Here is a 114044-nt window from a genome sequence, read left to right on the forward strand (position 1 = left end):
TGCAATCGTTAAATAAATTTAATATAATTTAATATGAATGATAACTTGATAGACCCAGTTGAGATTGCTGAAGATATTTTTTGGGTTGGGCATGAATTGCCAGATGACCCTTTTCAATGTCATGTATATTTAATCTTAAATGGTAAAGAATCTATTTTAATAGATCCAGGTTCTAAGATAACTTTTAAATATTCATTAGAGAAGATTGAGCAAATAATACCCTTTTCGTATATAAAGTATTTTGTATGTCAGCATCAAGACCCTGATATTACAGCGTCTTTGGAAATGATAAAAGATCTTTTGATTAGAGATGATGCAGTTATTGTTAGCCATTGGAGAGCTATTGCTTTATTGAAGCATTACAACCTCAATATTCCTATGATATGTGTGGAAAAGGAAAATTGGAAGTTAAACGCAGGTGGGAGAGAATTAGAGTTTATCTTTACACCATATTGTCATTTCCCTGGTGCTTTCTGTACTTATGATAAAAAAAGCAAAGTTTTATTTTCTAGTGATCTGTTTGGTGGATTTACAGATGGGTTCAAACTTTTTGCAGAAGATATTAAATATTTTGATTCAATAACTGCCTTTCATGAACATTATATGCCATCAAAAGAGATTTTAGTACATAGTTTAAAAAAGATTGAAAAGTATGATATTGATTTAATTGCTCCTCAGCATGGATCAATTATTAAAAGAGATCTGATAAAACCTATAATAAATAAAATGAAAAATCTTGATTGTGGGCTTTTTTTACTTACTCAAACAAGTACTGAGTTGGAAAAGCTTAGAAAGTTAAATAAATTTTAAACGCTTTTTTGGAAACAATGGCAACTTATAAAGATTTTACTGAGCTTATTAGAGAGTTTGTTATAGAATTAAGGAGTGCTTTTGATTTTGATAGTATTGAATTTTATATTGATTATAAAGGGAAACTTTTTTATTTCTTAGCTGAGACTCCATCAATATGGGAAGAAATCAAACAACAAGAATATGTTAAAGATATTTTACAATTAAAAATGAGTGAATATTATGAAAAATATCCCAACTATTTAAATATTGAAAATGTTTTTTATATACCAATTCCTGAAGTTGAAAGTGATAAAATTATTGCTGTTATGAAGTTGGATTTAAAAGAACCTATTTCTATTGACGAGGATATTTTAGAAATCCTGAAAAAAGTTATAAATTTCTTAAGTATAGCTTTTGAAAGAGAGTTTATCAGAAGAAAATTGATTGAAGAGCGTGAAGAATTTTATGAACTCTCTATACACGATCCATTAACGGGATGTTATACCAGATATTATTTGACAGAAACAATTAGGAGGTTTTTTGCTTTACATGATAGGGGTGAAATACCATCTGTTGGTTTTATAATGCTTGATATTGATGATTTTAAAAAAATAAATGACATTTATGGGCACGATGTTGGGGATGAAGTGTTAAGTGTGATTGGAAAAATTATTAAAAATGAGGTTAGAGTGGGAGATATACCTGTTAGATACGGTGGTGAGGAGTTTATTATTGTTGCGGTGGTGAATGATATCAAAAGTGTTTATATGGTTGCAGAGAGGATTAGAGCAAAGCTTGAAGAATACAAATGGGATGCACCGTTAGATAAGGAAAGAATTACTGCGAGTTTCGGAGTTGTGCTGCGCAAAAAAGGGGAATCTTTTGAAGATGTAATTAAAAGGGTGGATATTAATTTGTATAAGGCTAAATCTGCTGGGAAAAATACTGTTATTTGCGAGGAATAACAGTTTTTATCTTTTTAAATCTAGATTATAATTTTCAATCTTTATATTTTCTGTTATAAGTAAGTTAATATAACAATTGGGGTGAGAAATGATAAATTATGTTTTTGATACAAATGTGCTACTTTATGATCCGATTTCAATTTTTACTTTTGAAAACAGTGTTATTAATATTCCGATTACAGTTATTGAAGAGATAGATATTTTTAAAAAGCACATGGATCAAACAGGTTATAATGCAAGGTTTGTAGCAAGAAAGCTTGATGAGCTAAGAAGTTTGGGAGAACTAAATAAAGGGGTTAAGATAGAAAATGGCTCTATAATAAGGGTCAATGTTTGTAATCATCATTTAAAAGATTTGATACCAGATGAGCTAATTAGTGATAAAGCTGATAACCTTATACTTTCTGTGGCTAAGTATTTGCAGGAAAAAGAGAATAAAGAGGTTATTTTTGTTACCAAGGATGCAAACTTAAGGATTAAGGCTGATGTCTTGGGGATAAAATCAATAGATTATGAAAAGGATAAGGTAGAAATAGAAAGTTTTTTTGAAGGTGCTAAAAAAGTTGTGGTTAGTGATGATTCTATAAATAGATTTTATAAAGATGATGAGCTTGAAATAGAAATTGATGCAGATGAAAACGAGTATCTGTTTTTGGTTTCAGAAATAAATGAGAAGCATACTGCACTTGGAAAGTATTCTAAGAAAAATGGTAAAGTTGTTAAAATTAAAGAGTACAAAGATGGGATATGGGGGATATTTGCTAGAAATGCCGAGCAAAAATTTGCTTTTGATGCATTGATGGATGATTCTATAAAGCTTGTCTGTTTGATGGGGATTGCAGGCACAGGGAAAACACTACTTGCAATAGCTGCAGGACTTAAAAAGGTTGCGGATGATAGAGTCTATAAAAAACTTCTTGTGGCAAGGCCTATTTTCCCGATGGGGAAAGATTTGGGTTATTTGCCTGGAGAATTGAAAGAGAAGTTAAACCCCTGGATGCAACCAGTGTATGATAATTTACAGCTAATTTTATCCAGTGATGAAGGAGGGTATTCTTACAAGGCGCTTCTTGATCAAAATATTGTAGAAATTGAAGCTCTCACTTATATCAGAGGGAGAAGTATGCCAAACCAATATTTTATAGTGGATGAAGCCCAAAATTTAACCCCTCATGAGATAAAAACTATACTTACTAGGGCAGGTGAGAATACAAAGGTTATTTTGACAGGTGATCCCTATCAGATAGACAATCCGTATATAGATTATCATTCAAATGGATTGACTTATGTTGTGGATAAATTTAAAGATGATGAGATTGCAGCGGTAGTAACTTTGATAAAAGGGGAAAGATCTGAGCTAGCCACAAAGGCAGCTAAAAAGTTGTAGGGGTAAAAGATGGAATCCTTTGTAGAAAATATATTTGAAGAGATGAAAGAAACATTAAACAAATTTACTGCAAAAAATAAAAATCTGCTTATTGCAATAGCTCAAGAGATTGCATATTGCTTTATGGAAGAAGGTAAGCTGCTTATTTTTGGCAATGGAGGAAGTGCTGCTGATGCCCAGCATATTGCTGCAGAGTTTATAAATAGATTCAAAATTGAAAGACCATCGCTTCCAGCAATAGCTTTGACTACTGATACTTCTGTGCTAACATCTATAAGTAACGATTACGATTTTAATCAGGTATTTTTAAAACAGGTTATGGCCATAGCTGATGAAAGGGATATTGTTTGGGGGATTTCCACCAGTGGTAACTCAGAAAATGTAATAAACGCCCTTAGGTATGCTGCAACAAATGATATTAAAACAATCGGTTTTACTGGTAAAGATGGTGGTAAAATGAATGGGCTTTGTGATTTACTTTTAGTAGTGGATTCAGATAATACTGCAAGGATACAAGAGATGCATATTGCTGCAGCACATATAATTTGTGAGCTTGTTGATGAGATTATGTTTGGTAGATTTTCAGATATGTTAGAGGACGAATAATGGATAATATCATTTTTGATGTGGATAAATTAGTAAATATGATTGATAGAAAAGGGAAAAAGGTTGTTTTTACGAATGGATGTTTTGATATAGTGCATTATGGACATATCTCTTATCTTTATAAAGCAAAAGAACTGGGAGATATTTTAATTGTGGCATTAAATAGCGATGAATCTGTAAAAAGGTTAAAAGGGGAGAAAAGACCTATAAATAGTTTAAAAGAGCGAGCAGCATTAATGGCTTCTTTAAAACCTGTGGACTATGTGACTATGTTTGAAGAGGATACACCTTATAACATTATTAAAAAGATAAAACCTGATGTGCTTGTAAAGGGTGGTGATTGGAAAGAGGATGAAATTGTTGGCTCTGATATTGTAAAAAGCTATGGTGGAGAGGTTTATTCTTTAAATTTTGTGGAAGGGTTTGCAACAACAAATATTATAGAAAAGATTATTGATTTATATTGCAAATAATGGATAGATCTGTTTTTTCGTCACTTTGGGGATCATCAAAATCTTTTTTATTAAGGAAGTTAATTAAAGAAAGTCAAAATAGCAGTCTTATTATCTGTGAAAACAGAAATGAAATGGAAAAAGTTGTTCAGGAGTTAAACTTTTTTTTGCCAGATATGGAAATATTGAGTTTTCCAGAATACACACATGAGCCTTTTGATGAAGTAAAAATTGAATCAACTGTTTTATCAGAAAGGGTAACATCTCTAAAAAAGTTAATAGCTGATAATGATAAAAAGGTAGTTGTTGGAACATTTTATTCAATTTTGAAAAAAGTATTTACAAAAAATGATTTTAAAAATTCCATTTATTCATTGAAAGTTGGAGATATCATCAGTTTTGATGAGCTAAAATATATCTTAGGATATTTGGGATTTGTTGAAGTTGAATATGTAACTGATAAAGGGGAATTTTTACAAAGAGGGGATTTTTTTGAAATTTTTCTGATAGATGAAGAATATCCTGTAAGATGTGAGTTTTTTGATGATGAATTAGAAGCTATTTATTATTTCGATCCTGTTACAATAAAAAAGGTAAAAGATGTTGATGCTATTGATATTTTACCTGCAAATGAAATTTTATGTGATGAAGAGGATTTAATAAAAAATATTAAAGATGATACTGTAAGAGAAAGAATTAAAGAATTTGGTAAATTTGCAGGGGTTCATTGGTATGCCCCTTATGTGCAAAAACTTACCCCTTTTTGGGAATACATGGGGAAAATCGACAAAGTTTATTTTTTAGGGGATGGTTTTCAAAATAAAATAGAAAATTATTTTGATTACCTTTTAGATAAATTTGAGGAATCTCATCATTCTTATGATTATGAAGAAATTTTTGTTTCTAAAAATCAATTAGAAGCATTTTTGGATGAACATGAGTTTGTTATCTTAAGTGAAGTTGATGAGCGCTCAGAAAAACTCCCCTTTAGAGTATCTTCCTCTATTAATTTTTTTACACCTGAAGGGACAAATGTTTATAACAATGCTGAAAGGTTTATCGAGAGGCTAAAAAGCTTAATAAAAGATGGATATTCTGCAGTTATTTCTTTTAATAATAAGCGGTTTAAAGAAATATTTACACAATTTTTAAAAGAGCATGAAATAGCATTTGTTGAGGGGAGTAAATTTTACGATTTAGATAAATGTAGTGTTTTGATAATTGATGCAAACTTTTCAGGTGGTTTTATCAGCGAAAACTATAAGTTGGCTGTTTTTACGGATTATGAGATATTCGGTTTTCAAAAGAAAGCAAAAAAAACAAAGAAAAAAGAGGTATTTAAGACCAATATCTCTGATTTAGAAGAAGGGGATTATGTAGTTCATGTTGATTATGGAATTGGGATATATCGCGGTATTGAAAATAAAGAGATAGGTGGGATAAAGGGGGATTATATAAAAGTAGAATTTGAAAATGGGGAAAACCTTTATATACCCATTTCAAATATTGGACTTTTACAAAAATATATCGGTACAAAAGGTGCTACTCCAAAGCTAAGCAATCTTCAGTCAAATAGATGGAAAAAATTAAAAGAGCAGGCATATAAGAGTGCTAAAAAATTAGCTGTTGATATTTTAAAAATTTATGCGGAAAGAAAGAGTAGGAAAGGTTTTGCTTTTACAAAAAGTGGGGAGATTTTAAAAACGGTTGAACTTAGGTTCCCTTACGAAGAAACAGAGGATCAATTAGTTGTTATCAATGAAGTTTTTAATGATATGGAAAGTGAAACCCCTATGGAAAGACTTGTTTGTGGAGATGTGGGCTTTGGAAAGACAGAGGTGGCAATAAGGGCTGCTGCAAAAGCTGTAGAAAATTATAAGCAGGTAGCTATTTTGGCTCCAACAACTGTTTTAGTAAGACAGCACTATCAAAATTTCATAGAAAGATTTAAAGATTTGCCTGTTGAAATAGATTATATTTCGAGATTTAAAACATCAAGAGAGATAAAAAAGACTTTGGAAAGACTAAAAAAAGGGGAGATAGATATAATTATTGGGACACATAGATTACTTTCTAAAGATGTAGAATTTTATGATTTAGGTTTACTAATTGTGGATGAGGAGCAGCGTTTTGGTGTAAACCATAAAGAGAAAATAAAGGCATTAAAAAGCAATATAGATGTTTTGACATTAACAGCCACGCCAATACCCAGAACATTGCAGCTGTCTTTAAGCGGTTTAAGGGATATGAGCATAATTAACACTCCTCCGCAGGATAGAGAGCCTGTTTCAATAAAGATTATTAAAAACGATGAAGAGTTGAATAATGCTATTTTAAAAGAATTAAAAAGGGGTGGGCAGGTTTATTTTTTACATAATAAAGTAGAAGATATAGAAAAAATAGCCTATATGCTCAAAGAAAAATTCCCTCTATCAAATATAGCTATTGCCCATGGGCAGATGGATGCAAAAGTGTTAGATGAAGTTTTTGAAAAGTTTTATCAGGGTGATGTGGATATTTTAGTATGTACAACAATTATCGAAAATGGCCTTGATATATCAAATGCGAACACAATTATTATAAATAATGCTCACACCTTTGGGCTTGCTCAGCTTTATCAATTGAAAGGAAGAGTTGGTAGAGGTAATAAAAGAGGGTATTGTTATTTGCGAATTCCTCAAAATGCAAAAATCAATGAAGTGGCAAGGAAAAGATTAAAAATCATAAGTCAGTTGTCCGATTTAGGAAGTGGTTTTAAAATTTCAACTTATGATTTGCAGATTAGAGGTGCTGGAGATCTGTTAGGTGCAGAGCAATCAGGTTTTGTGGTAAATGTTGGCTATGAGCTTTATGTGCAGATGATTAATGATGCGATAAATGAGTTGAAGGGGGATAAAGTTGATACAAATGTAACAGAAATAAATGCTAATATCCCTCACTATATCCCTGTATCTTATATCCCATCTCATAGAGAACGGATCGAGTACTATAGAAGAATTTCTGAACTAAAAAATTTTGAAGAAATCGAACATATTATTGAAGATTTGGAAATCTTGTATGGAGATATACCAGAAGAAACTATGAATCTAATATATATAATGTGTTTGAGAAATTTATTATCCAAATTAGGTGCAAAGTCAGCGACTATTTTTAAGAATAGTATAAATATTGTTTTTTATGAAAAATGTGATTTAGATGTAAATATTTTCTTATCAAAATTACAAAATAATGATAAGTTAGTTGCTAATTTTAAAAATAGTGATACTCTAATAATTGCTTATAAAGGGGATAGTATATTTTTGATTACGCTATTAAAGTTTTTTGAAGATTATATGAAAGTTGCTGAAAAGGTATGAAAAAATATTTAAGCGTTTTTATCATTTTACTTCTTTTTATTTTTAGTTGTGAAAGTGGGAAGGTTGAAAAAAGTTCTGATAATAAGAGTACACAAGAAGTAGAAGAAATAATAAATTTAGATGAAGCTGTTGTAGTTATTAATAATAATGCTTATTATCGCAACGATGTGATGAATTTTATATATTTCAGTTTCCCTGGTATTACAGAAGATGATTATAATAAAGATAATTTAACGAGACTATTCATTGATGAGTTTATTAAATTTCAATTATTATTGAGTGATGCTAAAAAAAATAATGTTAAGGTTAGTAGTGAACGACTGAATAGTATTATGAATAAAATAGAGAAGATCGGAGAAGATTCATTTGTTATTGATTTTCCAATTTCTTTAGATGAATATAAGAAGCTTTTAAGAGAAAGCATGATTGTAAAAGAATGGCTAAACAAATTGATAGAAAAAAATATTACAGTCAGTGAAGATGAGGTAAAAATTAAATATGAAAAAATAGATAAAACTAAAAAATCCATAGTAAAGTATCATGTTTTACATATTGTAACAACAAATTATAAAGATGCTCTAAATGCTAGAAGAGCTTTACTTCGAGGAAAAAGTTTTAAAGAGGTTGCTTTGAAATATTCTGTGGGGCCAGAGAAAGACCAAGGAGGAGATTTAGGATATATTGTATTGGAGGATATGCCAGATATTTTCCAGAAGATTAAAAGGCTAAGGATAAAAAGGATAAGTCCAGTTTATAAATCTGACTATGGTTATCATATATTCCAAGTATTGGATAAAAAAAAGGAAGTAGAAGTAGGCTATGAGGTTTTAAAACCTAAATTATATCAAGAAATATTTGCGGAAAAAGTAGAAAAATTTATAAATGACTATGTGGAGGTACTTAAAAAAAATGCGAAAATTACCATTAATGTTGATAATCTTAATCTTATTAGCGACAATAGCTCAATCAAAAATAATTGATAAAGTTGTTGCTATTGTTGGTGATAAAATAATTACACAGTATGATGTAGAAAGTTTTAATCCAAAGCAGGTAAAAAAGATTTATTCAATAAAAGATGAGGCAACTAAAGAAAAATTACTAAAAAAATATTATAAAGAGGTTTTGGACTTTTTGGTAAATCAATATGTACTTGAAATTGCTGCTGAAAGAGAAGGTATTAAAGTAAGTGAGGCAGAAGTTGAAAATGCTTTAAATGAAGTTTTAACTAATAATAACATTACGATTGAGCAATTAGAAAAGGTATTGGAAGAAAACAATTTGACACTTGCTAAATATAAGTATCAGCTCAAAAATGAGATTTTAAATGCCAGAATTAGACATGCAATAATTTTACCAAAGCTTGTTGTGACAGAAGAGGATATTAGACATTATATTGATGAGCATAATAAGGAATTGAAACTTGATGACCAGTTTGAGTTGAGGATTATAAAAATTAAAGATAAGAACAAGTTAGATGAAATTGAGAAATTTTTAAAAGATAAAGGGTCTTTTGCTGATGCTGCTATAAAGTATTCTGTTGATAAAACAGCAAAATCTGGAGGTTATATTGGCTGGATAAAATTGAATCATCTACCTGAAAATATTAGAGAAAAAGTTAAAGGACATAAAGAAGGTGATATCATAAAAATAGAAGATAATGGTGAGATTACTTTGTTATTTATAGAAAATTTTAAGAGTAAATATGATATTGATGATAAATTGAAAGATGAGATCGTGAAAAAAATAAAGGAAAAGATGTATCCTGATGTTGTTAAAAACTGGCTAGAAAAGCATAAAGCAACAATTTTTATAAAGTATATGTAATATGAGGCTGGATAAGTTTTTGAAAGTAACAATGCTAATTAAAAGAAGGTCGGTTGCCAATGAGGCTGCCGATGAGGGGTTTATTTATGTAAATGGTAAAAAAGCTAAGCCTTCCACAAAAATTAAAGCTGGTGATAAGATATTGCTTGATATGTGGAATTATAAGAAAGAAGTACTTGTAAAGGCCTTACCTGAAACAAAGGGGAGTATCCCCAAAAAAGATATAGATAAATACATTGAAATTTTAAGTTATGAACCAAAGCAGGTAGACGATTTCATTTGATTAATCTAGCTTAATAACTCCAATTGCATTTATCTTAAGTAAAGATTGTTGACATTCTTAAGTTCATAGTCTATAGAGACAACAATCTTTATGAAGATTAGAATAATTGTTGGTTCGAAAATAAGTGATAGGTATATTAGAGAGTTGCTTGATAGATATATTAAGAGGTTGAAAGTGTTTTGTGATTTTGAAATTAAAGATTTTAAGTGTTCTGGTAATGTCAAAAAAGATGATGAAAAATATATTTTGCTCTCTCAGGGATTTTATAGAGTTGGACTTGCTATTGAGGGTAAGATGTTTGACTCAATGACTTTTGCAAAAAGGTTTTTGGATGGTAATTATAATGATATTTCGTTTTTGATAGGTAGTGCAGAGGGGTTATCAGAAGACTTGAAAAAAGATTGTGATGAATTATTATCACTATCAAAATTAACATTTTGTCATGAACATGCTTTGTTAGTTTTAACAGAGCAAATATATAGAGGTTTTACAATTAATAAGGGGCATCCTTATCACAAGTGATATAAAAAGCTCTCAGTTTTGATGCTGAGGGTAAGGAGGTAATAAATGGATAAAGAGAGATTACAGTATTTTAAAGAGAAGTTGTTAAAAATGAGGGAAGAATTAATAGATAAATTACAGAAAAAATATGCAGAGGCTATAGATATTGGCAAAGGGGATGGATTAGATTCTGCTGATGAAGCTTATAGAATTTATAATAGAAATTTGATGCTTGGGAGAGTAGAGACTGATGCTTTAAAGCTTAGACTTGTTGAAGAAGCTTTGAAAAGGATTGAGAATGGCACTTATGGAGTTTGTATATCCTGCGAAGAGGAGATAGAGGAGAAAAGATTGGAGTATGTACCATTTGCTAGATATTGTACTGAATGTAAATCTGAATTGGAGAAAAAGGGTTTAATCAGGATGTAGAGTGATGAGAAAGTTAATACTTTTGATATTGGATGGTTGGGGTTATAGAGAAGAAAAAGATAATAATGCCATTTTGAGTTCTAATCCTGAAAACTTTTTGAAGTTGTGGAACAATAGCCCTCACATGCTTTTAAATGCTAGTGAGGAATGGGTTGGTCTTCCTAAAGGGCAAATGGGTAACTCTGAAGTGGGGCATACAAATATTGGTGCAGGACGAATTGTTTATCAGGACATAGTTAGGATAAATAAAGCTATTGAGAATGAAGAGCTAAAAAATAATAAAAACATCGTTGAGTTTATTAATAATGTAAAATCTAAAAATAATAGAGTCCATTTTTTTGGCCTTGTAAGTGATGGTGGTGTTCACAGTCATATAGATCAGTTAAAAGGTTTTATAAAGTTTTTTAAAGATAATGGAGTAAATGAGATTTATGTCCATGCTTTTATGGATGGGAGAGATACTCCCCCAAAAAGTGGGATAGATTATATAAGAGATTTAAATAACTTTTTAATAAAAAATGATTATGGAAAAATTGCCACAGTCTCTGGAAGATATTACTCCATGGACAGAGATAAGAGATGGGATAGGATAGAAAAAGCTTTTAGAGCTATTAGAGATGGGGTAGGATTACAAATCGATAATCCTGAAGATGCTGTAAGAGAAGCTTACAATAGAGGTGAAACAGATGAATTTATAACCCCTACAGTTGTAGATAAAAATGGTATAGTTAAAGATGGTGATGGCGTATTTTTCTTTAATTTTAGAGCTGATAGAGCAAGAGAATTAACAATGTGCTTTATTAATGAGGATTTTGATTATTTTGATAGAGGTTCAAAACCTGATGTAGCTTTTATAACTTTGACAGAATACCATAAAGATTTTGATGTATTAGTGGCTTTCCCACCTGAAAACCTTACAAATATTTTTGGTGAAATTATAAGTAAAAAGGGGTTAAAGCAGCTCCGCATTGCTGAGACAGAAAAATATGCACATGTGACCTTCTTTTTCAACGGTGGTAGAGAGCTTGTTTTTGAAGGGGAAGAGAGGATATTAGTCCCATCTCCAAAAGATGTTGCAACCTATGATCAAAAACCAGAAATGTCAGTGTTTGAAGTGGTTAAGAGATTTGAAGAAAAAGTTTTCAATGATGAAATTGATGTGGTAATTATGAATTTTGCGAATCCAGATATGGTGGGGCATACTGGTGTGTTTGATGCTGCAGTTAAAGCGTGCAAAGCCGTAGATAAAGCTTTAGGAAAAGTTGTAGAAATTACTAATAAGCTGAATGCTGTATTGATTGTTACCGCTGATCATGGTAATTCTGAGCAGATGTGGGATTATGAAAATAATCAGCCTCATACTGCCCATACATTAAACCTTGTCCCATTTATTGTTTATAACTACGATTGTAAACTAAAGGGTGGTGTAGGAAAGTTAGCTGATATAGCTCCTACTATGTTAGATATCTTAGGGTTTGAAAAACCAGCTGATATGACAGGTGATTCGTTAATTGTTAAATGAAATCTTTTTTTCTGAATGTTTGAATTGTAATACAAAAATCAATTACAAAGAACTGTTTTGTTATAGCTGTTTGTCTTTATTTGAGCCGACAATTTATCGCTGTTCAAACTGTGGATACCCTTTAGAATTAGAGGCAAAGTTTTGTAAGAATTGTATAACAGATAATTATTATGATTATATTTATGTATCCTATTGGTATAATGGCATAATGCGAAAATTTTTAAAGTATGTAAAATTTCACTATGGCATCAAATATGGACATATTTTTAATTTCCTTTTAAAGAGAATATTATTTACTCATAACTATGATTTGATAACACCTGTTCCAGCTCATTTTATAAGGAATTTTAGAAGGTTTGTTCAACCAGCATACATTATAGCTAAAATTTTGGCTAAAAATAATAATATGAAATATGAACAAGTTTTAAAAAGGGTTAAAAAAACTGATTATCAGTGGAAATTTAAGAAGAAAGAAAGAGGAAAAAATATTAAAGGTGCATTTTGTCTTGATAGCGATGTAAAAGGTTTGAAAATACTACTTGTTGATGATATAATAACAACAGGCTCTACTATAAATGAGTGTTCCAAAGTTTTAAAAGAAAATGGCTCTAAAAAAGTTGATGTTTTTTGTCTTGCTAAAGGGAAATTTATATGAATGATTTTAATATTTTAAAAGATTTATCAAAAATATTAGATAAAAACTTTTTATATTTTGATTATCTTAAAAAGGATTTTTGGCATATTTCAAAAGATGAAGTAATAAAACAAAAAACTGATAACAGTTTATTGGAACAGATTGAAAAACATTTATCTAAAAATGGATTTATCTTTAAAACTAAAAAGGGGAAACATTTAGTTTTTTTAAGAGTTAAAGAGGGGGTATTAGATGGCTTTATTATCTTGCAGGCTTTGCAGGTAGAAGGGTTTTTATTAACTTTATTAGAAAAAATTCTGAACAGACTAATTTCAAAAAAAACTGCTACAATTGATTATGAAAGAGAAGTTAATTTGTTAAGAGATGAACTTGAAGAGTGTGAAAGTACCGTTAGTAAGCTAGATAAGCAATTAAAGGAATTAGAAGAGGTTGTAGATGATTATAAGCTCCAAATTGAAGGGCTTGAAGAAAGTGTTTCAATTTTGCGTAATAGTCGATCAAAGATGCTAAAACTCATCGATGGGATAAAAAACCCATTATTCTCTTTAACTATCGATTATGAACTAAACAATGTTAATAAGGCTTTAGGGGATTTAGTAGGTGTAGAATCTTTAGCAAAATTTATAGGAAATAAATGTTTTAAAGCGATTTTTAATTTTAATGAAAAATGCCCATGGTGCAAATTAGATAAAGTTATAACTGAAAAAGAGGAAGTAGTTCAGAATATAAATGTAAAATTTGGTAAAAATGAGTATTGGTTTGAGCATGTTATGTTTCCAATATTTGATGAAAATGGCGAAGTTGTAGAAGTGGGTGAATTATTAAACGATATTACAGAGCAATATAAGTTATACGAGGATTTAAAAAATACGCAATATAAAATAAAAAAGATATCTAAAGATAGAATAGATGCATTAAATGAAGTTGCACATCTAAAAAAGGAATATAATGATCTGTACCATGAGTATGAAAAAATATCTGAAAAACATAAAAAATTGATATCAGTATTTGAAAAGATTATTAATGAAACAAAGGCGGGAGAGGTCTTAACATTAAGAAAGGAAAATAGAGAGTTAAAGTATAAGTTAGGTCAACTTAACCAACTTGTTGAGAAATTAAACCAGAAATTAGAAGAAAGCAGAAAAGGTGAAAAAGAAATTTATAAAAAAACAATTTATAGTATTGACAGATTGTATAATATGATTACAAAAAGGGTGGATTTTAAAAAGGATGAGTACGAAAAAACACTGCAGTTTATAAGTACTCAGCTAGAATTAATAAAAGATAAATTAGGAATATAGGAGGGAAATAATGTCGGTAAAAGTTGCAATCAATGGATTTGGTAGGATAGGGCGCTGTACATTTAGGGCTGCATTAGAAAAAGGGCTTGATATTGATTTTGTAGCTATCAACGATTTAACAGATGCTGCTACTTTAGCTCATTTGTTAAAGTGGGATTCTGTACATGGTCAGTTTGACTTTGATGTGTATTCAGAAGATGATTATTTAGTTGTTAATGGTAAAAAGATAAAAGTTTATGCTGAAAAGGATCCCGCAAATCTTCCTTGGAAAGAACTTGGGGTTGATGTGGTTGTTGAATCTACAGGTTTATTTAGAAAAAGGGAGCAAGCATCAAAGCATTTAGAAGCTGGAGCTAAAAAGGTTGTTATATCTGCACCTGCAGAAAATCCTGATATTACCGTAGTATTGGGTGTTAACTTTGATAAATATGACAAAGAGAAACATCATATTATTTCTAACGCTTCATGTACTACAAACTGTTTAGCACCAGTTGCTAAAGTTTTGAATGATAAATTTGGAATAGTTAAAGGGGTAATGACCACTGTTCATTCTTATACTAATGACCAGAGAATTCTTGATTTACCACATAAAGACTTAAGAAGGGCGAGGGCAGCTGCTGTTTCTATGATCCCTACTTCTACAGGTGCAGCAAAAGCAGTGGGATTGGTTTTGCCTGAGTTAAAAGGGAAATTAGATGGGCTTGCAATAAGGGTGCCAACCCCTAATGTGTCTATTGTAGATCTTACATGTGAGTTAAAGAGAGATGTAACTGCAGAAGAAGTTAACAATGCTATTAAAGAAGCTGCAGAAAGTGAAATGAAAGGTATTTTACAATATGTTGAAGATGAGTTAGTATCTATAGATTTTAATGGCAATCCTCATTCTAGCATTTTTGATTCTAAATTAACAAAAGTTGTTGAAGGGAACTGTGTAAAAGTTTTTAGCTGGTATGATAATGAGTGGGGTTATTCAAACAGGGTTGCTGAGCTGGTGACAAAATTACTTTAATTTTATAAAGGGGGATTTTCCCTCTTTTTTATTTTATACAAGTAGGAGGGAATTCATGATTAGAAATGTGCGTGATATGGACTTTGAAGGTAAGAAAGTTTTTTTAAGGGTAGATTTTAATGTTCCTATAAAGGATGGGAAAATTCAAGATGACACAAGGATAAAAGAGGCACTTCCTACTATAAATTATATCAAAGAAAGAGGTGGCAAGGTTATACTTGCGAGCCATTTAGGCAGACCAAAAGGGGAAAAGAAACCAGAATTTAGCTTAAAGCCAGTGGCAGATTATTTAGGTATCCCATTTATTGATGATTGTATAGGTGAGAAGGTTATAGAGTTTACTAATAAAATGGAAAAGGGTGAAGTTGCTCTTTTAGAAAACTTGAGGTTTTATAAGGGTGAAGAAAAAAATGATGAGAGTTTTGTTAAAGAGCTTAGTAAATTTACTGAAATTTATGTAAATGACGCTTTTGGTACATGTCATAGAAAGCATGCTTCAGTATATGGGCTAGCACAGCTAATCAAAGATAAGTGTGCTGGTTTCTTAATAGAAAAAGAGATTACCTATTTTGAAAAGTTGTTAAAATCTCCAGACAAACCTTTTACTGCAATAATAGGTGGAGCTAAAGTCAGTGATAAAATAGGGGTTTTAAAAAGCTTATTGAATTTGGTAGATAATATATTGATTGGAGGAGCTATGGCTTACACCTTTTTAAAAAGCAAAGGTGTAAGTATTGGTTCATCTTTGGTTGAGGATGATTATTTAAAAACTGCAATAGAGATATTAGAGTCTGCAAAGGAAAAGAAGGTAAATATATATTTACCAGTTGATCATATTGTTTCTACTGATTTGGACGGTGTAGCTGAGTATGTTGAAGATATTAATATCCCTGATGGAAAGATGGGGTTAGATATTGGTAAAAAAACTGTGAAGCAATATGAAGAAGTTCTTATTGATAGTAAAACAGTGTTATGGAATGGTCCTATGGGGGTTTTTGAGAAACCTCAATTTGCTGAAGGGACATTCAGTATAGCCAAAATACTTTCTGAGATTGATGCAACAACGGTTGTTGGTGGAGGAGATTCTGTTAGTGCAGTAAAAAAAGCTGGTTGTGCAGATAAGATCGACCATATCTCTACAGGTGGCGGAGCATCGTTAGAATATATTGAATTTGGTACTCTGCCAGGCATAGAAGCTTTAAATTCATAAAATTATGTTTTAAATTGGGTAAAAAAATATTGACAATACACATTTGTTTTGGTATGAATTGCAAAACTTTTTTGTTGTGTACAGTATACAATCTTTGAATGATCGGGAGGGAAAATGATAAATCTTGATATTACTTTGTTTTTGCAGATTATTAATTTTTTGCTCATTCTATTTATAGGGAAAAAATTAATATTTGATCCTGTAAATGAAACTGTAAATAAAAGGGATTCTCGTATAAATAGTTTGCGCAAAAGTGCTGAGGAGATGTTGGCTGAAATTAATAAATTAAAAAGCGAATATGAGGCGAAACTTGCAGCTGTAAAAAAAGAGATATCAGAATATCAAAGTAGTGTTAGACAAGAAGCAGTTAATGTGGCTACCGAAAAGGTTTCCAAAGTAAAAAGTGAATTAGATAAAAAGGTCGAAGAAGCTAGGAAGCAGATTGAAGTAGAAAAAGAGAAAGCTAAAGTAGAATTGAAGACCGAAGCAGAAAAGCTGTCTGAAATGATTGTAGAAAAAATAATTAAGGTAGCGTAGGAGGCAATAGTGAAATATGTTGCAATTTTAATAAATATTTTATTGATTGGAAGTGTGGCTTTTGCAAATGAGGGAGGCCATGGAGGTAACCAGGTAGAGCAGTTTATTTGGAGATTAATTACATTTATAGTATTTGTGTTTATACTCTATAAATTTCTAAAAAATCCGATAAAAAACCTTTTAATAAATAGAACTGAAGAGATTAGAAAGACTATTGAAGAAGCTGAAAAAGCTAAAGCTGAGGCGGAAAAAGAGTTAAATACATATAAGGAAAAATTGGCATCTATGGAAAAAGAGTTAGAGCAGATGAAAAATAATGCGATAGCTGCTGTTGAAAAGGAAAAAGAGTTGATTTTAGCAGATGCAGAGAAAAATATAGAAAAACTAAAAGTTTTTGCTGAAAATCTTATAGATTCAGAAATGACAAAAGCAAAGGAAGAGTTAAAAGCTTTAACAGTTGAGCTTGCAATTAAGCTTGCTGAAGAAAAAATGAACACAACTTTAACAAAAGAGATGAAAGAAAAGATTGCTGAAAAATATATAAAAACTTTAGAGGTGTAGTTTGATGGTGACCGCTGTTTCTAAAAGATATGCAATAGCACTTTTTGAGTATGCCAAAGAGAAAAATATAGTAGATAATGTTCTTTCAGAATTAAAAGATTTAGTAGATTTGTATAAAACTTCTGATGAGTTTAAAACTTTTATTAAAAACCCTTTAATTAAAAAGAGTGAGAAAGAAAAGGTAATAAAATCAATGGCGGATGAGGGCAAGTTGAGTAAAGATTTGATGAATTTTTTACTTATATTGGTGGAAAAAGGGAGACTTGTTCTTATCGAAGAAATTTATAATTACTTTAGATTACTTCAAATGGAAGAAAATGGTGAAGTTGATGCTTATGTAAAATTGGCTGATGAGTATGATGACAAAATTAAAAGCGAAATTAAAAACTCTTTAGAAAAAATTACAAATAAGAAAGTTAATTTAAACATAGAAATTGACAAATCCATTTTAGGTGGATTTATAGCTCAAGTAAAAAGTAATCTTTATGATGTTAGTATTTCAGGGCAACTTAGAAAATTAAAGGAAACTTTATTAAAATAAATAAAAGGAGTTAAGCTATATGCAGATAAGGGCTGAAGAAATTAGTAAAATTATTAAAGAACAGATTGAAAATTTTGAGCAGAAAGCTGAAATGGAAGAGATCGGTACTGTTATTAGTGCCGGTGATGGTATTGCAAAGGTTTATGGTTTAGACAATGCTATGGCTGGAGAGCTTGTCGAGCTTCCTGGTGGTGTATATGGTATCGTGTTTAACTTGGAAGAGGATAATGTTGGTATCGTTATAATGGGGGATTATGAGCATATTAAAGAGGGTGATGTTGTAAAAAGGACTGGTAGGATTGCATCTGTGCCTGTTGGTCCAGAGTTGGTGGGAAGGGTTGTTAACCCACTTGGTCAGCCAATAGATGGTAAAGGGCCAATAGAAGCTAAAGAGTATGATGTGATTGAAAAAATTGCTCCAGGTATTGTAAGAAGAAGACCAGTTCATGAGCCATTACAAACAGGTATCAAAGCAATAGATGCAATGATACCAATAGGAAGAGGGCAAAGGGAGTTAATTATTGGTGATAGACAGACTGGTAAGACTGCAGTTGCTTTAGATACTATTATTAACCAAAAAGGGCAAAATGTTATCTGTGTTTATGTTGCTATTGGGCAGAAGAGATCAACTGTTGCAAGAGTTGTAGATACTTTAGAAAAATATGGTGCAATGGAGTATACTATTGTAGTGGCTGCGACTGCTAGTGACCCAGCACCATTACAATTTATTGCACCTTTTGCTGGTTGTACAATGGGTGAATATTTTAGAGATAGAGGTCAGCATGCGTTATTGATTTATGATGATTTATCAAAACACGCTGTTGCATACAGGCAGATGTCATTGCTTCTTAGAAGACCTCCTGGTAGGGAAGCTTATCCAGGTGATGTATTCTATCTTCACTCAAGATTGCTTGAAAGGGCTGCTAAATTTAATGAAGAAAATGGCGGTGGTTCTTTGACTGCATTACCAATTATTGAAACTCAAGCAGGTGACGTTTCTGCATATATCCCTACAAATGTTATTTCAATTACTGATGGTCAGATATATCTTGAAACTGACTTATTTTATTCAGGTATAAGACCAGCTGTTAATGTTGGTTTATCAGTTTCCAGGGTTGGTGGTTCTGCGCAAATTAAGGCAATGAAACAGGTTGCTGGTAGATTAAGACTTGATCTCGCTCAGTATAGAGAGCTTGCAGCTTTTGCTCAGTTTGGTAGTGATCTTGATGCTGCAACCAGAGCTCAGTTGAATAGAGGTGAAAAATTAGTAGAAATACTAAAACAAGGACAATATCAACCTGTTCCAGTTGAAGAGCAGGTTTTAATAATATTTACAGGTGTTAATGGGTATCTTGATGATATTCCTACAAAGAGTGTTCAAAGGTTTGAAAAAGAGTTTATTAGCTATGTGAAGACAAATAAACCAGATATTTTAGAAGATATAAGGACTAAAAAAGCTTTAGATGATGATTTAACAAATAGAATGAAAGCTGCTATTGAAGAATTCAAAAAGCAGTTTAATGCTTAATTAGGAGATTATAATGCCCGGAATGAGGGATATAAAAAGAAAAATAGCATCTGTTAAAAGCACACAGAAGATAACAAAAGCAATGAAGATGGTCTCAGCAGCCAAATTAAGAAGGGCTCAAGAGGCTATGGAGGCTGCTAGACCTTATGCTAATAAGATCTATGATGTTGTAGCTTCTATCAGAAAAAGGGTTAACCCCGAGTTACATCCATTTCTAAATACGAAAGAAGAAGTAAAAAGTGTTTGTTTGGTGATTTTTACATCTGATAGAGGGCTTTGTGGAGCATTCAATTCAAATGTGATTAAAGCTACAAATAAATTTATAACAGAAAATAGCGACAAAAAGGTTAAGCTCGTATGTGTTGGAAGAAGAGGTTATGATTTCTTTAGGAAGCGTGATGTAGAAGTAATTGACAAATATATAAGCTTTGGTGGTAGAGTTACTTTTGATGATGCAGTAAAGATTGGTGAATCCATTGTAAAAAACTTTTTGGAAGAACAATTTGATGAAGTTTATATACTTTACAACGAGTTTAAATCAATTGTATATCATGTCCCTAAAGTGGTGAAAATTTTACCACTTGTTTTTGATAAGGATGAAAATGAAGTATTAGTAGATTATCTATACGAGCCAAAGCCAGATATTTTGTTAAATAATATAATGCCAAAATATATCAATTTTACTATTTTTAGAGCATTACTAGAATCAACTGCTGGTGAGCATGGTGCTAGAATGGCGGCAATGGATAATGCTACAAGAAATGCTGGAGAGCTTATTGATAAGTTGGTATTAAGTTTTAATAAAGCTCGCCAGGCCGCAATTACTAAAGAAATATTAGATATTGTTAATGGTGCAGAAGCTTTAAAATAATGAATAGATGGGGTGGATATAATGGCAAATGTTGGTAAGATTGTTCAAATAATTGGTCCTGTTGTGGACGTTAAGTTTGAATCAGGACAATTACCTGAAATTTATAATGCTATCAGGATTGAGGATAAGAAGCATGACCGTGTAATTATTTGTGAGGTAGAACAACATCTTGGTGAAAATACTGTTAGAACTGTTGCTATGACTTCTACAGATGGTTTAGTGAGAGGGATGGAGGCTATCGATACAGGTAAGCCTATAACAGCTCCAGTGGGTAAAGGGGCTCTTGGTAGGATATTAAATGTGGTAGGTGAGCCTGTTGATGAAGCTGGTGAAGTCAAAGCAGAAGATTATTGGCCTATTCATAGACCTGCTCCAAAATTAGAGGATCAAGAAACAGGTTATGAAATCCTGGAAACAGGTATTAAAGTTATAGACTTGCTTGAACCTTATACAAAAGGTGGTAAAACAGGTTTGTTTGGTGGTGCAGGTGTTGGTAAAACAGTTCTTATAATGGAGCTTATTAATAATATTGCTAAGCAGCATGGTGGTTACTCAGTATTTTGTGGTGTAGGAGAAAGAACAAGGGAAGGTAATGACCTCTGGTTAGAAATGCAAGAAGCAGGGGTTTTAGATAAGGTTGCACTTATTTATGGTCAGATGAATGAGCCACCTGGTGCAAGGATGAGAGTAGGTCTTACTGGACTTACAATTGCTGAATATTTCAGAGATGTTGAAGGGCAGGACGTTCTTCTGTTTATTGATAATATATTTAGATTCTCTCAGGCAGGTTCTGAGGTTTCTGCGTTGCTTGGTCGTATGCCTTCAGCGGTTGGTTATCAGCCTACACTTGGAACAGAAATGGGTGAGCTACAGGAAAGGATTACATCAACTAAAAAAGGTTCTATTACATCTGTACAGGCTGTTTATGTGCCTGCTGACGACCTTACTGACCCAGCACCAGCTACTACATTTGCACACCTTGATGCAACAACAGTTTTATCTCGTCAAATTGCTGAGCTGGGTATTTATCCTGCAGTGGATCCACTTGATTCCACATCAAGGATACTTGATCCTAATATTGTAGGTGAAGAACATTACAATGTAGCAAGAGGTGTTCAGGCTGTATTACAAAGATATAAAGAGTTACAAGATATTATTGCTATCTTGGGTATGGAAGAGTTGTCCGAAGAGGACAAACTTATTGTTGCAAGAGCTAGAAAAATCCAAAGATTCTTGTCTCAGCCATTCCATGTGGCAGAGCAGTTTACAGGTATGCCAGGTAAGTATGTACCATTAAAAGAAACAATAAGAGGATTTAAAGAAATTTTAGAAGGAAAATGCGACGACCTACCAGAGCAAGCATTTTACATGGTAGGTGGCATTGATGAGGTTTATGAAAAGGCTGAGCAACTTAAGAAAAGAGGATAATGATGGCTGATAAACTTCGCTTTATATTGGTTTCACCTGAAAGAGAGTTAATAAATGAAGAGGTTGATGAGGTTATTGCTCCAGGCGTTGAGGGTGATTTTGGTGTTTTGCCTGGGCATACACCTTTTTTAACTGCTTTAAGGGTAGGTGAGCTAATATATAAGAAAGATGGTGTTGAAGAATATGTTGCAATCGATAGAGGCTTTTTAGAAGTGGCTGATGATGTGGTAACTGTGCTTGCTGAAAGTGCTGAGCTTGGTAGAGAAATCGATTTAGAAGAGGCTATAAGAAGGAAGCTTGAAGCTGAAAAAGCTCTTGAAGCAGCTCGTAGGGAAGATGAAATCAAATTTAGGAAAGTAGAAGCGCAGCTACAGAGAGAGTTGTTGAGAGTCTCTGTTGCAGAAAGATATAAAAAATAGGCGGCTATTAAGCCGCTTTTTTTATTTATGGATAAGTCATTAGATTCAATTATCTATAAAGATATTAAAATAGTTCAGCCCAAAAAAGGATTTAGATTTTCTGTAGATTCCCCTTTACTTTTTAGATTTATAAATGAAAAGAAGATATTTAATAATGTGTTAGATATAGGTAGTGGAAGTGGTGTTTTGTCTGCTTTGATAGCGAAAAAATATAGAGTGCAGCATATTGATGCTGTGGAAATAAATGAAGTACTTTACGAATGTCTTTTAGATACAATAAAGTTTAATAAGTTTGATAATTTAATTACCCCTCATAACATTAATATTTTTGATTTTAAGCCAAGTCTTAATTATGATCTAATTGTTTGTAATCCACCATACAGAAAGAGGGACACTGGCAGAGTTTGTAAAGATGAATTTGAAAATTTTGCGAGATTTGATGATTTAATGCCTTTGGATAAACTATTTAGCTATGTAAAAAGTGTATTAAAAAATAGAGGTTATTTTTATATATCTTATGATGCTGATCTTTTAGTGCAACCTTTATATTTAGGAAGAAAAAATAATTTAGAGCCGAAAAGAATGCAGTTTTTATATCCTGCTGAGAATAAGCCAGCTAGATTAGTGTTTATTGAATTTGTAAAAGGAGCAGGGGTTGAAATTAAAATCGAGCCACCTATATTTCAAAATAGAAGTGAATTTGAAAAACTTTTAAAAGAGTAAACAGCACAAGGAGTGAATAATGAGTGCAATGGCATTTTTTTCAGCTACTCCTATTGGTAAAGAAGAGAGTGTATCAAAATATGTAGCTAAAGTTGTAAAAAAGGTAAAAGATAGTGGGTTAGCGTGGCAATTAACACCAATGGGTACTATTGTTGAAGGGGATAATTTGAAAGAGGTCCTTACTGTAATTTCTGAGGCAGTAGAAGAATTAAAAGATGTGAATAGAATATCTATATCAATTAAAGTGGATTATAGAAGGGATAGAAAATCTGGGTTTGAGAAAAAAGTAGAATCTGTATTGAGTAAACTTGAAGACAAATAAAAGTATCAACTGCTTTAATTGTAAATACTTTTATATAACTTGGGATAGAGCTTATCCGTATGGTTGTAAGAGATTGGGATTTAAAAGTAAATATATGCCAAGTAAAGAGGTCAGACTTAGTTCAGGTGTAGAGTGTTTGTATTTTACTAACAAGTAGTTGGTTACTTTTATGGCTAGAGAAAAATTAATAAAAAAATGTAAAAAAAATAAAAAAATTTGTTGACTTTATTATATTGTTTTGTTATAAGCTTATTCCCGTCAGCAAGAGAGCTGATGGAAAGAGTGAGCCGTTAGCTCAGTAGGTAGAGCAACTGCCTTTTAAGCAGTGGGTCGCAGGTTCGAAGCCTGCACGGCTCACCATTAAGTCCCCATCGTCTAGCCTGGCCTAGGACACCGGCCTTTCGAGCCGGTAACGGGGGTTCAAATCCCCCTGGGGACGTTAAATGGGCGGTTAGCTCAGCTGGGAGAGCACCGGCCTTACAAGCCGGGGGTCGTAGGTTCAATCCCTGCACCGCCCATTTTTTAGGGGGCGTAGTTCAGTTTGGTTAGAACGCCGGCCTGTCGAGCCGGAGGTCGCGAGTTCGAGTCTCGTCGTCCCCGTTTAAAAGCCATCTCGTTTAGGCGAGGTGGCTTTTTTTGTTTACAATTTCTTTTTAAAAGGGTAATATAAAAGTTATGAAAGTGTTAGCAACTAACAAAAAAGCCTATCATGATTATGAAATAATAGAAAAATATGAAGCTGGAATTGTGCTTAAAGGAACAGAGGTAAAATCTGCTAAGAATGGTAGAATAAATTTAAGAGATTCTTTTATTAGGATAAATAATGGTGAAGCATTTTTGTTAAATTGTCATATTTCGCCTTATGAACAAGGGAACATAATGAATCATGATCCAACAAGGACAAGAAAGCTTTTATTGCACAAAAGAGAAATATCAAGACTTGCTGGAAAAGTTCAGGAAAAGGGGCTGACATTAGTACCTTTAAAGGTTTATTTAAAGAATAATTTAGTCAAAGTAGAAATTGCTCTGGCTAAAGGTAAGAAGTTGCATGATAAAAGAGAATCTATTAAGAAAAAGGATTTAGATAGAGAGATTTCAAGAACTTTAAAAAATAAATTCAAAATAAAATAATATTGATTTGTTTTAAAAAATTTTTAATTTAAATATTGCAAGTAAGGGGGCGAAAGGTTTCGACGGGGAAAATGTAGGTTTGAGGAGCATGCCGAGGTCTGGTTCCTCGTTAAACAACCAGACAAAAATAGTTGCAAACGACGAACTTGCACTCGCTGCTTAATTAACGCAGCGACGTCCACATGAGGCTTGCCTGCGGTCTCATGTTGGGCGCCGACTTAGCAGGCTTTGCGTACCGTGATGCCTCTAAGCGGTATGCGAGATGTTAGAGGCTTGCTGCTGGATACCCTGCCTATGGGGTCGCCAGCAGGACTAAAAAACATAGGCTAAGCATGTAGCGCCTCAAGCCGAAGTTTCCTCGGACGCGGGTTCGATTCCCGCCGCCTCCATAATCAATTAAATTAGTCAATAAAGAATTTTCAGGCAAAAACTTGCTCATAAAAATATTCATGATATAATTATTATAAATGTTGTTTGATAATTGAATATTTTTGTGATGAGGTGATTAAAATTTGGGCAGTTATTTTGGCTGGGAGTTTGAAAATTAGCCAAAATTTGGTTATATTGTAGGCATATCAAATGGTTACGCCATTTTTTTAAGTTCTCCATAAAAAATGATGGCAAAATAAAATCTTTATATTTATCAATTTGTTAGTTTATGTTTAATTTTGCTGAACTTAAAAATTTTTATGCTTAATTATCAATAAGTTAGAAAATTAGGGTATAGTGAATAGTAATTAGTTAAAAATAAAACGGAGAACTTTAATAATGGGTTGCTAACTGATTGATAATGTGATAGTAAAAAAGGTGGCGTTGGAATTTGTTACCCTGCTCGAAGGGATTGAGACTTAAGGGCATCAAAATAACCTGCAAAAATAATAATATTAACAGTTGGAATTTGTTACCCTGCTCGAAGGGATTGCGACACTTTAAAACCTATCGGTTCAAGCCTTTCTTTTATCAAGTTGGAATTTATTACCCTGCTCGAAGGGATTGCGACTCACCATTAACTTTAATAGATATTGTTGCCTCAATCACGTTGGAATTTGTTACCCTGCTCGAAGGGATTGCGACTTAAAGTTTTATTGATTACGATTTACGAAATTCTATTATCAGATTTGTATCTGTTGACATGTTCAAAAATATTACAAGTTGATTTTATAAACACAAATTATAAATCCTAGAATTTATCACCTTGCACTTCTTTATTGCTAAAGTAGATTAGTCTCTTTAATAAAATCTTTTTGTGATTATTTTGGATAGTAAATACTATCTTGTTTATTTTACAAAATTTTTACAAAAATAAGTGAAAAATATAACAATCCTATTTTATATCCTCCATAACACATGATTTGGAGGTGTTAAATGATTAAAAAAATAGCTTTAGTTTTTGGCTTAATATTGGCCTTTTCAATGACAGTCTTTTCAGCACAAAAGATAATCAATGGTGCTGGAGCAACATTCCCTTATCCAGTTTATAGTGCATGGGCTTATAAGTATTATAAAGACACTGGAGTTAGACTAAATTATCAATCTATTGGATCAGGTGGCGGAGTTAGACAGATTGTAAATAGAACAGTAGATTTTGGTGCAAGTGATGCACCTTTAAAGCCAGAAGAGCTTGAAAAAATAAGTTATATCAATTTCCTGCAATCATTGGTGGAGTAGTACCAGTTGTTAATATTCCTGGGATAAAACCTGGTGAATTAAAGTTAACAAGCAATGTTTTAGCAAAAATATTTTTAGGTGAGATCAAAAACTGGAATGATCCAGAAATTGTAAAAGTAAATCCAAATGTAAAATTACCTGATGCTAAAATAACAGTTGTGCGCAGATCTGATGGCTCTGGCACAACTGCAATATTTACCAAATACTTGGCTGAGATTTCAGTGGATTGGAAAAATAAGGTTGGTGTTGGAAAGTCTGTAAATTGGCCTGTTGGTATTGGTGGTAAAGGTAATGAGGGTGTTGCTAATTATGTTAAAAGGGTAAGAAATTCTATAGGGTATGTGGAGTTTGCTTATGCTAAAAATAATAAGTTAACTTATGTAGCATTGGAAAATAAGGAACATAATTTTGTTATACCTTCTTTTAATTCTTTTAAAGCTGCAGCTGCCAACGCCAATTGGGATAAGAAAAAAGGGTACTATTTATGGTTGGTAAATGCTCCAGGAAAAGATTCCTGGCCAATCGCAGGAGCATCATTTATATTGCTTGCTAAAGAGAATACTGAGGCAAATAAAAGGGTTGTTAAGTTTTTTGACTGGGCATTTAAAAATGGTGATGAGATAGCAGAAAAACTAATTTATGTGCTACTTCCAGAAAATTTGAAAGAAAATATAAGAGGCTTTTGGAAGGAGATAGGTATATATTAAAATTTTTTCAAAACCTACATCGGGCTTTAAATGCCCGATTTTTTTATCCAAAATTTTTACAAAAATTTTACAAAAAAATTATTTAAATATGATATTTAAGCGTTAACATTAAATCTGGATGTGAATGATATGGTCAAAAAAGAGAAATACAAATATTTTGACAATTTATTTAAATGGGTTACTTTTAGTGGTATTATCATAGTTTTACTCATAGTTTCAGGTATATTTATTTCATTGGTATTTGAATCAAAAGAGGCAATATCAAAATTTGGGGTATTTAAATTTTTGTTTACAAAAACATGGGATCCTGTAGCAGAAATTTTTGGTTCTGCAACAATGCTTACAGGTACGGTGGTTGTTACAGTTTTGGCTTTAATTTTTGCTATTCCTGTTGCTATAGGGATAGCTATTTTTATTGTTGAGCTTTGTCCACCTTTTTTAAAAGGTGCTTTTGGAACTACTATTGAGATGTTGGCATCAATACCAAGTATTATTTATGGTATGTGGGGCTTGTTTACAATTGCTCCAATTATGGGAAATTACATTGAACCTTTTTTGCAAAAATATTTATCACCAATACCTATTGTTGGAAAACTGTTTTCGGGCACACCTTTAGGTATTGATATTTTGACTGCTAGTATGGTTTTAAGTATTATGTTGATACCTTTTATTGCAAGTATTACAAGGGACACATTGAACCTGACTCCGCAAGTATTAAAAGAGTCAGCTTATGGAATGGGAGCTACAAAATGGGAAGTTATTAGAGATGTAATGTTGCCTCATTCTAAGTTTGGAATTTATGGTAGTATAGTTATTGCGCTTGGAAGGGCTCTTGGTGAGACGATGGCTGTTGCTTTTGTTTTGGGAAATAATCATAAAATCCCTTCTTCTCTCTTTGATGCTGCAGCTACAATTACAGTAACTCTTGCAAATGAATTTACAGAAGCGGATTCCGACTTATATCTATCCTCTTTGTTTTATCTTGCATTGATACTTTTTATATCAAGCTTTGTTATACTTGCTTTTGCTAAATACATGTTGAGGCGTGCAAGTGAGAAATAACATTAGAAAAAGAAAAATTATAAACATGGTAGCCTTGGCAATTGCATTTTTTTGTGCAATGTTGGGGCTCTTTTGGTTAGTGTTTATTTTATATGATATTTTAAAAGAAGGGATAAAGTATATAACACCTTCTCTCTTTTTGGAAGATCCAGCTCCTCCGGGCATAGAAGGTGGAGGGTTGAGAAACGCATTTGTAGGTCAAATTTTGATTGTTTTAGTAGCCACAGTTATTGGTGTTCCACTAGGAATATTAGGTGGGACTTATTTAGCTGAATATGGTAGAAATAGTAGATTAGCAAAGTTTGTAAGTACACTTGCAGATATAATGATAAGTATTCCTGCAATTGTAGTGGGTACTTTTGTATATGCTGTTATGGTAAGACCACTTGGGCATTTTAGTGGCTGGGCTGGTGGTGTTTCTCTTGCAATTATTATGTTACCAATCATAGTCAGGACTACTGAAGATATGTTGAAGCTGATACCTAATGAATTAAGAGAAGCTGCTTTTGCTCTGGGTGCTCCATATTATAAAGTGATATTAAATGTAGTTTATAAAGGTGCAGCGACTGGTATTTTAACCGGGGTAATTTTGGCAATAGCAAGGGTTGCAGGTGAAGCTGCTCCATTATTGTTTACTTCTTTTAATAATTCATTTTTTACCATGAATTTGAATGAGCCAACCCCTTCATTAACAGTTACAATATTTCAATATGCTATGGGGCCTTATGAAGATTGGCATCAGAAAGCTTGGGCAGCATCTTTTATAATAACATTTACAATTTTGATAGTAACTATTATTGCAAGATTACTGATAAAATGGAGATACAAAAGATGAGTGAAGTGATATTTGAAGTAAAAAACCTTAATTTCTACTACGGTGAGAATAAAGTATTGAAAAATATTAACTTGGATATTTACAAGAAGAAGGTGACAGCCTTAATAGGCCCATCTGGTTGTGGTAAAACAACTTTTTTGAGATGTTTTAATAGGATGCATGATTTATACCATTTGAATAAATATGAGGGAGAGATTTTATTTCATGGTGAAAATATATTAAGAGATAAGATCGATTTGATAGAATTGAGAAGTAGGATAGGTATGGTTTTTCAAAAGCCTACACCATTTCCAATGAGTATATTTGACAATGTGGCTTATGGTCTAAAACTGAAAGGGATTAAAAATAAATCGGAATTAAGTGATCGTGTGGAAAAAGCATTAAAAGATGCTGCTCTTTGGGATGAGGTAAAAGATAGGTTAAATGATTCAGCAAGTGGATTATCAGGTGGGCAACAACAGAGATTGTGTATTGCAAGAGCTCTTGCTGTAGAGCCTGAAGTAATTTTATTTGATGAACCAACAAGTGCACTTGATCCAGTAGCAACAGGTAAGATTGAAGATTTGATACATTCATTAAAAGAGATGGTTACTATAATTATTGTAACACACAACATGCAACAGGCTGCAAGGGTCTCTGATTACACGGCATTTATGTATCTTGGAGAACTTATCGAATATGATGAGACTTCTACACTATTTACAAGACCAAATAAAAAGATGACAGAAGATTATATTACAGGTAGATTTGGTTAATAAAAAAATCATTACAAAATGGTGTTGAAATATTTGATAATCTTATTATTATGCTATTTATAACGGTTATATCAATATTTGGAGGAAAAAATGGGAAAAGGGGATAAAGGCAAATTTATAATTAAGGCTTTAGCTGGATTTTTATTATTGGTATTATACATCATTTTTACAGCAAATCTTTCTATAGGTAAGTCTGAAGAAAATGCGCTTAAGAGTGATTTAGAAGTGTGTGAAAATAGCTTTAAAATGGATCTTATTGATGAATATAAAAATTTGAGAAAGCAGTTTGAAAGTGATGGGAAAATCTCTCAATCTGAGTTTGTAGTATTAAAGATGAAGTTAGAAGAATGTTATAACGATAATTTATAGAGTGTGCTATGAAAGCGTTAGAAGAAAGATTAATTGAAATTAAAACAAAAATTGCAAAGATGTCTCAGTTAGTTGTTGATATGTTGAGCTATAATGTAAGAGCTCTTGTGGAAAGGGACTCTGATTTAGCGCAAAAGGTTATCGATCTTGATGAGGAAGTTGATAAGTTAGATGTAGATATTGATAAATTATGCTTGGAAATTTTGGCATTATACAATCCAAAAGCTATTGATCTAAGAAGTATTGTTACTGCATTGAGATTAATCGTAGATTTAGAGAGAATTGGTGATCACAATGTGGATATAGCAAAAGAGGTTATTAAGATAAATCAGATTCCACCTATTAAACCATATATAGATTTACCAAAAATGGCTGATGCTGCGGGTTTGATGGTTAAAGATGCTATTGATGCTTATTTTGACAAAAATGTTGAAAAATCACTGGAAATCATCAAAAGGGATGATTTTATTGATAGTTTGCATGAGCAAATAATTAGAGAACTATTGACATATATTGCTGAGGATATCAGAAAAACTAAAGGTGCTATTTCGTTAATGTTTATTACAAGGTCAATAGAAAGGATAGCTGATCATGCTACAAACCTTGCTGAATTAGTTTATTTTATGGCTACAGGGAAAGTGATTAGGCATATTCATATTGAAGACCTTTAAAAATGTCAACTATATTGATTGTTGAAGATGAAGGTGCTCTTAGAGAGGTAATATCGTTTAATTTATCAAATGCTGGTTTTAACTGTATTGAAGCTGAAAATGCTAACGATGCAATTATTATAATGGATCAAATAGTCCCTGATCTGATTTTACTTGATTTGATGCTCCCTGGTTTAAAAGGGACACAGTTTTTAAAAATTATTAAATTTGATGAAAAATTTAAGAAAATACCTGTAATTATTATATCTGCAAAAGATGAAGAACAATCTATTGTAGAACATCTAGAATTGGGTGCGATCGATTATATTACAAAACCTTTTAGTATTAGAGTGTTAATAGCCAAAGTTAAAAAATTTTTGAAGATGAACCAAATTGATGATGAGTCAGATAAATTACAGTTTAAAGAGATTGCTCTTGATGAAAAAAAAGCAAAAGTTTTTATTGATAATGAGGAAATAAACCTTACCTATAAGGAGTTTTTACTACTTAAGCTTCTTTTAAAAAATCCTGGTAGAGTTTATACTAGAGAAGAGCTTTTAACCCATATATGGGGTTATGATGCGGATCTGTTTACAAGGACTGTTGATGCGCATGTGGCTTCATTGAGAAAAAAACTTGGCAATTATGGTAATTTAATAAAGACTGTACCTAAAATTGGATACAAATTAGAATGATAACTTTAGAAAATCTGTTTGCTTTATTGAATAAAGTTAGTGACGCAATAATTGTTTATGATGAAAAGAGAAATTTGATTTATTTTAATAATACATCTGCTCAGTTATTTAGTTTTTCTCCAACTGATTTAAATAAAAATATTTATGCTGCATTAAGACATTTAGAATCGATTAACTTTTTTAATGAAATATTAGATGGGATTAAGTATGAATGTGAAATTAATTATAAGGGTGAAGTTTTTTTAATTAAAAAGGGGGACATAAACAAAAATTTATTTTATATCATAATGTCAAATATTACGGCACAAAAAAATTATAATAGTTTTAAAACTGAAATAATAGGGAATTTGACACATGAATTAAAAACTCCTCTGGCTTTAATTGCAAACTATGCAGAAACTTTGATGCTTAATAAAAATATTGAAGAATCAAAAAGAGAACTCTTTATAAACAAAATTTATGATGCAGTGCAAAGACTTAACGAGTTAGTAACAGATGTCATTTATCTTCATAAACTTGAGCATGAAAAGGTTGATTTTGTTGTTGAAGATCCAATTTGTATAAAAGATGTTATTGATGAATTAAGGTTAAATTATGAAAACTGCGGAAAAAAATTATTTTTTGAGTATACAAAAGAAAAAATTTTTGTTCATAAAGTTCATCTCATTAGCGTATTAAAAAATTTGATTGATAATGCAATAAAATATTCTATGGGGAAAAATGTGTATGTAATGGTAAAAAAAGAGGGTCAGTTAAAAAGTGTTACTGTTTATGTTGATGATGAGGGTCCTATAATTCCTGAGGCTGAAAAGAAAAGAATTTTTGAAAGATTTTATACAGTATCAAAATCAAGAAATAAAGAGAAATCTGGGACAGGATTGGGGCTTGCAATTGTAAAACATATCTCTCAAATGTATAAAGGGTTTGTATCTGTTTATGAAAATAAATATGGTGGAAATAGGTTTGAAGTAGTTTTGTTTGAAAAAAATAAATAAAGGTTATTGATTGTAATTGTAAATGATTAAATATTCTTTTGTTGAAATGGGTTCTTTTAATCTATTTTATTGAAAATAGTATACAATGTGGTAAAATCAAATATATTTGAGGTGTTAGGTGTTTTTTACTAAGCAGTTTAGAAATATCAACAGATTAAGAGAAATTCTGTTTATTATAGCTGGGCATGGTTTTGGTAAGTTTTTAGATGATATCTATCTATCTTCGTTGATCAGTTTTGGTAAAAAGATTGTAACATTTGGAAGATACAAAAGGAGTGCAAAGCTCCCTGTTGAAGTAAGATTTAGGTTGATGCTTGAAGAGCTTGGCCCTACTTTCATTAAGCTGGGGCAAATGTTAAGTACAAGGGATGATATTTTACCAGAGTATTTTATAAAAGAGCTCACAAAGCTTCATGATTCTGTAAAGGCTGAGCCATTTAAAAAAGTTGAGAAAAGGTTAAAGGCAAAATATGGAGATTTGAACAAATATTTTATAAAGATTGATGTTGAACCTTTAGCTGCAGCTTCTATTGCTCAGGTATATCATGCAGTCACAACTGATGGGAAGGATGTTGTCCTTAAAATTAAAAGGGGCAATATAAAGGAGATTATTGATACGGATTTTGCAATTATTTTATGGTTGGCAGGCCTTGCTGAGCAATATATCCCTGAAGCAAAGGAACTTAAAGTTACTGAATACCTGAGTGAATTTTATTCTCAGATCCAAAGAGAATTAGATTTTGAAATAGAAATTGCTTATATGAAAAAATTTAAAGAGTTTTTTGCATATTTTCCTGGTGTAATAATACCTGAAGTAGTTGAAGAGCTATGTAATGAAGATATTATTGTAATGAGCTATCACGAAGGGATTTCTATCGATGAAGTAAGCACTCTTAAAAGTCTTGGATATGATACAAAAAAACTTGCAACTTTAGGCGTTGAATTTTATTTGAAACAGGTTTTTGAATTAAATCTTTTTCATGGAGATCCTCATCCTGGAAATTTCTTAGTGGATAAAAATGGGAATCTTGTATTATTAGACTTTGGTATTATAGGGAAAATTGATGATAAGCTACTTGTTCATTTAAGTAGAGTTTTTTCTTATCTAATCGATTTTAATGTTAATAAACTTGTGGATGAGCTGGTTTCCTTTGGGATAATTGATGATGAGAGTGATTTAAGAGCAATAAAATCTGATTTGATGGATGCATTATTGCCTGTATATGGTAAAGATTTGAATAGGATTAATTTTAAGAAGAGTTTTGAGCGTATATTTAAAGTTGCTAGGAAATATAGGTTTTATTTTCCAAAAGATTATTTTTTGATTATGAAAACATTTATGTTTTTAGAAGCAACAGGGAAAAAATTGTATCCAGAATTTAATATGCTGCAATTTGCAAAAAAGTATGCATATAAATATGTTAAAGATAGTTATAATTTTGAAAGTTTCAAAGAAGAACTATTAAAATTTACGGAAAGTTATATTAATATTTTCAAAAATATCCCTGAAGATTATGCAAGGGTCAAGAAACAAGTATATAAAATCGAAAAAAATGTTGAGCATTTAATAGAAAGTTTTGATGAATATATAAAGCATCATGACAAAGCTTTTAATAGGCTTGGTTTTAGTATCTTAATTTCATCTACAGTTTTATCAAGTACAATAATGTTGATAGAAGGTTTTGGTCCCAAATTGTATGGGGTTTCAATTTTTGGCGCTTTAGGGATCTGTTTTTCTTTTATTATGGGGGTTTTATTAACCTATGGATATTTCAAATCTGGAAGGCTTTGATGAGTAGCAGTATAGTTTTTTTGGGTGGTGTTGGTGAAATTGGGATGAACATGTATTTGTATGAGAGTGAAAATACGGCATTTTTGGTGGATTGTGGGGTTAAGTTTGCCGATAATAATTATCCTGGTATAGATATGATAATACCAGACTGGAACTATTTGTACCAAATAAAAGATAAATTAAAAGCTATCATATTAACGCATGGTCATGAAGACCATATAGGGGGTGTGCCATATCTTTTGAAAGATTTTGATTTGAAGGTGTATGGTGGTGAATTAACATTGAGATTATTAGAGCATAAGCTTTTTGAGAAAAAGATTAAGATTGATAGTGAAATAGTAAAAGATAGTAGTGTTGTTTCTATTGGCGAATTCCAGATAGAATTTGTGAATGTTACACATTCTATTCAGGATACTTATGCATTATTTATTGAAAATGATGATTTAAAGGTTTTGCATGTGTCTGATTATAAGATGGATCAATCACCAGTAAATGGAAAGCCTTTTGATGTTCACAAATTTATGGAATTGGGCAAAAGAGGGGTTACAGCTTTATTGAGTGATTCCACAAATGTGGTTAATGATGGTTTAACACCTTCTGAATCTTCAATTTTCAAGGATTTATTGGATGTTTTTTTACAGGCTCAAGGTAGAATTTTTTTCACCACATTTTCTTCTAATTTGGATAGGATAAAGCAGGTGATAGAAATTTGTGAGCAGATTGGGAGAAAAATTGTTGTTGATGGAACTTCTGTTACTAAAACAGTTAAGATTGGAAGGGATATGGGGCTGTTAAGTTTTAAGGAAGATACCCTTATCAGTTTGCAGGAGGCAAATAGATTGGAAGATAATCAAGTGTGTTTCATAATATCTGGATGTCAGGGGGAAGTAAATTCAACTCTTTATAAAATTGCTGCAAATGAAAGGAAACTTTTGAAGGCAAAAAAGGGTGACCTTTTTATTATCTCTGCAAGAGTAATCCCTGGTAATGAGATAAATTTAAATAACACGATAAATAAACTCTATTATTATGGTTCTGAGGTTGTTGATATTGAAGAAAAAAAAATTCATGTTTCGGGACATGCTTCAAGAGAAGAAGCCAAATTGATGTTGAGCTTTATTAGGCCAAGATACCTTATACCAATACATGGAGAATATAGACATTTAAAAATTCATATTGAGCTTTTGAATGAAGTAAACTATCATGTTGACACGCAGGGAGTTTTTGCAGAAGATGGAGATATTTTGAAATTTGAAAAAGGGGTGCTTAAATCTAAAGATCATTTTGATATAAACAAAAGATATATTGATTCTAGAGGTGATTTTATATTAACTGAGGATGAGCTAAAAATTAAAAAGAATCTTGCTAGGGATGGCATTGTGTTGGTCAATGATTTTATAGATGATTTTAAGTTTGAAACGATAGGTTTTAGTATTACTAAAGAAGATGAAAATAGATTGAGATGTTTTGTTAAAGAGAATATGCTACAATCAGATATTAGTAGGGAAGAAATGGTTGTTAATCTTGTAAAAAGGTTTTTTAAGAAAAGGTTTGATAGAAGGCCAGTAATTAAATATTTAACTTAATTGAGGGATTGTTTATGCAAACTAATGATGCTATTATTTTAGGTTTGATACAGGGGTTAACAGAGTTTTTGCCAGTAAGCTCAAGTGGGCATTTGGTAATTGCGCAATCTTTAATTAAAGGTTTTTCTCAGCCAGGCTTATTGTTTGATACATTATTGCATTTTGCTACGATGATGGCAGTTATTATCTACTTTAGAAAGAGGTTATCTAAGATTATAAAGGCATTTTTTGGCATGTTTATAAGAAAATACAGGATTGATTATTTTGAAAATAAAAGGTTTTTATGGGGGATTATTATTGCTACGATACCTACAGGTATTATTGGGTTTTCTTTAGAAAAATATGCAGAAAAACTTTTTAGCTCTACCGTATATGTGGGCTATGCATTAATATTGACATCAATAATTTTGTATCTTTCAGATAGATATAGTGGTAAACTTCCAGTTGATGGTAAGAGCTCTTTTCTTTTAGGTATTGTTCAGGGGTTAGCTGTTATACCAGGGATTTCGAGGTCAGGTTCCACTATTGCTGCTGCAATTTTTCTGGGAGTAAAGAGAGAGGAAGCTGCAGAGTTTTCCTTTTTGATTTCAATACCAGCTATTTTTGGTGCAACAATTTTACAGTTGAGAAAAATAGATATTTCTATGATATCTGACCTAAATAGTTATTTAATAGGTATGCTTGTTGCTTTTATCAGTGGTTTGATTGCATTAGCTGTTTTAATACCTTTAGTTAAAAAAGGTCGATTAACTATTTTTGCTATATATTGTCTAATAGTGGGGTTTATAACAGTAGTATGGCTTTAGATAGTAAACAGAGGAAGATTTTATCAGTATTATCTATTTTATTTTTTTTAGTGTTTTTTATTGTGTCAATATTCACTTACTCTCCAGAAGATCCATCATTTAGTAATATTGTTTTTACTGATTTAAAACTGTATGTTAATAATGGCTTTGGAAAAATTGGTGCATATTTTGCTGATCTTTTAGGTACAGTTTTTGGTGCGCCAATATTATTGATTATTTTATCTTTGATTTTTGTATTAGTTGACATTTTTAAAGGGAAATCGATAAATGCTATAATAGGTAGGTTCCTTTCTTTTTTTTCTTTAATTGTTTTTTGTTCATTTATTTTAGGGGCTATTTTAGAAAATGACCCTTATTTTCATGCAAAGCAGGCTGGTGGGTTACTTGGAATATTTAGTAAGTATCTGCTTGTAAATATCTTGGGCAAGATAGGCGCTATAATCTTTTCATTTTTTGGGATTATCTTATCATTATTTTTCATAAGTAAGGATTTGCTTGCCTGGAAATTAAACTTTAGTTTACCTTCATTTCCAAGATTAAAGAAAAAAAGTGAGAAAAAACAGAATAATAAAAATGGTGGAAAGAAAAATGGGATAGTTGAAAGTGCAGAGGAAGAAAAAGAAGAGATAGAAAAAACTATTTATACAGAAGATAGTAATAATGATTTAAATATTAGCGAAATTAGTAATGTGAAAAAGGCTTCTAAAGCAAAATACAATGTACCTATTGATTTATTGGATGATTATAATGGTAAGGTTACTTCTATTTCAGAAAGTGAATTAAGAAAAAATGCTCAGATTTTAGAAGAAAAACTAAGAGATTTTGGTGTTGATGGTAAAGTTAGGGATATACAACCAGGACCTGTAGTTACTTTATACGAGTTTGAACCTGCGCCAGGGATTAAAATAAGTAAGATTGCTAATTTAGAAAGTGATTTAGCACTCGCTATGAGTGCTATAAGTGTTAGGATTATTGCTCCTATACCAGGAAAATCTGTTGTAGGTATTGAGTTGCCTAATGCAAAAAGAGAAACTGTATATTTGAAAGAGCTGCTTTCTGCTGAAGAGTTTGTAAAAAGTAAGTCGCCTTTAACAGTTGTATTAGGTAAAGATATAGCTGGGAAACCATATATTACAGATCTTACAAAGATGCCACATTTATTGATTGCTGGAACCACTGGTAGTGGAAAAAGTGTTGCAATAAATGGTATTATTACTTCAATTTTGTTTAAGTCATCCTATGAAGATGTAAAATTTGTTATGATTGATCCCAAAATGGTGGAGCTTAGTGTTTATGAAGGGATACCTCATCTTGCTGCTCCTGTTGTGGTAAATCCAAGGAAGGCTGCAAATGTTTTAAAAAATGTTGTTGAAGAGATGGAGCATAGATATTCGATATTAGCTGAAAGGAAAGTAAGAAATATTATTTCTTATAATCAATTGGTAGCTAAAGAAGGGGGAGAAAAGCTTCCATATTTGGTAGTAGTGGTAGATGAGTTTGCAGATTTGATGATAGTTGCAGGAAAAGAGGTGGAGCAAGCAATAATAAGAATTGCTCAGATGGCAAGGGCGGTTGGCATACATCTTGTCTTGGCAACACAAAGACCTTCTGTCAATGTCATAACTGGAATAATAAAGGCGAATATGCCAGCAAGATTATCTTTTAGGGTGTCTTCAAAAACTGATTCAAGAACTATTTTAGACCAAAATGGTGCTGAAGTTCTCCTTGGTAAAGGGGATTCTTTATTTATCCCTCCAGGTAGTAGTGAGCCGATTAGAATTCATGGTTGTTTTGTAAGTGAAGGTGAGATAAATAGAGTTGTAAATTATTTAAAAGATTTAGCTGAACCAGTTTATAATATGGAGCTTGTCAAAGAAGAAGCTGAAAGTGATGAAGATTTGGATGAAAGTGAATTAGATGAAAAGTATTATGAGGCTCTTGAACTTGTAAAAGAGAAAGGGTATGCATCAATTTCAATGATACAAAGATATTTGAGGATAGGGTATAATAGAGCTGCAAGGATTGTGGAAATAATGGAAAAACAAGGGATAATTGCTCCCAGTGATGGAACATCAAAACCAAGAGAAGTGTTAATAAAAGAATAGAGGGGTAAGTTTATGGCAGATTTGAAAAGTTTTTATATGGGTTATGAGTTAAAAAATCCAATAGTTTTGGCAAGTTGTGCTTTAGGTAAAAAAGTAGAAAATTTATGTCAAGCTGAAGAAAATGGTGTAGCTGCAGTAGTATTACCATCTTTGTTTGAAGAAGTTATTAAAAATAAGATGGGTGCAGTTTCTGACACCTTTCATCCAGAGGCTTACGATTATGGTATAGATATATTATCTTATGGTGCATCTAAATATGTGGAAATAATAAAAGAAGCAAAAAAAAGGGTTAAAATACCTATTTTTGCCAGTGTTAATTGCATCGATAGTGAACTTTGGTTAGATTTTGCAAAATCGATAGAAGATGCTGGTGCAGATGGATTGGAGTTAAATATTTCGTATATTTCTTTCAATATTAATGATGATCCAAGAGCTATAGAAGATACATATGTGGAAATCGTAAATAAGGTGAAAAATAGATTAAATATCCCTATTTCAGTAAAAATTGGATCTTACTTTTCTTCTATACCAAATATGGTTAAAAGATTAAAAGATGCTGGTGCTGATGCTGTAGTCATTTTTAATAGGTATTATCAGGTAAATTATGATTATGTGGAAAAGAAGTTTGTTCCAGTTAACTACTTTAGTAATGATAAAGAGTGCTACAATGTGATGAGATGGATAGGGGTGATATATAGCCAGCTGGATATTGATGTTGCTGCTACAACAGGTTTTCATACTGCAAAGCAGATAGTTGATGCTTTATTTATGGGGGCATCTGTAGTTCAGCTCGCAACAATATTTTATAAAAAAGGGTTAGCGTATGCAAAAGAGCTCATTAATAATCTAAATAATATTTTAGATGATTTAAATGTAGAATCTTTAAAAGATATAAAAGGGAAAGCGGTGGATAGTTTTGATGAATTAAAAGCTTTAGAAAGAGTGCAATATATGGAATATTTAGATAAAGCAGCTAAAGGGTAATAAAATATGTGATGAATTCTTTTTATGATTTATTGAATACAGATTTTTTATTAACTTTCTTTTTAATCGCAATTAGAGTTAATGGGATATTGTTCACAGCACCTATTTTTGGTAGTGGTGTGGTTGATGCTAGATTAAGACTATTTATTTCTATAATAATTGCCATACTTTTAAAAGGTAGTATCCCCGATATATCTTTTCAAAATATACCTGTATTACTTTTGATGTTGTTAATTATAAAAGAACTGTTAATTGGTATAGCAACAGGTTTGTTGGCACGATTTATTTTTGCAGGAGTTCAATTTGGTGGGCAATTAATAGGTTTCCAGATGGGGTTTGGAGTGGTAAATATACTCGATCCACAAACAAATACACAAGTATCTATTATAGCTCAATTTCAAAATATACTAATGATTTTGATTTTTTTAGCAATTAATGGGCATCTATATATTATTAAAGCTATTAGTTATTCTTTTACAAATGTTCCATTAGGTAGGTTTGTATTTAAAAACGAAAGTTATATCTATTTGGTTGTAAGATTTGGTACTATTTTTTTAACGGCAGTAAAAATTGTGGCACCTATACTTGTAACATTGATTTTATTGCATGTTGTAATGGGGATTATGGCGAGATTAGTGCCTCAAATGAATGTTTTGATTGTTGGTTTTCCTGTTCAAATAGCTTTTGGATTGCTTGTTTTAACGCTAAGTTTATCTTACTTTTATAGGATATTTGAAAAAATATTTTTACAATATTTAAAAGATATTGATACCCTGTTTAAAATTTTAGGTGGGTAATGCCTGAAAGAGGGGATGCTGAAAGGACTGAAGAGGCCACGCCTAGGCGTAGGCAAAAAGCAAGAGAAGAAGGTAATGTCCCAAAAAGTAGAGAGTTGTCAACTGCTGTTATTTTCCTTATTAGTGTTATTTTTTTATATTTTTATACCCCATATTTAATTGAAAGTTTTTCTAAATTTATAAAACATATCCTTTCAAAAACAAATTATATTATTACGAAAAATTCCACTATTGAGTTGTTTAATTTTACTTTTCAATATTATTTAAAAGTTTTAATCCCTTTTTTTGCTTTGTTAATTACAGTGGGATTATTAGTAAATGTGGCACAATTTGGTTTTTTAGTATCTCCTAAAGCGTTGGAACCGAAATGGGATAGATTAAACCCCATTAATGGTTTGAAGAATCTTTTTTCAAAAAGAAGTTTTGTAGAGTTGTTGAAATCACTATTTAAAATATTTGTTGTTGGGTTTGTGGCTTACTTAATTGTGAAAGGTAAAATTGACCAAATATTAGTGCTTGCCGATTCAGACCCTTTTTCAAGTTTAGTATTTTTAGGCAAGCTGGTTTTTGAATTATGCTTCAAAATAGGTCTTTTAATACTTTTAATGGCAATTTTAGATTTTTTTTACCAAAAATGGCAGTATGAGCAAGATCTGAAAATGACAAAACAGGAAGTAAAAGAAGAATTTAAACAAATGGAAGGGGATCCTCTTATTAGACAAAGAATCAGAAGTATGCAAAGAGAAATGGCAAGAAAAAGGATGATGGAAGAAGTTCCTAAAGCTGATGTTGTTATTACAAACCCAATTCACTATGCTGTTGCATTAAAGTATGATGCAAATAAGAATAAGGCTCCCATCGTTGTAGCAAAGGGGCAAAGATTAATGGCTCTTAAAATAAAGGAGATAGCAAAGGAGCATGGAGTTTTTATTCATGAGGATCCACCATTAGCTCGAACACTATTCTCACAGGTTGATATAGGGGAAGAAATACCTGAAAACCTTTATAAAGCTATTGCTGAAATACTTGCTATTGTGTATAAGATGAAAAATAATAATATTAAGCAATAGGATTGCTAATTTCTTTTAGAGGTCTTTATAGTGGCAGAAACTGGTGTTCTAAAATATTTAAAACAGACAGAGATATTAGTAGCAATAGCAATTGTAGGCATTTTGATTGTTATGATTTTACCTATGCCTGCTTTTTTGCTGGATGTGATGCTTACTATGAGCATAACCTTTGCTGTGATAATTTTACTTGTTTCAGTTTATATAAGAGACCCTTTAGAATTTTCTACTTTTCCAACAGTTTTATTAATAGCCACACTATTTAGATTATCTCTAAATGTGGCAACAACAAGAAGGATTTTACTTCATGGAGCAGAAGGGGAAGATGCAGCGGGGGCAGTAATTAAGGCTTTTGGTCAGTTTGTTGTTGGTGGTAATTATGTGGTTGGTATTATAATTTTCTTAGTCTTGGTTATTATTAATTTTGTAGTGATAACAAAGGGTTCTGGTAGAGTTGCTGAAGTAGCTGCAAGATTTACTCTTGATGCTATGCCAGGTAAACAGATGAGTATAGATGCTGATTTAAATGCAGGTTTGATAGATGAGCAAACGGCTAGAAAAAGAAGGGAAGAAATACAAAGACAAGCCGACTTTTATGGCGCTATGGATGGTGCTAGTAAATTTGTAAGAGGTGATGCTGTTGCTGGCTTAATTATTACGGCTATAAATATAATAGGTGGTTTAATTATCGGTGTGGCTCAGCATGGTCTTGCAGTTTCGGATGCAGCAAAGATATTTACAATTTTGACAGTAGGTGATGGTTTGGTAAGTCAAATACCTGCATTGATTGTATCCACTGCAGCAGGTATAGTAGTTACTAGAAGTGGAGATGATGAGGATCTTGGTGGGCAGCTTGTATCTCAACTTTTTAAAAGTTCAAAGATTATGTTTGTTGCGGGTGGAATACTCTTTTTCTTTGCCTTGGTGCCAGGTATGCCTAAAGTATCTTTTATTTTCTTATCAATATTAATGTTTGGCGTAGGTTATCTTATGAGGAGTACAAAGGAAAAAGAGGTTGATAAAGAAGAGGTTAGTGAAGAGGAAAAAGAGGAAGTCCCTGAGGAGGAAGTGGTAAAAGATTTGTTAGATGTTGATTTGATGGAGCTTGAGATAGGCTTTAATCTTATCCCTTTGGTTGATTCAAATAGAGGTGGTACTTTGTTAAATAGGATTAAGTCTTTAAGAAGACAAATTGCTTTAGAAATGGGGTTTATAGTTCCGCCTATAAGAATTAGAGATAATTTACAGATAGAGCCAAATAGCTATGTGGTTTTTATAAAAGGGGTAAAGGTAGCATCAGGCTCTGTTTATCCAGATAAATATTTAGTAATGAATCCAGATGGAGATCTCGAATCAATAGATGGTATACCTACTAAAGAGCCAGCATTTGGGCTTGAAGCTAAATGGGTGGATGAGATAGAAAAGGAAAAGGCTGAAATCGAAGGGATGACGGTGGTTGATCCTTCAACAGTAATTTCTACCCATTTAACAGAAGTCATTAAAAGTTATGCATATGAGTTGTTAGGAAGACAAGAAACCCAAGAGCTTATTGATAGGTTAAAGGAAAAGTATCCAAAATTAGTAGAGGATTTGATTCCAAATATTCTCGATATCGGTACAGTTCAAAGAGTATTACAAAATCTTTTAAAAGAGAGGGTTTCAATTAGGAATTTACCTACAATTTTAGAAACATTGGCAGCTTATGGTGTCCAAAATAAGGATATTGAGTATTTAACTGAAAAGGTTAGAGTAGCCCTGAAGCGTCAAATTACAGAGAGTCTTTTAGCAGCAGATAGTAGATTATATGTTTTTACACTCGCTCCTGAAATTGAGCAAATGATTGCTAAAAATATTCAACAAGGTGATGATGGTAGAGAAGTGGTAATGGAACCAACAACGGCTCAAAAATTGTTACAAAAACTCATAGATAAAACTAAAGAGATAAACGAAAATGGATTAAACCCAGTATTAGTAATTTCACCACCTATTAGATACCCCTTTAGAAGATTTGTAGAAAAATTTATACCTAATCTTTATGTAATTTCTCATAATGAAATTGCAGAAAATGTTCAGATTGAATCATTAGGAAGTGTGGAGATATGAGATGAAGATAAAAAAATATGAAGTGTTTGATATGAAAGAAGCAATAGAGCTTATTAAAAGGGACTTAGGGCCTGATGCTGTAATATTATCTACTAAAAAAATAGTCAAAAATAATAGTTTTGGTTTGTTTTCAAGACCTATGATAGAAGTGACAGCAGCAATAGATTATGAGCCACAAACGGATAAAAAGAGTAAGGACAAAGGGGTTAATACTAAATATGAAAAGGAAAAATTAGACATTGAAGATATTGCAAATAAGCTAGGTTTGGATAAGTTGGAAGTAGTATTAAAAGAGATAAGTGAAATAAAAAAACAGCTGAGTGAAATAAGGAATAAATCAAAAGATGATATTCACACTGCAGATTTACCCGAAAGGCTTATCCCATATTTTAATATAATGTTAAAGAATGGTGTTGATGATCTTATAGCATATAAGTTTTTAAAAAGGGTAGAAAAAAGAATAAGCTCGGAGTTAAATAGGGCTCAGTTAAGTAATTTATTGGTTCAACTTTTGGGTGAGATAATACCTATTGAAAAAGATTATTTTTCCTCATTAAAACAAAAAGTTATAGCTTTAATTGGCCCAACAGGCGTAGGAAAAACAACAACTATAGCTAAGATGGCTGCAACCTTGAGCTTAAAGTTACAAAAGAAAGTAGGGCTAATAACCATCGATACTTTTAGGATAGGTGCAGTTGAACAGCTTAGAACTTATGCAGATATAGTAAATATACCATTGAAAGTAGCATCTACACCAGAGGAATTAAAAGAACATATTTACGAGTTGTCTGGGTTGGATTATATATTTTTAGATTCGATGGGTAGAAGTCAATATGATGAAGCTCAAATTAGAGAGCTTTTAAAATTTATTGAAATTAGCCCAGTGATTACTCCTATTTTGGTATTATCCATGAGCTCAAATCATGATGAGATGTATGACACTTTTGACAGATATAAATTATTAAAACCTGAATATCTAATTTTTACAAAATTAGATGAGACTAGAAGATTTGGCCCACTAATAAATGTTCCAATATTAAAAAAGATTCCAATATTGTTGTTTACCACAGGGCAAAATGTTCCAGAAGATATTGAAATTCCAGATGGCAGAAAGATTGCTATGAAGTTGTTGAGTGATATTCAAAAAGTTTGGAGAGATTAACATTGGATCAGGCGAGCGCTTTAAGAAAAATGGCTTGGTTAAAAGATAGAAAGGCAAAGTATATAGCTATAGCTAGTGGTAAAGGTGGTGTAGGAAAAACTAATTTTTCGGTAAATCTTGCCTATTGTATGGCTTTAAGTGGGAAAAAAGTTCTTTTGTTTGATGCAGATTTAGGGTTAGCAAATGTTGATATAATTTTAAATATTGCACCTAATGTAACAGTTAAAGAATATTTAAATGGTTCTGCTAAATTAGAAGATGTGATTGTTCATAATGTTAAAGGTTTTGATGTATTTCCTGCATCAAGTGGGTTTATGGAATTGACAAATTTGGCTGATAGTGATTTTGATAAGATTATAGAGATGTTTTTTTACTTAGATAAAGAATATGATTTTATAATTTTTGATACTGCTGCAGGTATAGCTGAGAATGTGTTAAAATTCATTATTTTTTCTGACATTTTTATTATTATTACTCTCATCGAACCTACTGCAATAACAGATGCTTATGCCCTAATAAAGGTGGCTCATTTTCAAGCTGAGCATTTAATACCTTATGTTGTTGTTAATATGGTAAATAGTGATAAACAGGGTAAAACTGTTTTTAACAATCTACAGAAAGTCGTAAAAAACTTTTTAAAAAAAGAACTAAATTATCTTGGAAGTATTAAAAGAGATGCAAACTTAATAAAAGCGGTGTCAAAACAGCAAGTTGCGGCGGAGATTTTCCCTAACACTGACTTTACTTTAAATATTAAGGAGATTTCAAAAAAGATATTGAGTCTAAATGATAAAAATCATCAGGTTAATTTTAATCAGCTAATAAATATGAGAGGTTAAAATGAAAGGTGTTTACGGATATATCGCTTTATTGATTGCAACTCTATCTTTCATGATTTCATTTAGTTTTAAGATGTTTTATTTAGATACAATTGATATTACAGTTTTTATTAGAGATTTTATTGTATTTTTTGTGGTCTATATTATTTCAAAATATGTTTTCAAAAATATAGAGAAGATGTTTAATAATTATAGGAAAATATTATAATGAATGGGAATGCCTATTATAAATTGAATGATGAACTTTTAGATGAAGAAGAATTAATCAAGGAGTTTATTCCGAAAATTAAAAGTTGGGTTTTGAAGGCAGTATCTAATTTACCTGATAGTGTGGATATCGATGAAATATATTCGGCAGCATGTTATGGTTTTGTGGAGTCTATAAAAAGATATGATAAAACAAAGAATATAGATTTCAGATATTATGCGGAAAAAAGGGTAAAAGGAGCGATATTAGATTATCTTAGAAAGCTTGATGTGCTCTCTAGGAATATTCGTTCCAAAATAAAAGATTTAGAAGATAAGATAGCTTACCTTTCCTCAAAACTTGGTAGAAAGCCTACAAATATTGAGCTTGCAAAAGAATATAATCTTGAACTGGCTGAGGTGAATAAGCTTTTAGAATTTTTAGAAAATTCTGATAAAATAAGCCTTGATGTAAGCATTGGGGATGATGAAAATAGCTCATTGATTGATTTCATAAAAAGTGATATTTTGACACCAGAAGAAGAAATAGAGAAAAATGAGCTGATTGAAATATTAGGTGAAGAGATAGAAAAATTAAGCGAGAAAGAAAGATTGGTAGTTACGCTTTACTATTATGAAGATTTAACTATGAAAGAGATAGGGGAAGTTTTAGGAATTACAGAATCCAGGGTGAGCCAAATACATAATTCTGCTGTAAAAAAGTTAAAGAAAAGATTGGAGAAACAATTATGAATAAAATCAAGGTTTTAATTGTAGATGATTCTGCATTCATGAGAAAAGCTATTGAGGGGATGCTTAAAAAAGATCCAGAGATTGAAATTGCAGGTTTTGCAAGAAATGGTAAAGAGGCTGTAGAGTTAGTAGAAAGCTTGAGACCTGATATAATTACTTTAGATATCGAAATGCCTGTTATGAATGGCTTAGAAGCATTAGAAATAATTATGAAAAGATTTCCCACCCCAACGATAATGGTTAGCTCTTTAACCACAGAGGGAGCTGAAGCAACTTTAAAAGCCTTAGAGCTGGGTGCGGTAGATTTTATACCTAAGGATAAGTCCTTTGCAACATTGAGTATTATGAAGATAGAAAAGGATCTAATAGAAAAGATAAAACTGTTTGCAAAAAAGAAAACATTAGGTTTTCTAAAAAGCGAAAAGAGCTTTAAGACAACTTTGAGTATAAAAGAGACTAAAGAGAGCCATGTTCCAAGAAGTGTGGTGAGAAGAATACCTATTAATATGGTTTTGATAGGGACATCAACTGGTGGTCCACAATCTTTACAAAGGGTTATACCAAAATTACCTGCTGATTTGAATAAGCCAGTTTTGGTTGTACAGCACATGCCACCAAATTTTACAAAATCACTTGCTGATAGGCTAAATGGTTTAAGTAAATTGACAGTAATTGAGGCACAAGGGAAAGAAAAGATTGAGCCAAATGTGGTATATATTGCTAAGGGTGGATTTCATCTAAAGGTTAGAAAAATTGGGTCGAATTATTATACAGAAGTTTCGGTAGAGCCTAAAAATGTGTTGCATGTGCCAAGCGTTGATGTAATGGTGGAGTCGGCGGTTGAATATATTGGAGGCAATGGTTTGGGTGTGATAATGACAGGGATGGGCTCTGATGGAAAAATTGGATTACAAAAACTTAAAGAAAAAGGGGGAGTTGTAATTGCTCAGGATAAAGATAGTTGTGTAGTTTATGGTATGCCAAGAGCTGTTGTAGAAGCTAATCTTGCAGATGAGGTTGTACCATTAGATAAAATTGCCGAAAGAATTTCTGCATATTGTAAATAGAGGATAAAGTTTATGGCTGATATTTTAAGTCAAGAAGAAATTGATGCTCTGTTATCAACTGTTGCTGAAGAAGGGCTTGATGAGAAAAAAATTGATACCTTAGAGTTTGTCCCTAAGAAAGTATCTGTCTATGATTTTAGAAGACCTGATAGGGTTTCAAAGGAGCAGCTTAGATCTTTAAGAAATTTACACGATAAATTTGCAAGGAACTTTAGTTCTGCACTTTCAAATATGCTTAGAGCTATTACCGATATAAATTTAGTTAGTGTGGATCAGATGACTTATGGTGAGTTTTTAATGTCGTTACCGGATCCCACAAGTTTTAATGTTGTAAGTATGATACCTTTAGAGGGGAACATTGTACTTGAAATAAACCCTTCTATTGTTTTCCCTATAGTTGATAAGATGTTGGGTGGTTTTGGACAACCTTTATACAAAATCAGAGAATTAACTGCATTGGAGCAAAGGTTATTAGATGGTGTTATTAATACACTTTTAAGAGAGCTTGAAGAAGTATGGCGACAGGTTATCCCAAATGTAAAATTTAAGAAAGAGGTTAGTGAAAATAGCCCTCAAGTAGTTCAGATTGTTGCTCAAAATGAAGTTGTAGTTTTGGTTGTATTTGAAGTAAAATTTGGTGAGGCAAGCGGTTTAATAAACCTTTGTTTTCCAGCAATTACATTAGAACCAATTTTGGGGAAAATAAGCTCTCAGGATTGGATCGTTGGAGGTAAAAAAGGGAAATTTGGAAATTTTGAAGAGCAAATCTTTTTATTATTAGAAGATATATTGATAGATTTAAAGGTTATTTTAGGTGAAAATATTTTGACAGTGGATGAAATTTTGTCTCTAAAAGAGGGGGATACTGTAATTTTAAATAAGAAATCAACACAGCTTGCAAACATTTATTTGAATAATTTGAAAAAATTTGAAGTAGAACTTGGGGTATCAGGAGTAAAAAAAGCTGTACAATTAAAAAGAGTAATAAAAGAACATGTTGAGGTAGGAAAGTGAAAAATTTGTATAATTTAGAGGATATGAAAGAGTATAAAGATTTTATTGATTTAGTAAAAGAACAATTTTCTCAATCATTGCAAACAGTTATAAATAAAGATTTAAGCTTAGATATTTCTGAATTTTTTACAGCAAGTTTAGAAGATATTTATGGGGAAATTGAGAATCCAGTTTGCATAAAAGGTGTTGAGACAGAAAATAATTACAATTTTGGCGTTTTGTTTTCATTAAAAGATGTTTCAGTATTGGTAGATTATATGATGATGGGGGAAGGGGAAGCTAAAGATACTTTAGATGATGAAACCAAAGATGGAATAAAAGAATTGATAACACAGCTTATTTCATCTCTGAATGTACCTTTAAAAGAAAAGTATAACAAAAAGTTTAATTTTACAGTTGTTGATGTGTTTACAGATTTAGTGGAAGATGAGACTGAATATGCATCGTTAAAATTTAGTATTAATACTGAGAAAATCGATTCATCATTTATATTTTTCATAGATTCAGCTTTTAACAGTGTGATTGAATCTGGTGATAATTTAGAAGAGAGTGAACCTGATTTTAGCAATTTTAATGAAGGTTTTGTAGATAAAGAATCAGCTGGTAGTAATAATATTGATTTACTCTTAGATGTGGAAATCCCTGTTTCTGTAAAAATTGGTTCGACAAAGCTGTATCTAAAAGATATTTTAGAGTTAGGTCCAGGTAAGATTATAGAGCTTGAGGAGTATGCAGAGGAGCCTGTAGAGCTTTTAGTAAATAACAAAGTGATAGCAAGAGGTGAAGTGGTTGTTGTTGATGGCTATTTTGGTTTAAGGATCAAGGAGATTGTAAGCAAGGCTGAAAGGATAAAGAAATTAAAAGATTGATAATTTTTTTTTAATACTGTATCTTAAATAAAAACAAATGCGGAGGTCTTAATGGCTTATGATGATATCATTATAACAGTTGATGATTCATCTACAATGAGAAGAATTATCAAAAACACTTTAATGAAAATAGGTTTTAATAATATACTTGAGGCATCAAATGGTGTTGAAGCTTTGGATGTAATAGCCAAAAATAAAGTTGATTTGATAATTACTGACTGGAATATGCCAGAGATGGACGGTTTGACCTTTGTAAAAAGTATTAGATCAAACCCTGAATTTAATGAGATCCCAATATTAATGGTTACTACAGAAGCAGCAAAAGAAGATATTTTGATGGCGTTAAAAAGTGGAGTAAATAATTATATCGTTAAGCCGTTCACCCCAGATACATTAAAAGAGAAGGTGTTTAAGTTATTAGGTTATTAAGATGAGTGATTATTTAAAGGATATTAATGAGCTAATTGAAATAGCTAAAAAGATAAATAGTGGAGAGTATGACTTAATCAATATAACTATTAGGCCTGAGAGCGAGCTTTTTCATATTGCAGAGTATTTTAATGATGCTTTAAAAAAACTAAAAATGGTAAATGATACTTTTTCTGACACCTATGAGGAGTTGCCTGTTTTTGAAAAGGTATTAAGAGATATAATTGATGATATGAAAAGTGCTTCGGAGTCGATATTAAATGAAATTGATAAAATAAATTTTAATATAGATTCTATCAAAGAGCTTTTGGAAAGCATCAAAAATGCAATTAAAGATAAAAATTTTGAACAAGCCAAGATCTATATAAATAATCTTAAAGATCATATTAGAGAAGGTGAAGATATTTGTTTTGATATTATTGCAGCTTTGGAGTTTCAGGATATAACTAAACAAAAAGTTGATAAATTACTAATGATTGTTAAAGAGATTGAAGATAAAGTTGCTGATTTAATAATCAAGCTTGGCTTAAAAGCTAATAAAATAGATCCAGAGAAGATACAAGAGGTTTCTAACAAAAGTGAAGTTTTAGAAGATCAGGAGTTAGTTGACAAACTTTTAGAAGAGTTTGGATTATAGGAGTTTTTTATGAACAATGATATGAATGATTTAATCCAAGATTTTTTGGTTGAGGCTAATGAGTTAATAGAACAATTGGATCAAGACTTAGTTGAGCTTGAAAATAGGAAAGATGATCTTGATCTGTTAAACAAAATCTTTAGAGCTGCTCATACTATAAAAGGTTCTTCATCATTTCTTGGGTTTGATAAGCTGACAGAGCTCACCCATGTTGCTGAAGAGATTTTAAATAAGTTGCGTAAAGGGGAAATGGTAGTTACTGCTGATATTATGGATGTTCTTTTAGAGTTTGTGGATAATTTAAAGAAACTTATTGATGATATAAAAAATGGTACAGATTCAGTAGATATTGCTGAAATAATGAAAAAATTGAAACTGGTTAATGAAGGTAAAGTAATAACTCCTGCTGAAGAGAGGAAACAAGATTCTGCTAAACAAGAAACTAAAAAAAATGAACCCAAACAAATTGCTAAAGTCACAAAGGCGATTGAACAAACAATTAGAGTTGATGTAAATAGATTAGATATTTTGATGAATCTTGTTGGGGAGCTCGTTTTAAGTAGGAACAGGATAGCACAAATTTCTGCAGAATTTGAAAAGAAGTTTGAAGGTGAATATTTGGTAGAGCAACTTTTAGAAACTACTTCACACCTTGGTTTAATAACCACAGAGCTTCAATTGGCAGTAATGAAAACAAGGATGGTGCCAATAGGCAAGGTCTTTAATAAATTTCCAAGGATGGTTAGGGATTTATGTAGAGAATTAAAAAAAGATATCGAGCTAGTTATTACAGGTGAAGATACAGAGCTTGATAAATCTGTTGTTGAGGAGATTGGAGATCCATTGATTCACATGATTAGAAATGCAGTGGATCATGGTATTGAGTCTCCTGAAGAGAGAGTAAAGAAAGGTAAACCTGAAAAAGGGTTGGTAGCTCTAAATGCTTATTATGAAGGGAATCATATTGTAGTAGAGATTAAAGATGATGGAAGAGGGATGGATCCTGAAAAGCTCAAAAAGAAGGCTATCGAAAAGGGTGTGATAACTCCAGAAGAAGCTAAAACATTAAACAGGGATGAAGCTTTGGGACTGATTTTTAGACCTGGTTTCTCTACTGCGGAGAAGGTTTCAGATGTTTCAGGTCGTGGAGTTGGAATGGATGTTGTTAAAACAAATATTGAAAAGCTAAATGGGATAATTCAAATAGAGTCAGAGGTAGATAAGGGTACTACTTTTAAATTAAAACTGCCTTTAACTCTTGCTATTATACAAGCTTTATTGGTAGAAGTATCAGGAGAAATTTATGCTATACCAATTGTTTCGGTTATTGAAACTGTTAAAATCGATGAGAATGAAATTCACAGCTTTGAAGGTAGAGAGGTTTTAAAATTAAGGGAATCTGTATTGTCTCTTATTAGGTTAAATGAGGTTTTTGAGTTAGAACCTACTTTTAGCAATGAAATGTATGTTGTTGTTGTTGCATTAGCAGAGAAAAAAGTGGGGCTGATTGTTGATAGATTGATTGGGCAAGAAGAGATAGTTATTAAATCTTTAGGTGAATATTTGGGTGGTACAGTGGGAATAGCTGGTGCAACGATAATGGGCGATGGTGCAGTTAGGTTGATTTTAGATGTGGCTGGTATTATGGAGATAGCTTCTAAAATGCCAAGAGTAAATAGGAGAAGATCAAAAGTATCTAAAGTGCCGACAGCTTTAAACGAGAATTATCATAGATTAAATGTTATGGTTGTTGATGATTCTGCTACTGATAGAAAAATTATGAAGAGGTTGTTAAGCAATACTGGATGGATAAATGTTGTTGAGATTACAAACGGTAAAGATGCTTTGGCTGCTATAAAAAATTTAGAAGTCGATTTTGTAATTACTGATATTTTTATGCCAGATATGGATGGGTATGAATTGGCTAGGTCACTAAGAGAATCTGGCTTTACGGGTCCCATTTTGGCCGTTTCATCAAGAGGTGAAATCAAGGATAGTAAGAAGTTTTCTTTATATGGAATAAATGATTTTATAGTAAAGCCGGTTAGCCTCGATGAATTGTTAGGGAAAATAAATGAACTTAAAGCAATTAATAATACATAGTTTTTGCTTTGTACTTTTAGTTTTTATCTATGAGGTGAATACAGGTGATACTAGATTTCAAACTGCAAGTAAGTTAGATTATAAGTCTTTTTACTATTACAATGGTGGTGCTGATGTTATTAAAAGTCTTAAAGTTGTTAAGGTTTATGACGATTCAGAATTTAAAAAAGCGTTAAAGGATTTTGACATTGAAGAGAACAATTATAAAAAACTGCTTCCTATTCCTATTAGTAATTCTGTTAAGTACAAAAATATCTGGTGGCGTTGAGAAGAAAAAGTATAAGGCATTAGTTAAAAAACCAAATTCGATCATAACAACTTATTATCTTTATGATTATTCAAAAGAATCTGCAAAAGAAAATTTAGCATTAAATGGCTGGGAAGTATTAAAAATAGAAGAAGTCCCAATTGAAAGTTCTAATGAAGATTTAATACAAAAAGGGTTTTTTAGTCCAAGTTATAAGTTAAGATTATTAAAAATATTTTATTTTGAAAAAGGAGCATACAGTTTTAATTTCGATAATGAAACAATTAGCTTATTGAAAAAGTTGAAAAAAGGTAAGAGATATTATCTATATGGTCATACTGATTCTTTGCCAGTTATACCAAATGAGAAATTTAAGAATAATTATGAATTATCAATATTAAGAGCTAATTTTGTAAAAGGGTTAGTAAAAAAATATGCTGGTATTGATGAAAATGTTTATGTAGTTGGATTTGATGCTTTTTATCCGATAGAATCAAATAGCTTTGATGGTTCAAAAAAGAATAGACGAGTAGAGCTATATGAATCAGATTGAAGTTATCGATTTGGAGCAATTTTATAATATATCAATATCAGATTTTTATTCCTATGTATCTGAAATAATGACAGATTTTAATTATTTTTTTCATCTAACATTAAAAGAGATCCCCAATAAAACTCGATGTGAAATTTGGAAGCATAGAGGTGGAGAGGAAGAGGCTTTAGTGTGGGTAGAAGTAGTTCAAAATGGGGAGTATGTGGCATCAGAGGTGCCAGTAGAAATTTTAAAATTGATGAATGAAAATAATTTGAGAACTTTGTTCTTTTTTACAAATGGTGCTTTAAAAGAAGAGGATAAGGAAATTATTGACGAAGAAGGGTATTTTATTTTTACCCCTGATGAGATTATTGAGACTCTAATAGCCATAAACAAGAAGAAAATACCAAAAGAGAAAAATATTAGAAAAAAGGTAAAAGTCCCTTCGGGATTTGTGCTTATAAGAAATTATCTGAGAAATCGTGAAATTCCAAAGGAAAAAAATGTTATTAGAATTAATTTAATAAAACAGATTGTAGATAAATATATTTCACTGTATGAACCTATTTTAAAAATTGTTGAACAGATTGAGGATTATAATGATATTTCAGATGATATTAAAGAAATACTTAAGAAGGAACAGTTTAAGTTACTTCCCAATCTTGTTGTTATTTCTACGTATACTTTTTTAGATAAGTTCCAATATTTAAAAGTCGATTTATTTAATTTCGTGAAATTACTTATTTTGTATATTGGAGCTATTATAGAATATGAGCCGATGGAGGATGTAGAAAAATACAAAAGTGAAATTGAAAAATTTGTAGAAAAATTTAAAAACATAGAAAATGAAATAGAAGAATATAAAAAAGAATATTTGGAAGAAAATAAAAAATTATCTAAAAACTTGCTTATAAATTCAATTGTTTTTATAGTATTGCTATTTATAATAGTTATAATTTATGTGGTGATTAATGGTAGATATTAATTTTACAAAATTGTTAGATCATATTGAAGAGTTAGTACTTATTATTGATGGAAGTTATAAAATACAATATGTTAATAATAACTTAAAAATACTAACAGATAAAGGGAAAGATGAAGTTTTAGATAAAAAATGTTATTCAGTTTTATTCAAGCGAACAGAACCTTGTGAAAACTGTCAGCTGGAAAGCTTAAAAAATAAAAAATTTGGTAAAGATATAGTCCATGATACTTTGAACTTTCGTGGTTTTAGAAAAATTTTAAGAAGTAGATTTGAGTATTTGGAAGAAGGTATATTTTTAGAAGTTATCAAAGACATAACTGACGAAAAGGTTTTGATTGATAAATTAACTCATCAAGCAAAGGAATTGAAGGCTAATAATGTCATTTTAAATTTAAAAAGGCAAGAAGTAGAAAGAAAACATCGATTTTTAAATAAGGTTGTAAATAGTATTAGTGACGGTTTATTGGTTGTAGAACAAGATTATTCTATAAATCTATTAAATTATAAAATGTCTGAGTTTGCTGGAAGAGCTTTAGATGATTTGAGCGAGAAGAAATGTTATAACACTTATGGACTTGATGAACCATGTGAAGAGTGTCCAATGAAAGATCCTAAAATATCAAAAAGTGTGAGAAGGGTTAATGATAAAAATTTAACTGTATATTTTAATAAGTTTGAAAATTATATAGTCGAAAGTGTTAGAGATACTACTAAAGAGATTTACCTGCTAGATGAGATTAAGAGACAACAAAAAGAGTTGAAAGAAAAGCAGTACCAGATGATGAAATTAAATGAAGATTTGCTTAAAATGAATGAGAAGCTTAAAAAAGCTCAAGAAGTAATAGATGAAGAGTTAAGACAGGTAGGTGAGATTCAAGCTAGCCTTTTGCCTGATAAGCTACCTGAAATAAATGGTTTTGATTTTGGAGCATTTTATACCCCAGCAGAGCAAGCAGGTGGTGATTATTATGATTGTATAGAAATGAGTAATAACTACTGGGGGTTTACAGTAGCTGATGTAAGTGGACATGGGATTCCTGCTGCAGTTATTATGGCTATTACAAGAGCTATAATGAGATCATATACTTATGATGTGATTTCTGCAGCAGAAGCTTTAGGTATGGTTAATGAAATATTATGTGATAATATTTATACAAATGATTTTGTTACAATGTTTTACCTTGTAATGAATGGGGTGACAGGGGAGTGCAATTTTGCCAGTGCAGGACATAATCCATTGTTATACTTTGATAAATCTGAAATTCTAGTCCGTAAAGTAACTGCTTCTGGCTTATTTCTTGGAGCCTTTGAAGAGGTGGAGTATGAGGAGGGAAGCTTTAAGATGGATGAAGGTGATATAGCCTTTATGTATACTGATGGATTGGTAGAGGCTATGAATAAGAAAGATGAGCAGTACGGATATGATAGATTAATAAATAAAATAATTATGTTTCATAATGAGAAATGTGATGATATAATAAAATATATAATAGAAGATGTAAAAGAGTTTACAGAGGGTAGACCTTTTGAGGATGATATAACGATTTTTGTTATAAAAAAAATGAGCGGAGGTTAAGATGGATGTAAAAGATGTAAGTGGGAAAAAAGTTGTTTATCTTAAAGGTGAAATTAATGCACAAACTGGACAAAGTATGAAAGAAGAGGTTTTAAAGCTTTTTGAAAGTACAGATACAGTTGTACTATCTTTTAAAGGTGTAGTTTATATGAATAGTTCTGGTTTGAGGGAAATAATAGATTTGTATAAGAAAACAAATAAAGAGAAGAAAAACTTAAAACTTTGTGAATTGTCCAATGATTTAAAAGAGATGTTTGCTTTTACTGGTTTGGATAAAGTTTTTAAAATATTTAATAGTGAAAGTGAAGCTTTGAGGTAGTATATGTTATATGATTTAAAAATAACTGGTGATGAGGTAAAAATATATCTTTCATCAGAGATAAATGTAACTATTTTTAAAGAGATTATTGAAAAATTAAAGAATCATGAAAATATCAAAGTGGTAAAACTTGACTTGAGTAGAGTAGAATATATTCAAAGTAAGGTTTTAGCTGGATTTATTCAGCTGAATAAATATTGTGTGGAGAATGGAATAGAATTCTTTATAGTTAACGCTAATGAAACAATTTTACAACTATTTGAGTTAACAAATCTATCATCAGTTTTCAAAGTTGATGTGGATTTTAGCTCTTACAACCCAGAAGAATTAATCAGTTTTTTTGAAGATGTTGAATTGGCAGATAAATTGTCAGACTATATTAGCGAAAATTATAATGATGAATTTAAGACCTTAATGAAGAAGCTGATCAAATCTGATGACCCTATATTGAAAGAGTATGCCATATTGACCGTTGGTAAAGCTGGTGATCTAGACTTTTTAGACGAGGTTAGAAGTGCTTTAAATGATGATGTGGGTAATGTCATAAAAGCAGCTATTACAGTTTTAGGATGGTTTCAAGATTTTGAAAGTAAAGAGAAAATATATGAGTTTTTAGAAAGTGAGTTTATAGATGTTGCTGAATCTGCTGCGGCTACGATAGCTTTGCTATCTGATGAGAATGATGCTGATAGATTAAAAGAGCTTTTAAATAGTCAAGATGAAAGGCTTAGAAAAATTGCAATTCAGGCACTTACTTTGATAAATGATGATAAATCTTATGAAATTTTGAAGGAAGAATTAGAAAAAGAGAATAATGATTATTTGTTGGCTTATATACTAAAAATGTTATCCTTTTTTAGAAAGGAAGAGGTATCAGATATTATTTTTAAATATTTATCTCACCCTTCAAATATTGTTAGAGAAACCGCAGCATCTTCATTAGTTAGAATTAATGCAGTAGATAAGGTAGATGATATATTAAAGTTGGTAAATGACTCAGATAGTATGGTTGCATATTTTGCTGTAAAAGCTATAGGAGAGCTTTGTAAAAGTGAAAATTGTGTTGAAACTTTAATCTCTGTTTATCACACTGTTCCTGAAAATGTCAAATTGGCGATTGTGGAAGCATTGGGAAAGATAGGGATCGATGTCTCTGACTTTTTATATCAATGTTTATCTGAAAAAAATGAAGATTTAAGAAAAGAAGCTCTTAATTCACTGTTTTTATTACAAGCAGACAATTTGAGAGATATAGCTGAAGAATGTTTAAAGGATAAAAGTTGGTTGGTGAGATATAAAGCAGTAGAGGTTTTATCACAAATTAGAGACAATGATATTGAAACTGTTCTGAGGTTGCATTTGGAAAATGAAGATAACAAGTTTGTTAAGGAGAAAATTTACCAAGTTTTAGGTGAGTTATGATTCAAACAGGTATTATAAAAATAAAAGATGAAGAATTTTTTGAGTTAGCAGATTTGATTTTTAAACATTCAGGGATAACTTTTACTATTAATAAAAAATATTTGATTGAAAATAGGTTATCAAGACTTTTGCATGAGCTTAACTTTACATCTTATAAAGATTATATCTATTATCTTAAATATAATATAAAAGGTAAAAGTGAAATACAACGACTTATTAATTTAGTAACAATTAATGAAACATATTTTTTTAGAGAAAGAGGGCAAATTGATTATTTGGTTGAAAAGGTAATTCCTGATCTTATTTTAAAAGGTAAAAGAAGTATAAAAATATTGTCAGCTGCATGTTCAACTGGTGAAGAACCTTACAGTATAGCAATTGCATTGAAAGAGAAAAAACTTACTGAAAAAGTCCGCATTGATATTATTGGTGTAGATATTAATACTGATGTAATAAAGACTGCTCAAGAAGGGATTTATAGATCAGTTTCTTTTAGAGGGGTTAATCCTCAAATTATTTCTAAATATTTTAAGAAGGAAGAGTTAAATTATCTTTTATCAGATGAAATAAAAAAAATGGTTAGATTTATGCAGGGTAATCTAACAGATAAATTATTATATCTAAAAATTGGCAAGTGTGATGTTATTTTTTGTAGAAATGTTTTGATATATTTTGATATTGATACCAAAAAGGTTGTGATAGAGCATTTTTACAACAATCTTAACACTCCTGGATTTTTATTTTTAGGTCATTCTGAAACATTAAATAGATTAAATAATAATTTTGAAATGGAAAACTTTAAAACTGGTATAGTCTATAAAAAGGGGTAATATTTGACTGGAATAGGTCCAAAAGATTTACAACACATTGTAGGTAAGATTAATTACCCTGAAAAAGTTCAGGATGTGATGGATAAGAATAGCTTAAATAAAGGTGCTTTTGTTGCAAAAGAGTTTACAGAACAAAATCTTAATAATCTTTCGTTGGTGGTAAATATTGAAAATGCTAAAATGCCTATAATTGAAAAAAAGAAAGAAAAGGAAATTTTAAGGAAGCTTAAAAGTAGAAGAAAGAGTATAAGAAAGAAAAAAATCTCGGTAATAGAAGAAGATGCTGGTAGAATTATAGATACAGAGGGGTAAGATGAACAAAGTTATACTAAAAATCTATCAAGATGATGATGTAAGGACAGTTTATGCTGTTTTTGTAGATAACAAAAACTTCGGTATAAGATCCAACGGATTAACAGAAGAACTTTTGATTAACTCACTAAGAATTCACGCTTTGTGGTATGAAGGTGATGTATTGATTGGAGCAGATGTGGAATTTATCAGAAGAGACAAAGATACTTATTATTTTAAAATAATATCTGAAATTGAAAAAGGGTTAAAGAGAGAACATTATAGGATTGATTACAAAGGTAAATACCGAATAAAGCTGATAGATATCGATTCACTAAACGATTTTAAAAGATTGGTGGATAGAAAAAGTGTTCAAGCAAAATCTACTATGGCAAATAAAATAAAAAATATTATTCAAAAAGAAACCACTAGTATGCAGTACATTTTAAGATTTTTATTAGAAATTGATAATAAACTGGATTTAATAATTGAGCAACTATCAAGCCGAGAGATAGATTTAGAGTTTTTAGAAGTTGATGCTGTTGATATCAGTGGTGGTGGTATCGGGTTTTTTTCAAGTGAAGCGATTGATAAAAATCTTTATTTGTATATTGAGGGGGATATAAGGGAATCTTTAAATAGAGTAAAGTTTTTTGCAGTAGGAAAGATAGTTTCTGAGTTTAAAACCTCTAAAGGTTATATCTATGGAGTTGAATTTATTTATATCGATAATGAGTTGAGAGAAGACATAATAAGGTATGTGTTTGAAAGGGATCGTGAGTTAATTAAAAAATCTATACACGAATAAAAAGGGGTAATATGGATTTTGGCTTAGTATTGATTATAGCATTTATTCTTATTGGAATTTTATACTTACTGTTTTTCATTTTATTTATAAAACTTCACCGTATCGAAAATAAGTTAATTAATATCTCCTATGAGGATATAAATTTTTTGGTAAATGAATTAAAAGAGTTAATTATTGAAAGTGAAAGAGTATCAGAAAAATTGGAAAACAGCATCAGGGAAAAAGAATCCTTATTAGAAGATTTGGTGGATTTGGTTGATACAAAATTAAACAAATATGAAATGATAGAGAGCAAAATTGAAAACGAAAAAAGTTTAAAAGAGAAGATATTGGAGTTGTATAAAAGTGGAAGACAGTTAACAGAGATAGCCAAAGAGTTAAATATATCTGTTACTGAGGTAAACTTAGTTATTAAAATGCTAAATGAAAATAAATAACACTAATCTTTCTAAAATAGTTAGCAATAAAGAGCCTAAGTTACAAACTGGTGAAATTGTAAGCGTAAAATTGTTAAAACTTTTAGAAAATAATACTTATTTGGTTAGTATAAAAGGTAAAATATTAAGAGCTATTATTAATTCGGAGCTTGCCTTAAGTAAGTTTAAAGCTGAAGTTGTAAAGCTTGAACCTGTTTTAGAATTAAAAATAATTAAGGAGCCTTTACAAAAATTAGATCCTATAAAGCTCAAAGGGGTATTAATTAAATTTAGCAAAAGTGAGATATTTGATTTTTTAAAAAAATTGGAAAACTTCGATTTAAAGCGTATAGATAAAGATGAAATATTTAAATTGATAAAAAACTCAGGGTTATTTTTAGAAAAAAAGATTTTAAATGATGAAAATGTATTAGATGATGCAAAATATTTTCTGATTAAAAAAGATTTAGGTGATATTATAACTAAGTTGCAAATTAATTATTTGATAAATAATGAAATGATTATCCCTTTTAAATCAAACAAATACGATATAAAAGATGGTGCTATAAAAGTTAGTAAAAAAGGTGGAAATTTTTATATTGCTATATTTGCGAAATTTTCTGAAATTGGTGATGTTCTTATAAGGCTTTATTCGCCAGAAAAGGGTATAATTTATGTAAAATTATTTACGGGAATCTCTTTTAAAGATTTATTTAGAGAACTAAAGTTAAAATCTATTAAAATTGAATGGTATCCACTTGAAAACAATATAATAAATGACGAATTTAATTTTGAAGAAAAGCTTTATAGCTCTATAGGGAAGTTTGAAACAATAATCTAATCAATTTCTTTAACAATTATTTTAGTAGCAAGTTCATTATCCACTGCAAAAGAAGAGTTAAAAACCTCAAAAATAATCATAGGTTTTTTTTGTAGAATTTTTAGTTTCAGCCCTGGTAAGATCCCGATAGAGCATATTTTTTTTAAAGCGCTTGAATCACTTTTATCTATTTCAGTGACAATATAATTTTTATTTTCACAAGCATCGATTAATTTCATTAGAACCCTCCAATATTTAAAATTATATTTAAAAGTATCCCAACAATAAATGCAAAAGGTATTACCAAAAAGAATATAAACATTGCAGTTTTAAATCCTCTCTCTTTTATCATTACTGATAGTTGTGCAATACATGGGACAAATAGAGTTAAAATTACACTTGCTACTATAAGATTTTTTATTGTTAAAGTGTTTTGGATATCATATAATCCTGCAGCACCAAAGTCTCTTCTGAAAAATCCGTATAGAAAAATTTCCCCCATTTTTTCAGGAAGACCTGCTAATTTTGCAGGAAATGAGAGAATATATGATAAAATATCAAATAATTTGGTTATTTTACCAATCCAGATTAAGATTGATGCTAAAATAAATAAAGGGATTACTTCTACTGCATACCATTTAAGTCTAGAGAAGGTTTTTAACAAAACATTTTTTAAATTTGGCATTCTTAATGGAGGAACTTCCATAAAAAAGCTTGCACCAGCACCCTTTGTATATTTTTTTAATATGAATCCACTAATAACAAAAACAATTAGTATAGTTAGAAACCATATTACTAATGCTGAAAAACTGTTTTCAAAAAGTCCTAAAATAACTCCTAACTGAGCTGAACATGGAATTGTTAGTGCAAGTAAAAATGTAACTAATAAGCGCTCCCTTTTTGTTTCTAAAGTTCTTGTAACAACTGTTGCCATTGTACCGCAACCTAATCCAAGCACAAGTGGTATTATTGACCTACCGCTTAATCCAATCTTTTTCATAGATTTGTCTAATATTATTGATAATCTTACAAGATAGCCAGAATCTTCTAATAAAGAAAACATGAAAAAGAAGGTCGAGACTACTGGTAACACTATGGCAATTGCATATCTTATTCCAAGGGTTATTATACCATAGTCTCCAGCAAAAAGATTAAAAAATATCGAATTTCCAAGTACCTTATGAAATAAGTTATTAATATATGGATTTATATTTTCTTCAAAAATTTTTGTTTCAATAAAGTCAACTAATGTGCCTGCCCCAAATTGACCAACAAATTTATAAAAGCCATAATAAAGAATTAAAATAACAGCTAAATAACCAAAAATAGGATGCAGAGTGAATTTATCAAGATAAAACTTAATTTTTGAATTCTTGTTAGCACCATTGCTATGGAAATGTTCTGCACATAATTCTTGAGAGATTTTTAACCTATTTGTCGCAATTTCAATATGAATATCATCAGATATATTATTTATAATTTTTTCTATTTCGCTAAAATTTATTTCATTATTTTTCACCATATCTATTATATCTGAATCTTTTTGGATTAATAATAATGCTATACTTCTTTTTGAAAGTGGGTATTCATCTTTCAAAAGATTTGTTATTTTTGTGATAAGCATTTCAATATAATCAGAATATTTAAAATCTAATGGTTGAAAATTATATCTTTTTTCAACCACACTGATAATTCTTGTCATTAAATTATCCGTGCCCTTATTTTTAATAGCAGATGTTTTTACTACTGGTATCCCTAAATCATGCTCAAGGTGTGTTATATTTATTTCCATCCCTTCACATTCTAATTCATCATACATGTTTAATACAAGTATGGTAGGTAGTCCAGCTTCAATAAACTGAATTGTTAAAGGTAACATCCTTGCTATATTTTTTGCATCTACAACATGAAGTATACAATCATAATCTCTTTTTAATATCATTTCTTTAGTTACTTTTTCTTCTTCAGTTATAGTGTTGAAATTGTAAAAACCAGGTGTATCAATAAATTCTATTTCATGATGAGAGCCTACATTGGTTTTGCCTTTAAAAATAGAAACAGTTGTACCAGGATAGTTTGAAACTGAGGCATATTTTTTTGTAAGATTGTAAAATAAGGCACTTTTACCTACATTTGGATTCCCCACTAAAAGAACTCTATACTCCTTTTTATGCATAAGTACCTCCTTCGTCAAAGTTAGATATATCTAACATTATTTTTTGTCAATAGTTTTATTCCAGTTAGTGAAATTTATTTGCAATTTAATGAATAAAATATTATAACTTTAGCATGAGTAATAAAACACTATTCTATTATATATTATCTGGACATGATTACTATAAAATAATAAAAAGAAAAGACCGTAAAGTTGCGTTTAAAAAAATAGTGGATAATGAAATAGAGTTCTTTTTTAATAAGAGGGTATATAGGAACGAATCTTGGTTTTTAAGATATTTGAAAATATTGTATATTATTTTTGTAATTAATCTTTTAGCTAGAAAGTATGAAAAAATAATTTCACGATATCTTTGTATATATGATACGAATTATTCCCCATTTTTTTTCGCAACTCTAAATGCCTTAAAAGCCTACAATAAAAATAGAAAGTTTTTCCAAATAAATTTTAATAGAGATGTATTTATAAACGACCTGATCGTAGAGGCATCAAACAGAGTAGAAGAATATTGCAAAACCTTTAAATGTACTTTGGAGTATAATAACTTTTGTCAGGGGAATACACCAATAGGTATTGAATTGGAATTTTCAAATGTTGGGCATAGAGCTGGAAAGCTTTTTGTGAATTCGACACATGATCCATTAATGAATTTTTCAAAATATCAATACTACCATTTATTAAAATTTATGTGGAGATTTGGAGCGTATATAGATGCAGAAATACCTCTAAAGCAGTTTGTAAAAAAGGGTGGTTTTTTAGAATATACTTTTACGAAACATGATTCTCTTTTTCAAAGTTCAACACCGCTTACAAATTCTCCCCAAATTGCTGCTTGGTTAATTAATGAATCTGTTAAATTTACGCCTATAAAACCTCATAGTTTACATGTAACATTGCAGCTTACAGAAAAAACGAAGAAAAAACCATTTATAACAAAAGACGCTATAAAGTTTTTACTTTTATGTACTGGTGATTTTAAAAAAATTGATGATAAAGTAATTGAAACCAGGATGATAGAAAAAAATATGAAAGATTTAGTAGCCTCAAGAAAGAGAAAAAATAGATATGGATTTGTGGATACAGTAGAGTTTACTCACATGAGATTATCAAGAAAATTTGTAAAAGAAGATTTATATGAAGCTGCTTTAAATATTTTTATAGCTTATAAAAACTTGTTTAAATTTGACGATATTTTGCCATTTAACAATGAGATTTTAAAATGGGGAGAGAATGTAAAAATAAATGATATTGATATTAATAAATGGTTAGATCTTTTAGAATATGGCTTGGGGTGTGAAACATCATTGCCAGTTTTATATAGAAGAAATATATTAGAGAAAATAAAAAGTGTAGTTATAAAAAATTTGGAGTTTATTAATAATGGTTAGAGATGATTACCATAAAATTTTTGTTTATGGGACTTTGATGAAAGGGTTTGAAGGATTTGAAAAATATATGAAAGATGCAGAATTTATTGCTGAGGGGTGTATTAAAGGTAGTTTGTATCTCACAAACTCTGGATATCCAATAGCAGTTCTTGATGGAAAAGCTAATAATATAAAAGGTGAAGTTTATAAAGTCAGTGAGAAAACATTAAATGAGATAAGAAGGTATGAGGGTACAGAAAGTGCTTTAACATATTATACAGAAAAGATTGTTAAAGTTGATGTGAATAATGATTTTATGTATGCACATTGTTTTGTAGCTCATCCATTTTTTATTCCAATAATTAAAATGACATGTAAAAATATTAGCAGATATGATTGGAAGCAGATGAATAATAGTTTACCTTTTCATATCAAATACAAGAGAAAAATTATTTTTACGCTTTTTCTTCTAATAAACATTTTATTGATTATTGAGTATATAATAAAAAGATAAGAGAGGTGCTAAGCACCTCTCTTAAAAATTATTAAAATTCGATATCACAACCACCAGAGCAGGTTGAACAACCATGAGATTTACATGAAAGATCATTAATATAGATTTCTAACCATTTAAAAAATTCTGTATTTAGCCATCTTTTTTCATCATCACTTAGCAAGTTGAAATTTTTGTCAAACTGTGCTTTCACATTTTCCAAATTATCTAACTCTTCTGCTCCTAATTCTTCACTAAAGTCTTCAATGATGGTTATTTCTTTTTTTAGTTCTAATAGGGCTTCTTTGTTCATTTTCTTCTCCTAATTTTATAATAGGACTAATATAGTCTGATTTAGTTTTTAGTCAAGTTAAATAGGGTTTTAAAGATTAATTGTTTTTATTTTTCGATTCACCCCAAAGTTTTTCTAATTCTTCTAATGTTACATTTTCAGGTTTTAGACCTTTTGCAGAAAGCCTGTTTTCAATGTATCTAAACCTTTCTACAAATCTATTGTTTGCTTTACGCAAGGCTTCATCGGCATTTATATTTAAAAATCGCGATAAGTTAATCAATGCAAAAATTAGATCCCCTAATTCATGTTCTATATCAGAAATATCTCCAGTTTTTATAGCTTCTTTCAGTTCGTTGTATTCTTCTTCTACTTTTAACATACATTCTTCAGAGTTTTGCCAGTCAAAGCCTACTTTTTTAGCTCTTTCTTGAAGTTTATAGCTTTTTATGATTGAAGGCAATTTTGATGGGATTCCATCAAATATTGATTCATTTTTATTTTTTTTCTCATCTTTCTTTATTTTTTCCCAATTTACCATAACTTCTTTTGAACTATTTACAGTTTGATTTCCAAAAACATGGGGGTGTCTCCTAATCAGTTTTTCTGAAATAGTTTGTATAACATCGTTTAGTGTGAAAAGGTTTTCCTCTTCAGCAATTATTGAATGAAAAAGAATATGTAATAAGAGATCGCCAAGTTCCTCTTTTATATTTTCAATATCTTTTCTATCTAATGCGTCTATTAATTCAAAAGTTTCTTCAATTACATAATCTTTTAGTGAGTAAAGGTTTTGCTCTCTATCCCATGGGCATCCATCGGGTGCTCTTAATTTTTTTACAATATTTACTAAATTCCTAAATCTCTTCTCCATGTATAACTCCATTTATTTTCTTTTTATTTTATTTATCTCAATTTGTGATATAATACAATAAAGTAATGGAGGTGATGTATGGTAAAAATTAATAAAATTCTCTGCCCAGTAGATTTTTCTGAAACATCTAAATATGCATTATCGTATGCTATTGATTTTGCAAAAGTCTTTAATGCTGAGTTAGAACTATTTCATGTTATTTTTGATGAGACTCAAATTGTTGCATTTTATTTACCACAGGTTACTTTTCAAAATTTTGACAAAGAGCTTGAAGAGGCAGCTAAAAAGGAGATGGAGAAATTGATAGAAGAGTTTGATGAGCTAAATAATGTAAAATATAATATTAAGTATGCAAAAGGAACACCATTTCTAGAAATTATAAATGAGGCAAAAGAAGGTGGATTTGATATGATTGTTATTGGAACACACGGCAGAACAGGATTAGAACATGTCTTATTTGGTTCTACTGCAGAAAAGGTTGTTAGAAAAGCTCCTTGCCCTGTATTTTCAGTGAGGTTAAAAGGGTATAAATTCAAGATGCCATAAAAATTTTTAATTATTTACAAAAAAACTTGACAAGTTGAATAAATTTATATAGTATCCTCATCCGCTAAAAGAAAGCTGGCGTAGCTCAATCGGTAGAGCAGCTGACTTGTAATCAGCAGGTTGGGGGTTCAAGTCCCTTCGCCAGCTTTTTTTAAATCTGAGGGGAGATACCCAAGCGGCCAAAGGGGGCAGACTGTAAATCTGCTGGCGTTTGCCTTCGGAGGTTCGAATCCTCCTCTCCCCATGTTAAGCGGGTGTAGCTCAGCTGGCTAGAGCATCAGCCTTCCAAGCTGAGGGTCGCGGGTTCAAATCCCGTCGCCCGCTTTAAATATGGATTTTAAAGAGGGCGAAGTGCGTAGTGTCTTCGCCTGATTTTTTTGTATAAAAAGTTTTGCCCACGTGGCTCAGTCGGTTAGAGCGCGTCCTTGGTAAGGACGAGGTCACCGGTTCGATTCCGGTCGTGGGCTTTTAAAGACGTTGGAGGGAGAACGATGGCAAAGGCGAAGTTCGAGAGGAAGAAACCTCATGTAAACGTAGGGACAATAGGTCATGTTGACCACGGTAAGACAACATTAACAGCGGCAATCACAAGGGTATTATCAACAAAAGGGTTAGCAGAGTTTACTGCGTATGATAATATTGACAAGGCACCAGAAGAGAGGGAAAGAGGTATTACTATTGCTACAGCGCATGTTGAGTATGAGAGTGAGACAAGGCATTATGCACATGTAGACTGTCCAGGTCACGCTGACTATGTAAAGAACATGATTACAGGTGCTGCACAGATGGATGGAGCTATATTGGTTGTTAGCGCAGCAGATGGTCCAATGCCACAGACAAGGGAGCATATACTTTTGGCAAGGCAGGTAGGAGTACCATATATTGTAGTGTTTATGAATAAGGTAGATATGGTAGATGATGAGGAGTTGTTAGAGTTAGTTGAGTTAGAGGTAAGGGATTTATTGAATACATATGAGTTTCCAGGTGATGAGGTACCAGTGATCAAGGGTAGTGCATTGAAGGCATTGGAGAATCCAGAGGATGAGCAGTGGACTAAGCCTATATGGGATTTGATAGCAGCTATGGATGAGTTTATTCCGTTGCCAGAGAGGGATATAGATAAGCCATTTTTGATGCCGATAGAGGATGTATTTAGTATATCAGGTAGAGGTACAGTGGTAACAGGTAGAGTGGAGAGGGGTAAGGTTAAGGTAGGTGATGAGGTAGAGATAGTAGGTTTGAGAGAGACACAGAAGACAGTGGTGACAGGGGTAGAGATGTTCCGTAAGATATTGGATGAGGGTGTAGCAGGGGACAATATAGGTGTGTTATTAAGAGGTATCAAGAAGGACGAGGTAGAGCGTGGTCAGGTATTGGCTGCACCAGGGAGTATAACACCACATAGGAAGTTTAAGTGTGAGGCATATATATTGACGAAGGAAGAAGGTGGTAGACATACCCCATTTTTCAGTGGGTATAGGCCACAGTTTTACTTTAGGACAACAGATGTTACAGGAGTGATAACATTACCAGAGGGAGTAGAGATGGTAATGCCAGGTGACAACATCAGCTGTGAAGTAGAGTTAATACAGCCTATAGCGATGGAGCAAGGGTTGAGATTTGCGATTAGGGAAGGTGGTAGGACAGTAGGTGCTGGTGTTGTAACAGAAATTATTGAATAGAGGTTAATGGAATATGAGAGAAATTATAAGACTTGCATGTACTGAATGTAAAAATAGGAACTATACTACAACAAAAAATAAAAAAACGATGCAGGGGAAATTAGAGCTAAAGAAATATTGTAAACATTGCAATAAGCATACTCTTCATAGAGAAAGTAAATAAAGCAGGCCAGTAGCTCAATTGGCAGAGCACCGGTCTCCAAAACCGGGGGCTGGGGGTTCGAGTCCCTCCTGGCCTGCCATTATCTCATAGAGGTTAGCTGTGGAAAAGTTTAAAAGATTTATTGAAGAGGTAAAAGAAGAATTAAAAAAGGTTGTTTGGCCTACAAGGGATCAAACTATTCAAACTACTATTGTTGTTATAGTTATGACTCTGATAGTTTCTGCTTTTCTTGGGATAGTTGATGTTGCGTTATCTAAAATAATTAATTTGATAGTAGGGTAAAAAATGGCTAAACAATGGTATGTTGTTCATACATATTCTGGATTTGAAAAGCGTGTTAAACAATTGTTAGAAGAAAAGGTTAAAAATCTTGGAATTGAAGATGAGATTGATGAAGTGTTAATACCTACAGAGGATGTTGTTGAGTTAAAAAAAGGGAAGAAAAAGGTTAGTAAAAAAAGGACTTTTCCTGGATATATTTTAGTTCACATGGAAATGAATACTAAAAATTGGCATATAGTTAAAAGTATTCCGAAAGTGACTGGGTTTGTGGGTGGTAGAAATCCAGTTCCAATACCAGAGCAAGATGTTAAAGTAATGTTAGATTTAGTTAAAGAACAGGCTCCGAGGTTGGCTTCTAAGTTTATAAAAGGGGATAAAGTAGAAGTAATTGATGGGCCGTTCCAAGGGTTTACTGGAGTTATAGAGGAAGTTAATCCTGACAAAGAAAAAGTAAAAGTAATTGTTACGATCTTTGGAAGACAAACTCCAATAGAGCTGGATTATTTGCAAGTTAAAAGAATTGGTTAAATAAGCGGAGGAATAGATGGCAAAAAAAGTTTTGGGTCAAATTAAGTTACAAATACCAGCTGGTAAAGCTAACCCATCTCCACCTGTTGGGCCAGCTTTAGGTCAGCGTGGTGTTAATATAATGGAGTTTTGTAAAGCATTTAATGCAGCAACTCAGAATATGGGTGATGTTACAATCCCAGTAATTATTACTGTTTATGAGGACAGAAGCTTTACATTTATAACTAAAACACCACCAGTGTCCGAGCTTATAAGAAAAGAGTTGAAAATAGAAAAAGGGGCAAGCAACCCTGGTAGAGAGAAGGTTGGAAAACTTACTAAAGAGCAGTTGAGAAAAATAGCTGAAATAAAACTACCTGATTTAAATACTAAAGATATCGAAAAAGCTATGAAGATAGTTGCAGGTTCTGCAAGAAGTATGGGTGTAGAGACCGAATTATAAAGAATTGAAGGAGTGAATAGATATGCCAAAAAGAGGTAAAAAATATTTAGAAGCAGTTAAGCAGATTGATAAAGAGAAATTATATGATCTGCGAGAGGCATTAGACCTCGCTAAGAAAATTGCATATGCGAATTTTGACGAGACAGTGGATGTAGCTGTGAAATTAGGTGTAGATCCTCGACATGCTGACCAGATGGTTAGAGGATCTGTAACATTACCTCATGGCACAGGTAAGCAGGTTAGGGTGTTAGTTTTTGCAAAAGGGGAGAAAGCAAAAGAGGCAGAAGAAGCTGGAGCAGATTTTGTTGGTGATGAGGATTTGGCTAAAAAGATTCAAGATGGTTGGTTGGACTTTGACAAAACAGTAGCCACCCCAGATATGATGCCAGTGGTAGGTAGATTAGGTAAAATATTGGGTCCAAGAGGGCTGATGCCTAACCCAAAGGTTGGGACAGTTACAAATAATGTAAAAGAAGTTGTTAAAGAATTAAAGACAGGTATGATTGAATATCGTGTTGATAAAGCTGGTATAGTTCATGCCCCAGTTGGGAAAAAAAGCTTTGAGACTGATAAGTTAGTAGAAAATATTAACACATTGATGGAGTCATTGTTAAAGGCAAAACCAGCTTCAGCAAAAGGGCAGTATGTAAGAGGGATGTTTGTTTCTACAACAATGGGTCCTGGTATAAAAGTGGATTTTCAAAAGGTGTTAAACGAATTATAGGTTTGAAAAAACTCTGGTTGAAGAAGCAGGTAGCGTAAGCTGTAAATCCTGCGGAAACCGGTTTTGATAGATTCAGCCGGAGTTATAGGAGGCGAAATTGAAAAAACAGGATAAAATATCTCTTGTTAATGATTTGACTGATAAGATATCTAAATCTAATGCTATATACTTAGCTAATTTTAAGGGGTTGACTTACCATGAATTAAACAGTGTAAGACAATCCCTTAAAGCACTTGGAAACGACTTTAGAGTCGTTAAAAATAGACTTTTGAAACTTGCACTCAAGAATAATAATATTGAAGATCTTGATGCAATGTTAGTTGATCAAACAGCAATAGCTATAATTTTTGATGAACCTACCACTGCGGCAAAAGAGTTTAAAAAGTTTAGCAAAGAATTGAAAAATTTTGAAATAAAGGGTGGCTATCTTTCTGGGCAAGTATTGTCTAAAGATGATGTTATTGCGCTAGCTGATATCCCAAGTAGAGAAGAACTTCTTGCTAAAATGCTTGGTAGTCTTTCTGCTCCAGCAAGAAACTTTGTTTCATTGCTTGCTAATATCCCAAGAAGCCTGCTTAATGTGCTTAATGCAATTAAAGAGAAAAAAGAAAATAATTAAATGGAGGCAATAGTATGTCAATTACAAAAGAGCAAGTAATCGAATTTATCGAAAAGATGACAGTTTTAGAATTAGCTGAATTTGTAAAAGAATTAGAAGAAAAGTTTGGAGTATCTGCTGCTGCTCCTGTGGCAATGGTGGCTGGAGCACCTGGTGCAGCTGGAGCTGGTGAAGCTGCTGCTGAAGAAAAAACATCTTTTGATGTTATATTACAAAGTGCTGGTGATAAAAAAGTACAAGTAATTAAAGTTGTAAGAGAAATAACTGGTCTTGGTCTTAAAGAGGCTAAAGCTCTTGTAGATGGTACTCCAGCTCCTGTTAAAGAAGGTGTTACCAAAGAGGAAGCTGATCAAATTAAAGCTAAACTTGAAGAAGCTGGCGCAACTGTTGAAGTTAAGTAATCTAATTTTAATATGAATAGGGGCTAAATGCCCCTTTTTTTATCATTAATAAACTATCCGATAGGGGAAAATTATGGAAAATATTATTAAACCTATTGAAAGGTTTAATTTTTCTAAAATTAAGAAGGTATTAGAAATTCCTGATCTTTTAGAATTACAGAAAAAATCATATAAAGAATTTTTACAGATGGATGTTGATCCAGATAAGCGTGAAAAAAAGGGTTTAGAAGCTGTATTCCAAGAGATATTTCCAATTACTGATTTTAATGAGTCTGCAGTTCTTGAATATGTTAATTACACTTTAGAAAAGCCTAAATATACACCAAGAGAAGCTTTGGAAAGAAATACTACTTATGCTGCACCTTTGAAGATTAGAGTAAGACTGGTAAATTATGATGATGAGTCTACTGAGGAAAAAATCGTATTGTCTGCAAAAGAAGCGGATGTTTATTTATGTGATATCCCTTTGATGACGGAGAGGGCAACATTTGTTATTAATGGAGTTGAAAGGGTTATTGTTAATCAATTACATAGGTCACCTGGGATATTCTTTGAGGATATTACTGCTGATAAAAGTGTAGTAGAGAAACATTTATATAGTGCGAGAATAATACCTTATAGGGGTTCATGGATAGATTTTGAGTTTGATAATAAAGATGTAATGCATGTAAGGATTGATAAAAAAAGAAAAATTTTAGTAACTACTTTATTAAAAGCTTTAGGTTATACTGATAAAGATATTTTATCAGAATTTTATGAGGTTGAAACAGTTCACATTACTGATGAAGGTATGTTTATTGATTATGATCCTGAGAAGATTTTAGGAAGAAGATTTTCTCAAGATATAAAAGATGAATATGGAGAAGTAATAGTTAAAGCAAATCACAAAATAACTAAAGCTGCTAGAAGAAGATTAATTAATGCTAATATCAAGCATATACCTGTTACAGTAGATGATTTAATTGAGACCTATTTTGCAGAGGATGTATTAACTGAAGACGGTGAAGTGATTGCTGAAATAAATCAGAAAATAGATGCTGATATAATTGATAGGATAATTGCAGAAGGTATTAAAGAAATTAAAGTGTTGTATATAGATAAGAACAATTATGATTCAGTTATTCGCGATATATTGGAGATTGATAAAACATCAAATAGAGAAGAAGCTCTTTTAGAAATTTATAAAAAGATGAGGCCTGGAGAGCCTGCATCTCTTGAAACAGCAGAAGCTTTTTTTGAAAATTTATTTTTTAATCCTAAAAGATATGACTTATCTAAAGTTGGTAGATTAAAAATAAATAAAAGGTTAGGCCTTAATATTCCTTTGGAACATACTGTTTTAACCAAAGAAGATATTTTAGAAAGTGTTAAAACGCTTGATAAGATAAGGAGAGGGCTTGATAAGGTAGATGACATTGACCATTTAGGGCATAGAAGAGTTAGGGCAGTTGGTGAGCAGTTAGAAAATTTTATAAGAATTGGTCTTACTCGAATGGAAAAGACTGTAAAAGAGAGGATGAGTATAAGTGATGTTGAGGAATTAACTCCTCAAGATTTATTAAATGCAAAACCGCTTTCAGCGACGATAAAAGAGTTCTTTGGTAGTTATCAATTATCACAGTTTATGGATCAAACAAACCCTTTAAGTGAAGTTACACATAAAAGAAGGTTATCAGCGTTAGGGCCTGGTGGTCTAAATAGAGAAAGAGCTGGATTTGAAGTAAGAGATGTTCATACTTCTCACTATGGTAGAATTTGTCCAATTGAAACACCAGAAGGTCCTAATATTGGTTTGATAACATCTCTAACTACTTATGCAAGGGTGAATGAATTTGGCTTTATTGAAACTCCATATAGGAAAGTTGTTGATGGTAAAGTTACTGATGAAGTGGTATATTTATCTGCAATTGAAGAAGAAGAGTATTACATAGCTCAGGCTAACGCTCCACTAAATGAAGATGGGACATTTGTAAGAGAGTATGTCGCTGCAAGGTATAAAGGTGAATCAGTTACTGTCCCATCAAGTTATATCCAATTTATGGATGTTGATCCAATGCAGATCGTATCTGTCTCTAGTGCACTGATCCCATTTTTAGAACATGATGACGCAAACAGGGCATTAATGGGTTCAAACATGCAAAGACAAGCAGTTCCGCTGGTAAGAACTGATGCTCCTATTGTAGGCACAGGTCTAGAGAGGAAGGTAGCTGTAGATTCAGGCGCAGTTATTGTAGCAAAAAATGGTGGGATAGTAGAGTATGTAGATGCTAGGAAGATTGTCATTAGGTATGAGAAGGAAAATCATGAATTTGGAATAGATACTTATGATTTGATAAAATATAAAAGATCAAATCAAGATACTTGTATTAACTATAAACCAATAGTTAAGAAAGGTCAAATTGTTGAAAAAGGGGAAGTAATTGCTGATGGACCTGCAACTGATAGAGGTGATTTAGCTCTCGGTAGAAATGTGGTAGTAGCATTTATGCCTTGGATGGGTTACAACTATGAGGACTCTATTTTAGTTAGTGAAAAACTTGTAAAAGAGGATGCTTTTACTTCAATCCATATAGAAGTTTTTGAAATTGAAGCAAGAGATACTAAGCTTGGTCCTGAGGAAATTACGAGGGATATTCCAAATGTTAGTGATGAAGCTTTGAAGAATCTGGATGAAAGTGGAATAATTAGAATAGGTGCTTATGTAAAAGAAGGTGATATATTAGTAGGTAAGGTTACACCTAAAGGGGAATCTCAAGCTACTCCTGAGGAGAAACTTTTAAGAGCAATTTTTGGTGAAAAAGCTGGTGATGTTAAAGATGCATCACTTAGAGTGCCACCTGGAATTAGAGGGACAGTCATAGATGTACAGGTTTTAACTCGTAGAGGCGTAGAAAAGGATGAAAGAACCGAGCTTATTGAAACTCAAGAGTTTGAACAGATTAAAAGAGACTATGAGCATGAAATTGCTATTATTGAAGAAGGTAGAAAGAAAAAGATTATTAAGCTGTTAACAGGCAGAAAGCTTATAGAAGATTATATAAGTGATGACTTGGTCCTAAAAGAAGGGACTGTTTTAACGGAAGATGTATTGGAAAACTTGGATTATGCAACATTAAGCACTCTTCCTGTTGAGAAGAAAGCTGATTTTGATGAAAAACTATCTCAGATTAACTTGATTTACTTTGATAGAATTAAAAGAGCTGAAGAGAAATTTAAAGATAAAAAAAATAAGATTGAAAAAGGGGATGAGTTACCAGCTGGTGTTTTAAAACAAGTTAGAGTTTATGTGGCTATTAAAAGAAAATTAATGGTTGGCGATAAAATGGCTGGTAGACATGGTAATAAAGGTGTTATCTCAAGGATTTTACCAGAAGAGGATATGCCTTATTTGCCTGACGGTACCCCTGTTGATATTGTATTGAATCCTCTTGGAGTACCTTCTCGTATGAATGTGGGACAAATTTTAGAAACTCATTTAGGTATTGCAGCTAAGGCTTTAGGTCTTTATGTTGCAACACCTGTTTTTGATGGGGCTAAAGAGAAAGATATAAAAGAAATGCTCAAAAAAGCAGGTTTTCAAGAAGATGGTCAAACAGTACTTTATGATGGTAGAACAGGTGAGCCTTTTGACCAGGAAGTTACTGTTGGTGTAATGTATATGTTAAAACTTCATCATTTGGTTGAGACTAAGATACATGCTAGGTCTACTGGTCCATACTCTCTCGTTACACAACAACCACTTGGTGGTAAAGCACAGTTTGGTGGTCAGAGATTAGGAGAGATGGAGGTATGGGCATTAGAAGGTTATGGTGCAGCTTACTTACTACAAGAAATGTTGACGGTTAAGTCTGATGATGTGGAAGGAAGAACGAAAGTATATGAAGCTATTGTAAATGGCAATTATTCTTTTAAAACAGGTTTGCCAGAATCGTTTAATGTTTTAATAAAAGAGCTTCAAGGTCTTGCTTTAGATGTAGAACTTATTAAAAAAGAAGACCTTGAAGATGATAATCAATAATATTTGGAGGGCTATGTGGCTGTTAAAAGAGTTAATCCATTTGAAACAGAGAAAGGCCCAATAGATTTTGATGCTATAAGGGTTAGGATAGCATCACCTGAAAAAATTAGAAGTTGGTCTAATGGTGAGGTTACAAAACCTGAAACAATAAATTATAGAACTTTTAAACCTGAAAGAGATGGTCTTTTCTGTGCTAAAATTTTTGGACCTGTAAAGGATTGGGAATGTTTGTGTGGTAAATATAAAAGGATGAAACATAGAGGTATTGTTTGCGAAAAATGTGGCGTTGAGGTTATTCAGTCTAAAGTTCGTAGAGAAAGGATGGGGCATATTGAATTAGCAACTCCTGTTGCACATATATGGTTTTTTAAAGGTACCCCAAGCAGGATAGGATCTATTTTAGATTTGAATATCAAAGACTTGGAAAGGGTATTGTACTTTGAGTCATATATTGTAATTGATCCTAAAAATACACCTTTGAAAGAGAAAGAATTATTGAGCGAGGAAAGATATAGAAAACTTGTTGAAGAATATGGGCCAAATTCATTTGTAGCCAAAATGGGTGCTGAAGCAATAAAAGAACTTTTGAAAAAGGTTGATTTAGACCTTTTGATTATGGAGTTAAAAAAGGAATTACACGAAACAGGTAGTCAGCAAAAGAAATTGAAAATTGCTAAAAGATTAAGAGTAATAGAAGGTTTTAGAAAAAGTGGTAATAAACCAGAGTGGATGATATTAGATGTTATTCCTGTTATTCCACCTGAGCTGAGACCACTTGTTCCTTTGGATGGCGGTAGATTTGCTACTAGTGATTTAAATGACTTATACAGAAGGGTAATAAATAGAAATAACAGGTTAAAGAAATTATTAGAGCTGAATGCTCCTGAAATTATTGTAAGAAATGAAAAACGAATGTTGCAAGAAGCTGTTGACGCTCTTTTTGACAATGGAAGAAGAGGAAGGGTGATTAGAGGTTCTAATAAGAGACCTTTAAAATCTCTAAGCGAAGTAATTAAAGGTAAGCAAGGTAGATTTAGGCAGAATTTACTTGGTAAAAGGGTAGATTATTCAGGAAGATCTGTTATAGTTGCTGGTCCCCATCTCAAAATGCATCAGTGTGGATTGCCAAAAATTATGGCATTAGAATTATTTAAACCTTTCATTTATTATAAGTTGGAAAAAGAAAAAGGGCTTGCAGCAACAATTAAACAGGCAAAAAGGATGGTAGAAGAACAAAAACCGGAAGTTTGGGACATTTTAGAGGAAGTTATTAAAGAGCATCCTGTGTTGTTAAACAGAGCTCCAACATTACATAGACTTGGTATTCAAGCCTTTGAACCAATTTTAGTGGAAGGTAAAGCTATACAGCTTCATCCACTGGTTTGTCCAGCATTTAATGCGGACTTTGATGGTGACCAAATGGCTGTCCATGTGCCATTGTCAATAGAGGCACAAGCTGAAGCAAGAACATTAATGTTGTCCTCATACAATATTTTATCTCCAGCGCACGGTAAACCGCTTGCTGTACCTACACAAGACATGGTTCTAGGATGTTATTATATCACTCGTGGTATGAAAAACGCTAAGGGTGAGGGTAAGTTATTCTCATCTATTGATGAAGTTGTGAGAGCTTATGATAATGGTTATTTGGATCTGCATGCGGAAATTAAAGTTAGAATTGATGGGAAAATTTATGAAACTACTACTGGTAGAGTATTGTTATACAGTGAAGTGCCTGAAGGGCTTGAGTTTGATGTTATAAATAAGGTTTTGGATAAGAAAGAGTTAACAAAACTTGTTGATTATTGTTATAAGAAATTAGGTAATTTTGAAACAGTTAAATTTCTGGATACACTTAAGGATATTGGATTTAAATATGCTACAAAAGCGGGTTTTTCAATATGTATTGATGATTTGATTATCCCTGCTGAAAGGGAAACTCTAATTAAGGAAGCAATGGAAAAAGTGAGGGAAATTGAAGAGCATTATAGAGAAGGTGCATTAACAGCAGGTGAAAGATATAATCAGATAATTGATGTTTGGTCATCAACAAATGATAAAGTTACAGAATATTTAATGAAAAATTTAGCTAATCAAGGTGGAGATAAATCTGCTAAAAATAAAAGAGAAAAATTTTATAATCCTGTGTATGTGATGGCACATTCTGGGGCTAGAGGTTCTAAGTCTCAGATAAGCCAGTTGGCAGGTATGAGAGGGTTAATGGCAAAACCTTCAGGTGAAATCATTGAAACCCCTATTACTGCAAGTTTTAGGGATGGTTTGACAGTGTTGCAGTATTTCATATCTACTCACGGAGCTAGAAAAGGTCTTGCAGATACAGCATTAAAAACTGCAAATGCAGGTTATTTGACTAGAAGATTAGTAGATGTTTCTCAAGATGTCATTGTCACAGCAGAAGATTGTGGAACAATTAGAGGTATTGAGATTACAGCTCTCATGGATGGTACTGAAATAGTAGAGTCTTTAGGTGAAAGGATTTATGGTAGGTATACTCTCGAAGATATTTATGATCCTGTGACTGATGAATTACTTGTTGAAGCAAATCAATTAATTACAGAAGAAGTTGTTGATAAAATAGAAAAAGCTGGAATAGATAGAGTAAAAGCGCGTTCAGTGCTTACATGTGAAATGGAATTTGGTGTTTGTCAAAAGTGTTATGGATTAGATTTAGCTACAAGGAGAGTTGTAGAAGTAGGTGAGGCTGTAGGTATAATTGCAGCTCAATCTATTGGTGAACCAGGTACTCAGCTTACAATGAGAACATTCCATATTGGTGGTGCGGCATCCACATCTGCAGAACAATCGACATTAAATGCAAAGTTTGGTGGTAAAATTAAGTTCGAAAATATGAAATATGTGAAAGATAGAAACGGTATTAATGTTGTTCTTAATAGAAATGGTATATTACATATTATTGATAAGGATGGTAGATCGATTGAAAAGTACAATATTTCTTATGGTACAAGATTGTTGGTTAATGAAGGTGATAGTGTAAAACAGGGTGATTTATTAGCAGAATGGGATCCTTTTGCTGCTGTTATTATGACTGAGTATCAAGGTAAAGTTGCTTTTGGCGATATTATAGAAGGTGAAACACTTAAAGAAGATATTGACCCAATTACTGGTTTGGCACAAAAAGTTGTTATTTCTAATACAAGGGAAAAAAGACAACCTAGAATATCGATCAAAAATGAAGAGAATAAGACAATACAGAGATATATCTTACCTGTTGGTGCTATGATCATGGTTGAAGAAGGTGAAGAAGTTTACCCTGGTGATATTATAGCAAAGATACCTAAAGAGACTCAAAAAACAAAAGATATTACAGTTGGTTTACCAAGAGTGGCTGAGCTTTTTGAGGCGAGAAAGCCTAAAGATCCAGCGATAATTGCTGAAATAGATGGTATTGTTAAGATAGAAAGTGGAGTAAGAGGAACAAGAAAAATTATTATAGAGAATGAAGAAACAGGGGATAAGAAAGTATATAATGTTTCAATTCAAAGATACATAAATGTTAGAGATGGTGACAGAGTTAAAGCTGGTGAAGCATTAGTTGATGGCTTGGTTAATCCTCATGATATATTGGCTGTTCTTGGTGAAGAAGCATTGCAGAAATATCTAGTGAATGAAATACAAGAGGTTTATAAAAAACAGGGTGTTAACATAAATGATAAGCATATAGAAATTATCGTTAGACAGATGATGAGAAAGGTAATTATAGAGGATCCAGGTGATTCAGATTATATGCCAGAAGAGGAAGTTTATAAGCATGAGTTTAAGAAAGTTCAAGAGGAGCTTTTAGCTCAGGGATTAAGACCACCACAAGGGAGACCTATTTTACAAGGGATCACAAAAGCTGCATTGAATACTGAAAGTTTTATATCTGCAGCAAGTTTCCAAGAAACTACTAAAGTGCTTACAGATGCAGCATCAAACGGTAAGATAGATTATTTGCGTGGTTTAAAAGAAAATGTAATTATGGGTAAATTAATACCTGCTGGTACAGGTGTAAAACATTTAAGAGGTAAAAAATTTAAATTTAAAAAAGCTATTTAAATAAATTCTTGACAAGGAAAAAAAGGGTTGTTAATATCTAACGCTCGTTTTATGGGGTTAGAAATTAAGTTATGTTTATGATAAATTGGAGGTGTTAAGTGCCAACTCTGAACCAATTGGTGAGAAAAGGGAGAAAGAAAGTAGTTAAGAAAACGAAATCTCCTGCGTTGCAAGGCAATCCGCAGAAGAGAGGTGTTTGTGTAAGGGTCTATACTACAACACCTAAAAAACCAAACTCTGCATTAAGGAAGGTTGCAAGAGTTCGATTAACAAACGGAGTGGAAGTGACTGCTTATATTCCAGGTATCGGTCACAATTTGCAAGAACACTCTGTTGTTTTAATAAGAGGTGGAAGGGTTAAAGACCTTCCAGGTATCAGATATAAGATTATTAGAGGTGCTTTGGATGCCTCTGGTGTTGCTGATAGGAAAAAGAGTAGATCTAAGTATGGTACTAAAAGACCAAAGTAAAATTATGGTGAGAAGGGTGTAGTTATGGCAAGAAGAAGAGTTGCTAAAAAAAGAGAAGTGCTTCCAGATCCAGTTTATAATGAAGTATTGGTTACAAAATTTATCAATAATCTAATGTATGATGGTAAAAAGACTATTGCAGAAAAGATTTTTTATAAGGCGATGGATTTAATTAAAGAACGCAAAGGTGAAGAAGGAATAGATGTTTTCAAAAAGGCGTTAGAAAATGTGAAACCCATATTGGAAGTTAAATCTAGAAGGGTCGGTGGTGCGACTTATCAGGTGCCTGTAGAAGTAAGACCAGATAGGCAAATATCATTGGCTATAAAGTGGATTATTAGAGCTGCAAGAGAGAGAAGAGAGAGGACAATGATTGAAAGACTTGCTAATGAGTTAATTGATGCAAGTGAAAATAAAGGTGCTGCAATTAAGAAAAGAGAAGATACTCATAGGATGGCTGAAGCTAATAAAGCTTTTGCACACTTTAGGTGGTAATTTAGGAGGAATTAGGTGGCAAGGAAATATCCTTTAGAAAAACAAAGAAATATTGGTATAATGGCTCATATTGATGCAGGTAAGACTACTACTACTGAGCGTATTTTGTATTATACAGGTGTTAACTATAAGATTGGTGAAGTCCATGAAGGTACAGCAACCATGGACTGGATGGAACAAGAAAGAGAAAGAGGTATTACAATTACATCTGCTACAACTCAGTGTTTTTGGAATGGATATAGAATAAATATAATAGACACTCCTGGTCATGTTGACTTTACAATTGAAGTTGAACGTTCTTTGAAGGTTTTGGATGGTGCTGTTGCTGTTTTCTGTGCAGTTGGCGGTGTTGAGCCCCAATCTGAAACTGTATGGAGACAAGCAGATAAATATAGGGTTCCTAGAATAGCTTTTGTTAATAAAATGGATAGAGTGGGTGCAGACTTCTTTAATGTAATGCAAATGATGGTTGATAGGTTGGGTGCAAAGCCCGTAGCTTTGCAGCTTCCGGTTGGTGCTGAAGATTCATTTGTTGGTGTAATAGATTTGGTAAAGATGAAAGCAATTTTGTGGACTGGGGACGAGTTAGGTGCTAAATATGATATAGTTGATATTCCAGAAGAGTATATAGATCAAGCTAATGAGTATCGAGAAAAACTTATTGAAGCTGCCTGTGAAGTCGATGAAGAGTTGATGGAAAAGTATTTTGAAGGCGAAGAAATAACAGAAAAAGAGTTGATGGATGCGATTAGAAAAGGGACTATTAATATAGAGTTTACTCCTGTACTTTGCGGCTCTGCTTTTAAAAACAAAGGTGTTCAACCATTATTAGATGCAGTGGTAGCTTATTTGCCTTCACCATTGGATATCCCGCCAATAAAAGGGGTAAACCCAAAAACAGGTGAAGAAGTTGTTCGTCATACATCAGATGATGAACCATTTGCTGCGCTTGCTTTTAAGATTTTGACAGACCCATATATGGGGCAGTTGACCTATTTTAGGGTTTATTCTGGTCACCTTGAATCTGGTAGCTATGTGTTGAATGCTACTAAAGATAAAAAAGAGCGTGTAGGAAGATTGTTAAAAATGCACGCAAATAAGCGTGAAGAGATAAAAGAGATTTATGCTGGTGATATATGTGCAACAGTAGGGTTAAAGTATACAACAACTGGTGATACATTATGTGATGAAAATAATCCCGTTGTTTTGGAGTCTATAGAGTTTCCTGAACCAGTTATTTCCTTGGCTATTGAGCCTAAAACAAAAGCTGACCAGGATAAGTTGTCTAATGCACTAAATAAACTTGCGATGGAAGATCCATCTTTTAAAGTTACTGTAGATGAAGAAACTGGTCAGACTATAATTGCTGGTATGGGTGAGTTACATCTTGAGATTATTGTAGATAGGTTGAAAAGAGAATTTAAGGTTGATGCAAATATAGGTAAGCCTCAGGTTGCATTTAGGGAGACAATTAGAAAGCCTGTTAAGGTTGAGGGTAAATATATAAAACAAACAGGTGGTCGTGGCCAGTATGGTCATGTATGGCTTGAAATTGAACCAATGGAGCCAGGTAGCGGTTTTGAATTTGTAAATAAAATTGTTGGTGGTGCAATTCCGAAAGAGTACATCCCTGCAGTTGAAAAAGGGGTTGTTGAAGCTATGGAAACTGGGGTTGTAGCTGGTTATCCAGTAGTAGATGTTAGGGTTACTTTGTTTGATGGTTCTTATCACGAAGTGGACTCATCTGAAATGGCTTTTAAGATAGCTGCTTCTATGGCATTTAAAGATGGGGCTAAGAAAGCAGATCCTGTATTACTAGAGCCTATTATGAAAGTTGAAGTTGTTGTTCCTGACGAATATACAGGTGATGTTATGGGCGATCTCAACTCTAGGAGAGGTCGTGTTGAAGGGATGGAAATGAGAGGTAATGCACAAGTAATTAGGTGTTTTGTGCCTCTTAAAGAAATGTTTGGTTATGCTACAGTATTAAGGTCACTTACCCAAGGTAGAGGGACATATACAATGATGTTTGATCATTATGAAGAAGTACCAAATAATATTGCAGAAGAAATTATTAAATCAAGGTCGTAGAAATATAGGAGGAATGTATGGCAAAGGCGAAGTTCGAGAGGAAGAAACCTCATGTAAACGTAGGGACAATAGGTCATGTTGACCACGGTAAGACAACATTAACAGCGGCAATCACAAGGGTATTATCAACAAAAGGGTTAGCAGAGTTTACTGCGTATGATAATATTGACAAGGCACCAGAAGAGAGGGAAAGAGGTATTACTATTGCTACAGCGCATGTTGAGTATGAGAGTGAGACAAGGCATTATGCACATGTAGACTGTCCAGGTCACGCTGACTATGTAAAGAACATGATTACAGGTGCTGCACAGATGGATGGAGCTATATTGGTTGTTAGCGCAGCAGATGGTCCAATGCCACAGACAAGGGAGCATATACTTTTGGCAAGGCAGGTAGGAGTACCATATATTGTAGTGTTTATGAATAAGGTAGATATGGTAGATGATGAGGAGTTGTTAGAGTTAGTTGAGTTAGAGGTAAGGGATTTATTGAATACATATGAGTTTCCAGGTGATGAGGTACCAGTGATCAAGGGTAGTGCATTGAAGGCATTGGAGAATCCAGAGGATGAGCAGTGGACTAAGCCTATATGGGATTTGATAGCAGCTATGGATGAGTTTATTCCGTTGCCAGAGAGGGATATAGATAAGCCATTTTTGATGCCGATAGAGGATGTATTTAGTATATCAGGTAGAGGTACAGTGGTAACAGGTAGAGTGGAGAGGGGTAAGGTTAAGGTAGGTGATGAGGTAGAGATAGTAGGTTTGAGAGAGACACAGAAGACAGTGGTGACAGGGGTAGAGATGTTCCGTAAGATATTGGATGAGGGTGTAGCAGGGGACAATATAGGTGTGTTATTAAGAGGTATCAAGAAGGACGAGGTAGAGCGTGGTCAGGTATTGGCTGCACCAGGGAGTATAACACCACATAGGAAGTTTAAGTGTGAGGCATATATATTGACGAAGGAAGAAGGTGGTAGACATACCCCATTTTTCAGTGGGTATAGGCCACAGTTTTACTTTAGGACAACAGATGTTACAGGAGTGATAACATTACCAGAGGGAGTAGAGATGGTAATGCCAGGTGACAACATCAGCTGTGAAGTAGAGTTAATACAGCCTATAGCGATGGAGCAAGGGTTGAGATTTGCGATTAGGGAAGGTGGTAGGACAGTAGGTGCTGGTGTTGTAACAGAAATTATTGAATAGAGGTTAATGGAATGGAAAATCAAAAGATCCGTATAAAATTAAAGTCCTTTGATAGTAGGATCATTGATAAAGCGGTTAAAGATATAGTTAATACAGCGAAAAGGACCGGCGCGAGAGTTGTCGGTCCTATCCCTTTACCAACAAGAAGAGAGATATTTACAGTAATTAGATCTCCTCATGTTAATAAAAAATCGAGGGAGCAGTTTGAATTAAGAACTCATAAAAGATTAATAGATATTTATGAGTACAATCCACAAACTATTGATGCTTTGATGAAGTTAGAGTTATCAGCAGGTGTGGATGTAGAGATAAAACTATAATAAAAGGTAGGGCAGGTTATGTTGAGCGGATTATTAGGAAAAAAAATTGGGATGACTCAGGTTTTTACATCTGAGGGTTTAGTTATTCCAGTTACTGTTTTACAAGTAGGTCCTTGCGTTGTTGTGCAAAAGAAGGTTAAAGATAAGGACGGTTATAATGCCCTGCAGTTAGGCTTTGAGAAAGTAACAAAGCTTAAAAAAGTAAACAAACCAATGCTTGGTCATTTTAAAAAACATAATGTTGAGCCTTTAAAATATTTAAAAGAAGTTAAAGTTGACAATCCTGACGAATTTAATGAAGGTCAAGAAATCACTGTTGAAATATTCAAAGAAGGTGATTTTGTCGATGTACAAGGAATCTCTAAAGGTAAGGGGTTCCAAGGGGTTGTCAAAAGGCATGGATTCGGTGGTGGTCCTTCATCACACGGTTCTAAATTTCATAGAGCACCAGGATCGATTGGTATGTGTGAGTTCCCAGGCGAAACTCCAAAAGGGAGAAAGATGCCTGGTAGAATGGGTGGCGAAAAAGTTACCGTAATGGGTCTGGAAGTTGTAAAAGTTATTCCGGACAAAAATTTAGTATTAGTTAAAGGTGCTGTACCTGGACATAATAACAGTTTGGTATTTGTTAGAAAAGCTGTAAAAGCAAGGAAGAGAGCGTAAGAGGTTGCTATGGCTGTGTTAGAAGTGTTAAACCAAGAAAATAAAAAAGTAAAAGAAGTAAATGTTGAAGATAGTATATTAAATTATCCTGTTAAACCATGGTTGATGCATGAAGTAGTTGTAATGCAGTTAGCTTGTAGAAGAGCAGGTACGCATTCAACAAAAACAAGAGGGGAAGTTAGAGGCGGTGGTAGAAAGCCTTGGAGACAAAAAGGGACAGGTAGAGCTAGAGTTGGTTCTATAAGGTCACCACTATGGGTTGGTGGTGGTACAATATTTGGACCTAAACCAAGAGATTATTCCTATAAAATGCCTAAGAAAAAAGTGAAAAATGCTCTTAAGTCAGCATTGAGAGCTAAATTGGAAGATAATTCTTTAAAAATTATTGATAGTTTAAAGGTTGAAAATGGTAAAACAAAAGAAGCTGTAGCTATATTAAAGAATTTTGAAGCTGATAGAAAAGTATTGGTTGTTTACAATGCATTGGATGAAAAGGTTATCAGGGCATTTAGAAATATCCCTTATGTGAAATTATTAAACGTTAAAGGGCTTAATGTGTATGATTTAATCAACGCAAGGACAATATTGATGTTAGAGGATTGCCTTCCTAGGATTACGGAGGTATTAACAAATGCTTAGTATTTATGATGTAATTAAAAAACCATTAGTTACAGAAAAGGCTATAACGCTTAAAGAAAATTTTAATCAAGTCGTGTTTGCTGTAGATAAAAGAGCTAACAAATATCAGGTTAAGGAAGCTGTTGAAAAACTGTTTAATGTAAAAGTTAAAGATGTTAGATGTATGAATTATAAAGGGAAGAAAAAAAGGTTCGGCTTAATTATGGGGCAAAGAAAAGATTGGAAAAAAGCTATCGTAGTGTTGGAAAAAGATCAAAAATTAGAGTTTGTGTAAGAGAGGCTGATAATGGGAATTAAGACATATAAACCAACATCACCTGGTTTAAGATTTAGGACTGGTTCTGATTTTAGTGAAATAACTAAGACAGAACCAGAAAAGTCACTTGTTGTATCATTAAAGAAAAAATCTGGAAGAAATAATTATGGTCGTATAACAGTAAGGCATAAAGGTGGTGGACATAAAAGATTATATAGAATAATCGATTTTAAAAGGGATAAAGATGGTATCCCTGCTACTGTTAAGTCTATAGAGTATGACCCTAATAGGAGTGCAAGAATTGCACTGCTTGCTTATGCTGATGGTGAAAAAAGATATATTATTGCACCGATAGGGATAAAAGTTGGTGATAATTTGTTAAGTGGAGAAGGTGCTGATATTAGGCCAGGTAATGCTTTAAAATTAAAAGATATCCCTGTGGGTACTGTTATACATAATGTTGAGATGAGGCCAGGTAAAGGTGGGCAGCTTGCAAGATCTGCTGGTACTTATGCTCAATTATTATCAAAAGAAGGTAAATACTGCCATGTTAGATTACCATCTGGAGAGATTAGGTTGATACTTGCTGAATGCAAAGCTACAATTGGTCAAGTATCAAATCCTGATCATGAGAATATTAAGATTGGAAAAGCTGGTAGAAGTAGATGGTTAGGAATTAGACCTACTGTAAGAGGTACTGCTATGAACCCAATTGATCACCCTCACGGTGGTGGTGAAGGTAGGTCTAAAGGTGGTAGACATCCAGTTACTCCATGGGGTAAACCAACAAAAGGTTACAAAACTCGTAAGAAAAATAAACCTTCGGATAAATATATTATATCCAGGCGTAAATAAAGGAGGAAAGAGTGCCTAGGTCATCAAAAAAAGGACCATTTGTTGATAAGCATTTGTTGAAAAAGGTGTTGGCAGCAAAGGAATCAGGGGATAAAAAAGTAATTAAGACCTGGTCTAGAAGAAGTACAATTATCCCTGAGATGGTTGGGTTAACATTTGCTGTTCACAATGGAAGAAAATTTGTTCCTGTATATGTAACAGAAAATATGGTTGGACATAAATTAGGCGAGTTCTCATTTACCAGGACATTTAAAGGCCATAAAAAAGATGATAAAAAAGTTAAAGGCAGATAGAGAGGAATCCTATGGTTGCAAAGGCAGTTGGTAAGTATTTTAGGATATCACCAAGAAAAGCAAGAGCAGTGGCTGATTTAGTAAGAGGCAAAAATGTCGAAGAAGCAATGGCCATTTTAAAATTTACAAATAAAAAAGCTGCTGGGATGATAGCGAAAGTGTTGAAATCAGCAATGGCGAATGCTGAAGAAAATCATGGTGTAAAAGATGTTTCTAAGCTTTACATTAAAGAGATCAGAGTTGATGGTGGTCCTACATGGAAGAGATACATGCCAAGAGCATACGGTAGAGCTACATTAATTAGAAAAAGGACCAGCCATATTACAATTGTTCTGGCTGAATAGTTGGAGGTGAATAGTGGGTCAGAAGGTTCATCCTATCGGTTTTAGATTAGGTATTAATAAAGATTGGAAGTCGGTATGGTTTTTTGGGAAAAAAGAATATCGAGAAAAATTAATGGAAGATCTTAAAATTAGAGATTTTCTAAAAAAGAGATTAAAGCAGGCTGGTCTATCAAATATACAAATAGAAAGAATGGGTTCAAAAGTTAGGATAATTTTAAATACAAGTAGACCAGGTATAGTGATAGGTAAAAAAGGTGCAGAGATTGAAAATTTAAAAAATGAATTAAAGAAATTAACAGATAATGATGTGATATTAGTTATCAGGGAGGTAAAAAAACCTGAAATAGATGCTCAATTAGTAGCTGAAAATGTTGCTATGCAAATTGAGCGAAGAGTAGCATTTAGAAGGGCAATGAAAAGGGCAGTTTTACAAGCATTAAAAGGCGGTGCTCAAGGGATTAAAATCGCTTGTTCTGGTAGGTTGGCTGGTGCTGAAATGGCAAGAACAGAGTGGTATATAAAAGGTAGAGTGCCATTGCAGACTTTAAGAGCTGATATAGATTATGGTTTTGCTGAGGCACAAACTACTTACGGAATTATTGGTGTAAAAGTTTGGATATTTAAAGGTGAAGTAATTGAAGATAAAGATAAAATTGCTGCAGGAGTAGATAGCGATGTTAATGCCTAAAAGATTAAAATATAGAAAAGTATTTAAAGGCAGAATTAAAGGGAAAGCTTCAAAAGGAAATAAAATTGAATTTGGAGAATATGGTTTACAAGCAATGTCAAAAGGGAAAATTACTAGTAGGCAGATCGAAGCTGCTAGGATTGCAATTACAAGGTATGTTCGTAGAGGTGGTAAATTAATAATTAGAATATTCCCTCATAAGCCTGTTACAAAAAAGCCTGCTGAAACAAGAATGGGTAAAGGTAAAGGTGCAGTAGAATATTATGTAGCTCCTGTAAAAGAAGGAACTATGCTATATGAGATTTCAGGAGTAACTGAGGCTCAAGCTCGTGAAGCTTTCAGACTCGCTTCTCACAAATTACCTGTTAAATGTCGTTTTGTAAAAAAATCTGACTTTGAGAAGGAGGAAAAATAATGAAGGCTTCAGAATTAAGAAAGCTCAGTATAGATGAGCTTAAAAAGAAAGAGCTTGAGCTCAAGGAAAATTTGTTCAGGTTAAGATTTAAATTGGCTACTGGGGATTTAGAAAATACTGCACAAATTAGAGAAGTTAGAAGAGATATAGCTAGAATTAAAACCATTTTAAGAGAATATGAGTTAGAGGGGCAAAATGGAAAGTAAAATAAGAAGAAAAATTAGAAGGGGTGTAGTTGTTAGTGATAGGATGGATAAGTCGGTTGTAGTGAAAGTAGAAACATTAAAATTACACCCTAAGTATCATAAGTTTATTAAGAGAAGTAAAAAATTTATGGCCCATGATGAAAATAATGAATGTAGAATTGGGGATGTTGTTGAAATTATAGAAACAAGGCCACTTAGTAAACGTAAAAGGTGGCGTGTAAGTAAAATTGTAGAAAGACCAGCAAGTTTAAATGATTAGGGAGTAGCATATGATTCAGATGCAGACAAGATTAAAAGTAGCAGATAATTCAGGTGCGAAAGAGATAATGTGTATAAAAGTTCTTGGTGGATCAAAGAAAAAATATGCTACTGTTGGAGATGTTATTGTAGCTAGTGTAAAATCCACAATACCTGATAGTAATATTAAAAAAGGCTCTGTAGTTAAAGCTGTTGTAGTTAGAACTACAAAAGAGAGAAGACGCCCTGATGGTACTTATATAAAATTCGATGAAAATGCAGCTGTACTTTTAAATAAAAACCTTGAGCCTATTGGTACAAGGGTTTTTGGGCCAGTAGCAAGGGAACTTAGAGCAAAAGGTTTCCTTAAGATAGTTTCAATGGCACCTGAAGTTCTGTAGGAGGAAACTAAATGGCTGTTAAGTATAAGATAAAAAAAGATGATGAAGTTGTGGTTATAACTGGTAAAGATAAAGGTAAAAGAGGGAAAATATTAAAGGTTGATAGAAAAAAAGGGAAAGTTATAGTTGAAAATGTTAATGTAGTAAAAAGACATATGAAACCAAACCCTCTTAACCCTGATGGTGGAATTATAGAAAAAGAGATGCCAATAGATATATCAAATGTTATGTTTTTATGTAAAAAATGTGATAAGGGTGTAAGGTTAGGTTACAAGGTTTTAGAAGATGGTAAAAAACAGAGGTTTTGTAAAAGCTGTGGTGAAGTTGTAGATAAAGATTAGTGGAGTGGTAATATGAGCGTGCTTTTAGAAAAGTATAAAAAGGAAGTTATCCCTTATTTGATGGAAAAGTTTGGTTATAAAAATATTATGCAAGTCCCCAAAATTGAAAAAGTAGTTTTAAACATGGGTGTTGGGGAAGCTATTAGTAATCCAAAAGTATTAGAGAATGCTGTAAATGATATGATGCTAATAGCTGGTCAAAAACCTGTTATTACTAGGGCTAAAAAATCTATTGCAGGTTTTAAATTAAGAGAAGGTATGCCTATCGGTTGTAAAGTAACTTTAAGAGGTGTAAGAGCTTACGATTTTCTTTATAGACTTTTTAATATTGCACTTGCAAGGGTTAGAGATTTTAGAGGCGTTAATCCAAAGTCATTTGATGGTAGAGGAAATTATGCTCTTGGTTTAAAGGAGCAAATTGTATTTCCTGAAATAGATTATGACAAAATAGATAAAATTCGCGGTATGGATATTATTATAACAACCACTGCAAAAACTGATGAAGAAGCAAGAGAACTTTTAAGAGCTTTAGGAATGCCTTTTGCAGAATAGTGAGGAGGATGGATAGTGGCTACAAAAGCAAAATATTATAGTGCATTTAAAAAGAAGAAATTTAAAGTTAGAGAGTATAATAGATGCCCAATTTGTGGCAGACCAAGGGCTTTTATAAGAAGATTTAATATGTGTAGAATTTGCTTTAGAAAATTAGCATCTGAGGGTTTAATCCCTGGTGTAAGAAAAGCAAGTTGGTAGCACATAGGATATCGATTACAAAAGGAGAGAGAATATGGTAATGACTGATCCTATTTCTGATATGTTATCAAGAATCAGAAATGCAACTATGGTAAAAAAAGAAGAAGTAGTTATACCTCATTCAAAATTAAAAGAGGCTATTGTTAATATTTTGAAAGAAGAGGGGTATATTAAAAATTATCGTGTTTTAACAGAGGGTACTAAGAAGAATATTTTAGTCTACTTAAAGTATGATGCTAATGGTGAGTCTGTAATAAGGGGCTTAAAAAGGGTTAGTACCCCTGGTAGAAGAGTTTATGTAAAATCTAAAAACTTAAAACCTGTTTTAGGTGGTTTGGGAACAGGTATAGTTTCTACTTCCCAGGGTATAAAAACTGTGAAGCAATGTATTAAAGAAAAAATTGGCGGCGAATATATATGCCAGGTATGGTAGGAGAGGGAAATGTCAAGGATAGGTAAAAAACCAATAAACATACCAAGCGGTGTTAAGATTAATTTAGATAAAGATAAAATTGTTGTTGAAGGGCCTAAAGGGAAGTTAGAACAAAAGCTGCATCCGAATATAAAAATTGAAATATCTGATAATGAGATCCTAGTTAAAAGAGTAGATGATACAAAACTATCAAGATCTCTACATGGCTTGTATAGAAGCCTAATAAATAATATGGTTGAAGGTGTTACAAAAGGGTTTGAGAAAAGATTGGAGATAGTGGGTGTTGGATATAGAGCTGCGTTGAAAGGGAAAGCTTTAGATCTATCTCTTGGTTTTTCTCACCCTGTAGTTATAGAACCACCTGAGGGTATCGAATTTGTTGTTGAGAATCCACAAAAAATAGTAGTTAAAGGTATTGATAAACAATTAGTTGGTCAGGTTGCTGCTAACATAAGAAGTATTAGAAAGCCAGAGCCATACAAAGGTAAGGGTATAAGATACGAAGGTGAATATATCCTAAGAAAAGCTGGAAAATCAGCTAAATAAGGGGTGTTAAGGTGGCAAGATTGAGTAGAAATGATGCAAGAATAAAAAGACATAAAAGAATTAGAAAGAAGGTTTTTGGTACTCCTGAAAGACCAAGAATGTGTGTATTTAAAAGTAATAGATATATTTATGTTCAGGTTATTGATGATACTACAGGAAATACTTTAGTCGCAGCAAGTTCATTAGAACCTGAATTAAAGTCAAAGTTTATGGGTAGAATAAATTTAGAATCAGCAAAAGAGGTTGGGAAACTTGTTGCTGAAAGAGCGTTAGCTAAAGGGATTAAAAAAGTTGTATTTGATAGAGGTGGATATATTTACCATGGTAGAGTTAAAGTTTTAGCAGAAGCTGCAAAAGAAGCAGGGCTTGAATTTTAATAGGAGGAAAGGCAGGCTATGAATGAAAAACAGTTAGTTGATAAAGTAGTACATATAGGAAGAGTAACAAAAGTTGTAAAAGGTGGTAGAATATTTAGGTTTACAGCAACTGTAATTGTTGGTGATTATAATGGTAGAGTTGGGATTGGACATGCAAAAGCTAGAGAAGTGCCTGATGCTATTAGAAAAGCCTTAGAAGCAGCTAAGAAAAATATAGTTGAAGTACCAGTGGTTAAAGGTACAATTCCTCACGAAGTTGTAGGGAAATTTGGAGCATCAGAGATAATTATAAAACCAGCTGCACCTGGTACTGGTATAATTGCAGGTGGTGTTACTCGTGCTCTATTTGAGTTAGCTGGTGTTCAAAATATACTTGCAAAATCTATAAGAAGTAGAAACCCTTTAAATATGCTATATGCAGTTATGGATGGATTTAAAAAGATGAGGACACTAGAACAAGTAGCTCAGCTGAGAGGTAAAACAATAAAAGAAATAATCAGTTAAGGGGTGAATATATGGAATTGCATGATTTGAGACCTGCAAGGGGATCAAAAAAAGATAAAAAGAGAGTTGGTAGAGGTACAGGTAGCGGTTTGGGTACTACCGCAGGTAAAGGTACTAAAGGCCAGAAAGCAAGATCTGGCGGTGGAGTAAGGCCAGGATTTGAAGGTGGCCAAATGCCATTGTACAGAAGATTACCAAAAAGAGGTTTTTCAAATAAAAAATTTGCTACTGTTTATGAAATTGTGAATTTGAATCAGCTTGAGATGAAATTTAATGATGGTGATGTAGTTAATGCAGAATCATTAAAATCAAAAGGGTTGATTAAAGGGAATAAAGATGGCGTTAAAATTTTAGGTAATGGTGAATTGACTAAGAAACTAATATTAGAAGTAAATAAAATTTCTGCTTCTGCTGCAGAAAAGGTTAAGAAGGTTGGTGGAGAGATAAAAATTCTGGAGTAATCTATAATGAAAAAGATAGAAGAGATATTTTCCATACCAGATTTACGAAAAAGGGTATTATTTACCCTTTTTTTATTAGTAGTTTATAGAATTGGAGCTCACATACCAACTCCAGGCATAAATGCTGATGCTCTTGCACAATTTTTTGCTAGGCAAACAGGGACATTACTTGGTTTCTTTGATATGTTCACTGGGGGAGCATTACAGCGTTTAACGGTTTTTGGTTTAGGTATAATGCCTTATATATCAGCTGCAATTATTTTAGAGTTATTAACTGTAGTATCTCCAACTTTAGCTGAACTAAAAAAGCAGGGTTCTCAAGGAAGGGAAAAAATTACAAAATATACTAGATACGGTACTGTGTTAATTAGTGCTATACAGGGATTAGGTATAGCAATAGGTTTAGAAGCGATGACTGCTCCAAATGGAAGTAATGTAGTTCTATTTCCTGGATGGGGATTTAGATTCACTACAATGATTACACTAACTACTGGAACAATCTTTTTAATGTGGTTAGGTGAAAAAATAACAGAAAAAGGGATTGGTAATGGTATATCAATAATAATATTTGCTGGTATTATTGCGAGTTTTCCAACAGCTGTGATAAATACTATAAGGTTGCTACAGACAGGTGAACTTCAAATAATTACATTAATAGTTGTTTTAATAATTATTTTAGCTGTTACTGCTGCTGTTATATTTATGGAAATATCATATAGGAGAATCCCTATTCAGTATGTAAGACGGGGAACTTATGCTGGAATGAGAAGCAATGTTGCTAATTCATATTTACCTATTAGACTAAATCCCGCAGGAGTAATACCTATTATTTTTGCAGCATCAGTTGTGGCTTTTCCAAGTACTTTGTCAACATTTGCGAATAATCCTATAATTGCAAAAATTGGTTATTATTTTTCCCCAAGTTCGATAGTTTATTATATAATTTATATTGGATTAATAGTTTTTTTTACTTATTTTTATACTTCAATTATTTTCAATCCAGATGATATTGCTGATAATATAGAAAAAAGTCATGGTGTTATTCCTGGTAAAAGACCAGGAAAGCCTACTGCTGAATTTATCGATTATGTTTTATCAAGATTAACTTTTGTAGGTGCAATATATTTGGCAATTGTTGCAATTTTGCCTCAAATAATAATAAGGCAGTTTAATATGCCTTTTTATTTTGGCGGAACAAGTTTATTGATTGTTATTGGTGTGGGTCTTGATGTAATGCAAAAGATAGAATCCCATTTAATATCACACAATTATGATGGATTTATAAAAAGTGGTAAAATAAAAGGGAGAGGATACGTATGATTAATATTGTGTTTTTGGGGCCTCCAGGAGCAGGTAAAGGTACTCAATCAAATAAGATTGAGCATGAGTTTAATATAGTTCAAATATCTACAGGAGATATATTGAGAAATGCAGTTAAAACAGGTAGTGAATTGGGTAAATTAGCAAAAAAATATATGGATGAAGGGAAATTGGTACCAGATGATGTAATCATTGGTATTGTTAAAGCAAGATTACAACAAGATGATTGTAAAAATGGTTTTATATTAGATGGATTTCCTAGGACAATAGCACAAGCTGAAGCTCTTGATGATATGCTAAAAAATGATTTGAATATAGAGTTAACACACATCATTGCATTAGAAGTACCTGATGAATTAATATTAGAAAGGTTAACTGGGAGAAGAAGTTGCTCAAAATGTGGAGCTGCTTATCATTTAAAATATAATCCACCAAAAGTAGATAACATATGTGATATATGTGGCTCAAATTTAGTTCAGAGAGATGATGATAAGGAAGAAACAATAAATAAAAGATTAAAAGTTTACCACGAGCAAACAGAGCAGCTTAAAACCTACTACAGTAATTCTGGCAAATACTACGAAATTGATGGTACAAAACATCCAGATGAGGTATATGAAAAAATTAAAAGTATTTTAACAAAATGATAATATTAAAAACTAAGAGTGAAATTGAAAAGATAAAAATAGCTTGTGATGTAGTAAAAGAAGTGCTTGAAAAACTGGAAGATTATATAAAACCAGGTATAAAGACAAAAGATATTGACAATTTTGCAGAAACTATTATAAATAAACGCTCTGCGATACCTTCTTTTAAAAATTATAGAGGGTATCCAGCAACAACATGTGTATCGGTGAATGAGGTTATCGTTCATGGTATCCCCTCAGATTATGTAATTAAAGAAGGGGATATTGTTAGTGTGGATGTAGGTGCATATAAAGATGGATTTCATGGTGATGCTGCAAGGACTTATATGGTAGGTGAGGTATCTAAGAAAGCTAAAAAGCTTGTAGAAGTAACTAAAGAATCTTTTTTTGAAGGGATTAAGAAAGCTAAAGTTGGTAATAGATTGCAGGATATATCACATGCTATTCAACAATATGTTGAAACAAATGGATTTAATGTAATTAGAGATTTTTTTGGACATGGCATCGGTAGAAGTTTACATGAGGATCCTACTATCCCAAATTATGGGAAACCGAATCGCGGCGCAAGATTAAGAGCTGGCATGGTGTTAGCAATAGAACCTATGGTTGTTGAAGGAAGTTATGAAATTATAACCCTCGAGGATGGCTGGACGGCCGTAACAAAAGACGGCAGTTTAGCAGCACATTATGAGAATACTGTAGCCTTAACTGATAATGGGGCTGAAATATTAACCTTATATGAAAGGGTGTTATGAGTAAAAAAGGGGATGTTATCGAAGTAATGGGAACTGTTGTTGAGGCACTTCCAAATGCAATGTTTAAGATTAAGTTAGAAAATGGGCATACTGTACTTGCTCATTTATCTGGTAAAATGAGGATGAACTATATAAGAATATTACCTGGTGATAAGGTGACTGTTGAAATATCAGTATATGATTTAACAAGAGGAAGAATAATATACAGACATAAGTAGGAGAGTAGTATGAAGGTAAGAGCCAGTGTAAAGCCTATTTGTAGTAAATGTAAGGTAATTAAAAGAAAAGGTATTGTAAGAGTTATTTGTGAAAATCCTAGACATAAGCAAAGACAAGGTTAAAGGAGGAAGTTTGTGGCAAGAATAGCAGGGGTCGATGTTCCTAATAATAAGAAAGTAGAAATAGGCTTAACTTATATTTATGGTATTGGTAGAAGTACTGCCAAAAAGATTATTCAAGAAACAGGGATTGATTCTAATAAGAGAATAGGTGAGCTTACAGAGCAGGAAATTTCATCAATTAGGAAATATATTGATACTAACCTAAAAGTTGAAGGGGAACTTAGAAAAGAGATTGGGTTAAATATTAAAAGGTTGATGGAAATTAATTGCTACAGAGGGTATAGGCATAAGAATAATATGCCTTGTAGAGGTCAAAAAACAAGAAGTAACGCAAGAACTAGGCGTGGTTTAGCTGGTAAGCGTGGAATAAAGAGAAAATAATATAAAGAGTAATTTGGAGGAGAAATGGCAAGGCCAAGGAAGAAAAAAGAAAAAAGAAATATACCTAAAGGGATTGCTCATATTAAATCAACTTTTAATAATACAATTATAACCTTTACAGATGTAAATGGTAATGTGATCTGCTGGGATTCAAGTGGGACAGTTGGTTTTAAGAATGCTAGAAAGTCAACTCCATACGCAGCTCAATTAGCTGCAGAAAGTGCTGCCAAGAAAGCTGTTGAAAATGGTGTTAGAGAAGTTGAAGTTAATGTTAAAGGACCAGGTGCTGGTAGAGAAAGCGCAATTAGGGCTATTCAGGCAGCTGGGATTAAGATAACTGTTATAAGGGATGTTACACCTATCCCTCATAATGGCTGTCGTCCAAGAAAGAAAAGAAGAGTGTAATGGAGGTTAAAATTGGCTAGGTATACAGGACCAGTCTGCAAGCTTTGCAGGCGTGAAGGAATGAAGTTATATTTAAAAGGTGAAAGATGCTTTAAAGATAAATGTGCTTTTGAGAAAAAAGGTTATCCTCCAGGTCAACATGGCCAGGTAAATAGAAAACTTTCAGATTATGGTTTACAGCTTAGAGAAAAACAAAAAGTTAAAAGAATTTATGGTGTTTTAGAAAGACAGTTTAGAAGATATTTTGATAAAGCTACTCGTATGCAAGGGATTACTGGTGAAAATCTTTTACAATTGCTTGAAAGAAGGCTTGATAACATAGTTTATAGATCTGGGTTTGCTAGAAGTAGAAAAGAAGCAAGACAATTAGTTAGACATAATCACTTTTTAGTAAATGGGAAAAAAGTCAATATCCCTTCATTTTTATGTAGGGTTGGTGATGTAATAGAAGTAAAAGAAAAGAGTAGAGATATAGAAGCAATTAAATCTGCTTTAGAAACGGCAGAAGGTAGAGGTTTACCTGAGTGGATAAGTTTGGATAAAGCAAATTTTAAGGCAACTGTTAACAGATTGCCTGTAAGAAGTGATATAAATTACGAGGTTCAGGAACACTTGATAGTAGAGTTGTATTCTAAGTAAGATAACTGGAGGAAACCTAATGGTTTTAATGGATTTTAGAAAGGTGATGAAACCTAAAAAAATAGAGCAGGTAGGTGAGGTAACAGATAGATATGCGAAATTTGTTATTGAACCTTATGAAAGAGGTTTTGGAATCACTATTGGTAATTCGCTGAGACGAGTTTTGCTTTCTACAATTGAAGGGACTGCAGTAGTGGGTGTTAAGATAGATGGAGTACATCATGAGTATGATACAATCAATGGTGTTCTTGAAGATGTTGTTGATATAATTCTTAATATTAAGCAATTAGAGTTGAATTTGTTAGAACATACATTAAAGAGAGTGTATATACATAAAAAAGGTGAAGGTGCAATAACTGCAAAGGACATCCAAAGTGATGGTAGTGTCATAGTTTTAAATCCAGATCAGCATATTGCAACTATAACTAATCCTGAGACTGAAGTGTATATGGAGCTATATTTAGAGCGTGGTATTGGATATGTTCCTTCTGAAGAGCTTAAAGATAAATTTGACGATGTTGATGTGATCCCTGTGGATGCAATTTATACTCCAATAAAAAAGGTAAATTATGTAGTAGAAAATGCAAGAGTGGGGCAAAGTACAGATTATGATAGGTTGATATTCGAATTAGAAACTGATGGGTCAATTAAACCAATTGATGCTATTGCTTTTGCAGCTAAAATTATTAAGGATCAAATGGAATTTTTTATAAATTTTGATGAACCAGTATATGATGATATAGAAGAGGAAGAGAAAGAGGATAATAGCTATATTCTTGAACTTTTAGATAAAAGTATAGAAGAGTTAGAATTGTCTGTCAGAGCATATAACTGTTTGAAAAATGCTAATATTAAGACACTTGCTGACCTTTGTGAAAAAACTGATGCAGAGCTTTTAAAAACTAAGAATTTTGGTAGAAGATCTTTGGAAGAAATTAAGAAAGTGTTGGCTGAGTTAGGTTTAAGCCTCGGCATGGATTTAGAGGCTGTAGGTTATATTAAAAAAGATGTTGAGGGAGAAGAAGATGCGTCATAGAAAGGCAGGTAAAAAGTTAGGACGTCCTACTGCACATAGAGTTGCTATGCTTAGAAATATGACAATTTCATTAGTAAATAATGGTAGAATTGAGACTACATTAACTAGAGCCAAAGTATTGAGAGGGTTTGTTGAGCCATTAATTACTCTTGGTAAAAAAGGTGATTTGGCTGCAAGAAGATTAGCTCTTAGAAGGTTACCGAATAAAACAGCTGTTCATAAAATATTTGACGAAATTGCACCGAAATATAAAAATAGACCAGGTGGTTATACTCGCATTATTAAGACAGGTTTTAGAAGAGGTGATAATGCCAGAATGGCTATTATAGAATTTGTAGAGTCTGAAGAAGTAAAACAAGAAGAAAGTAAAGAATCTGCTGAAAATCAAGGATAATTGAGGGTGAAACACCCTCTTTCTCTTTTTATAAATAATCTATCTTTTTACTACAATTATGAAAAAGTCATTTTTGAAAATTTAAATGTACAAGCTAAATTTAAAAATGTATTACTAATTAAAGGGGATGTTGGCTCAGGTAAAACAACCTTACTGAAATTGATTTATGGTTTTTTAAAGCCATTTTCTGGTGATATTAAGTTGTTAAAAGATCAAATAGAAATTAATCCTGAAAAGTTTTACTATTTACATGCAAATAGCACTTTTAACTTTGTTACAGGTGTGATTGAAGATGATTTTAAACTTTTAGGGATAAATTATATAAAAGAATATTATAAAAATAAGTCTGTTTATGAGTTATCTGGTGGTGAGTTGAAAAAATTAGCAATTGAGATGGGATTTTTGAGCGGGGCTGATGTAATACTGATGGATGAACCTTTTGATATGCTAGATGATGAGGAAATAAAAAAAATAAAAAAGCTTATAGAACGGTCTTTAGAAAGATTTTATTTTATTATAGCTACTCATGAAGATTTTTTAGATGACATATCAGATGAAATAATTTATTTATAAATAATGTTAAAGATTTCAAACCTAAGTAAAAATTATAAAGGTTTTTTGTTAAAGGTAAAAGATTTAGTTTTTGAGGTGGGTAAAATTTATTCTCTTTATGGTAAAAATGGTGCGGGGAAAACAACCTTTTTAAACATAATTGCAGGGATTGATGAAAATTATAATGGTCAAGTAATTAATAATTTTAAAAAAACTGGTTATGCAGTCCAATTTATAGAAAATGTTATTTGTAAAAGAACCGTAAAGGATGAAATCCTTTCGATAGTTATCGAAGAGAAGAAAGCTGAAAAGATCCTATTAGAACTTAATTTAGATGATAAAAAAGAAATGAGTCCGTTTTTACTAAGTAGTGGAGAAAAGAGACTTTTGTTTATTAGAGCTGTTTGCGAAGCTTTTGATTTGATTTTAATTGATGAGCCGTTTATTAATCTTGATAGAAAATCTAAGATGGCTGTTATTAATTTTATAAAAATGAGTAAAAATCTGGGAAAAACAGTTATATATACTACTAATAGAATAAAGGATGTTGCTCATAGTGATAAAGTATTGGAGATTGAAAATGGAGAAATTAAAACAAGAGATAATTAAATATGGAAAAAAGGTTGTAAAAGAAGGGTTATGTATATCTTTTTTCGGTAATATCTCTGTTAGAAGCGGTAATAAGGTTTATATAACAGCCACAGGAACTATTTTAGATGATCTAGATTTGGATGATATCAAAGAGTGTAAAATAGATAGTAGAGAATGCAAAGGAGCCTCAAGCGAATTGAAAGTGCACCAGATGATTTATAAAAAAAATAGTGATATACAAGCTGTTTTACATACGCATTCGTTTTATACCTTATTGCTCAATGAAGAAGATAAGGAAAGGATAATGAAATACGAATTTGGGGAGTTTATTGGTGATTTTACGATTGTTGATGGTAAAAGTGGTAGTGATGAATTGGCAACAAGAGTTAGCGATTGTGTCAACGATTATGGATTGGTAATTGTTAGAGACCATGGTGTTTTCAGCTGGGGGAATTCTCTTAAAGATGCTTATATAAAAATTTCTGGATTAGAATATTATTCCAAGTTAGAATTTTATAAAAAAATCAGTAAAGGTTTTATATGATATTAGCAAGAATTCCTTATAAAAGAATAAATGATTTCATAGATTATATAATTAGCGAAAATATTTATATAGAGCTTACTTTTGAATATGATGATGATTTTAACATTAATAAATTATGTGGTATAGCTGAACAAATAAAAACAGTTCATTTACCTTTTTTTGACATAAACTTAGGAAGTAAGAATAGAACAATAGCTCAAAAGTCATTGGATATTTTAGAAAAATTTTGTTATCAAATAAATGATTTAAATATTTCAAATGCAGTTTTGCATCACAACTATTCACCTTATCATTACGCATTTATGGAAGATGAATTTGTAAAAAGATTTGTAGAAATGTTGTCGATTTTGATTGAAAAAACTAAGCCAAATTATAGAATTTGCCTTGAAAATGTTTTTGAAGATACTCCATCTGTAATTTATAAAATTTTAATCAGTATGAACTCCACAAAAATTGGCGTTTGTTTTGATTTTGGACACTTTAATCTTTTTTCTAAAGTGGATTTAGAGTTTTGGTTAAGTTTGTTGAAAGATAAAATTTACGAATATCATGTGCATAATAATTTTGGAATAAGGGATGAGCATAATAGTTTAGATAAAGGAACTTTTGATTATAAAAAAGCATTTGATATTTTAATACCCGAGATAATTGTGGTAGAAAATAATAATATTGATGATTTTAAAACTTCTGTTAAAATAATAGAAAAAGTAATAGGGGGCATAAAATGAATTTATTTGAAGAAGCAAAAAAGTATATCCCAGGTGGAGTAAATTCACCTGTTAGAGCATTTGGCTCAGTGGGTGGTGAGCCCATTTTTATTAAAAAAGGTAAAGGTTCAAAGATTTATGATGTGAATAATAATGAATATATTGACTATGTTTGTTCATGGGGGCCATTAATAGTTGGGCATTGCAATGAAAGGATAGTCAATAGACTAAAAGAAGTTATTAATGATGGGACAAGTTTTGGAGCACCAACAGAATTAGAAATAGAATTAGCAAAATTAGTTGTTGAATATGTTCCATCTATAGAGATGGTTCGTATGGTTAATTCTGGAACAGAAGCAGTTATGAGTGCTATCAGGTTAGCAAGGGCATATACAAATAGAAAAAAAATAGTAAAATTTGAAGGTTGTTACCATGGTCATTCTGACAGTCTTTTAGTTAAAGCGGGTAGTGGCGCTTTGACATTCAATCAGCCAAGTAGTCCTGGTGTCCCTGAAGAGTTTGCAAAACTGACATTAATTGCTGAGTATAACAATATTGATAGTGTTAAAAACCTTTTTCTTGAAAATAAAGGAGAAATTGCTGCTGTTATTATAGAACCTGTTGCAGGGAATATGGGAGTTGTGTTACCAAAGGAAAACTTTTTAAAGGAGTTAGAAGAGTTATGTAAAAACGAGGGTGCATTACTTATTTTTGATGAAATTATAACTGGTTTTAGATTATGTAAAGGTGGTGCTCAAGAGTATTTCGGTATTAATCCAGATATTACTACTTTGGGTAAGATTATCGGTGGAGGGTTACCTGTTGGTGCTTATGGTGGAAAGAAAGAGATAATGGAAATTATATCACCAGTTGGACCAGTTTATCAGGCAGGAACATTAAGTGGAAATCCATTGGCAATGGCAGCTGGAATTGAGACATTAAAAATTTTAGGTGAAGATAATTTTTATGAGAATTTAAAAACAAAATCATTGAAGTTATGGGAAGGTTTTAAAGAAAATTGTAAAAAATTAAATCTGAATTTTGCATTCAATCATATAGAATCGATGGCTTGTATGTTTTTTAAAGAAGGAGCTGTAGAATCCTTTGCTGATGCGGTAAAATCTGATACAAAGCTTTATGCCGAATTTTTCCATAAGATGCTAAACAAAGGCGTAAATTTAGCGCCAAGCCAATTTGAAGCAATGTTCGTATCTTCTGCTCATAGTGATGAAGACATCGAAAAAACAATACAGATCCATTATGAAGTATTGAAAGAGATGTTTGGTTGATGAATGAAATTAGTTTTTATTGTTATCAATAAAACAGAATTATTAGAAGAAGTATTGGAGTATATGGTTGAGGTGGGTATTAGTGGGGGAACAGTTCTTGATTCTGTAGGAATGGGTAAAATATTGGTTTATGACATACCAATATTTGCAGCATTTAAAGAGCTTATGATAGGAAGTAAAGCGTCTAATAAAACTGTGATGACAACTGTGGAAGATGAAAAATTAGATGAATTTATTGAAGGGTTGGATAAGATTTTACATTTTGATGAACCAGGTTCAGGAGTAGTTATAGCATTGGATATTTATAAGAGTAAAGGGTTGAATAAGAGGGGTTAATGAAGTTGAATAAAAAAATGCGTAGTTTTTTGAATGCTAGTTCTATTGGTATTTCTGTAGTTGCTGCTATACTAATTGGCACAGCTATGGGGTTATATCTTGATAAGGTATTTAATACCAAACCATATCTTACAATAGTTTTTATGATATTGGGTATAGTTGCTGGTTTTAAGAATATTTTGTATTTTATAAAAAGGACAGGTTTATATAATAATGACGAATAAAATTATTATAATTTCGTTGATTTTTTTTATATTTTTGTATACAGTATGCAGGATTGCTTTTGATGATGTTTTTGTAAGCAACCTTGTTTTTGGTTTTTTTATAACTTTGCTAAACTTTGTAATGATTAGGAGGAAAGTAAAAAAGATTTTTTTAAAAACGAGTTTGGCGAGTGGAATAGGCTACTTTTTTAGGCTTATTTTACTTATTGTTATATTTGGTGTGTGGTTTAAGTATTATGATATAAATGTATGGGGATTGTTAGTTGGGATTTCTGTTTTACCAATAACAATCCCTTTGACAATTATTATTTTTCAGAGGAGGAATACGGATGGAGCATCCACTTAATATTTTTTCTTTTTTACCTCATGAAATTCAAGCCAAATATATCCATGTTTTAATGACTTGTGTAGTAGTTTTAATCACGTTATTGTTTGGTTCTATAGCAAGTAAAATGAAATCCGAAGTCCCCACAAAAGGGCAAAATTTCTTTGAGCTGTTAGTTACAGGTATTTATAAAATGGCAATTGATATTATGGGCGAAGAAGGGAGACCTTATGTTCCACTGATATTTGCGATTGGGATTTATGTATTTTTTTCAAATATTCTCGGTTTAATCCCTGGTTTTGTTGCTCCAACCTCAAATCTAAATACAACTGTTGCTCCAGCAATTATAGTTTTTTTTACTTATAATTATATAGGGTTCAAAAAACATGGTGTTGGTTATATTAAACACTTCATGGGACCTATGCTTGCTCTTGCGCCACTAATGATAATTATTGAACTCATTGGTCACTTATCTAGACCTTTATCATTATCTATGAGGCTTTTTGGTAATATTTTTGGTGAAGATTTGGTTATAGCAATTTTATTCTTTTTAGCTCCATATTTAGTTCCTTTGCCAATGTTTTTTATAGGTTTATTTACAAGTGCTTTACAAGCTTATGTATTTATGATGCTATCGATGATATATATTAGTGGTGCTCTTGAAGAAGCACACTAAAAAATAAATAGAAGGAGGAAGTTTGATATGAAAGCATTTAAGGTACTTTTTAACACTGTAGCTTTGATGGCACTTACTGCAATGAGTGCTTTTGCTGCTGAAGGAGCAGCAGGTGGTAGTCATAAGTGGGTAATTTACCTTACGGCTGGTTTGTGTATCAGTATTGCAGCTTTTGGTACAGGTCTTGGACAGGGAAGAGCTATAGCTAGTGCTGTTGAAGGTATTTCTAGAAACCCTAGTGCATCAGGGAAAATAATGACTACAATGATTGTCGGTTTAGCAATGATTGAGTCTCTTGCTATTTACGCATTAGTAATTTCATTGATATTATTATTTGTTGTTTAATAAAATAAGTGGGAGGTTTTACCTCCCTGCTTTTTGGAGGATTTTATGTGGGGCAAGCTTAAGGAGTTTATAAGAAGAGATCCAGTCGTATTTGTTATTTTATTTACTGTGATTATTGTGGGTTTTATTTTTGTTAATATAGAGGTGTTGCATTATACGAGTGAGTCAGAGTTTTGTGGAAAATGCCACCCTGAAGAAAAAGTGGGACCTTTAGGTGAATATTATACTTGGTCAAAAAATATTCACTCAACTGCAAAGGTAGAGTGTATTGACTGCCATGGTGAGCCTGGTTTTATTGGATATATGAAAGCTAAAATTGGTGGCTTAAAGGATCTTTATGGTGAAATATTTTTATCAGATGAACACAAATTAGAAATTTTAACAGAAGGTGCAACAAATAAAGAAAAAGCTGCAGAACTTGTGCCAAATGAAACTTGTATGTTCTGTCACACTGACTCTGTTAATAAGAAATTAAGAAGAGAACGTTTGATGTCCGTTGGTGTTAAATTTAGAATGATAGATACAGTTATTAACCCAAAATTTAGAGAATCTTTTGGAAGACCTGATATATTAACTGAGGATACAAGGGTTGGAGTTGTTCCCAACCATAAAAAACATATAGAGGCTGGTTTAAATTGTGTTGACTGTCATTTGGGTGTTGCTCATGGCGGAGAGTTTCATAACTTACCAAAGATGGAAACATGTTTTACTTGTCATTTTAAAGTCAAGCAAGAAAAGAAAAATGTAAAAGTGCCTGACAATATGGATTGTGCAAAATGTCATACCTTGCAAGATAAAATTCAGCAGGGTGTTTTTGTTAAAGAAATTGAAGAAACTCCTTGGTATATGGATGATTTAAGCTGTACCGATTGCCACGAAGATCCTTTTGTTAGACCAAATACTGATACATGTGCTTCATGTCATGACTCAAGCTATGGTGAAATGTTAATCGATACTCAAAAAGAATTTTTGGCTAAATTAGAAAAAGTTCAAAAAGTAAGAGATAAGTTGTTTGAAGAAAGACTTGAAATGCCTGAAGGTAAAAGAAAATTATTTAATAAATTACAGTTCTTAGTTAGAACAATGGAAATGGATGGTTCTAAAGGTTTTCATAATCCAGAGTATTTCGATTTAATTTTTGATAAAGCAAATGAATTAATAGAGAAAATTGAGAACTATGTTGAACCTGAATCTAAAGAGGAAGCAAAATTGAGCATGAAGTCAGAGAGAAAAGCTGAACATGAGGGAGAAAAAGAGGAAAATGAAGCTGATCAAGGAGAGTCACATACTTTAAAAGCAGAAAACCCTGTAGAGCTTGTAGAAATAGCCCCCGATACTATTAATATTGCAGAAAATCATGGAATTGATACTACTAAAAAGCCTGTAATATTTCCTCATAAAAAACATTTTGAAATGTTTAAATGTGAAGAGTGCCATAGTAAGCCAGATGAAGGTTCTTTAAAAGTGGAAATCAAAGTTTTGAAAGGTACTAGTAATACCTTTCACAAAGAGATATGTTTTCCATGTCATAAAGAGTATAAAGTAAAGAAAGGTACAAGTTGTAGCACTTGCCATAAATAAATATTTTTGTGGGGGTGGTATCCCCCTTTTTTTATAAATAAGTAATGTTTCCTTTAAAAGATTCTATACCATCTAAAAGATTCCCTTTTGTCAATTATTTAATAATAATAACTACTGTTATTGTATATTTGTATGAAAAAAGTCTTGGGAGAGAAATTTACAAATTTTATCTTGAATATGGTGTGATACCATTAAAGATTTTTATGCCCCATAACATTGTTTCTATTAGTGAGAAAATAACCCCTTTTTTTACATCAATTTTTATACATGGTGGATTCTTTCATTTATTGTCAAACATGTATTTTTTATTTGTTTTTGGAGATAATGTGGAAGATTATTATGGCCATTTTAGATACTTATTATTTTATCTAGGTTGTGGTATTTTTGCTGCATTTATTCAAGTGATCATGTTTCCTAAGTCTAATATACCGATGATTGGTGCAAGTGGAGCTGTTGCTGGTGTTATGGGATCTTATCTGATACTTTTTCCTCATTCAAAGATCAAGACATTAATATTTATAATTATTTTTATTACTATAGTTGATATTCCAGCAGTTGTATTTTTAGTTTTTTGGTTTATAATTCAGTTCATAAATGGAACATCACAAAGTTTAATAGGTTTAAGTGGTGGTATTGCGTGGTGGGCTCATATTGCAGGCTTTGTTTTAGGGCTGATTTATGGAGTTTATAAAAAATATAATTTAGAGGAGGAATAGATGTGTTTAGGGCTTCCTGGTAAGGTATTAGAGATTAAGGATTTTTCTGCAGTTGTAGATATTGCTGGTACAAAAAGAGAAGTTTCAACAATGATGTTAGCTGAAGAGATTGAGGTAGGTGATTATGTGATGGTACATGTTGGATTTGCAATTGCAAAAATGGATCCCAAGGAAGCAGAAGAAACATTAAAAACAATTTTGGAGTTTGCGGATGAGAATGATTTCTGAATATAGAGATAAAGATAAAGTAGATCTTTTATTAAGGCAAATAAAAAAAATAAATAATAAAAGTAGTACATATAGATTTATGGAAATTTGTGGTACGCACACCATGTCAATTTCAAAGTTTGGTGTGAGAACACTGTTACCTGAAAATATCGAACTTATTTCTGGACCAGGTTGCCCTCTTTGTGTAACTTCACAAGGGGAAATTGACGCCATTTTTGAAATGATAATAAATTACAAACCTATTGTAGTAACCTACGGAGATCTTTTGAAGGTTCCAGGCTCAAATGGTGAATCGTTATTAAAACTTAAGAGCATGGGGTATGATATCAGAGTGGTTTTTTCACCACTGGATACTCTGAAAATTGCTAAAGATAATCCTAATAGGGAGATTGTGTTTTTAAGTATAGGTTTTGAAACAACTACTCCACCCACTGCTGCGTTAGTTAAAATGCTTGAAAAGCATAGCATAAATAATGTTTTTATTTTTGTGATGAATAAGACTATGCCTAATATATTAGATTTTATTATAAAACAAGAGATTGTTAAATTAGATGGTTTTATATGTCCTGGTCATGTATCCGTTATTACAGGAGAACTGCTTTATAAGCCTCTTGTTGACAATAATTTTGCTTGTGCTATTGCAGGTTTTGAACCAGTGGACATATTGTTAGGAATTTACAGTTTAATTGAGCAGGTTAATAGTGGAGTATATTATGTAAAAAATACATATAAGCGAGTTGTTAAATCTGACGGGAATCATAAGGCTTTAGAATTGTTAGAAGAAGTTTTCGAGCCAACAGATGCATTTTGGAGAGGTATTGGTTTAGTCATGGGTAGTGGATTAAAATTAAAAAGGGGTTATGAGCGCTATGATGCGATTAATAAATACGGCTTAAAAATTAATCACAATAAATCAATTTCTGGGTGTAAATGTGGGGAGATACTTTTAGGATTAAAAAAACCTTATGAGTGTGGTATGTTTGCTAAATATTGCACTCCTGAAAATCCTGTGGGGCCTTGTATGGTTTCTAGTGAAGGTACATGTGCTGCATTTTATAAATATGAAAGGGTTGCCTTATGAAAATAATTACAAAAGCAATTGGTAGTGGAGGATTAGGTACTAATAAATTTATAAATGAAGAAATTTTAAAAAGATTTGGTAATAACATATTAAATTCACTAAGAGATGCAAGCATTATCAATTCTAATAATAAATTGGTTGTAAGTACAGATTCTTTTACTATATATCCTGAATTTTTTCCTGGTAGTGATATTGGTAAATTAGCAATTTACGGTACTTGTAATGATATAACTGTAAGTGGAGGTGTACCTAAATATATAACATTTTCTGTTGTTTTACCTGATGGTTACAAATGGGAGAAAATGGAAAAGATACTTGATTCTGCTAAATGTGCTATTGATGAATTAGGTGTTAAAGTTGTTACAGGGGATACAAAAGTGATAGATGGGGTGAATGCTCCCATTATTAATACAACAGGATTAGGAGAGTTAAGGGATGATTTAAATGATTATACAAGAATAAAAGTAGGTGACAAGATTATTTTTACCTCTGATATTGCAAGACACTCTGTGGCTGTTTTATTAGCTAGAGGAGAATTAGGTTTTGATGGAGGTATAATTTCAGATTGCTGTAATCTTTATGAGGTTATAAAAGATTTGGATTATAAAAGGATTTCTTTTTGTAGAGATGCCACTAGAGGTGGGGTTGCAGCTGTGTTAAATGAAATTACATCGAAAATAGATTTTGGTTTTTATCTTGATGAAAACAAAATACCGATAAAAGAAGATGTTAAATATTTTTGTGAAATGGTGGGGATGGACCCTTTGCAGATGGCTAATGAAGGTGTTGCAGTTATAATCGTTGATGCTAAATATGCTGATGAAGCATTAAAAATTATTAAAGAGAAAGATAATGGTAAAAATGCATCTATTGTTGGTGAGGTAGTCAATGAGAAAAAAGTTTTACTTAAAACCTCAATTGGTGGAGAAAGGGTTATTGATATCCCTTCTGGTGAGCTTTTGCCTCGCATTTGTTAGTTGTACAAATAAAAAGGATGACTTAATAGAGATAAAATGTGGCAAATGTCATTCTACATCAATTATTTATAATTATAGAGGGACAAAGAGTTGGGAGCATATTGTTTATGCTATGCAACAAAGGGGGTTGAAGTTAACCCGTGATGAAAAGGATAACATATTGAAAGCTTTAAAAAAAATTAAATAATTTTTAATTTAACTGTTGCCAATATTTAAAAATGTGTTAAAATTTAACTATGAATGATATATTAAATAAATTAGATTGGGGTAAGATGAATAATTTGATTCCAGTTATTATTCAGGATGCAAATACTTCAGAGGTTTTAATGCAAGCTTATGTTAATCAGGAGGCATTAAGGCTAACAATAGAAACTGGGAACTGTCACTATTTTTCTCGCAGTAAAAATAGAATCTGGATGAAAGGGGAAAGCTCAGGTAATATCCAAAAAGTTAAAGAGATATATGTTGATTGTGATGGTGATTGTTTGTTGTTTAAAGTTAATCAAATTGGTGTCGCTTGTCATACTGGGAATAAAAGCTGTTTTTTTGAAAAGATATATGGGGATTAAATATGTTTAAAAAGAGAAATGTTATTGGTATTGATATAGGTAGTAATTCTGTAAAAATTTTAGAGCTTAGAAGTAAAAAAGGTGGTTTTGAGGTTGCGAAAGCTGTTATTGAAGAACTTCCTGAAGATTCTATATCAGAAGGTTCTATTGTTGACTATGGTGAGGTTATTAACACTGTGGTATCAGCTTTTAAAAAAGGGAAATTTAGCCATAAGTATGTAGGGGTAGCTTTGAAAGGTAATGATGTTATAGCGAAAAGATTACAGGTTAATGTCCCTGATATAAAAAATTTTGATGAAACTTTTAGATGGGATGCAGAACAATATATCCAGATGAAGATGGAAGATGTAAATATAGATTATGAGATATTAGAATATAATGAGGATATAGGTCAGGCAGAAGTTATATTAGCTGTCGCTAGAAAAGATCTTATTTCTGATTATGCTTCAGTAGTTGAGTCAGCTAAGTTAAAGTTGTCTTTGGTTGATTTAGAAATATTTTCACTAATTAATTGTTTTGAAATGAATTATGGTAGAGAAGGTGGAGTTAATTTAATTGCAAATATAGGACATACAACAACATTACTAGTTTATGTAAAAAACGGTTTATATGAATTTTCAAGGACTATTGATTTTGGTGTAAAGGAGTGTATAGAAGAGATACAGAAAAAGCATGGGTTAATATATGAAGATGCTAGAATAAAACTGATGGATAAAGAGAGCTTGGAATTTGATGAAGAGCTTCAATCAAATGTTGAGCAGTTTAATGAAAAATTGGCAAATGAGATAAAAAACAGTATGAACTATTTTTACACTACAACTCAGCAAGTAGTTGATAAAATATACATTTGTGGTGGTGGAGCTAATTTGTACAAGGTAAAAGAGATAATAGAGAAAATTACGGAAGTCGAAACATCCATGTTTAATCCGTTTGCTAATTTTGATATTTCAAAACAGGTTGATCAGGAAATTTTGTCAAATAATATATATCAATTTAATGTGGCTTGTGGTTTGTCAATAAGAAGAGTGGATGAAAAATGATAAGGGTTAATTTAGTTGCCAAGAAGAAAAAGTTTAAGTTAAAAGGTATTTATTTTGAACTACTTTTGTTTGTTGCTTTGATAGTTGTTATAGTTTTGGGTATTTTTAATATTAATAGTAGGTTAAACGAACAGAAGTTATTGATTAAGAGAGAAATTTCTAAATTAGAAAAGGAACTAGCTAGTTTAAAGAAGATTGATAGGGAAGTAAAAGAGTTAAAAAGCAAAAAAGAAGAGCTCCAGAGAAAGATTAATTTAGTGATTAACTTAAAGCAGGGGCAAAAAGATTATTATTTAATTTTGACAAAGTTAGAACAATCCTTACCTCAAGATGTTTGGATTAATAAGTTTGATTATAAGAATGGGAATGTTAATATGGAGGTTTCATCTTTAAGAAGCAGTTCTGTAAATGAGTTTATTATAAATATGTACAAATCTGAATTTTTCAAAGATATTGATTTGAAAATTGTAAGAAAGAATCAAGTGGAAGGGATTGACATAAACAATTTTAGTATAACAGCAAAAGTAAAATTAGGTGGTTAAAATGGGGTTTTTAAGTAAAATACCATTAAAGTTTAGGATAGTTATAGAGGTTTTAGTTTTAATCGTTATTGTTGTTATTTATTACTTTTTTTCCTACAAACCTCAAGTAGAGGAAATTAATAAATTACAAAAAAGATATGATACCCTTGCGCTTTCGGTTGCTAAACTTAGGCCAGTTAAACTAAGTTACAATAAATTTAAACAAGAATTACAAATAGTAGAAAAGCAATTTGAGACTGTCCTTAAAATTTTACCGAATGAAAAAAGTTATAATGTATTATATGATGAGATTGTCTCATTGGCCGAAAACAATGGTTTGAGAGTTACTCTATTTCAACCAAGAGGTGTTAGAAAGATTGATGATTTTCATTCTGCTGTCGTTTTCAGTGTGAATGTTGAAGGGGATTATTTGAGTCTGGTAAATTTTATTTATAGGTTGAATTTCATGGATAAAATTATAAATATCAATGATATAAATCTAAATCCTACAAAAGATAAGGAAGGTAATTTGATTTTGCGTTCTAGGATAAATATGAATTCTTACATGTTTAATGTTGCAACCTCTGGAGCAAGAAAATGAAAAAGTATGTAGGTATATTGGTAATTATTATTTTAATGATGTCTATTGGTTGTGATACAACGATTCCTCAATTTAATCCTAAAAAAAAGGCCATTACAAGAAAAAGAAATATTGAAATAGAGATTGATACTGCTACGCTTGCAAAGCAGGAGGAAAGGTTAAAAAGTCTTTTTGTTAATAAATATGTTCCTTTAAATTATGAAGTTAATAAAAACCCTTTTGAATCTGTAGTTGATTTGTATAAATCTAATCAAGAAGGTGTGATAGAAGGTAACCCTTTGCTGTCATTAACTTTAGATCAGCTAAAGTTGGTTGGTATTCTTAAAAGTACTTTTGGAAATATAGGGGTTATTGATGCTAACGGAAATACATATTATGTAAAAGTTGGGGACGAGATTGGTTCTTCAAAAGGGAAAATTATCACTATAACTGATGACATGGTTGTTGTAAGAGAAACTATTAAAGATATCTTTGGTAATGTTAAGACAGATTTAAAAGAGATATATTTAACCCAGAAGGAGGGTAAATAATGAAATTATATATGAAACATATTTTAATTATTTTAATGTTGGTGTTTTTAGCTTCTTGTGCAGGGAAGATAATTGAAGTTAAAAATAATGAGTTAACGGATATAAAAATCGAAAAGCTTGCTGACAAATATAAAGTAGCTATAAATTATAATTATGCTGTAAAGCCAAAAGTTTTTTATTCTAAAAACCCTTTTAAATTAACAGTTATAACACCTGGAGCTAATGTAAATTCAAAGCTATTAAATTTTAAATATTCAGATGATATTATTAGCAATGTATTGGTTTATAAAGATAATCTTGGAGCAAGTCTTGAATTAACTTTGGCGAAAGATGTGCATTATCAATATGATACTAAGGGTAATTCATTAGAAATCACTTTTACACCTATAAAAGTTGAAGAGCAAGAAATAGGGAAATCAATAAATTATGATTTGCCTAATGTAGAAGATATTGTGATAGGTAACAAGCTGCTAAACATTACTAATGAATCAAGTGATAACAACATCCTTTTTAGTTTAAAATTAAATGGTATTGTGAGATATGACTATGGTTATTTAGAATATGGATATTTATATGTAGATCTATTTGATGTTAAAAGCGGTTTATCAAAGAAAATTTATAGATTTAATAAAGGGATTATTAGATATGTAAAAGTGGGGGAATACTATCCACCTCAAAAGGTAAGAGTATTATTTAAATTAATAACTCCTACTACTGTTTTTGCAGCACAAGATGGGACTCAATTGGTTATAACTAATGATTATTCAAAGCTTCCTAAGGAGAGAAAGTTTTTAATTGCTATTGATACCATTTCTGTTAAATCATTTCAAAGTGTAATTGTGAAAACTACTGGAAGAGTTAATTATACAAAGAAAATTATAAATGGTAATTTAATGATTATCTTTAATGAAGATGTTACAGTATTAAAAAGGGTTAAAAATATAATTAATTTTCCAGAAACTTCACCATTTAAAAACTTAAAAGTTATAAATTATGAAGGGAAAACTGCTATTTTAATTATCCCAAATGGATTTGAAGTTTATGCCAATGTGGAAAATGCACCAGAAGGGATTTTAATAAGTGGTAGTTTTGAAAAGTTTAGTAAAGCATCTGTGAAGTTTTCTAAAGGTTTAGAGCTATTAGAAACAAAAGAAGAAGATAAAAAGGTTAAAAAAGAGGATTTAATTACTCTAAATATAAAAGATATGGATGTTAGAGAAGCTATAAAGCTGATTTATTTTGGAAGAAATAAGAATCTTGTTTTTAGTAATGATGTAAATGGGAAAGCTACCTTGTTTGTAAAAGATATCCCATTTTCAAAAGCTCTTGATATAATATTAAAAGAAAATGGCTTGGTTAAGATAGAGGATGATGATCTTGTTTGGATAATTACTAAAAACAGGTATTCACAACTAAAACAAGAGGAAATAAAAAAATTAAAGGAAAAAGAAGCAATTAAAAGTGTAGAACCTTTAATTACAGAAACACTATTTGTAAAATATGCTGATGCATCAGAGTTTCAGAGCGTTATAAAGTCAGTTTTAAGCCCAAGGGGAAAATTAGAAATTAATAAAAAATCAAATAGCTTTGTAATTACAGATATCAAGTCTGCTATTGAGCAAGCAAGAAGGCTATTAGAAGAGTTAGATAAAAGGACACCTCAGGTTACTATAGAGGCAAGAATAGTAGAAGTGTTTGATACTAACAATGTAAATTTAGGTATTCAATGGGGTGGAAATTACAATGTTAATTCTACTTCAGTGAATTTCCCTAATACAATAACAGTTAATGGTAATACTGGAAGTACTGGTATTGGTGGAGCTGGTTATGTAGTTAATTTGCCTGTAGGCGCTCCAGCTGGTGCTATAGCGTTATCTCTTGGTAATCTATCAAGAAGTTTTAATTTAGATGTAGCATTATCAGCTCTTGAAAGTCAAAACAAAGTAAGAACAATTTCTAGTCCAAGAATAACTACACTTGATAATCAGGAAGCAGAGATAAAAAGTGGTGGTACTGCAATAATTGTTCCTACAGGTGATAATACAGAAACAGAAGAAGTAGATGTCGGTATAAAATTAAAAATTAAACCACATATTACAAGTAATAATATGATATATTTGGATATTGAAGTAGAAAAAAGTTCACTTGGTGCTGTAACTGCTAATACAGCAACAACCGAAGAGAAAAAGGCTAAAACTCAAGTATTATTGGCAAATGGTGAAACAACTGTTATTGGCGGTATTTATGAAGATGAAAAATCAGAAGTTAATCAAGGTGTTCCTTTCTTAAGCAAAATACCTATATTAGGTGCATTATTTAGGGCGAAAAATAATACTGTTACAAAAAGGGAACTTTTAGTATTTATAACTCCTAAGA

At 32.0% G+C, this 114044-nt stretch carries 133 protein-coding genes, 9 tRNA genes, 1 other RNA gene and 3 pseudogenes (1 of these 146 cut by a window edge); 142 read left to right on the forward strand and 4 right to left on the reverse strand.

Annotation, left to right across the window (positions count from 1 at the left end; translation table 11 throughout):
• Positions 1–33 precede the first annotated feature (33 nt).
• The 69 genes and pseudogenes from OWM07_RS02250 (at position 34) to OWM07_RS02590 (ending at position 60658) form a co-directional block, all read left to right on the forward strand.
• The gene (locus tag OWM07_RS02250; RefSeq protein ID WP_423302051.1) at positions 34–810 is read left to right on the forward strand and encodes an oxygen-binding di-iron domain-containing protein; all 777 of its coding nucleotides are present in this window, start codon (positions 34–36) and stop codon (positions 808–810) included.
• Positions 811–827: 17 nt separating this feature from the next.
• Positions 828–1757 carry a GGDEF domain-containing protein gene (locus OWM07_RS02255; RefSeq protein ID WP_423302052.1) on the forward strand — a complete coding sequence of 310 codons (930 nt, stop codon included), beginning with the start codon at positions 828–830 and terminating at the stop codon, positions 1755–1757.
• A gap of 88 nt (positions 1758–1845) precedes the next feature.
• Positions 1846–3144 carry a PhoH family protein gene (locus OWM07_RS02260; RefSeq protein WP_423302053.1) on the forward strand — a complete coding sequence of 433 codons (1299 nt, stop codon included), beginning with the start codon at positions 1846–1848 and terminating at the stop codon, positions 3142–3144.
• A 9-nt stretch (positions 3145–3153) separates the two neighbouring features.
• Positions 3154–3750, forward strand: a complete 597-nt coding sequence (locus OWM07_RS02265) for a D-sedoheptulose-7-phosphate isomerase (RefSeq protein ID WP_423302054.1) — start codon at positions 3154–3156, stop codon at positions 3748–3750.
• On the forward strand, positions 3750–4223 hold the full coding sequence (gene rfaE2, locus OWM07_RS02270) for a D-glycero-beta-D-manno-heptose 1-phosphate adenylyltransferase (RefSeq protein ID WP_423302055.1): 474 nt from the start codon (positions 3750–3752) through the stop codon (positions 4221–4223). The genes OWM07_RS02265 and rfaE2 overlap by 1 nt, the downstream gene beginning before the upstream one ends.
• A complete protein-coding gene (mfd, locus tag OWM07_RS02275) occupies positions 4223–7558 on the forward strand; it encodes a transcription-repair coupling factor (RefSeq protein WP_423302056.1) in 3336 nt (1111 codons plus the stop codon). The genes rfaE2 and mfd overlap by 1 nt, the downstream gene beginning before the upstream one ends.
• Positions 7555–8538 (forward strand): peptidylprolyl isomerase, encoded by a 984-nt coding sequence (locus tag OWM07_RS02280; RefSeq protein WP_423302057.1) that lies wholly within the window; start codon positions 7555–7557, stop codon positions 8536–8538. The genes mfd and OWM07_RS02280 overlap by 4 nt, the downstream gene beginning before the upstream one ends.
• On the forward strand, positions 8468–9382 hold the full coding sequence (locus OWM07_RS02285; RefSeq protein ID WP_423302058.1) for a SurA N-terminal domain-containing protein: 915 nt from the start codon (positions 8468–8470) through the stop codon (positions 9380–9382). Before OWM07_RS02280 ends, OWM07_RS02285 begins: the two co-directional genes overlap by 71 nt.
• A 1-nt stretch (position 9383) precedes the next feature.
• Positions 9384–9665 (forward strand): RNA-binding S4 domain-containing protein, encoded by a 282-nt coding sequence (locus OWM07_RS02290; protein WP_423302059.1) that lies wholly within the window; start codon positions 9384–9386, stop codon positions 9663–9665.
• Positions 9666–9755: 90 nt separating this feature from the next.
• Complete coding sequence (locus OWM07_RS02295) at positions 9756–10187, forward strand: 23S rRNA (pseudouridine(1915)-N(3))-methyltransferase RlmH (protein WP_423302060.1); 432 nt, start codon at positions 9756–9758, stop codon at positions 10185–10187.
• A 45-nt stretch (positions 10188–10232) separates the two neighbouring features.
• Positions 10233–10595 (forward strand): TraR/DksA family transcriptional regulator, encoded by a 363-nt coding sequence (locus tag OWM07_RS02300; protein ID WP_423302061.1) that lies wholly within the window; start codon positions 10233–10235, stop codon positions 10593–10595.
• Between the two features lies 1 nt (position 10596).
• Positions 10597–12117 (forward strand): 2,3-bisphosphoglycerate-independent phosphoglycerate mutase, encoded by a 1521-nt coding sequence (gpmI, locus tag OWM07_RS02305; RefSeq protein WP_423302062.1) that lies wholly within the window; start codon positions 10597–10599, stop codon positions 12115–12117.
• A gap of 19 nt (positions 12118–12136) precedes the next feature.
• Positions 12137–12259, forward strand: a pseudogene (locus OWM07_RS02310) (double zinc ribbon domain-containing protein); the annotation flags it as partial.
• 66 nt (positions 12260–12325) lie between these two features.
• On the forward strand, positions 12326–12772 hold the full coding sequence (locus OWM07_RS02315; protein ID WP_423302275.1) for a ComF family protein: 447 nt from the start codon (positions 12326–12328) through the stop codon (positions 12770–12772).
• Positions 12769–14073 carry a PAS domain-containing protein gene (locus tag OWM07_RS02320; protein WP_423302063.1) on the forward strand — a complete coding sequence of 435 codons (1305 nt, stop codon included), beginning with the start codon at positions 12769–12771 and terminating at the stop codon, positions 14071–14073. The genes OWM07_RS02315 and OWM07_RS02320 overlap by 4 nt, the downstream gene beginning before the upstream one ends.
• Positions 14074–14083: 10 nt before the next feature.
• Positions 14084–15082, forward strand: coding sequence for a type I glyceraldehyde-3-phosphate dehydrogenase (gene gap / locus OWM07_RS02325; RefSeq protein WP_423302064.1), 999 nt, complete (start codon positions 14084–14086; stop codon positions 15080–15082).
• A gap of 55 nt (positions 15083–15137) precedes the next feature.
• Positions 15138–16292: a phosphoglycerate kinase gene (locus OWM07_RS02330; RefSeq protein WP_423302065.1), complete on the forward strand. Its 1155-nt coding sequence runs from the start codon at positions 15138–15140 to the stop codon at positions 16290–16292.
• A 114-nt stretch (positions 16293–16406) separates the two neighbouring features.
• The gene (locus OWM07_RS02335) at positions 16407–16829 is read left to right on the forward strand and encodes a F0F1 ATP synthase subunit B family protein (RefSeq protein WP_423302066.1); all 423 of its coding nucleotides are present in this window, start codon (positions 16407–16409) and stop codon (positions 16827–16829) included.
• Positions 16830–16838: 9 nt separating this feature from the next.
• Positions 16839–17390: a F0F1 ATP synthase subunit B family protein gene (locus OWM07_RS02340; protein WP_423302067.1), complete on the forward strand. Its 552-nt coding sequence runs from the start codon at positions 16839–16841 to the stop codon at positions 17388–17390.
• Positions 17391–17394: 4 nt separating this feature from the next.
• Positions 17395–17931, forward strand: coding sequence for an ATP synthase F1 subunit delta (gene atpH, locus OWM07_RS02345; protein ID WP_423302068.1), 537 nt, complete (start codon positions 17395–17397; stop codon positions 17929–17931).
• Between the two features lie 19 nt (positions 17932–17950).
• Positions 17951–19459 (forward strand): F0F1 ATP synthase subunit alpha, encoded by a 1509-nt coding sequence (gene atpA, locus OWM07_RS02350; protein ID WP_423302069.1) that lies wholly within the window; start codon positions 17951–17953, stop codon positions 19457–19459.
• 13 nt (positions 19460–19472) lie between these two features.
• Entirely contained in the window at positions 19473–20330 is an 858-nt protein-coding gene (atpG, locus tag OWM07_RS02355; protein ID WP_423302070.1) for an ATP synthase F1 subunit gamma, read from the forward strand.
• A 21-nt stretch (positions 20331–20351) separates the two neighbouring features.
• Positions 20352–21758, forward strand: coding sequence for a F0F1 ATP synthase subunit beta (gene atpD / locus OWM07_RS02360; RefSeq protein ID WP_423302071.1), 1407 nt, complete (start codon positions 20352–20354; stop codon positions 21756–21758).
• A 2-nt stretch (positions 21759–21760) separates the two neighbouring features.
• A complete protein-coding gene (locus OWM07_RS02365; RefSeq protein WP_423302072.1) occupies positions 21761–22177 on the forward strand; it encodes a F0F1 ATP synthase subunit epsilon in 417 nt (138 codons plus the stop codon).
• A gap of 27 nt (positions 22178–22204) precedes the next feature.
• On the forward strand, positions 22205–22900 hold the full coding sequence (locus tag OWM07_RS02370) for a tRNA1(Val) (adenine(37)-N6)-methyltransferase (protein ID WP_423302073.1): 696 nt from the start codon (positions 22205–22207) through the stop codon (positions 22898–22900).
• Positions 22901–22919: 19 nt separating this feature from the next.
• On the forward strand, positions 22920–23222 hold the full coding sequence (locus OWM07_RS02375; RefSeq protein WP_423302074.1) for an MTH1187 family thiamine-binding protein: 303 nt from the start codon (positions 22920–22922) through the stop codon (positions 23220–23222).
• A 284-nt stretch (positions 23223–23506) separates the two neighbouring features.
• Positions 23507–23582, forward strand: a tRNA-Lys gene (locus OWM07_RS02380).
• Between the two features lie 4 nt (positions 23583–23586).
• Positions 23587–23661: transfer RNA gene (locus OWM07_RS02385), tRNA-Glu, on the forward strand.
• A gap of 6 nt (positions 23662–23667) precedes the next feature.
• Positions 23668–23740 (forward strand) — tRNA-Val (locus OWM07_RS02390).
• A gap of 7 nt (positions 23741–23747) precedes the next feature.
• Positions 23748–23822, forward strand: a tRNA-Asp gene (locus tag OWM07_RS02395).
• Positions 23823–23897: 75 nt separating this feature from the next.
• Positions 23898–24353: an SsrA-binding protein SmpB gene (gene smpB / locus OWM07_RS02400; protein WP_423302075.1), complete on the forward strand. Its 456-nt coding sequence runs from the start codon at positions 23898–23900 to the stop codon at positions 24351–24353.
• A gap of 45 nt (positions 24354–24398) precedes the next feature.
• Positions 24399–24745, forward strand: a transfer-messenger RNA (tmRNA) gene (gene ssrA / locus OWM07_RS02405).
• A 973-nt stretch (positions 24746–25718) separates the two neighbouring features.
• Positions 25719–26728 (forward strand): annotated as a pseudogene (gene pstS / locus OWM07_RS02410) (phosphate ABC transporter substrate-binding protein PstS).
• Between the two features lie 129 nt (positions 26729–26857).
• Complete coding sequence (pstC, locus tag OWM07_RS02415) at positions 26858–27790, forward strand: phosphate ABC transporter permease subunit PstC (RefSeq protein WP_423302076.1); 933 nt, start codon at positions 26858–26860, stop codon at positions 27788–27790.
• Positions 27780–28625, forward strand: coding sequence for a phosphate ABC transporter permease PstA (gene pstA, locus OWM07_RS02420; protein ID WP_423302077.1), 846 nt, complete (start codon positions 27780–27782; stop codon positions 28623–28625). The genes pstC and pstA overlap by 11 nt, the downstream gene beginning before the upstream one ends.
• The gene (gene pstB / locus OWM07_RS02425) at positions 28622–29380 is read left to right on the forward strand and encodes a phosphate ABC transporter ATP-binding protein PstB (protein WP_423302078.1); all 759 of its coding nucleotides are present in this window, start codon (positions 28622–28624) and stop codon (positions 29378–29380) included. The genes pstA and pstB overlap by 4 nt, the downstream gene beginning before the upstream one ends.
• Before the next feature lie 90 nt (positions 29381–29470).
• Positions 29471–29749, forward strand: a complete 279-nt coding sequence (locus tag OWM07_RS02430; RefSeq protein WP_423302079.1) for a hypothetical protein — start codon at positions 29471–29473, stop codon at positions 29747–29749.
• Between the two features lie 8 nt (positions 29750–29757).
• On the forward strand, positions 29758–30420 hold the full coding sequence (gene phoU / locus OWM07_RS02435; RefSeq protein ID WP_423302080.1) for a phosphate signaling complex protein PhoU: 663 nt from the start codon (positions 29758–29760) through the stop codon (positions 30418–30420).
• A 2-nt stretch (positions 30421–30422) separates the two neighbouring features.
• The gene (locus OWM07_RS02440) at positions 30423–31094 is read left to right on the forward strand and encodes a winged helix-turn-helix domain-containing protein (RefSeq protein ID WP_423302081.1); all 672 of its coding nucleotides are present in this window, start codon (positions 30423–30425) and stop codon (positions 31092–31094) included.
• Positions 31091–32089 (forward strand): sensor histidine kinase, encoded by a 999-nt coding sequence (locus OWM07_RS02445; RefSeq protein WP_423302082.1) that lies wholly within the window; start codon positions 31091–31093, stop codon positions 32087–32089. Before OWM07_RS02440 ends, OWM07_RS02445 begins: the two co-directional genes overlap by 4 nt.
• Before the next feature lie 118 nt (positions 32090–32207).
• The gene (locus tag OWM07_RS02450) at positions 32208–33881 is read left to right on the forward strand and encodes an ABC1 kinase family protein (protein WP_423302083.1); all 1674 of its coding nucleotides are present in this window, start codon (positions 32208–32210) and stop codon (positions 33879–33881) included.
• Positions 33881–35467, forward strand: coding sequence for a ribonuclease J (locus OWM07_RS02455; RefSeq protein ID WP_423302084.1), 1587 nt, complete (start codon positions 33881–33883; stop codon positions 35465–35467). Before OWM07_RS02450 ends, OWM07_RS02455 begins: the two co-directional genes overlap by 1 nt.
• A 14-nt stretch (positions 35468–35481) precedes the next feature.
• The gene (gene uppP, locus OWM07_RS02460; protein ID WP_423302085.1) at positions 35482–36273 is read left to right on the forward strand and encodes an undecaprenyl-diphosphatase UppP; all 792 of its coding nucleotides are present in this window, start codon (positions 35482–35484) and stop codon (positions 36271–36273) included.
• A complete protein-coding gene (locus OWM07_RS02465; protein ID WP_423302086.1) occupies positions 36264–38378 on the forward strand; it encodes a DNA translocase FtsK in 2115 nt (704 codons plus the stop codon). Before uppP ends, OWM07_RS02465 begins: the two co-directional genes overlap by 10 nt.
• Before the next feature lie 12 nt (positions 38379–38390).
• Positions 38391–39362 (forward strand): dihydroorotate dehydrogenase-like protein, encoded by a 972-nt coding sequence (locus OWM07_RS02470; RefSeq protein ID WP_423302087.1) that lies wholly within the window; start codon positions 38391–38393, stop codon positions 39360–39362.
• A gap of 11 nt (positions 39363–39373) precedes the next feature.
• Positions 39374–40159 (forward strand): flagellar biosynthetic protein FliR, encoded by a 786-nt coding sequence (gene fliR, locus OWM07_RS02475; RefSeq protein ID WP_423302088.1) that lies wholly within the window; start codon positions 39374–39376, stop codon positions 40157–40159.
• On the forward strand, positions 40159–41229 hold the full coding sequence (flhB, locus tag OWM07_RS02480; protein WP_423302089.1) for a flagellar biosynthesis protein FlhB: 1071 nt from the start codon (positions 40159–40161) through the stop codon (positions 41227–41229). Before fliR ends, flhB begins: the two co-directional genes overlap by 1 nt.
• A 30-nt stretch (positions 41230–41259) precedes the next feature.
• On the forward strand, positions 41260–43329 hold the full coding sequence (gene flhA / locus OWM07_RS02485; RefSeq protein ID WP_423302090.1) for a flagellar biosynthesis protein FlhA: 2070 nt from the start codon (positions 41260–41262) through the stop codon (positions 43327–43329).
• 1 nt (position 43330) lies between these two features.
• A complete protein-coding gene (flhF, locus tag OWM07_RS02490) occupies positions 43331–44491 on the forward strand; it encodes a flagellar biosynthesis GTPase FlhF (RefSeq protein ID WP_423302091.1) in 1161 nt (386 codons plus the stop codon).
• Positions 44479–45330 (forward strand): MinD/ParA family protein, encoded by an 852-nt coding sequence (locus OWM07_RS02495; protein ID WP_423302092.1) that lies wholly within the window; start codon positions 44479–44481, stop codon positions 45328–45330. The genes flhF and OWM07_RS02495 overlap by 13 nt, the downstream gene beginning before the upstream one ends.
• Position 45331: 1 nt before the next feature.
• Positions 45332–45538 (forward strand): hypothetical protein, encoded by a 207-nt coding sequence (locus OWM07_RS02500; RefSeq protein WP_423302093.1) that lies wholly within the window; start codon positions 45332–45334, stop codon positions 45536–45538.
• Positions 45538–46269, forward strand: a complete 732-nt coding sequence (locus OWM07_RS02505; protein WP_423302094.1) for a sigma-70 family RNA polymerase sigma factor — start codon at positions 45538–45540, stop codon at positions 46267–46269. The genes OWM07_RS02500 and OWM07_RS02505 overlap by 1 nt, the downstream gene beginning before the upstream one ends.
• A complete protein-coding gene (locus tag OWM07_RS02510; RefSeq protein ID WP_423302095.1) occupies positions 46266–47336 on the forward strand; it encodes a protein-glutamate methylesterase/protein-glutamine glutaminase in 1071 nt (356 codons plus the stop codon). Before OWM07_RS02505 ends, OWM07_RS02510 begins: the two co-directional genes overlap by 4 nt.
• 12 nt (positions 47337–47348) lie before the next feature.
• Entirely contained in the window at positions 47349–48350 is a 1002-nt protein-coding gene (gene fliM / locus OWM07_RS02515; RefSeq protein ID WP_423302096.1) for a flagellar motor switch protein FliM, read from the forward strand.
• Complete coding sequence (gene fliN / locus OWM07_RS02520; RefSeq protein ID WP_423302097.1) at positions 48347–49219, forward strand: flagellar motor switch protein FliN; 873 nt, start codon at positions 48347–48349, stop codon at positions 49217–49219. The genes fliM and fliN overlap by 4 nt, the downstream gene beginning before the upstream one ends.
• A 51-nt stretch (positions 49220–49270) precedes the next feature.
• Positions 49271–49648, forward strand: coding sequence for a response regulator (locus OWM07_RS02525; protein ID WP_423302098.1), 378 nt, complete (start codon positions 49271–49273; stop codon positions 49646–49648).
• Between the two features lies 1 nt (position 49649).
• Positions 49650–50285, forward strand: coding sequence for a protein phosphatase CheZ (locus OWM07_RS02530; protein ID WP_423302099.1), 636 nt, complete (start codon positions 49650–49652; stop codon positions 50283–50285).
• A 9-nt stretch (positions 50286–50294) separates the two neighbouring features.
• Complete coding sequence (locus OWM07_RS02535) at positions 50295–52388, forward strand: hybrid sensor histidine kinase/response regulator (RefSeq protein ID WP_423302100.1); 2094 nt, start codon at positions 50295–50297, stop codon at positions 52386–52388.
• Complete coding sequence (locus tag OWM07_RS02540; RefSeq protein WP_423302101.1) at positions 52360–52656, forward strand: hypothetical protein; 297 nt, start codon at positions 52360–52362, stop codon at positions 52654–52656. The genes OWM07_RS02535 and OWM07_RS02540 overlap by 29 nt, the downstream gene beginning before the upstream one ends.
• Positions 52577–53188 (forward strand): OmpA/MotB family protein, encoded by a 612-nt coding sequence (locus OWM07_RS02545; RefSeq protein WP_423302102.1) that lies wholly within the window; start codon positions 52577–52579, stop codon positions 53186–53188. The genes OWM07_RS02540 and OWM07_RS02545 overlap by 80 nt, the downstream gene beginning before the upstream one ends.
• Positions 53175–54155: a hypothetical protein gene (locus OWM07_RS02550; RefSeq protein WP_423302103.1), complete on the forward strand. Its 981-nt coding sequence runs from the start codon at positions 53175–53177 to the stop codon at positions 54153–54155. Before OWM07_RS02545 ends, OWM07_RS02550 begins: the two co-directional genes overlap by 14 nt.
• A complete protein-coding gene (locus tag OWM07_RS02555) occupies positions 54142–55731 on the forward strand; it encodes a SpoIIE family protein phosphatase (RefSeq protein ID WP_423302104.1) in 1590 nt (529 codons plus the stop codon). Before OWM07_RS02550 ends, OWM07_RS02555 begins: the two co-directional genes overlap by 14 nt.
• A 1-nt stretch (position 55732) precedes the next feature.
• Entirely contained in the window at positions 55733–56050 is a 318-nt protein-coding gene (locus tag OWM07_RS02560) for an STAS domain-containing protein (protein WP_423302105.1), read from the forward strand.
• 3 nt (positions 56051–56053) lie between these two features.
• A complete protein-coding gene (locus OWM07_RS02565; RefSeq protein WP_423302106.1) occupies positions 56054–57472 on the forward strand; it encodes a HEAT repeat domain-containing protein in 1419 nt (472 codons plus the stop codon).
• Entirely contained in the window at positions 57469–58302 is an 834-nt protein-coding gene (locus OWM07_RS02570; protein WP_423302107.1) for a CheR family methyltransferase, read from the forward strand. The genes OWM07_RS02565 and OWM07_RS02570 overlap by 4 nt, the downstream gene beginning before the upstream one ends.
• Before the next feature lie 3 nt (positions 58303–58305).
• The gene (locus tag OWM07_RS02575) at positions 58306–58614 is read left to right on the forward strand and encodes a hypothetical protein (RefSeq protein ID WP_423302108.1); all 309 of its coding nucleotides are present in this window, start codon (positions 58306–58308) and stop codon (positions 58612–58614) included.
• A 1-nt stretch (position 58615) separates the two neighbouring features.
• Positions 58616–59401 (forward strand): PilZ domain-containing protein, encoded by a 786-nt coding sequence (locus OWM07_RS02580; protein WP_423302109.1) that lies wholly within the window; start codon positions 58616–58618, stop codon positions 59399–59401.
• An 11-nt stretch (positions 59402–59412) separates the two neighbouring features.
• On the forward strand, positions 59413–59838 hold the full coding sequence (locus OWM07_RS02585; protein WP_423302110.1) for a DUF6115 domain-containing protein: 426 nt from the start codon (positions 59413–59415) through the stop codon (positions 59836–59838).
• On the forward strand, positions 59825–60658 hold the full coding sequence (locus OWM07_RS02590) for a hypothetical protein (protein ID WP_423302111.1): 834 nt from the start codon (positions 59825–59827) through the stop codon (positions 60656–60658). Before OWM07_RS02585 ends, OWM07_RS02590 begins: the two co-directional genes overlap by 14 nt.
• Here the strand turns inward: OWM07_RS02590 and OWM07_RS02595 are convergent.
• Both OWM07_RS02595 and feoB read right to left on the reverse strand, forming a co-directional pair.
• Positions 60655–60876 (reverse strand): FeoA family protein, encoded by a 222-nt coding sequence (locus OWM07_RS02595; RefSeq protein ID WP_423302112.1) that lies wholly within the window; start codon positions 60874–60876, stop codon positions 60655–60657. The genes OWM07_RS02590 and OWM07_RS02595 overlap by 4 nt on opposite strands.
• Positions 60876–62813, reverse strand: a complete 1938-nt coding sequence (gene feoB, locus OWM07_RS02600) for a ferrous iron transport protein B (RefSeq protein WP_423302113.1) — start codon at positions 62811–62813, stop codon at positions 60876–60878. The genes OWM07_RS02595 and feoB overlap by 1 nt, the downstream gene beginning before the upstream one ends.
• A gap of 113 nt (positions 62814–62926) precedes the next feature.
• Between feoB and OWM07_RS02605 the strand changes: the two genes are divergently transcribed.
• Together OWM07_RS02605 and OWM07_RS02610 are read left to right on the forward strand one after the other, a co-directional pair.
• Entirely contained in the window at positions 62927–64201 is a 1275-nt protein-coding gene (locus tag OWM07_RS02605) for a hypothetical protein (protein WP_423302114.1), read from the forward strand.
• Entirely contained in the window at positions 64194–64694 is a 501-nt protein-coding gene (locus OWM07_RS02610; RefSeq protein WP_423302115.1) for a gamma-glutamylcyclotransferase family protein, read from the forward strand. Before OWM07_RS02605 ends, OWM07_RS02610 begins: the two co-directional genes overlap by 8 nt.
• Before the next feature lie 31 nt (positions 64695–64725).
• On the opposite strand, the gene OWM07_RS02615 is transcribed toward OWM07_RS02610, so the two are convergent.
• Positions 64726–64986, reverse strand: coding sequence for a hypothetical protein (locus OWM07_RS02615; RefSeq protein WP_423302116.1), 261 nt, complete (start codon positions 64984–64986; stop codon positions 64726–64728).
• Positions 64987–65062: 76 nt separating this feature from the next.
• On the reverse strand, positions 65063–65839 hold the full coding sequence (mazG, locus tag OWM07_RS02620) for a nucleoside triphosphate pyrophosphohydrolase (protein WP_423302117.1): 777 nt from the start codon (positions 65837–65839) through the stop codon (positions 65063–65065).
• Positions 65840–65917: 78 nt separating this feature from the next.
• On the opposite strand from mazG, the gene OWM07_RS02625 reads away from it, so the two are divergent.
• From OWM07_RS02625 to OWM07_RS02975, 71 genes and pseudogenes are all read left to right on the forward strand, one after another.
• A complete protein-coding gene (locus OWM07_RS02625) occupies positions 65918–66385 on the forward strand; it encodes a universal stress protein (protein ID WP_423302118.1) in 468 nt (155 codons plus the stop codon).
• A gap of 74 nt (positions 66386–66459) precedes the next feature.
• Positions 66460–66532: transfer RNA gene (locus tag OWM07_RS02630), tRNA-Thr, on the forward strand.
• A gap of 14 nt (positions 66533–66546) precedes the next feature.
• Positions 66547–66629: transfer RNA gene (locus OWM07_RS02635), tRNA-Tyr, on the forward strand.
• A 6-nt stretch (positions 66630–66635) separates the two neighbouring features.
• Positions 66636–66709: transfer RNA gene (locus OWM07_RS02640), tRNA-Gly, on the forward strand.
• Positions 66710–66778: 69 nt separating this feature from the next.
• Positions 66779–66852, forward strand: a tRNA-Thr gene (locus OWM07_RS02645).
• 24 nt (positions 66853–66876) lie between these two features.
• Positions 66877–68067, forward strand: coding sequence for an elongation factor Tu (tuf, locus tag OWM07_RS02650; RefSeq protein ID WP_423302119.1), 1191 nt, complete (start codon positions 66877–66879; stop codon positions 68065–68067).
• A 13-nt stretch (positions 68068–68080) separates the two neighbouring features.
• On the forward strand, positions 68081–68230 hold the full coding sequence (rpmG, locus tag OWM07_RS02655) for a 50S ribosomal protein L33 (RefSeq protein WP_013008487.1): 150 nt from the start codon (positions 68081–68083) through the stop codon (positions 68228–68230).
• Positions 68231–68233: 3 nt separating this feature from the next.
• A tRNA-Trp gene (locus OWM07_RS02660) sits at positions 68234–68309 on the forward strand.
• 20 nt (positions 68310–68329) lie between these two features.
• Positions 68330–68512, forward strand: a complete 183-nt coding sequence (secE, locus tag OWM07_RS02665; protein ID WP_423302120.1) for a preprotein translocase subunit SecE — start codon at positions 68330–68332, stop codon at positions 68510–68512.
• A 3-nt stretch (positions 68513–68515) separates the two neighbouring features.
• On the forward strand, positions 68516–69040 hold the full coding sequence (gene nusG / locus OWM07_RS02670) for a transcription termination/antitermination protein NusG (protein ID WP_423302121.1): 525 nt from the start codon (positions 68516–68518) through the stop codon (positions 69038–69040).
• Positions 69041–69056: 16 nt separating this feature from the next.
• Entirely contained in the window at positions 69057–69482 is a 426-nt protein-coding gene (rplK, locus tag OWM07_RS02675) for a 50S ribosomal protein L11 (RefSeq protein ID WP_423302122.1), read from the forward strand.
• Between the two features lie 22 nt (positions 69483–69504).
• The gene (gene rplA, locus OWM07_RS02680; RefSeq protein ID WP_423302123.1) at positions 69505–70206 is read left to right on the forward strand and encodes a 50S ribosomal protein L1; all 702 of its coding nucleotides are present in this window, start codon (positions 69505–69507) and stop codon (positions 70204–70206) included.
• A 97-nt stretch (positions 70207–70303) separates the two neighbouring features.
• Entirely contained in the window at positions 70304–70825 is a 522-nt protein-coding gene (rplJ, locus tag OWM07_RS02685) for a 50S ribosomal protein L10 (protein WP_423302124.1), read from the forward strand.
• Positions 70826–70839: 14 nt separating this feature from the next.
• Positions 70840–71226 (forward strand): 50S ribosomal protein L7/L12, encoded by a 387-nt coding sequence (gene rplL, locus OWM07_RS02690; protein ID WP_423302125.1) that lies wholly within the window; start codon positions 70840–70842, stop codon positions 71224–71226.
• A gap of 73 nt (positions 71227–71299) precedes the next feature.
• The gene (rpoB, locus tag OWM07_RS02695; RefSeq protein WP_423302126.1) at positions 71300–75244 is read left to right on the forward strand and encodes a DNA-directed RNA polymerase subunit beta; all 3945 of its coding nucleotides are present in this window, start codon (positions 71300–71302) and stop codon (positions 75242–75244) included.
• A 15-nt stretch (positions 75245–75259) separates the two neighbouring features.
• Positions 75260–79321: a DNA-directed RNA polymerase subunit beta' gene (gene rpoC, locus OWM07_RS02700; RefSeq protein ID WP_423302127.1), complete on the forward strand. Its 4062-nt coding sequence runs from the start codon at positions 75260–75262 to the stop codon at positions 79319–79321.
• A 98-nt stretch (positions 79322–79419) separates the two neighbouring features.
• Positions 79420–79791 carry a 30S ribosomal protein S12 gene (rpsL, locus tag OWM07_RS02705; protein WP_423302128.1) on the forward strand — a complete coding sequence of 124 codons (372 nt, stop codon included), beginning with the start codon at positions 79420–79422 and terminating at the stop codon, positions 79789–79791.
• Between the two features lie 24 nt (positions 79792–79815).
• Positions 79816–80286: a 30S ribosomal protein S7 gene (gene rpsG, locus OWM07_RS02710; RefSeq protein ID WP_423302129.1), complete on the forward strand. Its 471-nt coding sequence runs from the start codon at positions 79816–79818 to the stop codon at positions 80284–80286.
• A 15-nt stretch (positions 80287–80301) separates the two neighbouring features.
• On the forward strand, positions 80302–82377 hold the full coding sequence (gene fusA, locus OWM07_RS02715) for an elongation factor G (protein WP_423302130.1): 2076 nt from the start codon (positions 80302–80304) through the stop codon (positions 82375–82377).
• 17 nt (positions 82378–82394) lie between these two features.
• Complete coding sequence (tuf, locus tag OWM07_RS02720; RefSeq protein ID WP_423302119.1) at positions 82395–83585, forward strand: elongation factor Tu; 1191 nt, start codon at positions 82395–82397, stop codon at positions 83583–83585.
• An 11-nt stretch (positions 83586–83596) separates the two neighbouring features.
• Complete coding sequence (gene rpsJ / locus OWM07_RS02725) at positions 83597–83905, forward strand: 30S ribosomal protein S10 (RefSeq protein ID WP_423302131.1); 309 nt, start codon at positions 83597–83599, stop codon at positions 83903–83905.
• Between the two features lie 18 nt (positions 83906–83923).
• Positions 83924–84568 (forward strand): 50S ribosomal protein L3, encoded by a 645-nt coding sequence (gene rplC, locus OWM07_RS02730; protein WP_423302132.1) that lies wholly within the window; start codon positions 83924–83926, stop codon positions 84566–84568.
• Positions 84569–84577: 9 nt separating this feature from the next.
• A complete protein-coding gene (rplD, locus tag OWM07_RS02735) occupies positions 84578–85207 on the forward strand; it encodes a 50S ribosomal protein L4 (protein WP_423302133.1) in 630 nt (209 codons plus the stop codon).
• On the forward strand, positions 85200–85481 hold the full coding sequence (rplW, locus tag OWM07_RS02740) for a 50S ribosomal protein L23 (protein WP_423302134.1): 282 nt from the start codon (positions 85200–85202) through the stop codon (positions 85479–85481). Before rplD ends, rplW begins: the two co-directional genes overlap by 8 nt.
• Before the next feature lie 12 nt (positions 85482–85493).
• Entirely contained in the window at positions 85494–86318 is an 825-nt protein-coding gene (rplB, locus tag OWM07_RS02745) for a 50S ribosomal protein L2 (RefSeq protein WP_423302135.1), read from the forward strand.
• Between the two features lie 11 nt (positions 86319–86329).
• On the forward strand, positions 86330–86611 hold the full coding sequence (gene rpsS / locus OWM07_RS02750) for a 30S ribosomal protein S19 (RefSeq protein ID WP_423302136.1): 282 nt from the start codon (positions 86330–86332) through the stop codon (positions 86609–86611).
• A gap of 11 nt (positions 86612–86622) precedes the next feature.
• Positions 86623–86955, forward strand: a complete 333-nt coding sequence (rplV, locus tag OWM07_RS02755; protein ID WP_423302137.1) for a 50S ribosomal protein L22 — start codon at positions 86623–86625, stop codon at positions 86953–86955.
• A 13-nt stretch (positions 86956–86968) separates the two neighbouring features.
• A complete protein-coding gene (gene rpsC, locus OWM07_RS02760; protein ID WP_423302138.1) occupies positions 86969–87643 on the forward strand; it encodes a 30S ribosomal protein S3 in 675 nt (224 codons plus the stop codon).
• Positions 87630–88058, forward strand: a complete 429-nt coding sequence (gene rplP, locus OWM07_RS02765) for a 50S ribosomal protein L16 (RefSeq protein ID WP_423302139.1) — start codon at positions 87630–87632, stop codon at positions 88056–88058. Before rpsC ends, rplP begins: the two co-directional genes overlap by 14 nt.
• Positions 88055–88264 carry a 50S ribosomal protein L29 gene (gene rpmC / locus OWM07_RS02770; protein ID WP_423302277.1) on the forward strand — a complete coding sequence of 70 codons (210 nt, stop codon included), beginning with the start codon at positions 88055–88057 and terminating at the stop codon, positions 88262–88264. The genes rplP and rpmC overlap by 4 nt, the downstream gene beginning before the upstream one ends.
• Positions 88254–88523: a 30S ribosomal protein S17 gene (gene rpsQ, locus OWM07_RS02775; RefSeq protein ID WP_423302140.1), complete on the forward strand. Its 270-nt coding sequence runs from the start codon at positions 88254–88256 to the stop codon at positions 88521–88523. Before rpmC ends, rpsQ begins: the two co-directional genes overlap by 11 nt.
• Before the next feature lie 10 nt (positions 88524–88533).
• A complete protein-coding gene (gene rplN, locus OWM07_RS02780; RefSeq protein WP_423302141.1) occupies positions 88534–88902 on the forward strand; it encodes a 50S ribosomal protein L14 in 369 nt (122 codons plus the stop codon).
• 11 nt (positions 88903–88913) lie between these two features.
• Positions 88914–89243 (forward strand): 50S ribosomal protein L24, encoded by a 330-nt coding sequence (gene rplX / locus OWM07_RS02785; RefSeq protein WP_423302142.1) that lies wholly within the window; start codon positions 88914–88916, stop codon positions 89241–89243.
• 12 nt (positions 89244–89255) lie between these two features.
• Positions 89256–89795 carry a 50S ribosomal protein L5 gene (gene rplE / locus OWM07_RS02790; RefSeq protein WP_423302143.1) on the forward strand — a complete coding sequence of 180 codons (540 nt, stop codon included), beginning with the start codon at positions 89256–89258 and terminating at the stop codon, positions 89793–89795.
• A 15-nt stretch (positions 89796–89810) separates the two neighbouring features.
• The gene (locus OWM07_RS02795; protein ID WP_423302144.1) at positions 89811–89996 is read left to right on the forward strand and encodes a type Z 30S ribosomal protein S14; all 186 of its coding nucleotides are present in this window, start codon (positions 89811–89813) and stop codon (positions 89994–89996) included.
• Positions 89997–90030: 34 nt separating this feature from the next.
• Positions 90031–90429: a 30S ribosomal protein S8 gene (rpsH, locus tag OWM07_RS02800; protein ID WP_423302145.1), complete on the forward strand. Its 399-nt coding sequence runs from the start codon at positions 90031–90033 to the stop codon at positions 90427–90429.
• 9 nt (positions 90430–90438) lie between these two features.
• Positions 90439–90975, forward strand: a complete 537-nt coding sequence (gene rplF, locus OWM07_RS02805; protein ID WP_423302146.1) for a 50S ribosomal protein L6 — start codon at positions 90439–90441, stop codon at positions 90973–90975.
• A gap of 11 nt (positions 90976–90986) precedes the next feature.
• Positions 90987–91352, forward strand: coding sequence for a 50S ribosomal protein L18 (rplR, locus tag OWM07_RS02810; protein WP_423302147.1), 366 nt, complete (start codon positions 90987–90989; stop codon positions 91350–91352).
• Positions 91353–91370: 18 nt separating this feature from the next.
• Positions 91371–91856, forward strand: a complete 486-nt coding sequence (gene rpsE, locus OWM07_RS02815) for a 30S ribosomal protein S5 (protein WP_423302148.1) — start codon at positions 91371–91373, stop codon at positions 91854–91856.
• 11 nt (positions 91857–91867) lie between these two features.
• Complete coding sequence (gene rplO / locus OWM07_RS02820; RefSeq protein WP_423302149.1) at positions 91868–92317, forward strand: 50S ribosomal protein L15; 450 nt, start codon at positions 91868–91870, stop codon at positions 92315–92317.
• A 6-nt stretch (positions 92318–92323) separates the two neighbouring features.
• Complete coding sequence (gene secY / locus OWM07_RS02825) at positions 92324–93637, forward strand: preprotein translocase subunit SecY (protein WP_423302150.1); 1314 nt, start codon at positions 92324–92326, stop codon at positions 93635–93637.
• A complete protein-coding gene (locus OWM07_RS02830) occupies positions 93634–94284 on the forward strand; it encodes an adenylate kinase (protein WP_423302151.1) in 651 nt (216 codons plus the stop codon). Before secY ends, OWM07_RS02830 begins: the two co-directional genes overlap by 4 nt.
• The gene (gene map / locus OWM07_RS02835) at positions 94281–95039 is read left to right on the forward strand and encodes a type I methionyl aminopeptidase (protein WP_423302152.1); all 759 of its coding nucleotides are present in this window, start codon (positions 94281–94283) and stop codon (positions 95037–95039) included. Before OWM07_RS02830 ends, map begins: the two co-directional genes overlap by 4 nt.
• Positions 95036–95257 carry a translation initiation factor IF-1 gene (gene infA / locus OWM07_RS02840; protein WP_423302153.1) on the forward strand — a complete coding sequence of 74 codons (222 nt, stop codon included), beginning with the start codon at positions 95036–95038 and terminating at the stop codon, positions 95255–95257. Before map ends, infA begins: the two co-directional genes overlap by 4 nt.
• Positions 95258–95266: 9 nt before the next feature.
• Complete coding sequence (rpmJ, locus tag OWM07_RS02845; RefSeq protein ID WP_423302154.1) at positions 95267–95380, forward strand: 50S ribosomal protein L36; 114 nt, start codon at positions 95267–95269, stop codon at positions 95378–95380.
• Between the two features lie 12 nt (positions 95381–95392).
• Positions 95393–95761, forward strand: coding sequence for a 30S ribosomal protein S13 (rpsM, locus tag OWM07_RS02850; protein ID WP_423302155.1), 369 nt, complete (start codon positions 95393–95395; stop codon positions 95759–95761).
• A gap of 24 nt (positions 95762–95785) precedes the next feature.
• Positions 95786–96166 carry a 30S ribosomal protein S11 gene (gene rpsK / locus OWM07_RS02855; RefSeq protein ID WP_423302156.1) on the forward strand — a complete coding sequence of 127 codons (381 nt, stop codon included), beginning with the start codon at positions 95786–95788 and terminating at the stop codon, positions 96164–96166.
• 12 nt (positions 96167–96178) lie between these two features.
• Entirely contained in the window at positions 96179–96805 is a 627-nt protein-coding gene (gene rpsD, locus OWM07_RS02860; RefSeq protein ID WP_423302157.1) for a 30S ribosomal protein S4, read from the forward strand.
• A 19-nt stretch (positions 96806–96824) separates the two neighbouring features.
• A complete protein-coding gene (locus tag OWM07_RS02865) occupies positions 96825–97841 on the forward strand; it encodes a DNA-directed RNA polymerase subunit alpha (protein ID WP_423302158.1) in 1017 nt (338 codons plus the stop codon).
• The gene (rplQ, locus tag OWM07_RS02870; protein WP_423302159.1) at positions 97831–98235 is read left to right on the forward strand and encodes a 50S ribosomal protein L17; all 405 of its coding nucleotides are present in this window, start codon (positions 97831–97833) and stop codon (positions 98233–98235) included. The genes OWM07_RS02865 and rplQ overlap by 11 nt, the downstream gene beginning before the upstream one ends.
• Positions 98236–98241: 6 nt before the next feature.
• Complete coding sequence (locus OWM07_RS02875) at positions 98242–98808, forward strand: ATP-binding cassette domain-containing protein (protein WP_423302160.1); 567 nt, start codon at positions 98242–98244, stop codon at positions 98806–98808.
• Between the two features lie 3 nt (positions 98809–98811).
• The gene (locus OWM07_RS02880; protein ID WP_423302161.1) at positions 98812–99396 is read left to right on the forward strand and encodes an ATP-binding cassette domain-containing protein; all 585 of its coding nucleotides are present in this window, start codon (positions 98812–98814) and stop codon (positions 99394–99396) included.
• Positions 99368–99922 (forward strand): class II aldolase/adducin family protein, encoded by a 555-nt coding sequence (locus tag OWM07_RS02885; protein WP_423302162.1) that lies wholly within the window; start codon positions 99368–99370, stop codon positions 99920–99922. The genes OWM07_RS02880 and OWM07_RS02885 overlap by 29 nt, the downstream gene beginning before the upstream one ends.
• A complete protein-coding gene (locus OWM07_RS02890) occupies positions 99919–100650 on the forward strand; it encodes a TIM barrel protein (RefSeq protein ID WP_423302163.1) in 732 nt (243 codons plus the stop codon). The genes OWM07_RS02885 and OWM07_RS02890 overlap by 4 nt, the downstream gene beginning before the upstream one ends.
• The gene (gene hemL, locus OWM07_RS02895; RefSeq protein ID WP_423302164.1) at positions 100647–101918 is read left to right on the forward strand and encodes a glutamate-1-semialdehyde 2,1-aminomutase; all 1272 of its coding nucleotides are present in this window, start codon (positions 100647–100649) and stop codon (positions 101916–101918) included. The genes OWM07_RS02890 and hemL overlap by 4 nt, the downstream gene beginning before the upstream one ends.
• Before the next feature lie 3 nt (positions 101919–101921).
• Positions 101922–102254: a P-II family nitrogen regulator gene (locus OWM07_RS02900; protein ID WP_423302165.1), complete on the forward strand. Its 333-nt coding sequence runs from the start codon at positions 101922–101924 to the stop codon at positions 102252–102254.
• Positions 102254–102478: an AtpZ/AtpI family protein gene (locus OWM07_RS02905; RefSeq protein WP_423302166.1), complete on the forward strand. Its 225-nt coding sequence runs from the start codon at positions 102254–102256 to the stop codon at positions 102476–102478. The genes OWM07_RS02900 and OWM07_RS02905 overlap by 1 nt, the downstream gene beginning before the upstream one ends.
• The gene (locus OWM07_RS02910; RefSeq protein ID WP_423302167.1) at positions 102468–102824 is read left to right on the forward strand and encodes an ATP synthase subunit I; all 357 of its coding nucleotides are present in this window, start codon (positions 102468–102470) and stop codon (positions 102822–102824) included. Before OWM07_RS02905 ends, OWM07_RS02910 begins: the two co-directional genes overlap by 11 nt.
• Positions 102808–103479 (forward strand): F0F1 ATP synthase subunit A, encoded by a 672-nt coding sequence (gene atpB / locus OWM07_RS02915; protein WP_423302168.1) that lies wholly within the window; start codon positions 102808–102810, stop codon positions 103477–103479. Before OWM07_RS02910 ends, atpB begins: the two co-directional genes overlap by 17 nt.
• 27 nt (positions 103480–103506) lie before the next feature.
• Positions 103507–103824, forward strand: coding sequence for an ATP synthase F0 subunit C (gene atpE, locus OWM07_RS02920; RefSeq protein ID WP_423302169.1), 318 nt, complete (start codon positions 103507–103509; stop codon positions 103822–103824).
• 45 nt (positions 103825–103869) lie between these two features.
• The gene (locus OWM07_RS02925; RefSeq protein WP_423302170.1) at positions 103870–105405 is read left to right on the forward strand and encodes a cytochrome c3 family protein; all 1536 of its coding nucleotides are present in this window, start codon (positions 103870–103872) and stop codon (positions 105403–105405) included.
• Between the two features lie 44 nt (positions 105406–105449).
• Positions 105450–106121, forward strand: a complete 672-nt coding sequence (locus OWM07_RS02930; RefSeq protein ID WP_423302171.1) for a rhomboid family intramembrane serine protease — start codon at positions 105450–105452, stop codon at positions 106119–106121.
• Positions 106122–106349 carry a HypC/HybG/HupF family hydrogenase formation chaperone gene (locus tag OWM07_RS02935; protein ID WP_423302172.1) on the forward strand — a complete coding sequence of 76 codons (228 nt, stop codon included), beginning with the start codon at positions 106122–106124 and terminating at the stop codon, positions 106347–106349.
• Complete coding sequence (hypD, locus tag OWM07_RS02940; protein ID WP_423302173.1) at positions 106333–107430, forward strand: hydrogenase formation protein HypD; 1098 nt, start codon at positions 106333–106335, stop codon at positions 107428–107430. Before OWM07_RS02935 ends, hypD begins: the two co-directional genes overlap by 17 nt.
• The gene (gene hypE, locus OWM07_RS02945) at positions 107427–108407 is read left to right on the forward strand and encodes a hydrogenase expression/formation protein HypE (RefSeq protein WP_423302174.1); all 981 of its coding nucleotides are present in this window, start codon (positions 107427–107429) and stop codon (positions 108405–108407) included. The genes hypD and hypE overlap by 4 nt, the downstream gene beginning before the upstream one ends.
• Positions 108408–108643: 236 nt before the next feature.
• Positions 108644–108973, forward strand: a pseudogene (gene hisI, locus OWM07_RS02950) (phosphoribosyl-AMP cyclohydrolase); the annotation flags it as partial.
• A 5-nt stretch (positions 108974–108978) separates the two neighbouring features.
• Positions 108979–110016, forward strand: a complete 1038-nt coding sequence (gene pilM / locus OWM07_RS02955) for a type IV pilus biogenesis protein PilM (protein WP_423302175.1) — start codon at positions 108979–108981, stop codon at positions 110014–110016.
• Entirely contained in the window at positions 110013–110558 is a 546-nt protein-coding gene (locus OWM07_RS02960; RefSeq protein ID WP_423302176.1) for a PilN domain-containing protein, read from the forward strand. Before pilM ends, OWM07_RS02960 begins: the two co-directional genes overlap by 4 nt.
• Position 110559: 1 nt before the next feature.
• Complete coding sequence (locus OWM07_RS02965) at positions 110560–111138, forward strand: type IV pilus inner membrane component PilO (RefSeq protein WP_423302177.1); 579 nt, start codon at positions 110560–110562, stop codon at positions 111136–111138.
• Positions 111135–111668 carry a pilus assembly protein PilP gene (locus tag OWM07_RS02970; protein WP_423302178.1) on the forward strand — a complete coding sequence of 178 codons (534 nt, stop codon included), beginning with the start codon at positions 111135–111137 and terminating at the stop codon, positions 111666–111668. Before OWM07_RS02965 ends, OWM07_RS02970 begins: the two co-directional genes overlap by 4 nt.
• Positions 111668–114044, forward strand: the 5' portion of a protein-coding gene (locus OWM07_RS02975) for a type IV pilus secretin PilQ (RefSeq protein WP_423302179.1). It continues 11 nt past the right edge of the window; only the first 2377 of its 2388 coding nucleotides appear in the window; its start codon is at positions 111668–111670; the stop codon falls past the right edge of the window. The genes OWM07_RS02970 and OWM07_RS02975 overlap by 1 nt, the downstream gene beginning before the upstream one ends.

It is taken from the genome of Deferribacter thermophilus (assembly GCF_049472675.1).
Classification (GTDB): Bacteria; Chrysiogenota; Deferribacteres; order Deferribacterales; family Deferribacteraceae; genus Deferribacter; species Deferribacter thermophilus.

What these genes read in the sequence shown, in the direction of transcription:
- OWM07_RS02250 (WP_423302051.1), top strand. Translation starts at nt 34, where the DNA reads ATGAATGATAACTTGATAGACCCAGTTGAGATTGCTGAAGATATTTTT.
- OWM07_RS02255 (WP_423302052.1), top strand. Translation starts at nt 828, where the DNA reads ATGGCAACTTATAAAGATTTTACTGAGCTTATTAGAGAGTTTGTTATA.
- OWM07_RS02260 (WP_423302053.1), top strand. Translation starts at nt 1,846, where the DNA reads ATGATAAATTATGTTTTTGATACAAATGTGCTACTTTATGATCCGATT.
- OWM07_RS02265 (WP_423302054.1), top strand. Translation starts at nt 3,154, where the DNA reads ATGGAATCCTTTGTAGAAAATATATTTGAAGAGATGAAAGAAACATTA.
- rfaE2 (WP_423302055.1), top strand. Translation starts at nt 3,750, where the DNA reads ATGGATAATATCATTTTTGATGTGGATAAATTAGTAAATATGATTGAT.
- mfd (WP_423302056.1), top strand. Translation starts at nt 4,223, where the DNA reads ATGGATAGATCTGTTTTTTCGTCACTTTGGGGATCATCAAAATCTTTT.
- OWM07_RS02280 (WP_423302057.1), top strand. Translation starts at nt 7,555, where the DNA reads ATGAAAAAATATTTAAGCGTTTTTATCATTTTACTTCTTTTTATTTTT.
- OWM07_RS02285 (WP_423302058.1), top strand. Translation starts at nt 8,468, where the DNA reads ATGCGAAAATTACCATTAATGTTGATAATCTTAATCTTATTAGCGACA.
- OWM07_RS02290 (WP_423302059.1), top strand. Translation starts at nt 9,384, where the DNA reads ATGAGGCTGGATAAGTTTTTGAAAGTAACAATGCTAATTAAAAGAAGG.
- OWM07_RS02295 (WP_423302060.1), top strand. Translation starts at nt 9,756, where the DNA reads ATGAAGATTAGAATAATTGTTGGTTCGAAAATAAGTGATAGGTATATT.
- OWM07_RS02300 (WP_423302061.1), top strand. Translation starts at nt 10,233, where the DNA reads ATGGATAAAGAGAGATTACAGTATTTTAAAGAGAAGTTGTTAAAAATG.
- OWM07_RS02315 (WP_423302275.1), top strand. Translation starts at nt 12,326, where the DNA reads ATGCGAAAATTTTTAAAGTATGTAAAATTTCACTATGGCATCAAATAT.
- OWM07_RS02320 (WP_423302063.1), top strand. Translation starts at nt 12,769, where the DNA reads ATGAATGATTTTAATATTTTAAAAGATTTATCAAAAATATTAGATAAA.
- gap (WP_423302064.1), top strand. Translation starts at nt 14,084, where the DNA reads ATGTCGGTAAAAGTTGCAATCAATGGATTTGGTAGGATAGGGCGCTGT.
- OWM07_RS02330 (WP_423302065.1), top strand. Translation starts at nt 15,138, where the DNA reads ATGATTAGAAATGTGCGTGATATGGACTTTGAAGGTAAGAAAGTTTTT.
- OWM07_RS02335 (WP_423302066.1), top strand. Translation starts at nt 16,407, where the DNA reads ATGATAAATCTTGATATTACTTTGTTTTTGCAGATTATTAATTTTTTG.
- atpH (WP_423302068.1), top strand. Translation starts at nt 17,395, where the DNA reads ATGGTGACCGCTGTTTCTAAAAGATATGCAATAGCACTTTTTGAGTAT.
- atpA (WP_423302069.1), top strand. Translation starts at nt 17,951, where the DNA reads ATGCAGATAAGGGCTGAAGAAATTAGTAAAATTATTAAAGAACAGATT.
- atpG (WP_423302070.1), top strand. Translation starts at nt 19,473, where the DNA reads ATGCCCGGAATGAGGGATATAAAAAGAAAAATAGCATCTGTTAAAAGC.
- atpD (WP_423302071.1), top strand. Translation starts at nt 20,352, where the DNA reads ATGGCAAATGTTGGTAAGATTGTTCAAATAATTGGTCCTGTTGTGGAC.
- OWM07_RS02365 (WP_423302072.1), top strand. Translation starts at nt 21,761, where the DNA reads ATGGCTGATAAACTTCGCTTTATATTGGTTTCACCTGAAAGAGAGTTA.
- OWM07_RS02370 (WP_423302073.1), top strand. Translation starts at nt 22,205, where the DNA reads ATGGATAAGTCATTAGATTCAATTATCTATAAAGATATTAAAATAGTT.
- OWM07_RS02375 (WP_423302074.1), top strand. Translation starts at nt 22,920, where the DNA reads ATGAGTGCAATGGCATTTTTTTCAGCTACTCCTATTGGTAAAGAAGAG.
- smpB (WP_423302075.1), top strand. Translation starts at nt 23,898, where the DNA reads ATGAAAGTGTTAGCAACTAACAAAAAAGCCTATCATGATTATGAAATA.
- pstC (WP_423302076.1), top strand. Translation starts at nt 26,858, where the DNA reads ATGGTCAAAAAAGAGAAATACAAATATTTTGACAATTTATTTAAATGG.
- pstB (WP_423302078.1), top strand. Translation starts at nt 28,622, where the DNA reads ATGAGTGAAGTGATATTTGAAGTAAAAAACCTTAATTTCTACTACGGT.
- OWM07_RS02430 (WP_423302079.1), top strand. Translation starts at nt 29,471, where the DNA reads ATGGGAAAAGGGGATAAAGGCAAATTTATAATTAAGGCTTTAGCTGGA.
- phoU (WP_423302080.1), top strand. Translation starts at nt 29,758, where the DNA reads ATGAAAGCGTTAGAAGAAAGATTAATTGAAATTAAAACAAAAATTGCA.
- OWM07_RS02440 (WP_423302081.1), top strand. Translation starts at nt 30,423, where the DNA reads ATGTCAACTATATTGATTGTTGAAGATGAAGGTGCTCTTAGAGAGGTA.
- OWM07_RS02445 (WP_423302082.1), top strand. Translation starts at nt 31,091, where the DNA reads ATGATAACTTTAGAAAATCTGTTTGCTTTATTGAATAAAGTTAGTGAC.
- OWM07_RS02455 (WP_423302084.1), top strand. Translation starts at nt 33,881, where the DNA reads ATGAGTAGCAGTATAGTTTTTTTGGGTGGTGTTGGTGAAATTGGGATG.
- uppP (WP_423302085.1), top strand. Translation starts at nt 35,482, where the DNA reads ATGCAAACTAATGATGCTATTATTTTAGGTTTGATACAGGGGTTAACA.
- OWM07_RS02465 (WP_423302086.1), top strand. Translation starts at nt 36,264, where the DNA reads ATGGCTTTAGATAGTAAACAGAGGAAGATTTTATCAGTATTATCTATT.
- OWM07_RS02470 (WP_423302087.1), top strand. Translation starts at nt 38,391, where the DNA reads ATGGCAGATTTGAAAAGTTTTTATATGGGTTATGAGTTAAAAAATCCA.
- fliR (WP_423302088.1), top strand. Translation starts at nt 39,374, where the DNA reads ATGAATTCTTTTTATGATTTATTGAATACAGATTTTTTATTAACTTTC.
- flhB (WP_423302089.1), top strand. Translation starts at nt 40,159, where the DNA reads ATGCCTGAAAGAGGGGATGCTGAAAGGACTGAAGAGGCCACGCCTAGG.
- flhF (WP_423302091.1), top strand. Translation starts at nt 43,331, where the DNA reads ATGAAGATAAAAAAATATGAAGTGTTTGATATGAAAGAAGCAATAGAG.
- OWM07_RS02500 (WP_423302093.1), top strand. Translation starts at nt 45,332, where the DNA reads ATGAAAGGTGTTTACGGATATATCGCTTTATTGATTGCAACTCTATCT.
- OWM07_RS02505 (WP_423302094.1), top strand. Translation starts at nt 45,538, where the DNA reads ATGAATGGGAATGCCTATTATAAATTGAATGATGAACTTTTAGATGAA.
- OWM07_RS02510 (WP_423302095.1), top strand. Translation starts at nt 46,266, where the DNA reads ATGAATAAAATCAAGGTTTTAATTGTAGATGATTCTGCATTCATGAGA.
- fliM (WP_423302096.1), top strand. Translation starts at nt 47,349, where the DNA reads ATGGCTGATATTTTAAGTCAAGAAGAAATTGATGCTCTGTTATCAACT.
- OWM07_RS02525 (WP_423302098.1), top strand. Translation starts at nt 49,271, where the DNA reads ATGGCTTATGATGATATCATTATAACAGTTGATGATTCATCTACAATG.
- OWM07_RS02530 (WP_423302099.1), top strand. Translation starts at nt 49,650, where the DNA reads ATGAGTGATTATTTAAAGGATATTAATGAGCTAATTGAAATAGCTAAA.
- OWM07_RS02535 (WP_423302100.1), top strand. Translation starts at nt 50,295, where the DNA reads ATGAACAATGATATGAATGATTTAATCCAAGATTTTTTGGTTGAGGCT.
- OWM07_RS02540 (WP_423302101.1), top strand. Translation starts at nt 52,360, where the DNA reads ATGAACTTAAAGCAATTAATAATACATAGTTTTTGCTTTGTACTTTTA.
- OWM07_RS02550 (WP_423302103.1), top strand. Translation starts at nt 53,175, where the DNA reads ATGAATCAGATTGAAGTTATCGATTTGGAGCAATTTTATAATATATCA.
- OWM07_RS02555 (WP_423302104.1), top strand. Translation starts at nt 54,142, where the DNA reads ATGGTAGATATTAATTTTACAAAATTGTTAGATCATATTGAAGAGTTA.
- OWM07_RS02560 (WP_423302105.1), top strand. Translation starts at nt 55,733, where the DNA reads ATGGATGTAAAAGATGTAAGTGGGAAAAAAGTTGTTTATCTTAAAGGT.
- OWM07_RS02565 (WP_423302106.1), top strand. Translation starts at nt 56,054, where the DNA reads ATGTTATATGATTTAAAAATAACTGGTGATGAGGTAAAAATATATCTT.
- OWM07_RS02570 (WP_423302107.1), top strand. Translation starts at nt 57,469, where the DNA reads ATGATTCAAACAGGTATTATAAAAATAAAAGATGAAGAATTTTTTGAG.
- OWM07_RS02580 (WP_423302109.1), top strand. Translation starts at nt 58,616, where the DNA reads ATGAACAAAGTTATACTAAAAATCTATCAAGATGATGATGTAAGGACA.
- OWM07_RS02585 (WP_423302110.1), top strand. Translation starts at nt 59,413, where the DNA reads ATGGATTTTGGCTTAGTATTGATTATAGCATTTATTCTTATTGGAATT.
- OWM07_RS02590 (WP_423302111.1), top strand. Translation starts at nt 59,825, where the DNA reads ATGAAAATAAATAACACTAATCTTTCTAAAATAGTTAGCAATAAAGAG.
- OWM07_RS02595 (WP_423302112.1), bottom strand. Translation starts at nt 60,876, where the DNA reads ATGAAATTAATCGATGCTTGTGAAAATAAAAATTATATTGTCACTGAA.
- feoB (WP_423302113.1), bottom strand. Translation starts at nt 62,813, where the DNA reads ATGCATAAAAAGGAGTATAGAGTTCTTTTAGTGGGGAATCCAAATGTA.
- OWM07_RS02605 (WP_423302114.1), top strand. Translation starts at nt 62,927, where the DNA reads ATGAGTAATAAAACACTATTCTATTATATATTATCTGGACATGATTAC.
- OWM07_RS02610 (WP_423302115.1), top strand. Translation starts at nt 64,194, where the DNA reads ATGGTTAGAGATGATTACCATAAAATTTTTGTTTATGGGACTTTGATG.
- OWM07_RS02615 (WP_423302116.1), bottom strand. Translation starts at nt 64,986, where the DNA reads ATGAACAAAGAAGCCCTATTAGAACTAAAAAAAGAAATAACCATCATT.
- mazG (WP_423302117.1), bottom strand. Translation starts at nt 65,839, where the DNA reads ATGGAGAAGAGATTTAGGAATTTAGTAAATATTGTAAAAAAATTAAGA.
- OWM07_RS02625 (WP_423302118.1), top strand. Translation starts at nt 65,918, where the DNA reads ATGGTAAAAATTAATAAAATTCTCTGCCCAGTAGATTTTTCTGAAACA.
- tuf (WP_423302119.1), top strand. Translation starts at nt 66,877, where the DNA reads ATGGCAAAGGCGAAGTTCGAGAGGAAGAAACCTCATGTAAACGTAGGG.
- rpmG (WP_013008487.1), top strand. Translation starts at nt 68,081, where the DNA reads ATGAGAGAAATTATAAGACTTGCATGTACTGAATGTAAAAATAGGAAC.
- nusG (WP_423302121.1), top strand. Translation starts at nt 68,516, where the DNA reads ATGGCTAAACAATGGTATGTTGTTCATACATATTCTGGATTTGAAAAG.
- rplK (WP_423302122.1), top strand. Translation starts at nt 69,057, where the DNA reads ATGGCAAAAAAAGTTTTGGGTCAAATTAAGTTACAAATACCAGCTGGT.
- rplA (WP_423302123.1), top strand. Translation starts at nt 69,505, where the DNA reads ATGCCAAAAAGAGGTAAAAAATATTTAGAAGCAGTTAAGCAGATTGAT.
- rplL (WP_423302125.1), top strand. Translation starts at nt 70,840, where the DNA reads ATGTCAATTACAAAAGAGCAAGTAATCGAATTTATCGAAAAGATGACA.
- rpoB (WP_423302126.1), top strand. Translation starts at nt 71,300, where the DNA reads ATGGAAAATATTATTAAACCTATTGAAAGGTTTAATTTTTCTAAAATT.
- rpsG (WP_423302129.1), top strand. Translation starts at nt 79,816, where the DNA reads ATGGCAAGAAGAAGAGTTGCTAAAAAAAGAGAAGTGCTTCCAGATCCA.
- tuf (WP_423302119.1), top strand. Translation starts at nt 82,395, where the DNA reads ATGGCAAAGGCGAAGTTCGAGAGGAAGAAACCTCATGTAAACGTAGGG.
- rpsJ (WP_423302131.1), top strand. Translation starts at nt 83,597, where the DNA reads ATGGAAAATCAAAAGATCCGTATAAAATTAAAGTCCTTTGATAGTAGG.
- rplC (WP_423302132.1), top strand. Translation starts at nt 83,924, where the DNA reads ATGTTGAGCGGATTATTAGGAAAAAAAATTGGGATGACTCAGGTTTTT.
- rplD (WP_423302133.1), top strand. Translation starts at nt 84,578, where the DNA reads ATGGCTGTGTTAGAAGTGTTAAACCAAGAAAATAAAAAAGTAAAAGAA.
- rplW (WP_423302134.1), top strand. Translation starts at nt 85,200, where the DNA reads ATGCTTAGTATTTATGATGTAATTAAAAAACCATTAGTTACAGAAAAG.
- rplB (WP_423302135.1), top strand. Translation starts at nt 85,494, where the DNA reads ATGGGAATTAAGACATATAAACCAACATCACCTGGTTTAAGATTTAGG.
- rplV (WP_423302137.1), top strand. Translation starts at nt 86,623, where the DNA reads ATGGTTGCAAAGGCAGTTGGTAAGTATTTTAGGATATCACCAAGAAAA.
- rplP (WP_423302139.1), top strand. Translation starts at nt 87,630, where the DNA reads ATGTTAATGCCTAAAAGATTAAAATATAGAAAAGTATTTAAAGGCAGA.
- rpsQ (WP_423302140.1), top strand. Translation starts at nt 88,254, where the DNA reads ATGGAAAGTAAAATAAGAAGAAAAATTAGAAGGGGTGTAGTTGTTAGT.
- rplN (WP_423302141.1), top strand. Translation starts at nt 88,534, where the DNA reads ATGATTCAGATGCAGACAAGATTAAAAGTAGCAGATAATTCAGGTGCG.
- rplX (WP_423302142.1), top strand. Translation starts at nt 88,914, where the DNA reads ATGGCTGTTAAGTATAAGATAAAAAAAGATGATGAAGTTGTGGTTATA.
- rplE (WP_423302143.1), top strand. Translation starts at nt 89,256, where the DNA reads ATGAGCGTGCTTTTAGAAAAGTATAAAAAGGAAGTTATCCCTTATTTG.
- rpsH (WP_423302145.1), top strand. Translation starts at nt 90,031, where the DNA reads ATGGTAATGACTGATCCTATTTCTGATATGTTATCAAGAATCAGAAAT.
- rplF (WP_423302146.1), top strand. Translation starts at nt 90,439, where the DNA reads ATGTCAAGGATAGGTAAAAAACCAATAAACATACCAAGCGGTGTTAAG.
- rpsE (WP_423302148.1), top strand. Translation starts at nt 91,371, where the DNA reads ATGAATGAAAAACAGTTAGTTGATAAAGTAGTACATATAGGAAGAGTA.
- rplO (WP_423302149.1), top strand. Translation starts at nt 91,868, where the DNA reads ATGGAATTGCATGATTTGAGACCTGCAAGGGGATCAAAAAAAGATAAA.
- secY (WP_423302150.1), top strand. Translation starts at nt 92,324, where the DNA reads ATGAAAAAGATAGAAGAGATATTTTCCATACCAGATTTACGAAAAAGG.
- OWM07_RS02830 (WP_423302151.1), top strand. Translation starts at nt 93,634, where the DNA reads ATGATTAATATTGTGTTTTTGGGGCCTCCAGGAGCAGGTAAAGGTACT.
- map (WP_423302152.1), top strand. Translation starts at nt 94,281, where the DNA reads ATGATAATATTAAAAACTAAGAGTGAAATTGAAAAGATAAAAATAGCT.
- infA (WP_423302153.1), top strand. Translation starts at nt 95,036, where the DNA reads ATGAGTAAAAAAGGGGATGTTATCGAAGTAATGGGAACTGTTGTTGAG.
- rpmJ (WP_423302154.1), top strand. Translation starts at nt 95,267, where the DNA reads ATGAAGGTAAGAGCCAGTGTAAAGCCTATTTGTAGTAAATGTAAGGTA.
- rpsK (WP_423302156.1), top strand. Translation starts at nt 95,786, where the DNA reads ATGGCAAGGCCAAGGAAGAAAAAAGAAAAAAGAAATATACCTAAAGGG.
- OWM07_RS02865 (WP_423302158.1), top strand. Translation starts at nt 96,825, where the DNA reads ATGGTTTTAATGGATTTTAGAAAGGTGATGAAACCTAAAAAAATAGAG.
- rplQ (WP_423302159.1), top strand. Translation starts at nt 97,831, where the DNA reads ATGCGTCATAGAAAGGCAGGTAAAAAGTTAGGACGTCCTACTGCACAT.
- OWM07_RS02880 (WP_423302161.1), top strand. Translation starts at nt 98,812, where the DNA reads ATGTTAAAGATTTCAAACCTAAGTAAAAATTATAAAGGTTTTTTGTTA.
- OWM07_RS02885 (WP_423302162.1), top strand. Translation starts at nt 99,368, where the DNA reads ATGGAGAAATTAAAACAAGAGATAATTAAATATGGAAAAAAGGTTGTA.
- OWM07_RS02890 (WP_423302163.1), top strand. Translation starts at nt 99,919, where the DNA reads ATGATATTAGCAAGAATTCCTTATAAAAGAATAAATGATTTCATAGAT.
- hemL (WP_423302164.1), top strand. Translation starts at nt 100,647, where the DNA reads ATGAATTTATTTGAAGAAGCAAAAAAGTATATCCCAGGTGGAGTAAAT.
- OWM07_RS02900 (WP_423302165.1), top strand. Translation starts at nt 101,922, where the DNA reads ATGAAATTAGTTTTTATTGTTATCAATAAAACAGAATTATTAGAAGAA.
- OWM07_RS02905 (WP_423302166.1), top strand. Translation starts at nt 102,254, where the DNA reads ATGAAGTTGAATAAAAAAATGCGTAGTTTTTTGAATGCTAGTTCTATT.
- OWM07_RS02910 (WP_423302167.1), top strand. Translation starts at nt 102,468, where the DNA reads ATGACGAATAAAATTATTATAATTTCGTTGATTTTTTTTATATTTTTG.
- atpB (WP_423302168.1), top strand. Translation starts at nt 102,808, where the DNA reads ATGGAGCATCCACTTAATATTTTTTCTTTTTTACCTCATGAAATTCAA.
- atpE (WP_423302169.1), top strand. Translation starts at nt 103,507, where the DNA reads ATGAAAGCATTTAAGGTACTTTTTAACACTGTAGCTTTGATGGCACTT.
- OWM07_RS02925 (WP_423302170.1), top strand. Translation starts at nt 103,870, where the DNA reads ATGTGGGGCAAGCTTAAGGAGTTTATAAGAAGAGATCCAGTCGTATTT.
- OWM07_RS02930 (WP_423302171.1), top strand. Translation starts at nt 105,450, where the DNA reads ATGTTTCCTTTAAAAGATTCTATACCATCTAAAAGATTCCCTTTTGTC.
- OWM07_RS02935 (WP_423302172.1), top strand. Translation starts at nt 106,122, where the DNA reads ATGTGTTTAGGGCTTCCTGGTAAGGTATTAGAGATTAAGGATTTTTCT.
- hypD (WP_423302173.1), top strand. Translation starts at nt 106,333, where the DNA reads ATGAGAATGATTTCTGAATATAGAGATAAAGATAAAGTAGATCTTTTA.
- hypE (WP_423302174.1), top strand. Translation starts at nt 107,427, where the DNA reads ATGAAAATAATTACAAAAGCAATTGGTAGTGGAGGATTAGGTACTAAT.
- pilM (WP_423302175.1), top strand. Translation starts at nt 108,979, where the DNA reads ATGTTTAAAAAGAGAAATGTTATTGGTATTGATATAGGTAGTAATTCT.
- OWM07_RS02960 (WP_423302176.1), top strand. Translation starts at nt 110,013, where the DNA reads ATGATAAGGGTTAATTTAGTTGCCAAGAAGAAAAAGTTTAAGTTAAAA.
- OWM07_RS02965 (WP_423302177.1), top strand. Translation starts at nt 110,560, where the DNA reads ATGGGGTTTTTAAGTAAAATACCATTAAAGTTTAGGATAGTTATAGAG.
- OWM07_RS02970 (WP_423302178.1), top strand. Translation starts at nt 111,135, where the DNA reads ATGAAAAAGTATGTAGGTATATTGGTAATTATTATTTTAATGATGTCT.